This is a genomic window from Streptomyces sp. NPDC028635, from assembly GCF_040637635.1.
Taxonomy (GTDB): Bacteria; Actinomycetota; Actinomycetes; order Streptomycetales; family Streptomycetaceae; genus Streptomyces.
Genome location: NZ_JBEZWX010000009.1, coordinates 1 through 113246, shown reverse-complemented (window position 1 = coordinate 113246; position 113246 = coordinate 1). Strand labels below are relative to the sequence as shown.

General features: G+C 71.8%; 101 protein-coding genes and 2 tRNA genes (1 of these 103 running past the window's edge). 50 read left to right on the top strand and 53 right to left on the bottom strand.

Translation table 11 applies throughout. The annotated features are described in order from the left end of the window. From rsmA to rsmI, 5 genes are all read right to left on the bottom strand, one after another. A protein-coding gene (gene rsmA / locus AB0E88_RS12660; protein ID WP_361628326.1) for a 16S rRNA (adenine(1518)-N(6)/adenine(1519)-N(6))-dimethyltransferase RsmA crosses the window boundary here: on the bottom strand, positions 1-685 show its 5' portion. The gene continues 182 nt to the left of window position 1, outside the view; 685 of the gene's 867 nt are visible here — the first part of the coding sequence; the start codon lies at positions 683-685; the stop codon falls past the left edge of the window. Positions 686-730: 45 nt separating this feature from the next. Next, positions 731-2110, bottom strand: a complete 1380-nt coding sequence (locus AB0E88_RS12655; protein WP_361628323.1) for a ubiquitin-like domain-containing protein — start codon at positions 2108-2110, stop codon at positions 731-733. Between the two features lie 104 nt (positions 2111-2214). Next, positions 2215-3114, bottom strand: coding sequence for a TatD family hydrolase (locus AB0E88_RS12650; protein ID WP_361628320.1), 900 nt, complete (start codon positions 3112-3114; stop codon positions 2215-2217). Between the two features lie 583 nt (positions 3115-3697). Then, a complete protein-coding gene (locus tag AB0E88_RS12645) occupies positions 3698-4123 on the bottom strand; it encodes a hypothetical protein (RefSeq protein ID WP_361628317.1) in 426 nt (141 codons plus the stop codon). A 243-nt stretch (positions 4124-4366) separates the two neighbouring features. After that, complete coding sequence (gene rsmI / locus AB0E88_RS12640) at positions 4367-5230, bottom strand: 16S rRNA (cytidine(1402)-2'-O)-methyltransferase (protein ID WP_361628314.1); 864 nt, start codon at positions 5228-5230, stop codon at positions 4367-4369. Between the two features lie 86 nt (positions 5231-5316). On the opposite strand from rsmI, the gene AB0E88_RS12635 reads away from it, so the two are divergent. The 3 genes from AB0E88_RS12635 (at position 5317) to AB0E88_RS12625 (ending at position 10645) form a co-directional block, all read left to right on the top strand. Next, positions 5317-7059 (top strand): phospholipid carrier-dependent glycosyltransferase, encoded by a 1743-nt coding sequence (locus AB0E88_RS12635; RefSeq protein WP_361628311.1) that lies wholly within the window; start codon positions 5317-5319, stop codon positions 7057-7059. 161 nt (positions 7060-7220) lie between these two features. Continuing rightward, positions 7221-8852 (top strand): penicillin-binding transpeptidase domain-containing protein, encoded by a 1632-nt coding sequence (locus AB0E88_RS12630; RefSeq protein ID WP_361628308.1) that lies wholly within the window; start codon positions 7221-7223, stop codon positions 8850-8852. A 122-nt stretch (positions 8853-8974) separates the two neighbouring features. Next, positions 8975-10645 (top strand): penicillin-binding transpeptidase domain-containing protein, encoded by a 1671-nt coding sequence (locus AB0E88_RS12625; RefSeq protein ID WP_361628305.1) that lies wholly within the window; start codon positions 8975-8977, stop codon positions 10643-10645. Between the two features lie 17 nt (positions 10646-10662). Here the strand turns inward: AB0E88_RS12625 and AB0E88_RS12620 are convergent, their stop codons facing one another. Then, on the bottom strand, positions 10663-11001 hold the full coding sequence (locus AB0E88_RS12620; protein WP_361628302.1) for an SsgA family sporulation/cell division regulator: 339 nt from the start codon (positions 10999-11001) through the stop codon (positions 10663-10665). A gap of 179 nt (positions 11002-11180) precedes the next feature. Here AB0E88_RS12620 and AB0E88_RS12615 point away from each other — a divergent pair, with 179 nt between their 5' ends. From AB0E88_RS12615 to AB0E88_RS12595, 5 genes are all read left to right on the top strand, one after another. Continuing rightward, positions 11181-12236 (top strand): energy-coupling factor ABC transporter permease, encoded by a 1056-nt coding sequence (locus tag AB0E88_RS12615; RefSeq protein WP_361628299.1) that lies wholly within the window; start codon positions 11181-11183, stop codon positions 12234-12236. A 1-nt stretch (position 12237) separates the two neighbouring features. Beyond that, positions 12238-12999: a cobalt ECF transporter T component CbiQ gene (cbiQ, locus tag AB0E88_RS12610; protein ID WP_361628296.1), complete on the top strand. Its 762-nt coding sequence runs from the start codon at positions 12238-12240 to the stop codon at positions 12997-12999. Then, positions 12987-13745 (top strand): ABC transporter ATP-binding protein, encoded by a 759-nt coding sequence (locus AB0E88_RS12605; protein ID WP_361628293.1) that lies wholly within the window; start codon positions 12987-12989, stop codon positions 13743-13745. The genes cbiQ and AB0E88_RS12605 overlap by 13 nt, the downstream gene beginning before the upstream one ends. Positions 13746-13817: 72 nt before the next feature. Further along, the gene (locus tag AB0E88_RS12600) at positions 13818-13985 is read left to right on the top strand and encodes a hypothetical protein (protein ID WP_361628290.1); all 168 of its coding nucleotides are present in this window, start codon (positions 13818-13820) and stop codon (positions 13983-13985) included. 213 nt (positions 13986-14198) lie between these two features. Beyond that, on the top strand, positions 14199-15356 hold the full coding sequence (locus AB0E88_RS12595) for a serine hydrolase domain-containing protein (protein WP_361628287.1): 1158 nt from the start codon (positions 14199-14201) through the stop codon (positions 15354-15356). Between the two features lie 24 nt (positions 15357-15380). On the opposite strand, the gene AB0E88_RS12590 is transcribed toward AB0E88_RS12595, so the two are convergent. The 5 genes from AB0E88_RS12590 to AB0E88_RS12570 form a co-directional block, all read right to left on the bottom strand. Continuing rightward, the gene (locus tag AB0E88_RS12590) at positions 15381-15659 is read right to left on the bottom strand and encodes a DUF1876 domain-containing protein (protein WP_361628284.1); all 279 of its coding nucleotides are present in this window, start codon (positions 15657-15659) and stop codon (positions 15381-15383) included. Between the two features lie 73 nt (positions 15660-15732). Continuing rightward, positions 15733-16578 carry an EamA family transporter gene (locus AB0E88_RS12585; RefSeq protein ID WP_361628281.1) on the bottom strand — a complete coding sequence of 282 codons (846 nt, stop codon included), beginning with the start codon at positions 16576-16578 and terminating at the stop codon, positions 15733-15735. Continuing rightward, positions 16575-17099 (bottom strand): YbaK/EbsC family protein, encoded by a 525-nt coding sequence (locus AB0E88_RS12580; protein ID WP_361628278.1) that lies wholly within the window; start codon positions 17097-17099, stop codon positions 16575-16577. Before AB0E88_RS12580 ends, AB0E88_RS12585 begins: the two co-directional genes overlap by 4 nt. A gap of 183 nt (positions 17100-17282) precedes the next feature. Further along, positions 17283-19502 (bottom strand): MMPL family transporter, encoded by a 2220-nt coding sequence (locus AB0E88_RS12575; protein ID WP_361628275.1) that lies wholly within the window; start codon positions 19500-19502, stop codon positions 17283-17285. Positions 19503-19601: 99 nt separating this feature from the next. After that, positions 19602-20201 carry a TetR/AcrR family transcriptional regulator gene (locus tag AB0E88_RS12570; RefSeq protein WP_361628664.1) on the bottom strand — a complete coding sequence of 200 codons (600 nt, stop codon included), beginning with the start codon at positions 20199-20201 and terminating at the stop codon, positions 19602-19604. A gap of 194 nt (positions 20202-20395) precedes the next feature. Here AB0E88_RS12570 and AB0E88_RS12565 point away from each other — a divergent pair, with 194 nt between their 5' ends. After that, positions 20396-23644: a S41 family peptidase gene (locus tag AB0E88_RS12565; protein WP_361628272.1), complete on the top strand. Its 3249-nt coding sequence runs from the start codon at positions 20396-20398 to the stop codon at positions 23642-23644. Between the two features lie 65 nt (positions 23645-23709). Here AB0E88_RS12565 and AB0E88_RS12560 read toward each other — a convergent pair whose 3' ends face one another. From AB0E88_RS12560 to AB0E88_RS12545, 4 genes are all read right to left on the bottom strand, one after another. Beyond that, positions 23710-23916: a hypothetical protein gene (locus AB0E88_RS12560; RefSeq protein WP_361628269.1), complete on the bottom strand. Its 207-nt coding sequence runs from the start codon at positions 23914-23916 to the stop codon at positions 23710-23712. Positions 23917-24003: 87 nt separating this feature from the next. Next, entirely contained in the window at positions 24004-24888 is an 885-nt protein-coding gene (locus AB0E88_RS12555; protein ID WP_361628266.1) for an SDR family oxidoreductase, read from the bottom strand. After that, on the bottom strand, positions 24885-25814 hold the full coding sequence (locus AB0E88_RS12550) for an alpha/beta hydrolase (protein WP_361628263.1): 930 nt from the start codon (positions 25812-25814) through the stop codon (positions 24885-24887). The genes AB0E88_RS12555 and AB0E88_RS12550 overlap by 4 nt, the downstream gene beginning before the upstream one ends. Next, positions 25811-27364 (bottom strand): NAD(P)/FAD-dependent oxidoreductase, encoded by a 1554-nt coding sequence (locus AB0E88_RS12545; RefSeq protein ID WP_361628260.1) that lies wholly within the window; start codon positions 27362-27364, stop codon positions 25811-25813. The genes AB0E88_RS12550 and AB0E88_RS12545 overlap by 4 nt, the downstream gene beginning before the upstream one ends. A gap of 152 nt (positions 27365-27516) precedes the next feature. On the opposite strand from AB0E88_RS12545, the gene AB0E88_RS12540 reads away from it, so the two are divergent. Next, positions 27517-28170: a MerR family transcriptional regulator gene (locus tag AB0E88_RS12540; protein ID WP_361628257.1), complete on the top strand. Its 654-nt coding sequence runs from the start codon at positions 27517-27519 to the stop codon at positions 28168-28170. 104 nt (positions 28171-28274) lie between these two features. Here AB0E88_RS12540 and AB0E88_RS12535 read toward each other — a convergent pair whose 3' ends face one another. Next, positions 28275-29078 (bottom strand): exodeoxyribonuclease III, encoded by an 804-nt coding sequence (locus AB0E88_RS12535; RefSeq protein WP_361628254.1) that lies wholly within the window; start codon positions 29076-29078, stop codon positions 28275-28277. A 79-nt stretch (positions 29079-29157) separates the two neighbouring features. On the opposite strand from AB0E88_RS12535, the gene AB0E88_RS12530 reads away from it, so the two are divergent. Then, positions 29158-29634, top strand: a complete 477-nt coding sequence (locus AB0E88_RS12530; RefSeq protein ID WP_361628251.1) for a GNAT family N-acetyltransferase — start codon at positions 29158-29160, stop codon at positions 29632-29634. 315 nt (positions 29635-29949) lie between these two features. Here AB0E88_RS12530 and AB0E88_RS12525 read toward each other — a convergent pair. From AB0E88_RS12525 to galU, 7 genes are all read right to left on the bottom strand, one after another. After that, a tRNA-Ala gene (locus AB0E88_RS12525) sits at positions 29950-30023 on the bottom strand. Between the two features lie 72 nt (positions 30024-30095). Then, complete coding sequence (glpR, locus tag AB0E88_RS12520) at positions 30096-31280, bottom strand: gephyrin-like molybdotransferase receptor GlpR (RefSeq protein ID WP_361628248.1); 1185 nt, start codon at positions 31278-31280, stop codon at positions 30096-30098. Between the two features lie 215 nt (positions 31281-31495). After that, entirely contained in the window at positions 31496-32131 is a 636-nt protein-coding gene (locus AB0E88_RS12515; RefSeq protein WP_361628245.1) for a GNAT family protein, read from the bottom strand. 20 nt (positions 32132-32151) lie between these two features. Next, complete coding sequence (locus tag AB0E88_RS12510; protein ID WP_361628242.1) at positions 32152-32658, bottom strand: MogA/MoaB family molybdenum cofactor biosynthesis protein; 507 nt, start codon at positions 32656-32658, stop codon at positions 32152-32154. Continuing rightward, positions 32655-33167 carry a cyclic pyranopterin monophosphate synthase MoaC gene (gene moaC, locus AB0E88_RS12505; protein WP_361628239.1) on the bottom strand — a complete coding sequence of 171 codons (513 nt, stop codon included), beginning with the start codon at positions 33165-33167 and terminating at the stop codon, positions 32655-32657. Before moaC ends, AB0E88_RS12510 begins: the two co-directional genes overlap by 4 nt. Positions 33168-33253: 86 nt before the next feature. Further along, on the bottom strand, positions 33254-34576 hold the full coding sequence (glp, locus tag AB0E88_RS12500) for a gephyrin-like molybdotransferase Glp (RefSeq protein ID WP_361628236.1): 1323 nt from the start codon (positions 34574-34576) through the stop codon (positions 33254-33256). 5 nt (positions 34577-34581) lie between these two features. After that, positions 34582-35484, bottom strand: a complete 903-nt coding sequence (gene galU, locus AB0E88_RS12495; protein WP_361628233.1) for a UTP--glucose-1-phosphate uridylyltransferase GalU — start codon at positions 35482-35484, stop codon at positions 34582-34584. 113 nt (positions 35485-35597) lie between these two features. Between galU and AB0E88_RS12490 the strand changes: the two genes are divergently transcribed. Next, a complete protein-coding gene (locus AB0E88_RS12490; protein WP_361628661.1) occupies positions 35598-36197 on the top strand; it encodes a 5-formyltetrahydrofolate cyclo-ligase in 600 nt (199 codons plus the stop codon). Positions 36198-36310: 113 nt separating this feature from the next. On the opposite strand, the gene AB0E88_RS12485 is transcribed toward AB0E88_RS12490, so the two are convergent. Next, on the bottom strand, positions 36311-39127 hold the full coding sequence (locus AB0E88_RS12485) for a penicillin acylase family protein (RefSeq protein WP_361628230.1): 2817 nt from the start codon (positions 39125-39127) through the stop codon (positions 36311-36313). Positions 39128-39340: 213 nt separating this feature from the next. Between AB0E88_RS12485 and AB0E88_RS12480 the strand changes: the two genes are divergently transcribed. From AB0E88_RS12480 to mscL, 6 genes are all read left to right on the top strand, one after another. Continuing rightward, the gene (locus AB0E88_RS12480; RefSeq protein ID WP_361628658.1) at positions 39341-40840 is read left to right on the top strand and encodes a potassium/proton antiporter; all 1500 of its coding nucleotides are present in this window, start codon (positions 39341-39343) and stop codon (positions 40838-40840) included. A 279-nt stretch (positions 40841-41119) separates the two neighbouring features. Beyond that, positions 41120-42412, top strand: coding sequence for an MFS transporter (locus tag AB0E88_RS12475; RefSeq protein WP_361628227.1), 1293 nt, complete (start codon positions 41120-41122; stop codon positions 42410-42412). Positions 42413-42479: 67 nt separating this feature from the next. Further along, a complete protein-coding gene (locus AB0E88_RS12470; RefSeq protein ID WP_361628224.1) occupies positions 42480-42797 on the top strand; it encodes an FmdB family zinc ribbon protein in 318 nt (105 codons plus the stop codon). A gap of 90 nt (positions 42798-42887) precedes the next feature. Then, on the top strand, positions 42888-43730 hold the full coding sequence (locus AB0E88_RS12465; RefSeq protein WP_361628221.1) for an S-methyl-5'-thioadenosine phosphorylase: 843 nt from the start codon (positions 42888-42890) through the stop codon (positions 43728-43730). 263 nt (positions 43731-43993) lie between these two features. Then, positions 43994-44536 carry a hypothetical protein gene (locus tag AB0E88_RS12460; RefSeq protein WP_361628655.1) on the top strand — a complete coding sequence of 181 codons (543 nt, stop codon included), beginning with the start codon at positions 43994-43996 and terminating at the stop codon, positions 44534-44536. Positions 44537-44674: 138 nt separating this feature from the next. Further along, entirely contained in the window at positions 44675-45130 is a 456-nt protein-coding gene (gene mscL, locus AB0E88_RS12455; protein ID WP_361628218.1) for a large conductance mechanosensitive channel protein MscL, read from the top strand. 20 nt (positions 45131-45150) lie between these two features. On the opposite strand, the gene AB0E88_RS12450 is transcribed toward mscL, so the two are convergent. After that, positions 45151-45333 carry a hypothetical protein gene (locus tag AB0E88_RS12450; protein ID WP_361628215.1) on the bottom strand — a complete coding sequence of 61 codons (183 nt, stop codon included), beginning with the start codon at positions 45331-45333 and terminating at the stop codon, positions 45151-45153. A gap of 66 nt (positions 45334-45399) precedes the next feature. On the opposite strand from AB0E88_RS12450, the gene AB0E88_RS12445 reads away from it, so the two are divergent. From AB0E88_RS12445 to AB0E88_RS12430, 4 genes are all read left to right on the top strand, one after another. Beyond that, positions 45400-46629, top strand: coding sequence for a low temperature requirement protein A (locus AB0E88_RS12445; protein ID WP_361628212.1), 1230 nt, complete (start codon positions 45400-45402; stop codon positions 46627-46629). Between the two features lie 51 nt (positions 46630-46680). Continuing rightward, positions 46681-47712, top strand: coding sequence for a P1 family peptidase (locus AB0E88_RS12440; RefSeq protein ID WP_361628209.1), 1032 nt, complete (start codon positions 46681-46683; stop codon positions 47710-47712). A gap of 483 nt (positions 47713-48195) precedes the next feature. Next, positions 48196-49419: an Ig-like domain-containing protein gene (locus AB0E88_RS12435; protein ID WP_361628206.1), complete on the top strand. Its 1224-nt coding sequence runs from the start codon at positions 48196-48198 to the stop codon at positions 49417-49419. Between the two features lie 176 nt (positions 49420-49595). Next, positions 49596-50336, top strand: a complete 741-nt coding sequence (locus AB0E88_RS12430) for a DUF6227 family protein (protein ID WP_361628203.1) — start codon at positions 49596-49598, stop codon at positions 50334-50336. An 11-nt stretch (positions 50337-50347) separates the two neighbouring features. On the opposite strand, the gene AB0E88_RS12425 is transcribed toward AB0E88_RS12430, so the two are convergent. The 5 genes from AB0E88_RS12425 to AB0E88_RS12405 all read right to left on the bottom strand — a co-directional run bounded on the left by AB0E88_RS12425 (position 50348) and on the right by AB0E88_RS12405 (position 56419). After that, a complete protein-coding gene (locus AB0E88_RS12425) occupies positions 50348-50608 on the bottom strand; it encodes a hypothetical protein (protein ID WP_361628200.1) in 261 nt (86 codons plus the stop codon). A 129-nt stretch (positions 50609-50737) separates the two neighbouring features. Continuing rightward, on the bottom strand, positions 50738-52789 hold the full coding sequence (locus AB0E88_RS12420) for a fructose-specific PTS transporter subunit EIIC (RefSeq protein ID WP_361628197.1): 2052 nt from the start codon (positions 52787-52789) through the stop codon (positions 50738-50740). Between the two features lie 170 nt (positions 52790-52959). Further along, positions 52960-53907: a 1-phosphofructokinase gene (gene pfkB, locus AB0E88_RS12415; protein WP_361628194.1), complete on the bottom strand. Its 948-nt coding sequence runs from the start codon at positions 53905-53907 to the stop codon at positions 52960-52962. Beyond that, entirely contained in the window at positions 53904-54665 is a 762-nt protein-coding gene (locus AB0E88_RS12410; RefSeq protein ID WP_361628191.1) for a DeoR/GlpR family DNA-binding transcription regulator, read from the bottom strand. Before AB0E88_RS12410 ends, pfkB begins: the two co-directional genes overlap by 4 nt. Before the next feature lie 230 nt (positions 54666-54895). After that, positions 54896-56419, bottom strand: a complete 1524-nt coding sequence (locus AB0E88_RS12405; RefSeq protein WP_361628188.1) for an MFS transporter — start codon at positions 56417-56419, stop codon at positions 54896-54898. Positions 56420-56481: 62 nt separating this feature from the next. Between AB0E88_RS12405 and AB0E88_RS12400 the strand changes: the two genes are divergently transcribed. Continuing rightward, positions 56482-57450 carry a YafY family protein gene (locus tag AB0E88_RS12400; RefSeq protein WP_361628185.1) on the top strand — a complete coding sequence of 323 codons (969 nt, stop codon included), beginning with the start codon at positions 56482-56484 and terminating at the stop codon, positions 57448-57450. Between the two features lie 431 nt (positions 57451-57881). On the opposite strand, the gene AB0E88_RS12395 is transcribed toward AB0E88_RS12400, so the two are convergent. Together AB0E88_RS12395 and AB0E88_RS12390 are read right to left on the bottom strand one after the other, a co-directional pair. Then, on the bottom strand, positions 57882-58877 hold the full coding sequence (locus AB0E88_RS12395) for a sigma-70 family RNA polymerase sigma factor (protein ID WP_361628182.1): 996 nt from the start codon (positions 58875-58877) through the stop codon (positions 57882-57884). A gap of 898 nt (positions 58878-59775) precedes the next feature. After that, positions 59776-60564: a class III extradiol ring-cleavage dioxygenase gene (locus tag AB0E88_RS12390; protein ID WP_361628179.1), complete on the bottom strand. Its 789-nt coding sequence runs from the start codon at positions 60562-60564 to the stop codon at positions 59776-59778. 103 nt (positions 60565-60667) lie between these two features. Here AB0E88_RS12390 and AB0E88_RS12385 point away from each other — a divergent pair, with 103 nt between their 5' ends. Then, positions 60668-61195 carry a MarR family transcriptional regulator gene (locus tag AB0E88_RS12385; protein WP_361628176.1) on the top strand — a complete coding sequence of 176 codons (528 nt, stop codon included), beginning with the start codon at positions 60668-60670 and terminating at the stop codon, positions 61193-61195. Between the two features lie 13 nt (positions 61196-61208). Here the strand turns inward: AB0E88_RS12385 and AB0E88_RS12380 are convergent, their stop codons facing one another. Beyond that, entirely contained in the window at positions 61209-62753 is a 1545-nt protein-coding gene (locus AB0E88_RS12380; protein ID WP_361628173.1) for an MFS transporter, read from the bottom strand. A 219-nt stretch (positions 62754-62972) separates the two neighbouring features. Beyond that, entirely contained in the window at positions 62973-63638 is a 666-nt protein-coding gene (locus AB0E88_RS12375; RefSeq protein WP_361628170.1) for a helix-turn-helix domain-containing protein, read from the bottom strand. A gap of 428 nt (positions 63639-64066) precedes the next feature. Between AB0E88_RS12375 and AB0E88_RS12370 the strand changes: the two genes are divergently transcribed. From AB0E88_RS12370 to AB0E88_RS12345, 6 genes are all read left to right on the top strand, one after another. After that, positions 64067-65380, top strand: a complete 1314-nt coding sequence (locus AB0E88_RS12370) for a M6 family metalloprotease domain-containing protein (protein ID WP_361628167.1) — start codon at positions 64067-64069, stop codon at positions 65378-65380. Positions 65381-65591: 211 nt separating this feature from the next. Further along, a complete protein-coding gene (locus tag AB0E88_RS12365; protein WP_361628164.1) occupies positions 65592-65729 on the top strand; it encodes a hypothetical protein in 138 nt (45 codons plus the stop codon). A 122-nt stretch (positions 65730-65851) separates the two neighbouring features. Then, positions 65852-66100 (top strand): winged helix-turn-helix domain-containing protein, encoded by a 249-nt coding sequence (locus tag AB0E88_RS12360; RefSeq protein WP_361628161.1) that lies wholly within the window; start codon positions 65852-65854, stop codon positions 66098-66100. Beyond that, entirely contained in the window at positions 66097-66354 is a 258-nt protein-coding gene (locus AB0E88_RS12355; protein WP_361628158.1) for a GntR family transcriptional regulator, read from the top strand. Before AB0E88_RS12360 ends, AB0E88_RS12355 begins: the two co-directional genes overlap by 4 nt. A 72-nt stretch (positions 66355-66426) precedes the next feature. Further along, a tRNA-Arg gene (locus AB0E88_RS12350) sits at positions 66427-66502 on the top strand. Positions 66503-66638: 136 nt separating this feature from the next. Beyond that, the gene (locus AB0E88_RS12345) at positions 66639-67619 is read left to right on the top strand and encodes a hypothetical protein (protein WP_361628155.1); all 981 of its coding nucleotides are present in this window, start codon (positions 66639-66641) and stop codon (positions 67617-67619) included. 54 nt (positions 67620-67673) lie between these two features. On the opposite strand, the gene AB0E88_RS12340 is transcribed toward AB0E88_RS12345, so the two are convergent. Then, entirely contained in the window at positions 67674-68798 is a 1125-nt protein-coding gene (locus tag AB0E88_RS12340) for a site-specific integrase (protein WP_361628152.1), read from the bottom strand. Between AB0E88_RS12340 and AB0E88_RS12335 the strand changes: the two genes are divergently transcribed. Then, on the top strand, positions 68782-69378 hold the full coding sequence (locus AB0E88_RS12335) for a UTRA domain-containing protein (RefSeq protein ID WP_361628149.1): 597 nt from the start codon (positions 68782-68784) through the stop codon (positions 69376-69378). The two genes, AB0E88_RS12340 and AB0E88_RS12335, sit on opposite strands and share 17 nt — an antisense overlap. Further along, positions 69347-70120, top strand: coding sequence for a histone deacetylase (locus AB0E88_RS12330; protein ID WP_361628146.1), 774 nt, complete (start codon positions 69347-69349; stop codon positions 70118-70120). Before AB0E88_RS12335 ends, AB0E88_RS12330 begins: the two co-directional genes overlap by 32 nt. A 1342-nt stretch (positions 70121-71462) precedes the next feature. Here AB0E88_RS12330 and AB0E88_RS12325 read toward each other — a convergent pair. The 4 genes from AB0E88_RS12325 to AB0E88_RS12310 all read right to left on the bottom strand — a co-directional run bounded on the left by AB0E88_RS12325 (position 71463) and on the right by AB0E88_RS12310 (position 75539). Further along, positions 71463-72857, bottom strand: coding sequence for a hypothetical protein (locus AB0E88_RS12325; RefSeq protein WP_361628143.1), 1395 nt, complete (start codon positions 72855-72857; stop codon positions 71463-71465). A gap of 421 nt (positions 72858-73278) precedes the next feature. Continuing rightward, positions 73279-73509: a hypothetical protein gene (locus AB0E88_RS12320; RefSeq protein WP_361628140.1), complete on the bottom strand. Its 231-nt coding sequence runs from the start codon at positions 73507-73509 to the stop codon at positions 73279-73281. Positions 73510-73700: 191 nt separating this feature from the next. Then, positions 73701-74456, bottom strand: coding sequence for a hypothetical protein (locus AB0E88_RS12315; RefSeq protein ID WP_361628138.1), 756 nt, complete (start codon positions 74454-74456; stop codon positions 73701-73703). 156 nt (positions 74457-74612) lie between these two features. After that, positions 74613-75539 (bottom strand): hypothetical protein, encoded by a 927-nt coding sequence (locus AB0E88_RS12310; RefSeq protein ID WP_361628135.1) that lies wholly within the window; start codon positions 75537-75539, stop codon positions 74613-74615. 90 nt (positions 75540-75629) lie between these two features. Here AB0E88_RS12310 and AB0E88_RS12305 point away from each other — a divergent pair, with 90 nt between their 5' ends. The 3 genes from AB0E88_RS12305 (at position 75630) to AB0E88_RS12295 (ending at position 78278) form a co-directional block, all read left to right on the top strand. Continuing rightward, positions 75630-76466: an ASCH domain-containing protein gene (locus AB0E88_RS12305; RefSeq protein ID WP_361628132.1), complete on the top strand. Its 837-nt coding sequence runs from the start codon at positions 75630-75632 to the stop codon at positions 76464-76466. A gap of 241 nt (positions 76467-76707) precedes the next feature. Further along, positions 76708-77595: a prohibitin family protein gene (locus AB0E88_RS12300; protein WP_361628129.1), complete on the top strand. Its 888-nt coding sequence runs from the start codon at positions 76708-76710 to the stop codon at positions 77593-77595. 458 nt (positions 77596-78053) lie between these two features. Further along, positions 78054-78278, top strand: coding sequence for a hypothetical protein (locus AB0E88_RS12295; RefSeq protein WP_361628126.1), 225 nt, complete (start codon positions 78054-78056; stop codon positions 78276-78278). On the opposite strand, the gene AB0E88_RS12290 is transcribed toward AB0E88_RS12295, so the two are convergent. Then, positions 78235-79464 (bottom strand): MFS transporter, encoded by a 1230-nt coding sequence (locus AB0E88_RS12290; protein ID WP_361628123.1) that lies wholly within the window; start codon positions 79462-79464, stop codon positions 78235-78237. The genes AB0E88_RS12295 and AB0E88_RS12290 overlap by 44 nt on opposite strands. Before the next feature lie 70 nt (positions 79465-79534). Here AB0E88_RS12290 and AB0E88_RS12285 point away from each other — a divergent pair, with 70 nt between their 5' ends. From AB0E88_RS12285 to AB0E88_RS12275, 3 genes are all read left to right on the top strand, one after another. Continuing rightward, positions 79535-80572 (top strand): helix-turn-helix domain-containing protein, encoded by a 1038-nt coding sequence (locus AB0E88_RS12285; protein WP_361628120.1) that lies wholly within the window; start codon positions 79535-79537, stop codon positions 80570-80572. Beyond that, the gene (locus tag AB0E88_RS12280) at positions 80569-81072 is read left to right on the top strand and encodes a glutathione peroxidase (RefSeq protein WP_361628117.1); all 504 of its coding nucleotides are present in this window, start codon (positions 80569-80571) and stop codon (positions 81070-81072) included. Before AB0E88_RS12285 ends, AB0E88_RS12280 begins: the two co-directional genes overlap by 4 nt. Positions 81073-81139: 67 nt before the next feature. Further along, positions 81140-82015, top strand: coding sequence for a MerR family transcriptional regulator (locus AB0E88_RS12275; protein ID WP_361628114.1), 876 nt, complete (start codon positions 81140-81142; stop codon positions 82013-82015). Between the two features lie 111 nt (positions 82016-82126). Here the strand turns inward: AB0E88_RS12275 and AB0E88_RS12270 are convergent, their stop codons facing one another. From AB0E88_RS12270 to AB0E88_RS12260, 3 genes are all read right to left on the bottom strand, one after another. Further along, the gene (locus tag AB0E88_RS12270) at positions 82127-82318 is read right to left on the bottom strand and encodes a DUF397 domain-containing protein (protein ID WP_361628111.1); all 192 of its coding nucleotides are present in this window, start codon (positions 82316-82318) and stop codon (positions 82127-82129) included. 205 nt (positions 82319-82523) lie between these two features. Beyond that, positions 82524-83381 (bottom strand): helix-turn-helix transcriptional regulator, encoded by an 858-nt coding sequence (locus tag AB0E88_RS12265; RefSeq protein WP_361628108.1) that lies wholly within the window; start codon positions 83379-83381, stop codon positions 82524-82526. A gap of 414 nt (positions 83382-83795) precedes the next feature. Next, positions 83796-84545 (bottom strand): GPP34 family phosphoprotein, encoded by a 750-nt coding sequence (locus AB0E88_RS12260; RefSeq protein WP_361628105.1) that lies wholly within the window; start codon positions 84543-84545, stop codon positions 83796-83798. A gap of 240 nt (positions 84546-84785) precedes the next feature. Between AB0E88_RS12260 and AB0E88_RS12255 the strand changes: the two genes are divergently transcribed. The 3 genes from AB0E88_RS12255 to AB0E88_RS12245 all read left to right on the top strand — a co-directional run bounded on the left by AB0E88_RS12255 (position 84786) and on the right by AB0E88_RS12245 (position 91297). Continuing rightward, a complete protein-coding gene (locus tag AB0E88_RS12255; RefSeq protein WP_361628102.1) occupies positions 84786-87503 on the top strand; it encodes a D-alanyl-D-alanine carboxypeptidase in 2718 nt (905 codons plus the stop codon). 191 nt (positions 87504-87694) lie between these two features. After that, positions 87695-89557, top strand: coding sequence for an MFS transporter (locus tag AB0E88_RS12250; RefSeq protein ID WP_361628099.1), 1863 nt, complete (start codon positions 87695-87697; stop codon positions 89555-89557). 171 nt (positions 89558-89728) lie between these two features. Then, positions 89729-91297: a sodium:solute symporter family protein gene (locus AB0E88_RS12245; protein ID WP_361628096.1), complete on the top strand. Its 1569-nt coding sequence runs from the start codon at positions 89729-89731 to the stop codon at positions 91295-91297. On the opposite strand, the gene AB0E88_RS12240 is transcribed toward AB0E88_RS12245, so the two are convergent. Further along, positions 91282-92397, bottom strand: coding sequence for an ADP-ribosylglycohydrolase family protein (locus AB0E88_RS12240; RefSeq protein ID WP_361628093.1), 1116 nt, complete (start codon positions 92395-92397; stop codon positions 91282-91284). The genes AB0E88_RS12245 and AB0E88_RS12240 overlap by 16 nt on opposite strands. 183 nt (positions 92398-92580) lie before the next feature. Between AB0E88_RS12240 and AB0E88_RS12235 the strand changes: the two genes are divergently transcribed. After that, on the top strand, positions 92581-93117 hold the full coding sequence (locus AB0E88_RS12235; protein WP_361628090.1) for a DUF2165 domain-containing protein: 537 nt from the start codon (positions 92581-92583) through the stop codon (positions 93115-93117). Here the strand turns inward: AB0E88_RS12235 and AB0E88_RS12230 are convergent. The 3 genes from AB0E88_RS12230 to AB0E88_RS12220 form a co-directional block, all read right to left on the bottom strand. After that, the gene (locus AB0E88_RS12230) at positions 93110-93667 is read right to left on the bottom strand and encodes a hypothetical protein (RefSeq protein ID WP_361628087.1); all 558 of its coding nucleotides are present in this window, start codon (positions 93665-93667) and stop codon (positions 93110-93112) included. The genes AB0E88_RS12235 and AB0E88_RS12230 overlap by 8 nt on opposite strands. Positions 93668-93747: 80 nt before the next feature. After that, a complete protein-coding gene (locus AB0E88_RS12225) occupies positions 93748-96333 on the bottom strand; it encodes a bifunctional FO biosynthesis protein CofGH (RefSeq protein WP_361628084.1) in 2586 nt (861 codons plus the stop codon). 21 nt (positions 96334-96354) lie between these two features. Next, positions 96355-97203, bottom strand: coding sequence for a TIGR03619 family F420-dependent LLM class oxidoreductase (locus tag AB0E88_RS12220; RefSeq protein WP_361628081.1), 849 nt, complete (start codon positions 97201-97203; stop codon positions 96355-96357). A 144-nt stretch (positions 97204-97347) separates the two neighbouring features. Between AB0E88_RS12220 and AB0E88_RS12215 the strand changes: the two genes are divergently transcribed. The 4 genes from AB0E88_RS12215 (at position 97348) to AB0E88_RS12200 (ending at position 102763) form a co-directional block, all read left to right on the top strand. Beyond that, the gene (locus AB0E88_RS12215; protein WP_361628078.1) at positions 97348-98871 is read left to right on the top strand and encodes a CehA/McbA family metallohydrolase; all 1524 of its coding nucleotides are present in this window, start codon (positions 97348-97350) and stop codon (positions 98869-98871) included. An 18-nt stretch (positions 98872-98889) separates the two neighbouring features. Further along, positions 98890-99279, top strand: a complete 390-nt coding sequence (locus tag AB0E88_RS12210; protein WP_361628075.1) for a nitroreductase/quinone reductase family protein — start codon at positions 98890-98892, stop codon at positions 99277-99279. Between the two features lie 161 nt (positions 99280-99440). Next, complete coding sequence (locus AB0E88_RS12205) at positions 99441-102386, top strand: BTAD domain-containing putative transcriptional regulator (protein ID WP_361628072.1); 2946 nt, start codon at positions 99441-99443, stop codon at positions 102384-102386. A gap of 206 nt (positions 102387-102592) precedes the next feature. Then, positions 102593-102763 (top strand): hypothetical protein, encoded by a 171-nt coding sequence (locus tag AB0E88_RS12200; RefSeq protein ID WP_361628069.1) that lies wholly within the window; start codon positions 102593-102595, stop codon positions 102761-102763. Between the two features lie 90 nt (positions 102764-102853). On the opposite strand, the gene AB0E88_RS12195 is transcribed toward AB0E88_RS12200, so the two are convergent. The 3 genes from AB0E88_RS12195 to AB0E88_RS12185 all read right to left on the bottom strand — a co-directional run bounded on the left by AB0E88_RS12195 (position 102854) and on the right by AB0E88_RS12185 (position 106899). Next, positions 102854-103432: a hypothetical protein gene (locus AB0E88_RS12195; RefSeq protein WP_361628066.1), complete on the bottom strand. Its 579-nt coding sequence runs from the start codon at positions 103430-103432 to the stop codon at positions 102854-102856. Between the two features lie 175 nt (positions 103433-103607). Beyond that, positions 103608-105977, bottom strand: coding sequence for a serine/threonine-protein kinase (locus AB0E88_RS12190; RefSeq protein ID WP_361628063.1), 2370 nt, complete (start codon positions 105975-105977; stop codon positions 103608-103610). A 190-nt stretch (positions 105978-106167) separates the two neighbouring features. Next, entirely contained in the window at positions 106168-106899 is a 732-nt protein-coding gene (locus AB0E88_RS12185; protein WP_361628060.1) for a VOC family protein, read from the bottom strand. Between the two features lie 134 nt (positions 106900-107033). Here AB0E88_RS12185 and AB0E88_RS12180 point away from each other — a divergent pair, with 134 nt between their 5' ends. Then, on the top strand, positions 107034-107669 hold the full coding sequence (locus AB0E88_RS12180) for a TetR family transcriptional regulator (RefSeq protein ID WP_361628652.1): 636 nt from the start codon (positions 107034-107036) through the stop codon (positions 107667-107669). 298 nt (positions 107670-107967) lie between these two features. On the opposite strand, the gene AB0E88_RS12175 is transcribed toward AB0E88_RS12180, so the two are convergent. Then, entirely contained in the window at positions 107968-108417 is a 450-nt protein-coding gene (locus AB0E88_RS12175; RefSeq protein WP_361628057.1) for an Lrp/AsnC family transcriptional regulator, read from the bottom strand. An 82-nt stretch (positions 108418-108499) separates the two neighbouring features. On the opposite strand from AB0E88_RS12175, the gene AB0E88_RS12170 reads away from it, so the two are divergent. Further along, entirely contained in the window at positions 108500-109123 is a 624-nt protein-coding gene (locus tag AB0E88_RS12170) for a LysE family translocator (protein WP_361628054.1), read from the top strand. Between the two features lie 118 nt (positions 109124-109241). Then, positions 109242-109910 carry a pyridoxal 5'-phosphate synthase gene (locus tag AB0E88_RS12165; protein WP_361628051.1) on the top strand — a complete coding sequence of 223 codons (669 nt, stop codon included), beginning with the start codon at positions 109242-109244 and terminating at the stop codon, positions 109908-109910. Here AB0E88_RS12165 and AB0E88_RS12160 read toward each other — a convergent pair. Both AB0E88_RS12160 and AB0E88_RS12155 read right to left on the bottom strand, forming a co-directional pair. Beyond that, entirely contained in the window at positions 109888-110793 is a 906-nt protein-coding gene (locus AB0E88_RS12160; RefSeq protein ID WP_361628048.1) for a GNAT family N-acetyltransferase, read from the bottom strand. The two genes, AB0E88_RS12165 and AB0E88_RS12160, sit on opposite strands and share 23 nt — an antisense overlap. Further along, entirely contained in the window at positions 110790-111389 is a 600-nt protein-coding gene (locus tag AB0E88_RS12155; RefSeq protein ID WP_361628045.1) for a GNAT family N-acetyltransferase, read from the bottom strand. Before AB0E88_RS12155 ends, AB0E88_RS12160 begins: the two co-directional genes overlap by 4 nt. 522 nt (positions 111390-111911) lie before the next feature. Between AB0E88_RS12155 and AB0E88_RS12150 the strand changes: the two genes are divergently transcribed. After that, complete coding sequence (locus tag AB0E88_RS12150; RefSeq protein WP_361628042.1) at positions 111912-113120, top strand: NAD(P)/FAD-dependent oxidoreductase; 1209 nt, start codon at positions 111912-111914, stop codon at positions 113118-113120. The last annotated feature ends 126 nt before the right edge of the window (positions 113121-113246 follow it).

Genomic DNA, 113246 nt, shown 5'->3' with positions numbered 1-113246 from the left:
CCGCGAAGACCTCCTTCTTGGAGGCCGACGTCTTGACCGGCTCGGTGCGCCGCACCAGGGAGACCAGCCCGCTGTCGACGTTCGGCGCGGGCCAGAAGACATTGCGGCCGATGGCACCGGCCCGCTTGACCTCGGCGTACCAGTTGGCCTTCACGGACGGCACGCCGTACACCTTCGAGCCGGGGCCCGCGGCGAGCCGGTCGGCGACCTCCGCCTGCACCATCACGAGGGTGCGCTCGATGCTCGGGAAGGTGTCGAGCATGTGCAGCAGGACCGGCACGGCCACGTTGTACGGCAGGTTCGCGACCAGCGCGGTGGGCGGCGGGCCGGGCAGCTCGGTGACGTGCATGGCGTCGGAGTGCACCAGCGCGAACCGCTCCGCGCGCTCCGGCATCCGCGCGGCGATCGTCGCGGGCAGCGCGGACGCCAGCACGTCGTCGATCTCGACGGCCGTCACCCGGTCCGCGGCCTCCAGCAGCGCCAGGGTCAGGGAGCCCAGCCCCGGGCCGACCTCGACGACCACGTCGTCAGGCCGGACGTCGGCGGTGCGGACGATCCGGCGGACCGTGTTGGCGTCGATGACGAAGTTCTGTCCCCGCTGCTTGGTGGGACGGACGCCGAGGGCGCCCGCGAGTTCACGGATGTCGGCGGGGCCCAGCAGGGCGTCCGGGGTGGGGCTGCTCACGGAACAAGGGTACGGGGGCGCGCGGGGCGCGACGGCCGGGGCCGCTCAGCCGTGCAGCCGCGCCCCGCAGTGCGGCCAGGGACTCGCGCCGCTGCGGGTGTACAGCTTCTTCGCCCGGTACGTCTGTTCCGCCGCGGGCGCGTCCTGCGGCCGGCCGGTGCCGCCGAGGGCGTGCCAGGTGTGGGTGTCGAACTGGTACAGCCCGCCGTACGTCCCCGACGGGTCGACGGCGTCGGGCCGGCCGCCGGACTCGCACACCGCGAGGGACTGCCAGTTCAGGTGGTCGGCGCCGTGGACGGAGGCCGGCAGGGCTCTGGTGCCCACCCGCACGATCTGGGTGCGCGGCCGGCGCACCACCTCGGTCTGCTCGCGCCGCGGCTTGAGGCGTACGCCGTTGACGGTCCGCAGGGTGTACGTCACCCGGCGCAGGCCCGGGCGGCCCTGCTGCTCGACGACCTCCGTCCCCCGGAAGAGGGACGGGTCCTCGGTGCGCTGCTCGGGGAACGGGATCGGTTCCTCCCGCACCTCCTTGGTGCCCCTGATCCGCAGCACGGTGACGGTCTGCCCGTCGCGCGGGAAGCTGCCCGGCGCGACGGAGGTGGTGTCCTGGCCGCGCAAGGTGAAACCGGCCTGCTCGACGGCCTCACGGACGGTCGCCGCGTTGGTGCGGACGGTGCGGGCCTGCCCGTCCGCCATCACGGTCACGGCGCGTTCGGTGCGCACGTCGACGGCGAGCCCGGCGCGTCCGATGGGCTGGGAGCGCGCGATGGACAGGTAGGCTCCCTCCGCGCGCACGCCCAGCTGTTCCAGCGCCTCCTGGACGGTGTGCGCGGTCGTCCACACCTCGCGCGGCTGTCCGTCGATCGTGAGCCGTACGGGGCGCGCGTAGCGGACGGCGACCTCGTCCCCGTTCTCCAGGCGGGCGCCGCGGCCGGGTGCGACCACGTCGTGCGCCCCGACCTCGATGCCCTCCTGGGCGAGCAGGTCGCTCACGTCGTCGGCGAAGGTGTGCAGGGTGCGCGGCCGTCCTCCGTCGACGCTCAGCTCGACGGCCTTGTCCTCGGCGACGAAGGCGGTGGTCCCGCCGGCCAGGAAGGCGACGACGAGGGCCTGCGGCAGGAGGCGGCGCACGGAGCCGTCCGCGCGCTCGGCGTAACGCGCTCTGCGCCGGCGCGCGGCCCGGCGGTGCGCCACCGTTCGCGGGGCGGGGGCGGGCGTGGCGGTGACCGGGGGCTGCGGGGACTCCGGCGGTCGCGGGGGCTCCGGGGGCTCGTACACCTCGCCGTATCCGAGGGTCTCGGCCGTGTAGGGGTCGAAGGCGGGGTCCTGCGCGGGGTACGGCGGCTGCGGCTCCTCGGCATACGGCCACTGCGGCTGCGGATGGTACGGCGAGTACTGCGGGTACGCGTACGGGGAGTTGTTCACGCCGCCACTCCAGGGTCCGAAGGGGTCCGGATCGGGCCCAGAACCTAGCGGAGCCGCGCTCACTCTCCAAAGCGGCGCGGCTACCGAGGGTGGCGAACAGATGGTCAGTAGCCGAAGGCCCGGGCGGTGTTCGCGCCGAGGGCGGCCGCCAGCGTGTCCTCGTCGGTGCCGCGCACGGCGGCCATCGCGCGCACGGTGACCGGCACGAGGTAGGGCGCGTTGGGCCGGCCGCGGTAGGGCACCGGCGTCAGGAAGGGCGCGTCGGTCTCGACGAGGATCAGCTCCGCCGGGGCCACGGCGAGGGCGTCGCGCAGGTTCTGGGCGTTCTTGAAGGTGACGTTGCCGGCGAACGACATGTAGTAGCCGGCGTTGGCGCAGATCCGCGCCATCTCGGCGTCGCCGGAGTAGCAGTGGAAGACGGTCCGCTCGGGGGCGCCCTCCTCCTTGAGCACCCGCAGCACGTCCGCGTGGGCGTCGCGGTCGTGGATGACCAGGGTCTTGCCGTGCCGCTTGGCGATCTCGATGTGGGCGCGGAAGGACCGCTCCTGCGCCGCCTTGCCCTCCGGGCCGGTGCGGAAGTAGTCGAGGCCGGTCTCGCCCACGCCCTTGACCTGCGGCAGCGCGGCGAGCCGGTCGATCTCGGCGAGCGCCTCGTCCAGGGCCGCGTCGCCGCCGGGGGTGCGCGCGCCCTGCCGGGACCAGCCGTCGGGGTCGCCGTGGACGATGCGCGGGGCCTCGTTGGGGTGCAGGGCGACGGTCGCGTGCACGGCGTCGTACGCCGCCGCCGTCTCGGCCGCCCAGCGGGAGCCGGCCAGGTCGCAGCCGACCTGGACGACGTGCGTCACGCCCACGGAGGCCGCCTTCGCGAGCGCCTCGGCCACGGTGCCGGACTGCATGTCGAGGTGGGTGTGGGAGTCGGCGACGGGGACCCGGAGGGGTTCCGGGAGGGGCGGCGCGGCGTTCTTGTCGCGCGGGTCGGCCGGGTCGGGGGCGTTCGCAGGCATACCCCGATCCTACGAAAGGGCCAACCGCCCCCTCCGGCCGACGGCGCCAGTGCACCGGGCACGCCGACGGCACCGGTGCACCCGGGCACACAACCCACAGGGCGCCGCAAGCGCGCGGCCCGCTACGGGAGGGTCCCCGGGCCCTCGACTCCCTGCGGGGCCCTCAGGCGGCGCCCCGCCCACGTCGCCCCTGCGGGGAGCAACCGGGTGGCGGGAGCGCCGAGCCGGAGGGTGGTGAGGGCCGAGGCCGGCTCGCGCCGTTTCCCGCGCCCCCGGGGAGTGCAGTCCGGGCGCCCGGTTCACCTGGCCCCAGGAGAGCCTGGGCCCTCGGCCCCTAGCCGGGACAGCGTCCCGGGCCCTCGACCCCCCGCGGGTAGGGCACCCGAGGCCCCCGGCTCACGTCGCCTGGAGAAGCCGCCCGCGGTTCAGCCTCCGCGGGGGGGGCGGCGGGGTCCCGGGCGCTCGGCCGCCTGCGAGGACCTGATCCCTCAGCTCTCCGCCGGGAGGGCATCCCCGGACCTCACCCCCCTGCCGGGCGCGCGTCCCGGGCGGTCAGGTCCGCGGGGAACGGCGTCCGTGGTCTTCAGCTCGCCTTGCGGTGGAGGTGGAGGGCGTGCAGCAGGTCGGACAGGTGCCAGTGCCGCCGCTCGGCGGTGAGGTCCGCGCCCGTTCCGGGCGCCGAGGGCACCTGCGGTACCTCGAGGGGTCCGGCCGGCGGCACCCGGTGCATGTCGTGCGCGCCGCGCACCGAGGCCACGCGCCCGGGCCGCATGATGCGGATCACATGGCTGTCGCAGCTCTGGCAGCGGGGCCGCTGCAGCGGTGAGGGCACGACGCGCCCGTCGGCGACGTACAGCACGAACGCGTTGCCGTCGGCGTCCGTGTGGTGCTCTATCTCGTACGACTGCTCCCAGCCGCTGCCGCAGCGCATGCAGGCGAAGGAGTACGACTCGTGGACGACGGCCGTCGCGCCGCTGCGCAGCCCGGGCTGTCCGGTGATCTCACTCATGCCAGCTCCTGTAGTCCGCTGGACAGGGACGAGTGCGTCCCTTCACCCAGTGGACGCTTCCGCGACCGCGAACGCACGGGTCCTGTCGAGTGTTGGACCCGATTTGGAGCTTCCTTGCCGAAAGTGACCCGTTCGGTCCGTTTCGGCTTTGCCATCGGTGACGGTCGTTTACCCGGCCATGGGGCGCATGCTCAGCCGAGATGCGCCCTGCTCAGAGGGGGTGTACGCCCCCGCGACCCGGGTTCACGCCCCGCCGCCGGCGGCCCCCGCATTCTTCGCCGCCACCACCGCGTCGAACACCTGCCGCTTGGGCAGCCCGGCCTCGGCCGCGACCGCCGCGATCGCCTCTTTACGGCGCTCCCCGGCCTCCTCGCGCACGCGCACCCGGCGCACCAGCTCCTCCGGGCCCACCTCCTGCGCGCCCCGCTCGGGCGCCCCCTCCACGACGACGGTGATCTCCCCGCGCACGCCCTCGGCCGCCCACGCCGCCAGTTCGCCGAGCGGACCGCGCTTGACCTCCTCGTACGTCTTGGTCAGCTCCCGGCACACGGCCGCGCGCCGCTCGGCGCCGAACACCTCGGCCATCGCGGCGAGGGTGTCGTCGAGCCGGTGCGGGGCCTCGAAGTAGACCAGCGTGCGCCGCTCCTCGGCGACCTCCCGCAGCCGGGACAGCCGCTCGCCCGCCTTGCGCGGCAGGAACCCCTCGAAGCAGAACCGGTCCACCGGCAGCCCCGAGAGCGCGAGCGCGGTCAGCACGGCGGACGGTCCCGGAACGGCCGTGACCTTGATGTCCTTCTCGACGGCGGCGGCGACCAGCCGGTAGCCCGGGTCGGACACGGACGGCATGCCCGCGTCGGTGACCAGCAGCACCCGCGCGCCGCCCACCAGTTCCTCGACCAGCTCCGGGGTACGGGCGGACTCGTTGCCCTCGAAGTACGACACCACGCGCCCCTTGGGGGTCACGCCGAGCGCCTGGGTCAGGCGCCGCAGCCGCCGGGTGTCCTCGGCGGCGACGACGTCCGCGCCCGCCAGTTCCTCCGCGAGCCGGCCAGAGGCGTCCGCGATGTCGCCGATGGGGGTGCCCGCCAAAACAAGGGTTCCAGTCACGCCCCCATCCTCCCAGGACGCGCCGCGAGGGGAGGCATCCCGGCCATGCACGGGACTCACACAGCGCCGTTCCCTACGATGGCGCGGTGACCAGTACCGCGTCCTCCACGGACACCCGGCAGGACCGGGCACCGCACGACCAGCGGCCGTCGTGGCAGCAGCGGCTGCGCCGTTTCGGCCACGTGGAACGGCCCGCCGCCGACGTACACGACCGGCTGGTGCCGCCGTACGCCGCGCCGAGCCCGCGGCTGTGGCAGGTGCTGGGCGTGCCGCCGGTGCTCGCCGACCGGATCCGGCGCTGGTCCGGCTGGGGCGGTCCGCTGCTCGTGACGCTGATGGCGGGCGTGATCCGGTTCTGGAACCTGGGCAGCCCGAAGGCGGTGATATTCGACGAGACGTACTACGCCAAGGACGCCTGGGCGCTCGTCCACCGCGGTTTCGAGGTCAACTGGGACAAGAACGCCAACGACCTGATCCTCTCGGCCAACGGCCACGTCCCGATCCCGACGGACCCCGCCTACGTCGTCCATCCGCCGGTCGGCAAGTACGTCATCGGCCTCGGCGAGGTGATCTTCGGTTTCGACCCGTTCGGCTGGCGGTTCATGACGGCGCTGCTCGGCACGCTGAGCGTGCTGATGCTGTGCCGGATCGGCCGCCGGCTGTTCCGCTCCACCTTCCTCGGCTGCCTGGCGGGCGCGCTGATGGCGGTGGACGGCCTGCACTTCGTGATGAGCCGCACCTCGCTGCTGGACGGGGTGCTGATGTTCTTCGTGCTGGCCGCGTTCGGCTGCCTGGTGGTCGACCGGGACAAGGCACGCGAGCGGCTGGCGGCGGCGCTGCCCGTGGACTCCGACGGCCGGGTGCGCCCGCACGCGCACACCGCGGACACCACGGGCCTGGGATGGCGCCCCTGGCGCTGGCTGGCCGGCCTGATGCTGGGCCTGGCGATCGGCACCAAGTGGAACGGCCTGTACGTGCTGGCGGCGTTCTGTGTGATGGCGGTGCTGTGGGACGTCGGCTCCCGCAAGGTGGCCGGCGCGCGCCACCCGTACGCGGCCGTGTTCAAGCACGACCTGGGGCTGGCGTTCGTGGCGACGGTGCCGGTGGCGGTCGTCACCTACCTCGCGTCCTGGACCGGCTGGATCCTCTCCCCCACCGACGGCACGGGCGGCTACTACCGCAACTGGGCGGCCACCGACGGCAAGCACAGCAGCTGGTCGTGGCTGTTCCCGGACTGGTGGCGCAGCCTGTGGCACTACGAGCACGAGGTGTACGAGTTCCACCTCAACCTGCACTCGCCGCACACCTACCAGTCCAACCCCTGGAGCTGGATCGTCCTCGGCCGCCCGGTGTCGTACTTCTACGAGTCCCCGGCGCCCGGCAAGGACGGCTGCCCGGCGGACGCGGGCGAGAAGTGCGCGCGGGAGGTGCTGGCGATCGGCACGCCGCTGCTGTGGTGGGTGGCCTGCTTCGCGCTCCTGTACGTGCTGTGGCGCTGGTTCTTCCGCCGCGACTGGCGGGCCGGCGCGATCGCCTGCGGCGTCGCGGCCGGCTACCTCCCGTGGTTCCTGTACCAGGAGCGCACGATCTTCCTCTTCTACGCCGTGGTCTTCGTCCCGTTCCTGTGCCTGGCGGTGGCGATGCTGCTCGGCGCGATCGTCGGATCCCCGGGCGCGAGCGACACCCGCCGCGTGGCGGGCGCCACGAGCGCGGGCGTCCTGGTCCTGCTGATCGCGTGGAACTTCATCTATTTCTGGCCCCTGTTCACGGGCACGGCGATCCCCATCGACCAGTGGCGCTCCCGGATGTGGCTGGATACGTGGGTATGACACGGATTGACTGAGCGCTTGGTGTCTCTCTTCGGACAACTTCCGGGAACTGGGGCCCCGGCGGGCCCGTGATCCGCATACAGTGCGGACGACACGGTCTTTGAACACGTTCAATTCGCGTGGTCGAGGGCTCCGAGGGGAGACACGGGGAGGGGCGCGTCATGCGTTCGGGGGTGAAGGCCGGCATCGTGACCGCGGTGCTGGTCACCATGGTCGGCGGAGCGGGGTACGGGGCCTACAACTTCGTCTCGGCGCTCAACGACACCGGCGGGAGCGGGGCGGGCGGTCCCGCGCCGGTGCGGAGCGGGCCGCCGAGCGGCGACGAGGTCCAGGAGACCGCGCGGAACTTCTTCGCGGCCTGGACCAAGGGACAGGCGGCCGAGGCGGCGTCGTACACGAACAACGCGGCGAAGGCCGAGCCGCTGCTGACCTCCTACGGCGAGGCGGCCCACATCACGGGAGTGCGGATCACCCCGGGCGCGGCGAGCGGTGCGACCGTGCCGTTCACCGTGAAGGCGACGGTGTCGTTCGGCGGCAGGAGCAAGCCGCTGGAGTACAGCAGCCGGCTCACCGTCGTGCGCGGGCTGACCAGCGGACGGGCGCTGGTGGACTGGCAGCCGTCCGTGGTGCACCCGAAGCTCACCGGCATGGACGACCTCCTGGTCACGGGTGAGGCGGCCGCGCCGCCCGTGGAGGCGGTGGACCGCCACGGCGTGGTCCTGACCGCGCAGAAGTACCCCTCGCTCGGCCCGATCCTGGACGAACTGCGCGCCAAGTACGGCGAGCGGGCGGGCGGCACCCCGGGCGTCGAGCTGAGCGTCCACCACGCCGACGCCGGCAGCGCCGACACCACCCTGCTCACCCTCGCCGAGGGCAAGGCGGGCAAGCTGACGACCACGCTGAGCGCGAGCGTGCAGGCCGCCGCCGAGAAGGCGGTGCGCGACTACGCCGAGTCCTCGGTGGTCGCCGTCAAGGCGAGCACCGGCGAGGTGCTGGCCGTCGCCAATCACCGGGGCGACGGCTTCAACGCCGCCTTCCTCGGCAAGCTGGCCCCCGGCTCCACGATGAAGATCGTCACCGCGGCCACGCTCATCGACAACGGCCTGACCACGGCGAACGGGCCGGCGCCCTGCCCGGACCAAGTCATGTGGGAGGGGCAGACCTTCCACAACCTCAAGGACATGAAGGCACAGCCCGGCGCCACCCTCGCCGACAGCTTCGCCCGCTCCTGCAACACCGCCTTCATCAAGTACGTCAAGCAGCTGAAGAACGAGTCGCTGAACCAGGAGGCCACCGAGCGGTTCGGGCTCGGGCAGGACAACTGGCAGACCGGCATCCCGTCCTTCGACGGCTCGGTGCCGGCCGTCGAGGGGCCCGACAAGGCGGCCGCCCTCATCGGCCAGGGCCAGGTGCAGATGAGCCCGCTGGACATGGCCTCGGTCACGGCGACCGCGATGACCGGCTCCTTCCGTCAGCCGGTGATCGTGCCGCAGAGCCTGGACGACCGTGAACTGGCCCGGGCGCGCGGGCTGTCGCCGGACACCGTCAGCCAGCTGCGCGCCATGATGAACCGCACCGCGACCAGCGGCACCGCCGCGCAGGCGATGTCCGGACTGCACGGCGGGATCGGCGCCAAGACCGGCTCGGCGGAGGTCGACGGGCAGGCGAAGTCCAACAGCTGGTTCACCGGCTACCGGGGCGATGTCGCGGCCGCGGCGATGACCCAGGAGGGCGGACATGGCGGCGACGCGGCCGGGCCGATTGTCGCAAGCGTGCTACGGGTGGGCGGCTGACGTCACCCCCGCCGGACGGGACTCTAGGCTGGTCGCCGTCGTTGGGGTGTGTGAGGGCGACGAGGGCAGTGGGGCCAGGGGCCTGGAGGCGTCCTGGGGAACGCGCGGAGGAACAGGGAGCAGTGGGCAAGAGACGACGCGTCGCCGAGCGACGGAGGACCGGGCCCGCCGTGGTCGGCGGGATGATCGCGGTGGTCGTCGGCGGCGCCGGGATCGGCGCGTACGCGCTGTACGGGGGCGGCGCGGCGGCCGAGGACAACACGGCGGCGCAGGCGGCGGCCCACAAGAAGGCCGTGCGGACCGGCCCGCTCTCCGCGGCCGAGGTCACCACCACCGCCCGGACCTTCCTGACGTCCTGGCAGCAGGGCCGGCTGCCCCAGGCCGCGGCCGCCACCTCCGACGCCCCGGCCGCGACCGCCCTGCTGACCGGCTACGCCAAGGACGCCCACATCCAGGGCGTCACCATCACCCCGGGCGTACCGCAGGGCACCAAGGTGCCGTTCACCGTCAAGGGCACCCTGGCCTACCACGGCGTCAGCCGGCCGCTCACCTACAGCAGCGCGCTGACCGTGGTGCGCCGCGCCGAGGACGGCAAGCCGTACGTCGACTGGCACGCCTCCGTGGTCCACCCGGACCTGGCGGACGGCGACACCCTGGTCACCGGCGAGTCGGGCACGCCGCCGGTGAAGGCGCTGGACCGCGCGGGCGGCGAGATCACCACGGCGAAGTACCCGTCACTGGGCTCGGTCCTGGACGGGCTGCGCGAGAAGTACGGCAAGAAGGCCGGCGGCAAGGCGGGCATCGAACTGCGGGTCGTACGCGGCAAGGCGTCGAAGGCGAAGAAGCTCTCCGACAAGACGCTGGCGGAGCTGAGCAAGGGCACGCCGGGCACGGTGAAGACGACGCTCAGCCCGCGGCTCCAGGCGGCGGCCGAGCAGCAGGTGGCGAAGCGGGCGCGGGCCTCGGTGGTCGTGCTGCGCCCCTCGACCGGTGAGATCCTCGCCGTCGCCAACAACGGCCACGGCTTCGACACCGCGCTCCAGGGCTCGCTCGCGCCCGGCTCCACCATGAAGATCATCACGTCGTCGCTGCTGATCGACAAGGGCCTGGCCTCCGTCGACAAGCAGCACCCGTGCCCGAAGTACTTCTCCTACGGCGGCTGGAAGTTCCAGAACGACGACGAGTTCGAGATCAAGAACGGCACGTTCAAGGCGAGCTTCGCCCGCTCCTGCAACACGGCCTTCATCAGCCAGGCCGGCAAGCTGGGCAACGACGATCTGACCCGGCAGGCGCAGCAGGTGTTCGGGCTGTCGATGAACAACTGGTCGCTCGGTGTGCCCTCCTTCGACGGCGCGGTGCCGGTGCAGTCGGCGGCGCAGAAGGCGGCCTCGCTGATCGGGCAGGGCGGGGTGCGGATGAACCCGCTGAACATGGCGTCGGTCGCGGCGACCGTGCAGTCCGGCTCCTTCCACCAGCCCTACCTGGTCTCACCCGAGGTGGACGGGCGCAGCCTCGCCCACGCCTCGCGCACGCTGTCGCCGTCGACGCTGGCGCAGCTGCGGGAACTGATGCGGTACACGGCGGCGGCCGGTACGGCGGCCGAGGCGATGTCCGGGCTCGGCCCGGACTACGGCGCGAAGACGGGTTCGGCGGAGGTCGACGGCCAGGACAAGCCGAACGGCTGGTTCACGGCGTACAAGGGCGATCTGGCGGCGGCCGGTGTGGTGCAGGCGGGCGGGCACGGCGGTGACACGGCCGGGCCGATCGTGGCGGCGCTGCTGAGGATGGGCTGAGCGGCCGACCCGCAGGATCAGACGGCGGCCAGATAGGTGCGCCGCAGGAAGCGGAGCAGCGTCTTCGTCTCGAACTGGACGACGGAGACGCCCCGCGCGGAGTGGAACTCCACGACGGCGCCGACGCGCCCGCACGGCCACACCCGGACCTCGCCGGTGCCGGTCGGGGCACGCAGTCCCTGTTCGAGCAGGGTGCGGGAGAAGGTCCATTCGGCGGTGCCGGGCAGGCCGACGCACACCGAGCGCGGGTCGGCCTCGGGGTCGTAGCGCAGGACGACGGGTATCGACGTGTCCTCGTCCTCGGCGTCCGCGTCCGTGACGATGTGGGCTCGCGCGTACTGCTCGACTACAGACATCGGACGGCCCCTTACGCTCAGTGACCTATATGAAAGCCGTACATCCGCTTCCTTTACCAATGTCCCACATGAGGCGGCTCACGCCCTGTTGAGCGCCATCTCACAGCTGACGTGACCGCCGGAGGCGGCCAGCGACTCGCTCTTGCAAGTCGTTCGCATCAAGCCACTATCATCGAACGGTGCACGTACCTGACGGATTCATCAACGCCCCGGTCTCCGCCGCGACCGGCGTCGTCGCCGCCGGCGCGATAGCCGTGAGCCTGCGCGGCGCCCGCCGCGAGCTGGACGAACGCACCGCGCCGCTGGCCGGCCTGGTCGCCGCGTTCATCTTCGCGGTGCAGATGCTGAACTTCCCCGTGGCGGCCGGCACCAGCGGCCACCTGCTGGGCGGAGGGCTCGCCGCCATCCTCGTCGGCCCCTACACCGGCGTGCTGTGCGTCTCGGTCGTCCTGCTGATGCAGGGCATCCTCTTCGCCGACGGCGGCCTGACCGCGCTCGGCGTGAACATCACCGACATGGCGATCGTCACGACCGTCGTCGCCTACGCCGTCTTCCGCGGCCTGGTGAAGGTACTGCCCCGCAGGCGCCGCTCGGTCACCGTCGCCTCCTTCGTCGCCGCGCTGCTGTCGGTGCCGGCCGCCGCCGTCGCCTTCACGGCCATCTACGCCCTCGGCGGCACCACCGACGTGTCCCTGGCCAAGGTCGCCACCGCGATGATCGGCGTGCACGTCCTCATCGGCATCGGCGAGGCCGTGATCACCGCGCTGACCGTCGGCGCCGTCGTCGCCGTGCGCCCGGACCTGGTGTACGGGGCGCGCGGGCTCCAGCAGCGGCTGAAGCTCAAGGTGAACGGGGATCTGGTGGACGCCCCCGCACCGGTGACCGTGCCCGCCGCGGCGCGCACCTCGCGCCGCAAGATGTGGATCACCGGACTGGTCACCTCCCTCGTCCTCGCCGGCTTCGTGAGCTTCTACGCCTCGGCCAGCCCCGACGGCCTGGAGAAGGTCGCCCACGACCACGGCATCGACAAGAAGGCCAGGCAGCACGCCGCCTCCGACTCGCCGCTCGCCGACTACGGCGTGAAGGACGTCAGCGACGCCCGGCTGTCCGGCGGTCTCGCCGGTGTGATCGGCGTCGGTGTCACCGTCGTCGCGGGCAGCGCGGTGTTCTGGGCCGTGCGCCGGCGCCGCAGCGACGACGTGTCGCCGGCCTCCACCGCCGTGGAGAACATCTGACATGGGTGCCGGGCACGCGCACCGGCTCTACCGGCACGGGCACTCACCGGTGCACGCGCTGCCGCCGCACACCAAGCTCGCCGCCGCGTTCGCCTTCGTGGTCGTCGTCGTCTCGACGCCGCGCGAGGCGATGTGGGCGTTCGCCCTGTACGCCGCCCTGCTCGCCGTGGTCGCGTACCACGCGCGCGTGGGCGCCGGGTTCCTGCTGAAACGGCTGCTGATCGAGGTGCCGTTCGTCGCGTTCGCGGTGCTCATGCCGTTCGTGGCTGAGGGCGAGCGGGTCGACGTCCTCGGGCTGTCGCTGAGCGTCAACGGTCTGTGGGGCGCGTGGAACGTGCTCGCCAAGGGCACCCTCGGCGTCGCCGCGTCCGTCCTGCTGGCCGCCACCACCGAGCTGCGCGAGCTGCTGCTCGGCCTGCAGCGCCTGAAGCTGCCGCCGCTGCTGGTGCAGATCGCCTCCTTCATGATCCGTTACGGCGACGTCATCACCGACGAGATGCGCCGCATGCGCATCGCCCGCGAGTCGCGCGGCTTCGAGGCCAAGGGGGTACGGCACTGGGGGGTGCTCGCGAAGTCGGCGGGCGCGCTGTTCATCCGCTCCTACGAGCGCGGGGAGCGGGTGCACCTGGCGATGGTCAGCCGCGGCTACGCCGGTTCCATGCCGGTGATCGACGAGGTGACCGCCTCGCGGGCGCAGTGGCGTCACGCCCTCGCCCTCCCCTGTTCGGCTCTGGTCGTCTGTCTGCTGGGATGGTTCCTGTGACACCTTCACTGGACGTGGCCGGACTGGCCTTCGCGTACCCCGACGGGCACCAGGCCCTGTTCGGCGTGGACTTCACCCTCGCGCGCGGCGAGCGGGTCGCGCTGCTCGGGCCGAACGGCGCCGGCAAGACGACCCTCGTGCTGCACCTCAACGGCATCCTGTCCGGCGGCACGGGCACCGTGAAGGTCGCCGGGCTGAGCGTGGACAAGCGGAACATGGCCGAGATCCGGCGCAAGGTCGGCATCGTCTTCCAGGACCCCGACGACCAGCTGTTCATGCCGACGGTCCGCGAGGACGTCGCGTTCGGGCCGGCCGCCGCCGGGCTGAAGGGTGCCGCGCTGGAGGAGCGGGTCGACCGGGCGCTGGAGCGGGTCGGCATGCTCGCCTTCAAGGACCGCCCGCCGCATCACCTGTCCTTCGGTCAGCGCCGCCGGGTCGCGGTGGCGACCGTGCTCGCCATGGAGCCGGAGATCCTGGTCCTGGACGAGCCGTCCTCCAACCTCGACCCCGCCTCACGCCGTGAACTGGCCGACATCCTGCGCTCCCTGGACGTGACGGTGCTCATGGTCACCCACGACCTTCCCTACGCCCTGGAGCTGTGCCCGCGCTCGCTGATCCTCAGCGACGGCGTGATCGCGGCGGACGGCCCGACGGCCGAACTGCTCGCCGACGAGGACCTGATGCGCGCCCACCGCCTGGAGCTGCCCTTCGGCTTCGACCCCCGCTCGGTGACAACGGGCGCGTGACGCCCCCGGAGGCGGGCCGAGCAGGGCGGCAATGATCACGTCTACGTCTGCCTCTGGTCGCACGCCGGTGGTGTGCCCGGGCATCTGCACTTCGTCGTGCAGCCCGTCCGCGCGGAGGACGTGAGCCGGTTCGACGCCTTCGGGCCGGCGCTTCAGGTGGCCATGGGGCGAGCCGGGTGCGTGCCCGGGGCGGCCGAGGTGGAGCGGGTCTGCGACCGGCTGCGGGCAGCTCTCGGCTGAGGTCCGGTGCTCTCGGCTGAGGTCCGGTGCTCTCGGCTGAGATCCGGTGCTCTCGGCTGAGGTCCGGCGCTCTCGGCTGAGGTCCGGTGCGACCGCCTCGTCCCCGGCAACATCGATGTAACGATCCTTGCCGGGGAGCGCGGCAAAGGAATCGCAGGCCGTCCCCGGGTGTTACCCGCTGCGTCGCAGGCGAGTCGAAAGGGAAGTGCGGACGTGGACGTGCACGGAGCGGTGGCCGAGGGCTTCGAGCCGGTCAGGGAGGCGTTCGCCCGTAACTTCGCGGCGCTCGGGGAGCAGGGCGCCGCGGTGACCGTCTACCGGGACGGGCACAAGGTCGTCGACCTGTGGGGCGGCACCCGGGACGTCGACGGCGGCGCCCCCTGGGAGCAGGGCACCGCGCAGATCGTGCGCTCGGCCACCAAGGGCGTCGCCGCGGCCGCCCTGCTGCTGCTGCACCAGCGCGGCGAACTGGACCTGGACGCGCCGGTCGGCGCCCACTGGCCCGAGTACAAGACGGCCGGCAAGGAACGCACCCTGGTGCGGCACCTGCTCGCGCACCGGGCCGGAGTCCCCGTCCTGGACCGCCCGCTGACCCTGGCCGAGGCCGCCGACCCGGACCGGGCCGCGGCGGCGGTCGCCGCGCAGGCACCCGTGTGGGAGCCGGGCACCGACCACGGCTATCACGCGCACACCTACAGCTGGCTCACGGGCGAGCTGGTGCGGCGCGTCACCGGACGGACGATCGGCGAGTGGATCGCCGACGAGATCGCGGGCCCGGTGGGCGCGGACTTCTGGCTCGGGCTGCCGGAGGACGCGCACGCGCGCGTGGGCCGCGTCGGGCCCGTCACGGCACCCGAGGCGGGCGGGCTGAAGACCCGGCCCAAGCGCGCGGTCGCCGACGCGTACGCGGACCCCGCGTCGTTGACCTTGCGGGCCTTCGGGGCGATCGCCCCCGCCCCCGACGAGAACGACCCGGCCTACCACGCGGCCGCTCTGCCGGGCTCCACCGGCATCGCCACCGCCGACGGCCTGGCCCGCGTCTACGCCGCGCTGATCGGCGACGTGGACGGCGGCCGGCGCCTGTTCACACCGGGGACCATGGAACTGGCGCGCGGCGAGCAGTCGGCCGGCCCGGACCGGGTGCTGGTCGTGAACACCCGCTTCGGGCTCGGTTACATGCTGCACGGCAGCGCCTCCCCGCTGCTCGCCGACGGCTCCTTCGGCCACCCCGGCCGCGGGGGCGCCCTCGGTTTCGCCGACCCCGCCTCGGGCATCGCCTTCGGCTATGTCACCAACGGATTCCGCAAGACGGTGACGGCGGACCCGAGGGCACAGGCCCTGGTGCGGGCGGTGCGCGGCGCGCTCGCCTGACCGGCCGTGTCCCGGCGCCGGCGCTCACACGTGGATCGGGTGCGACGTCCGGCCCGAGGCGTCGTCGATCTCGTCGTGCGCCTTCGTCAGCAGCCGCATGGCCAGTTCGTTCAGTGCCCGCGCACCGGCGATCTCCTCGCCGACGCGCGGCTGATGGGAGTCCGTGCGGTGGCGGGTGGCGCTGCCGTGGGCCCGTACCTCCGAACCGTCGGGCAGCCGCACCATCGCCGCCGCGCGCGTGTGCTGGTCGTCCTCGCTGAACTCCAGTTCCACGTGCCATCCCACAGCGGTGTGCACGGTCATGACGATCACCTCCGGAGCATCTGCTTCCAGGGTGCTCCTCACGACGCCGGGACGCATCCAGCCGGACGCGGCCCTACCCGGCGTGCAGCATCAGCCCGATCCCGACCACCAGCAGACCCGCCGCGGCGATCCGGGGCGCGCCGAAACGCTCCTTGAAGAACAGCGCGCCGATCGCCGCGCCCACGATGATGGACGACTCGCGCAGCGCCGCGATCGGCGCGAGGGCCGCCTTGGTCTGCGCCCACAGGACCAGGCCGTAGGCGAAGACGGACAGCACGGCGCCGAGCAGGCCGAGCGCGGCGTACGGCCGCAGCAGCGCCGCCGTCCGCCCGCGCCAGCGCAGCACCGCGTATGCCGGGATGGCCACGCCCTCCAGGACCATCAGCCAGGCGATGTACCCGAGGGAGGATCCGGAGGCCCGCACCCCGAGCCCGTCGACGACGGTGTACCCGGCGATGGTCAGGCCGGTGGCGAGGGCCGCGCCGATCGCCGCCCAGTCCGGCCGGCGGCCGCGCAGCCCCCACAGGGCGACCCCGCACAGGCCCGCGCTGGACACCGCGACCCCGGCGGCGGCCCAGCCGTCCGGCACCTCGTGCGCGAAAACGGCGGCGAGCACGGTCACCACCAGGGGCGCGGAGCCGCGGGCGATCGGATAGGCCTGCCCGAAGTCCCCCAGCCGGAACGACCGCATCAGCAGGACGTAGTAGGCGACGTGGACGACCGCGGACAGCACCAGGTACGGCCGGGCCGCGGCCGCCGGCGCAGGCGTGAACGGCGTCAGGGCGAGCCCGATGAGCATCCCGCCGCCGGCGATGAGCGTGAACCCGACCAGCTTGTCGGTGATCTTGTGCGCGATGGCGTTCCAGCCGGCGTGCGTGACGGCGGCGAGCAGGACGGCCGCGGTGACGGCCGGGGTCACGAGGTCCGCTCGCGCACGTCCACGAGGGTGGCGCCGGCGTGCGCGACGAGGTCGCCCGGCGCCATCGGGAACACCGTGTGCGGGGTCCCGGCGGCGGCCCACACCACGTCGTGGGCGAGCAGCGAGCGGTCGGCGAGGACCCGGGTGCGGGTGCGGTGGCCGAAGGGCGGCACCCCGCCGATGGCGTACCCGGTGGTCTCCCGGACGACGTCGGGCCGGGCCCGGGTGACCCGCTCGGCGCCGAGTTCGGCGCGGACGCGGTCCACGTCGACGCGGGACGCGCCGTCCATCAGGACGAGGACCGGCTCCTGGTCGGCGGCGAAGACCAGGGACTTGCAGATCTGGCTCAGTTCGCAGCCGATCGCCGCGGCGGCCTCGGCGGCGGTACGGGTGGCGTCCGGGAAGCGGCGGATGCGGGGGTGCAGTTCGGTGAGGCCCATCGCGAGCAGGGCCCGGGCGAACAAGGGGTGGGCGCCGGAGTCTTCGGCATCGTCGGCGTCAGTGGCGGCTGTCGTCGTCATGCCCCGCACGCTAGTAGTCCGCGGAGCGGGCACGCGACCGGTTATGGCCCAGGTCACGGGGGTGGTGGCCCGGGTCACGGGGTGGTGCCGCGGGCTCCGGGCAGGACGGCGGTACAAGGAAGCCGGTGAGGGCGCCCCGTCCCCACGGAACCCTCACCGGCGGCTTGTGTCAGGCGCGGCGCGTCAGGCGCGCACCAGTTCCTTGTCCCCGTGCCCGGCCTCGTCCGCGGCGCGCAGGCCCTCGCCCTCGACGTCCACGTTGGGCAGCGCGCGGTCCAGCCACTTCGGCAGCCACCAGGCTCGCTTGCCCAGCAGTGCCAGCACGGCCGGGACGAGCGCCATCCGGACGACGAAGGCGTCGAAGAAGACCGCGACGGCCAGGCCGAAACCGATCATCTTCACCATCGACTCGCTGGAGCCGATGAACCCGGAGAACACGGCGATCATGATGACGGCGGCCGCGGTGACGACCCGCGCGCCGTACCTGAAGCCGGTCACGACGGCCTGACTCGGCTTCTCCCCGTGGACGTACGCCTCCCGCATCCGGGTCACGAGGAACACCTCGTAGTCCATGGCGAGGCCGAAGACCACGCCGACCATGAAGATCGGCATCATCGACATGACCGGGCCGGTCTGCTCGACGCCCATGAGGCCGGACAGCCAGCCCCACTGGAAGACCGCGACGACGGCGCCGAGGGCCGCGAGCACGCTCAGCAGGAAGCCGAGGGCCGCCTTCAGCGGGACCAGGATCGAGCGGAACACCACGATCAGCAGGAGGAACGCGAGGCCCACGACCAGCACCAGATACGGCACGAGGGCGTCGTTCAGCTTCTGCGAGACGTCGATGTTCATCGCCGTGGAGCCGGTGACGAGCACCTCGGCGCCGGTGTCGGCCGTGATGTCCGCGCCCTTGTCGCGGATGGCGTGGACCAGGTCCTCGGTCTGCGTGGACGAGGGCTTGGACGCCGGGACCACCGTGATCGTGGCCGTGTCGCCGGCGTCGTTCGGCTTGCTCCGGACGACCGCCGCGACGTCCTTCATGCCCTTGATCTCGGCGGCGACCTTGTCGAACGCCTTGCCCGGCGCGCCCGCGCCCTTGCCGTCGACGACCACCATCAGCGGCCCGTTGAACCCGGGTCCGAAGCCTTCGGAGAGCAGGTCGTACGCCCGCCGCTGGGTCGTCGACACCGGCTGGGAGCCGTCGTCGGGCAGGCCCAGTTCCAGGGAGGCCGCGGGGACGGCCGCCGCGCCGAGGCCGACGACGCCGAGCAGCAGGACGGCGACCGGACGGCGTACGACGAAGCTGGCCCAGCGGGTGCCCATGTTCGGCTTGCCGGAGGCGGCCGGGTTCTTGTCCTTGGCACGGCCGCCGCCGAGCAGCTTCGACTTCTCACCGGCCGGCTTGATCCGGCGGCCGGCGTAACCGAGCAGCGCCGGGATCATGGTGAGGGCGATGAGGACGGCGATGGCCACCGTGCCCGCGGCGGCGATGCCCATCTTCGTCAGCATCGGGATGTTGACAACCGACAGGCCGACCAGGGCGATGAGGACGGTCAGGCCGGCGAAGACCACCGCGGAGCCCGCGGTGCCGACCGCCCGGCCCGCGGCCTCCTCACGGGTGCGGCCCTCGGCGAGTTCCGCGCGGTAGCGGGAGACGATGAACAGGGCGTAGTCGATGCCGACCGCGAGACCGATCATCGACGCCAGCGTGGAGGTGGTGGAGCCGAGGTCGAGGGTGCTGGCCAGCGCGGTGATCGAGGAGACGCCGATGCCGACGCCGATGATCGCGGTGAGCAGCGGCAGCCCCGCCGCGAGCAGCGAGCCGAAGGTGATGACGAGGACGACGGCGGCGATGCCGATGCCGATGACCTCGGTGGCCCCGGTCTCGGGCGCCGCGGTCAGCGCGTCGCCGCCGACCTCCACGGTCAGCCCGGTGTCCCGCGCGTGCTGCGCGGCACTCTTCAGGGCGTCCCGCGAGGTGTCCTTCAGCTCCATCCCGGAGACCTTGTACTTCACCGAGGCGTAGGCGATCGTGCCGTCCTTGCTGACGGCGTGTCCCTTGTACGGGTCGGCGACGGAGCCGACCTCCGAGCCGGTGGCCAGCTCGTTCACGGTCTTCTCGACGGTGGCCTTGGTGGCGGCGTCGGTCACCTTGTGACCGGCGGGCGCCTTGAAGACGACCCGGGCGGTGGCGCCGTCGGCGCTCATCCCGGGGAAGCGCTGTTCCAGCAGGTCGAAGGCCTTCTGTGCCTCCGTGCCGGGTATCGAGAAGGAGGTGGAGCCCGCGGTGGGCGCGGACGCGGCGCCGACGCCGGCGAGGGTCAGCAGCGCCACCCAGATCAGGGCGACGAAGTGCCGTCGCCTGAAGGCGAGACGGCCCAGTTTGTAGAGGAACGTGGCCACGAGGGCGTACTCCCGGTCAAGTCGTGGTTTCAGGGCAGGGATGATCAGCCCGACGACGTGAGCGGAGACGTCAGGAATGGGCTTGCTGGGAGGGGACTGTCAGGGGATGGAGACGCCGAGGGCGGGGAGGACCACGGCGTCGATGTACGAGGTGAGGAAGGCCTGCGTGGGTGGCTGGTCGTCGAGGAGCGCCCGGGTGGCGAAGCCGCCGACCATCATGTGCAGCAGGAAATCGAGGGCGGGACAGTCCGCACGGACCTCGCCGCGGTCGATCGCCCGCTGGATCACCTGGTGGAAGCCGGACATCTCGGGTTCGACGAGCTGGGACCGGAACGCCTCCCGCAGGTCCGCGTTGTGGTGCATCGCCATGGCGACGCCCCGCATGAGCGCGGAGTTCTGCTGGATGGTGCAGTCGTCCTCCAGCCGCACCAGGGCGTGCAGGTCGCCCCGGAGGGAGCCGGTGTCGATCTCGTCGAGCCGGCCGTGCTTGGTGTGGCGGATGGCCTTCACGACCAGTTCGGCCTTGCCGCCCCACTGGCGGTAGAGCGTGGCCTTGCTGGAGCGGGTGCGGGCGGCGACGGCGTCCATGGTGAGGGCGTCGTAGCCGACTTCGCGCAGCAGGTCGAGCACGGCCTCGTACAACTCGGCCTCGCGTTCGGGGGTGATACGGCTGCGGCGTGCCGCCGCCACCTCGGTCATCCCGGTCACCACCCCTCCTGCTCCCGCACTCCGAACGACACGGTTTCGTACACGTCCGACGGTACCGCACCGCACAAGCGAAACGAAACGGTTTCGTTCGTGTTGTGGGTCACGGTCGTGAGGACCGTATAAAGGTCCCGTGCCGGGCCGCCGCACGAGTTGCCCGGGCCTGGCGAGCGGAAAAGCATGGGGAGGTGAGCTATCTGCGCATGCCCCACCTCCACGGCGATCTGCTGTGCTTCGTGGCCGAGGACGACCTGTGGCTGGCCCCGCTCGACGGACGCGAGCGGGCCTGGCGGCTGACCGCCGACCGCACCAAGGCCGGCCACCCCCGCTTCTCCCCCGACGGCAGCGTCGTCGCCTACACCAGCTGGCGCACCCTCGACCCGGAGATCCACCTGGAACCGGTGGACGGCGGCACCAGCCGCCAGCTCACCTACTGGGGCAGCTCCGACACCCGGGTGACCGGCTGGACCCCGGACGGCGACATCCTCGCGGTCGCCTCGCACGGCGAGCCCTTCTCCTACTTCACCTGGGCCTACAAGGTGACGACCGAGGGCGACCCCGGCCGCAAACTCCCCTGGGGCCCGGTCACCGACGTCCAGGTCGCCGACCTGGCCGGGGAGCGCAAGTCGCTCCTGCTCACCGGCACCCCGCCGCACGAACCGGCGTCCTGGAAGCGGTACCGGGGCGGCGCCATGGGCCGGCTGTGGCTGCACGGGCGCCGGCTTCTCGCCGACATCGGCGGCCACCTGGCCTCCCCGATGTTCGTCGGCGACCGCATCGCCTTCCTCTCCGACCACGAAGGCGTCGGCAACCTCTACTCCTGCGCCCACGACGGCTCCGGCCTGCGCCGCCACACCGACCACGACGCCTTCTACGCCCGCAACGCCGCGAGCGACGGCACCCGCGTCGTCTACCAGTGCGCGGGCGAGCTGTGGATCGTCGACGACCTCTCCGCCGACTCCGAGCCGCGCCGCCTCGACGTCCGCCTCAGCGGTCCGCGCACCGGCCGGCGGCCCTACCAGGTGCCGGCCGCCCAGCACGTGGACGGGCTCAGCGTGGACGAGACCGGCCGCGCGAGCGCCGTCGTCGTACGCGGCAGCCTGTACTGGCTCACCCACCGCGACGGACCGGCCCGCACCATCGCCGACACCCCCGGCGAGCGCGTCCGGCTGCCGGAGATGCTCGGCTCCGGCGGGCAGGTCGCCTACGTCACCGACGCCGAGGGCGAGGACGCGGTCGAGATCGCCTACCTGCCGCGCACGACCGGCGAGCGCGCCCCGCGCCGGCTCGCCTCGGGCGCGCTGGGCCGGGTGCTGGAGATGGTCGCCGACCCCGAGGGCGAACGGCTCGCGATCGCCTCGCACGACGGACGGCTGCTGCTCCTGGACACGGGCGACGACGCCGACGGCGAGGTCACCGAGCTGATCCGGTCCGTCAACGGCCCCGTGCGGGACCTGTCCTTCTCCCCCGACGGGACGTGGCTGACCTGGTCCCACCCCGGGATCGGCCGCTCCCTGCGGCAGATCAAGATGGCCCGCATCTCCCGCATGGGACAGGGTGACCCGCTGATCGTCGACGTCACCAACGGCCGCTTCGAGGACGAGAACCCGGTCTTCACCCGCGACGGCCGCTACCTCGCCTTCCTGTCCTGGCGCGGCTTCGATCCGGTCTACGACGTGCACACCGGCGATCTGTCCTTCCCGCTCGGCTGCCGCCCCTACCTCGTGCCGCTGTCGTCGGCCACCCCCTCCCCCTTCGCGCTGAGCCCCGAGGGGCGGCCGGCCGCCGGAGGCCTGGACCCGGTGGAGGACGAGGGCGACGGGCAGGTGACCGTCGAGGTGGAGGGGCTGGCGAACCGGGTCGTGCCCTTCCCGGTGATCGCCTCGAAGTACTCCGCCCTGTACCCGGTCGCCGGTGGCGGTCTGGTGTGGCTGCGCTGGCCGATCTCCGGCGCGCTCGGCGAGACCTTCGTCAACCCCGACGACACCACCGGCCGCCCCACCCTGGAGTACTTCAACCTCGCCAAGGCGAAGAAGACCGAACTCGTCGGCCACCTGGACCACTTCGCGGTCAGCGGCGACGGCACCCGGCTCGTCGTCGTCGACGAGGGCGAACTGCGCGCGGTGCCCTCCACCGAGCCCGGCGACAGCGATTCGACCGTGTGGATCGACCTGCGCCGCATCCTGCACGAGGTCGACCCGCCCGCCGAGTGGCGCCAGTCCTTCGAGGAGGCCGGCCGGCTCATCCGCGCCTACTTCTGGGACCCCGGCATGAGCGGCATCGACTGGGACGGGGTGCTCGCGCAGTACCGCCCGCTGGTCGAACGGGTCGCCTCCCCCGACGAGTTCGCCGACCTGCTGCGCGAGGTGCTCGGCGAACTCGGCACCTCGCACGCCTACGTCACCGCCGCCCGCCGCAACGAGGGCCCGCCGCACTACCAGCGCTGGCAGGGCCTGCTGGGCGCCAACCTCGTGTGCCGCGACGGAACCTGGCGGATCAAGCGCATCCTGCCCGGCGACTCCTCCGACTCCAAGGCCCGCTCCCCGCTCGCCGGCACCGGCATCCGCGAGGGCGCCGCCTTCACCCATGTCGACGGCCGCCCGGTGGACCCGGTGGCGGGACCGTTCCCGCTGCTCGCGGGGGCGGGCGGGACGACCGTGGAGCTGACGTTCAGCGTCGCCGAGGGCGAGGAGGGCGAGGAGGCGCACTCCCGGCGCGTGGCCGTCGTCCCCCTGATCGACGAACGGCCCCTGCGCTACCAGGACTGGGTGGCCAAGCGCCGCGAGGTGGTGCGCGAGCTGAGCGGCGGCAAGTGCGGCTATCTGCACATCCCCGACATGGGCGGCTCCGGGTGGGCCCAGTTCAACCGCGACCTGCGCATGGAGATGTCCCGGCCCGCGCTCATCGTGGACGTGCGCGGCAACGCCGGCGGCCACATCAGCGAACTGGTCGTGGAGAAGCTGACCCGCACGATCCTCGGCTGGGACCTCACCCGCAACGCCCAGCCCGTCTCGTACGCCTCCAACGCCCCGCGCGGACCGCTCGTGGCCCTGTGCGACGAGGCGACCTCCTCGGACGGCGACATGATCACGGCCGCGTTCAAGCTGCTGAAGCTGGGGCCGGTGGTCGGCCAGCGCACCTGGGGCGGCGTGGTCGGCATGACCGGCCGGCACCGTCTGGGAGACGGCTCGGTGATCACCGTACCGATGAACGCGGCCTGGTTCGACGCCTACGGCTGGTCCATCGAGAACCACGGGGTCATCCCCGACGTCGAGGCCCTGCGCACGCCGCTGGACTGGGCGGAGGGCCGCTACGCCCAGCTCGACGACGCCGTCCGGCTGGCGCTGGACCTGCTGCGGACCCACCCGCCGGCGTCCCCGCCGGACTACCGCAACGTCCCCGACCGGTCCCGTCCGAAGCTGCCGCCACGGCAGTGAGCACACGCGCACGTGGGGTGCCCGAGGAAGCTCGGGCACCCCACGCCGTACCGGTCAGGCCGAGGTCAGATCATGTCCTCGTCGCGGTCGAAGCGCTCGTCCAGCTCCTGCTCCGCGTCCGGCATGCCCTGGCGGCCGCGCTCACGCTGCGGGCGCTCCTGCGGCTGCTGCGCACCGCGGTTGCCCATCTTCTCGCGGGCCTGCTCGCCCTTGTCGCGAGCCTGGTTCTGCCACTGCTCGGCCTTGTCCTGGAACTTGTCCTTCATGCCCATGTGGGTTCACTCCTGTGGTGGGTGATTCAGTCGCCCCCGAGGGGGCCTCGACCAGATTCACACGGGCTGTGACGCTGCGCATGTCGATCAGTTACGCAGCGTGGTTCGCTCCTGCTCATCGGCCGCCCCACCTGCGCCGACGAGGCCCGAGCGCATGCCCTGGAGCCGGTCCCCGAAGCGCCGCATCTCCCGCTGCCCCACCGTGCCGATGAGGCCCGGCAGATACCCGCGCACGCCCTGCATGCCGCGCAGCCACCACTGCCCGTACACATGGCTGGAGCGCCGCTCGATGCCGTCGACGATCCGGTCCACGGCCGGGCCCAGCGGATAGGTCTTGTTGGACGGCCACGGCAGCCGCTGCCGCAACTCCCGCATGACCTCGTCCTGGTCGGCGCCGCGCACCATGTCGGTGTCGGTCCACGACAGGTAGGCGACCCCCACCCGCACACCCCGGTGGCCGACTTCGGCGCGCAGGCTGTGCGCGTACGCCTCCACACCCGACTTGGACGCGCAGTACGCCGTCATCATCGGCGCCGGCGTGATCGCGGCCAGCGAGGCGACCTGGAGCAGATAGCCCCGGCCGGCCATCAGCGCCGGCAGGAAGGCACGGGCGGTGACCGCCGAGCCGATCAGGTTGACCTCGATCACCCGGCGCCAGGCGTCCGGGTCGGAGTCGACGAACGGACCGCCCGTCGCCACACCGGCGTTGGCGACCACGATGTCGACCTTGCCGAACCGCTCCTTGACCTCCTGCGCGACCCGCGCCATCGCCTCGTGGTCGGTGACGTCGGCGTGCCAGTAGGCGCTCTCGCTGTGCAGCCGCTCGGAGACCTCCTTCAGGGCCTCGGGCTCCAGCCCGACCAGGGCCACCTTCGCGCCGCGCACGGACAGCTTGCGGGCGAGGAGTTCGCCGACCCCGCGCGCGGCACCGGTGACGACCGCGACCTGCCCCTCCAGGCTCACCTTGCTCATGCGCTCTCCTCCAGTGTCGCGGGTGTGGTGACGTGTGCGGCGGCCAGTGCCCGGATCCTGGTGGTGACCAGGTCGGGCGCCTCGACGGGAGTCATGTGGCCGATGCCGGGCAGCTCGGTGAGCCCGGCGCAGTCGGGCAGCGCGGCGGCCAGGGACCGGGCGTGCACCGGCGGGGTGAGCCGGTCGGCGGTGCCGGTGACGATCTCGGTGGGGACCCTCAACTCCCGTACGCCGTGGTCGAGGTCGAGCAGGTGCAGCACCTGCGACCAGACGTACCGGGCCCGGCGCGGGCAGCCGTGCACGATCCGCGCGCACGCCTCGACCATGTGTGGGGCCGAACCGGGGCCCATCGTCCCGTACTTGAGGATCCGCAGCGCGAGCGGCGTGACCGGGCCGAGCGGGGCCCGCGAGCCGAGGACGCGCCCGGTCAGCCAGGTCCGCAGCCGCCCGGCCCGGATCGGCACGACGGTGGACTCGGCGACCAGCCGGGAGCTGCCGGTGCTGCACAGCAGGACGGCCGCCGCGTGCTCCCGGAACTTCTTCCGGCCGGCCGCCGCCATCACCGTCATGCCGCCCATCGAGTGCCCGGCGATCACCGCGCGCTCGCCGGGCGCGAGGGTCGCCTCGAGGACCGCTTCGAGGTCGTCGGCGAGGGCGTCGGTGCCGCACGCCTCGCTCACCGGGCTGCGGCCGTGACCGCGCTGGTCGTAGGCGATGACGCGGTGAGTGCCGGACAGCGCCCGGATCTGCGCCGCCCAGAAGGCGGTCGAGCAGGTCCAGCCGTGGGCGAGGACCACGGCGGGGGCGCCGTCCGGTCCGTGCACCTCGACATGGAGGCGGGCGCCGTCGGCCGAGGTGACCGTGAGCGTGCGGGCGGGGGCGGGCGGGGCGTACGGGCCGGAGGTGACGTGCGCGGGGCGGCTCACGCGGTCACCTCCGCGGTGCCGGTCGCCGCGGCGGACCCGGCGGCCTCGGTCTCCGCGGACGCCCGAGCGGACTTCGCGGGTGGCCGCAGGACGACGTACTCGGCGAGGTCGACCCGTCGGGTGGCCCGGCGGAACTCGCCGGTGGTGCCCGGCCAGATGGTCGTGTTGCGGCCGCTCGCGTCCAGGTACCAGCTGGTGCAGCCGCCCGTGTTCCACACGGTGCGCTTCATCCGCTCCTGCACCCGCCGGTTCCAGGCGTGCACGGCACTCGGGCGGGCGTCGAGGGCGGCGCGCCCGCCGAGGACGTTCAACTGGCGCAGATAGTCGGCCAGGTAGTTCAGCTGGGACTCGATCATGAGGATCATCGAGGAGTTCCCGAGGCCGGTGTTGGGCCCGATGATCGTCATCCAGTTCGGGAAGCCGGCCGCGGAGGCGCCGCGCAGCGCCTGCATGCCGCCCTTCCAGTGCTCGGCGAGGGTGCGCCCGTCGGCGCCCACGACCCGCTCGGCGATCGGCATGTCCGTGACGTGGAACCCGGTGCCGAAGATGATCGCGTCGACCTCGGTCTCGGTGCCGTCGGCGGCGACGACGGTGGACCCGCGGACCTCGCTGAGCCCGCTGGCCACGACATCGACGTTGGGCTGCGCGAGCGCCGGATAGTAGGTGCTGGAGAGCAGGATGCGCTTGCAGCCGATGCGGTAGTCGGGGGTGAGCTTGGCGCGCAGCGCCGGGTCCTTGATGGCGCGGGCCATGTTGCGCTTGGCGAGCTGCTCGACGAAGCCGAGTTCGTCCGGGTGCTTGGTGAACGCCTGCACCTGCAGCTCGCGGATGCCCCACAGCAGACCGCGGCGGGCCCTGGTGGTGAACGGCAGCTGCTGGTGCAGCCACCGCTCGGCGCCGCTGATGGCCCGGTCGACACGGGGCATCACCCAGGCCGGGGTGCGCTGGAAGAGCGTGAGCCGGCCCACTTCGGGCTGGATGGACGGCACGATCTGGATGGCGGAGGCGCCGGTGCCGATCATCGCGACGCGCTTGCCGGCGAGGTCGTAGTCGTGGTCCCAGCGGGCGGAGTGGAAGACCTTGCCCGGGAAGGTGTCGAGGCCCGGGATGTCCGGGATCTTCGGGTCGGACAGCGGCCCGGTGGCGGAGACGACGACGTCGGCGGTGAGATCCCCGGAAGCGGTCTCGATACGCCACCGCAGCTGCTCGCCGTCCCAGGTCATCCGCTTCACCTCGGAGTCGAAGCGGATGTGCGGGCGCAGCCGGAAGGTGTCCGTCACGTGCTCCAGATAGGCGCGGATGTGCTCCTGCCCGGAGAAGGTGCGCGGCCAGTCGGGGTTGGGCGCGAAGGAGAAGGAGTACAGGTGGGAGGGCACGTCGCAGGCGCACCCGGGGTAGCTGTTGTCGCGCCAGGTGCCGCCGACGCCGCTCGCCCGCTCCAGGACGACGAAGTCCGTGATCCCCTCGCGGCGCAGCCGCACGGCGGCGCCGAGCCCGCCGAATCCGGAGCCGATCACCGCCACCCGTACATGCTCGTGTTCGTGGGCCATCCGAAGCCTCCGCGCATCGCTGTTGGACTCTGCCGGTCCCGGTCAGACTCTGCCAGTGAACACTGGCGCAATGGGGAGAGTAGAGGAGCGGCCTACTGATGGGTAGGGGGTGGGCGAGGAAAGTTACCGGCGGTAGACCATAGGCTCCTCCCGTGGCCGAGAAGCGTGAATACCGCATGGAGGAGCTGGCAGAGCTGGCCGGCATCACGGTGCGCACCCTGCGCTTCTACCGCGAGCGCAAGCTGCTGCCGCCGCCCCGCCGCGAGGGCCGTATCGCCTGGTACGACGAGCACCACCTGGCCCGGCTGCGCACCATCGCCGCCCTGCTGGAGCGCGGCCACACCCTGAACGGCATCGCGGAGCTCGCCGAGGCCCTCGACCAGGGCCGCAACGTCGCCGACCTGATCGGCGTCGGCGGCACCCCCACCGAGGAGGAGCCGGTCCGGCTCACCCCGGAGGAGCTGGCCGCCCGCTTCGAGGGCGAGGTCACCCCCGAGAACCTCGCCGCCGCCATGGACCTCGGCTACCTGGGCACCGACGGCGACGAGATCGTCCACATCAGCCGGCGCCTGCTGGACGTCTCCTCCGCCCTGGTGCGCGAGGGCATCCCGCTCGCCGAGGTCCTGGCAGCCGGTGCCCGGGTCCGCGAACACGCCGACGCCCTCGCCGAACTCTTCACCACGCTGATCCAGCGCCACGCCGGCGAGGAGGGCCTGCACCGCCTGCGCCCCCTGGCCCGCAGCGTGGTGGAGGCGGAACTGTCCCTCGCGCTGGACCGACGGCTCAGCAAGCGGGACACCCTCTAGGGAGTGGTCCCCTCAGCGGCCCCTCCAGGGGGTGTCCCCTCGGCGGCCCCTTTTGGGGATGTCCCCGCGGCGGCCGCTCTTGTGGGTGCCCCCGCAGCGGCCCCTCAGCGGTCGTACACCACCGTCACCGGCGCATGGTCCGACCAGCGCTCGGCGTGCGTGGCGGCCCGCTCGACGAACCCCTTGACCGCCCGGTCGGCGAGGCCCGGCGTCGAGACGTGGTAGTCGATCCGCCACCCCGAATCGTTGTCGAAGGCCCGCCCGCGGTACGACCACCAGCTGTACGGCCCCTCGGCGTCCGGGTGCAGGGCGCGGACCACGTCCACGTAGCCGCCGTCGGCCGGGGTCAGGACGCGGCTCAGCCACGCGCGCTCCTCCGGCAGGAAGCCGGAGTTCTTCTGGTTGGCGCGCCAGTTCTTCAGGTCGGCCTGCTGGTGGGCGATGTTCCAGTCACCGCAGACCACCACCTCACGGCCGTCGGCGGCGGCCCGCTCGCGCAGCTCCTTCAGGTACGCGAGGAACTCGCCCATGAAGCGGATCTTCTCGTCCTGCCGCTCGGTGCCGACCTCACCGGAGGGCAGGTAGAGGGAGGCGACCGTGACGCCGGGCAGGTCGGCCTCGACGTAGCGGCCGCTGCCGTCGAACTCCGCCGAGCCGAAGCCGACACGGACCCGGTCGGGCTCCCGGCGGGTGTACAGGGAGACGCCGGCCCGGCCCTTGGCGGCGGCCGGCGCGTGGACGACGTGCCAGCCCTCGGGCCGGCGGACCTCCTCCGGCAGCTGCTGCGGCTCGGCGCGCACCTCCTGGAGGCACACGACGTCCGCCTCCGTCCGGGCGAGCCACTCCACGAAGCCCTTCTTGGCGGCGGCTCGCAGCCCGTTCACGTTCACTGTGGTCACAGTCAGCACCCCGGCACGATACCGGCACACTGGTCACAGTCTTCAAAACCGGAGACCCCACCTCCTGCATAGAAGTACGATACTCAGCATGTTTATACGTCGCGTCCCCTTCGACCACCCCGACGCCGTCAAGCTCAACGACGAGGTCCAGGCCGAGTACCACGAGCGCTACGGCGACGGCGGCGACGCCACACTCCTCGACCCGGCCGACTTCGAGCCGCCGAACGGCGTGTACTTCATCGTGTACGACGCCGACGAGCGGCCCGTCGCCACCGGCGGCTGGCGACGGCAGGACGACAACCACGAGGGCAACCGGGACGGCGACGCCGAGCTGAAGCGGATGTACGTGGTGGCCGACATGCGCGGCCGGGGGCTGGCTCGGCGGATGCTGGCCGCCCTGGAGGACGACGCCCGCGCGGCGGGCCGGGTCCGCATGGTCCTGGAGACGGGCACCAAGCAGCCCGAGGCCATCGCCCTGTACACCTCCTGCGGCTACGAACCCTGCGAGAAGTTCGGCTACTACCGCTTCCACGAGGAGAGCCGCTGCTTCGCGAAGACGCTGTAGCCGCGCCGCGCCGCGCCGCGCCGCTTCGCATCGGCACTGGCGCCGCCTCCGCTGCGCGGGAGCTCCGCAGCCGTGCGGGGCGGCCCACGAGGATCCGCCGGGGCGGCCCCCGCTATCCGGCGGGGCGGCCGTCGCCGGTCGCCCGGTTCGCCCGGCCGCGTCAACTGGGCCCGCCCGGCCTGCTGGTGAGCTCTGTCACGTCGGCCGGCACGACGGTGGCGGCGGTGCGCCGCTGAGAACAAGGGCAGGATCACACGGTCTGCGGGAATGAGTGAGGGCCCCGGCGATCCGAAGATCGCCGGGGCCCTCATTGCGTGGACCTGAGGGGATTTGAACCCCTGGCCCCCTCGATGCGAACGAGGTGCGCTACCGGACTGCGCCACAGGCCCTTGCAACGAGTGAAACTTTAGCATCCCCCACGCCGTGCTCGGAAATCCGCTCCGTGCGGGCGGGCGCCGGGGTCACTCGTTGGCCGCGCGGGGCCGCTCGCCGTCCTCGTACTGGTCGAAGAGGGGCGTGCGTCCGCGCTCACGGGCCCGGCGCGCGGAGGCCGCGCGGCGCGCGTCACTGCGGCCGTCGTCCGCCGACCGGTCCTCCGCACCGGCGGGCGCGTCCTGCGCGGCGGAGTGTTCGTCCCGCAGTTCCGGAGCGACCGCGCTGGAGCGGGCCGAGCTCCACGCGTCCGGGGCGCCGAGGTCGACGTCCGCCGTGGCGCGCGGGGCGACCGGCGCGGTGACGTACGTCGGCAGGGGCACCGGCACCGGGTCCCAGCTGTCGCCGTGGCCGGGGCGCCGCTGCCGCTCACGCTGCTGGTCGACCCACTCGGCGTGGTCCGTCTGCTCCACCAGGGCGCGCCGGTCCGCGGCGAGCGCCGACAGCCCGGGGTCGGTGGCGGTGTCGTGCCCCGCGTCCGGCTCCTCGGCGTCGGCGGGCGCGCCGGTGCCGACGGGCGGGCGCCGGCGCGGCTGGCGTTCGCGCAGTCGCTGGGCGGCGACCTCGGCGCGGCGGCGGTCCATCTGGTAGGCGAAGCGGCGGCGCTCCTGCCGGCGCAGGTAGACGATGTACGCGCTGAGCATGACGGCGGGCACGCCGGGCGCCCACAGGAACGCGAGCCCGCCGACCGCGGCGACGATCGCGCCGAGGGTGAAGGCGAGGAAGAGCATCACCGTGGTGCGCCGGCGGCGGGCGAGGACCTTGGTGCGCTGGGCGCGCGCGGCGGCCGCCTCGGCGGAGGGCGCGCGCCGGGCTTGCGGCACCCGGCCGCGTACCGGTGCGGGCTCGGGCTCGTGCACCGGCTCGCTCTCCGGTTCGTGCTCCGGTTCGTCGTACTCGTACGCCTGTGCCTGGGCCGCCGCCCGGGTGTGACGGCGGGTCGGAGGCACGGCGAAGGCCCGGACGTCCACCGTGTCGGTGACGGCGTCCGGGTCGGCGAGGTCGGGCTCCTCCTCGTCGGCGGAGCGCGCCCGCAGGTCCTTGGCGTATCGGCGCTCCATGCCCGCCCGTCCGGACAGCAACCGGATGGCGGTGCTGAAGCGTTCCGTCGGACGGGCCTCGTTCAGCTCGTCCTGCCTACGGAGCCACATCGGCACCAAGTAGGCGGCCCAGGCCCCGACAATGACTGCGTAGATGAGGCCGCTGCTGCTCACGTCTCACACGGTAGAGGGGTTTGCGTGAGGCCATCCGCCAATTGGGCCGGTGTGTCGCACGATCTGGCTGATATTTCGAACTTTTTTTGTGATCGATGCGATCAGCGGGCCACTCCGAGGCGGAATTCACCGTCCCGAGACGGTCATGGGCCGATCAATTTCGAACATATATTCAATTTCCCCGGGGAGGGAGATCGGGCCGCGTTTCCACCGGCCTAACCGTGGTCGCCCGGGGTGTTCTGCGGGCGCTGCGACGAGCCGTTCCGGGTCCGGGCGCGCCGCCAGCGGGCGAGCAGCCCCTCCGGGACTTCCTCGGCCGTGAGCGCGAAGACGAGATGGTCGCGCCAGGCGCCGTCGATGTGCAGATAGCGGGGCCGCAGCCCCTCCTCGCGGAATCCGAGTTTCTCCACCACCCGGCGGCTGGGCACGTTCTCGGGGCGAATGCACACCTCGATGCGGTGCAGGCCGACGTTGCGGAAACAGTGGTCGACCGCGAGCGCCACGGCCGTCGGCATCACACCGCGGCCGGCCACCGCCTCGTCCACCCAGTAGCCGACATGCGCCGAGCACATCGATCCCCAGGTGATCCCGGCGACCGTCAACTGCCCGACCAGCCGGCCCTGGTACTCGAGCACGAACGGCAGCATCCGGCCCGCGCGCGCTTCCCTGCGCAGGTGCCGCACCATCTGCCGGTAGGTCGGCCGGTGCGCGATCGGGCCGGTCGGCGTGGGCGGCGGGATGGTCGCCTCCCACGGCCGCAGCCAGTCCCGGTTGCGCCGGTTGACCTCGCGCCAGGCGCTCTGGTCGCGCATCCTTATGGGCCGCAGGACGACATCGCCCTCGGCCAGCACCACGGGCCAGGATGAGCCGTTCAGCTCGCACCCCCGCTTCCGGTGTCGGGTCTGGGGTGGTCGCCGCCGCGGATCTGGTCGACGGCGTGCACCAGCAGCGGCTGCAGGACCGCCAGGCCGTCCTTCACTCCGCCCGTCGACCCCGGCAGGTTGACGATCAGGGTCCGTCCGGCGACACCGGCCAGTCCGCGCGACAGCGCCGCGGTCGGCACCTTGCCCCGGCCGAACGCGCGGATCGCCTCCGCGATGCCCGGCACCTCGTAGTCGATCACCGCGCGCGTGGCCTCCGGCGTGCGGTCGGTGGGCGAGAGCCCGGTGCCTCCGGTGGTCACGACCACGTCGTAGCCGTCCTCGGCCGCCGCCCGCAGCTGATCGCGCACCGGGTCGCCGTCGGGCACCACGCGCGGGCCGTCGACGTCGAAGCCGAAGCGCTTCAGGCCGTCGGCGACCAAGGGCCCGCCCCGGTCCTCGTAGACACCCGCGGCGGCCCGGTTGGAGGCCGTGACGACCAGGGCCCGGTAGCTCATGCCCGGCTCCAGTCGCCCGACTTGCCGCCCGTCTTGTGCTCCACCCGCACGTCCGTGATGACCGCTCCCTTGTCGACCGCCTTGACCATGTCGATCACGGTGAGCGCGGCGACGGAGACCGCGGTGAGGGCCTCCATCTCGACGCCCGTACGATCCGTCGTCTTCACCGTGGCCGAGATCTCCACGGCGTCGTCCGCGACCGACAGGTCCAGTTTCACACCGGACACGGCGAGCGGGTGGCACAGCGGGATGAGATCGGGGGTGCGCTTGGCCCCCATGATCCCGGCGATCCGCGCGGTGGCCAGGGCGTCGCCCTTGGGGACGCCCTCACCGCGCAGCAGCTCGACCACACGGGGCGAGACGAGGACGCGGCCGCTGGCGCGTGCGGTCCGCGCGGTCACGTCCTTGCCGGACACGTCGACCATACGGGCGGCACCCGCGTCGTCGATGTGCGTCAGGCGGTCCTGCACGGGCTGTCCGGGGGTCTCCCCCCGGTTGGGCACAGTCATGGTGGTGGCGCTCCCGGTCCGGGCCCGGCGCGGTGCGGCGCGCGGGCCTGTGTTGTGCGCGACACGGTACCTCGGGCCGGGAGGGCTCAGCCGAGCAGGACGACCTCGATCTCGCTGCCGGGCGCGACCGACTCCACGTCCTCGGGCACCACGATCAGGGCGTTGGCGTGCGCGAGGGCCGCGATCAGATGCGAGCCGGTGCCGCCCACCGGGGTGACCGTGCCGTCGGCGTAGGCACCGCGCAAAAACTGCCTGCGGCCCTTCGGGGAGGTGAGCGGCTTCTGCGCGGACAGCGTCGCGGTGGCCTTCGGCCGGTGCACGTCCTGAAGTCCCATCAGGGCGCGGATGGCGGGCCGGACGAACAGCTCGAAGGAGACGTACGACGACACCGGGTTGCCCGGCAGGGCGAGCAGCGGGGTGTGGTCGGGGCCGATGGAGCCGAAGCCCTGGGGCTTGCCGGGCTGCATGGCGAGCTTGCGGAACTCCACACCGCCGCCCGCCTCGTCCTCGTCGGCGACGTGCGCCAGCGCCTCCTTGACGACGTCGTACGCCCCGACGCTCACCCCGCCGGTGGTCACCATCAGGTCGGCGCGCACCAGCTGGTCCTCGATGGTGGAGCGCAGCGTCTCGGCGTCGTCGGCGACGGCGCCCACCCGGTAGGCGATGGCACCGGCGTCACGGGCTGCGGCGGTGAGGGCGAAGCTGTTGGAGTCGTAGATCTGGCCCGGCGCCAACTGCTCACCGGGCTGGATCAGTTCACTGCCGGTGGACAGCACGACCACACGCGGGCGCGGGCGCACCCGGACCGTGCCGCGGCCGATCGCGGCGAGCAGGGCGATCTGCGGCGGGCCGAGCACGGTGCCCGCCGCGAGGGCGCGGTCGCCGGCCCGGACGTCGCTGCCGGCCGCGCGCACGTGCGCGCGTGCCTCGGCGGGCCGGTACACGCGTACGTGCCCCTCGGCGCCCTCCGGGGCGAGCGCGCGGGCGCGCATGCCGGTCACCGGGCCCTCGCCGAGCCCGCCGTCGGTCCACTCCACGGGCACCACGGCCTCGGCGCCGGGCGGCAGCGGGGCGCCGGTCATGATGCGGGCGGCCTGGCCGGGGCCGACATGGAGCAGGTCGGCCTGGCCCGCCGCGACGTCCCCGACGACCTCCAGGACCGCCGGGAACTCCTCGTTCGCGCCGGCCACGTCCGCGACCCGCACCGCGTAGCCGTCCATCGAGCTGTTGTCGAACGGCGGCAGGGACACGGGCACCGGGACGTCCTCGACCAGGACGCATCCCTGGGCGTCGAGCAGCTGCAGCTCGATCGGCTCCAGGGGGCGCACGGTGGTGAGGACGTCCTCCAGGTGCTCGTCCACCGACCACAGGTGGTCGGGGCCCGGGGTGCGGGACGCGGCGCTGCTCAAGGTGGCTACATCTCCTCGGTGACGTAACTGCGGAGCCAGGTCCGGAAGTCCGGGCCCAGGTCCTCACGTTCGCACGCCAGTCTGACAATGGCCCGCAGGAAGTCGCCGCGGTCGCCGGTGTCGTAGCGACGGCCCTTGAAGACGACGCCGTGCACGGGGCCGGCGACCTTCTCGTCCTCGGCGAGCTGCTGGAGGGCGTCGGTGAGCTGGATCTCGCCGCCGCGGCCCGGCTCGGTCTTGCGCAGTACGTCGAAGATGCCCGGGTCGAGGACGTAGCGGCCGATGATCGCGTAGTTCGACGGGGCGTCGGCCGGGTCGGGCTTCTCGACGAGGCCGGTCACCTTGACGACGTCGCCGTCCTCGGTGGCCTCGACGGCGGCGCAGCCGTAGAGGTGGACCTGCTCGGGCGCGACCTCCATGAGGGCGATCACACTGCCGCCGCACTGCTCCTGGACCTCGATCATCCGCTGCAGCAGCGGATCGCGCGGGTCGATCAGGTCGTCGCCGAGGAGCACGGCGAACGGCTCGTCGCCGACGTGCGGGGCCGCGCACAGCACGGCGTGACCGAGGCCCTTGGGGTCGCCCTGACGCACGTAGTGCATCGTCGCGAGATCCTGGGACTCCTGCACCCTGGCGAGCCGGTCCGTGTCGCCCTTCGCGGCGAGCGCGGACTCGAGCTCGTAGTTGCGGTCGAAGTGGTCCTCGAGCGGGCGCTTGTTGCGGCCCGTGATCATCAGGACGTCGTCGAGGCCCGCGGTGACGGCCTCCTCGACCACATACTGGATCGCCGGCTTGTCGACCACCGGCAGCATCTCCTTGGGCGTGGCCTTGGTGGCCGGCAGGAACCGGGTGCCGAGGCCTGCCGCCGGGATGACAGCCTTGTTGATCCTGGGGTGCGACTGGGTCATGACCGCCACCTTAACCGGTGTGCGGAGGGCGGCCCGCGACTCCCGGACATCAGCGCTCATATGAGCACAAGAGAACGGTACGGGAGCGACAAGTGGGTGAAATCGGACCGGTCATGGAGCCGGACAAGCGGGCCGTTCGGCGGCGTTTCCTGGCGGCGCGGAACGCACTGACCCCGGCCGATGTGACGAATGCCGCGGCCGCCCTCGCCGAACGCGCCCTGTCGCTGCCGGAGCTGGCGCACGCGCGCACGGTGGCGGCGTACGTCTCCGTGGGCAGCGAACCCGGCACCCTCACGCTGCTCGACGCGCTGCGCGCGCGGGGCGTGCGCGTGCTGCTCCCCGCCCTGCTCGAGGACAACGACCTGGACTGGGGCGAGTACACGGGCGAGGACTCCCTGGCGCGCGTGCAACATGGCGGAAAGATGGCCCTGTTGGAACCCGCCGGTGAGCGACTCGGTCCGCAGGCCGTGACCGGCGCCGACGTCGTCCTGCTGCCGGGACTGGCGGTCGACACGCGCGGGATGCGCCTGGGGCGCGGCGGCGGCTCCTACGACCGGGTGCTCGCCCGCCTGGAGCGCGCGGGCGCGCGGCCCGCGCTGGTGGTGCTGCTGTACGACACGGAGGTCGTCACGCGCGTGCCCGAGGAGCCGCACGACCACCCGGTGCACGCGGTGGTGACCCCGTCCGGGGTGCGCCGCTTCTCCGCGCCCTGAGCCACGGACGGCGCGGGGCCGGCCCGAGGACGCCGAAGGGCCCTCCACGCGCGTGGAGGGCCCTTCGCCTGCGGTCAGCCGGTCACGGCTTCGGGACGCTTGCGGTCAGCCGGTCACGGCTTCAGGACGAGCGTGTCGCTGGTGCTCTGGTCGACCGCGTTCGGCGAGAACGACCACGGCAGCAGTTCGCCCTTGGCCCACTTGTCCGTCTGATCGGTGTAGTGGGCACTGTAGGCGTGACCGGAGGCGCCGGAGAGGTTGATCCACTTCGACTTGTCGAGGTTGTCGAGGTTGACGACCATGCGCATCGAGGGCACCCAGACGACGCCGTAGCCGCCGGCGGCGTTCCAGCCGGTGGCGTTGACCGCCGCCTCGCCGCCGCTGAGCTTCCACGGGCCGCGGTTGAGGACGTACTTCAGGACGCCCGGGCCCTCGGTGCCGAGGGTCTGGTTCTTCAGGAACAGGCGGTGCAGCCGGCCCCAGCTCCAGGTGTCGATGTCCTTGCCGAGCTTGGCGGTCAGCTCCCAGCGGGCGTCGATCATGGCCCGCTTGAACAGCTCGTCGCGGTTGTGCGCCGCGGGGCGCGTGCCCGACCTCGGCGCCTTCCACCAGTCGCTGTCCGGCTTGTCCATCAGGGTGCGCACGACCTCGAACCAGCGGTCGCCGCCGTCGGGCTGCGCCTGGTCGGCGTCGCGCTGACCGCACTCGCGCACCTTGTCGGTGTCGTCCACCGGGCCGGTGGTGCTGACCGGGTCGACCCACAGGCACTGGCCCTCGACACGCAGCTCCTTGGGCAGCTTGTTGCCGAAGGCGAGCTTCAGGACGTTGCGCCACACGGCGTTGAAGTACGCGGCGGCCGCCGAGTCGGCGTCCTGGGTGTAGTCCCAGCCTTCGAGCAGTTCCTGCGCCTGGCGGACGTCCTTGTCGCCGACGTCGATCTTCAGCAGCGTCGGCACGAGCAGCTTGGCGATCTCGCTGCTGTTGTCCAGCTGCATCTGGCGCATGTCGTCGGTGGAGACCTTGCCGCCGCCCTTGATCTTGGACTCGATCAGGTCGGCGATGCGCTGGCTGCGGGTGCCGTAGCCCCAGTCGGTGGTCAGCGTGTAGGGGTACTTGTCCGCGTCGACCACGGCCTGGTTGGCGGTGACGACGTAGCCGCGCTCGGGGTTGTACTCGTAGGGCAGCTTGTCGAAGTCGAGGTACCCGGTCCAGCGGTACTTCGGGTCCCAGCCCGGCGCGGGGAGCGAGCCGTCGCCCTTGCCGCGCGTGGGGATCTTGCCGGGGAGCTGGTAGCCGATGTTGCCCTTGGCGCCCTTGCTGTCGGCGTAGACCAGGTTCTGCGACGGCACGTCGAACAGCTTCGCCGCGTCGCGGAAGTCCTTCCAGCCCTCCGCCCTGTCCATCGCGAACACGGCGTCCATGGAGGTGCCGGGCTGCAGGGCGGTCCACTTCAGGGCGATGGCGTAACCGTCGCCGCGGTCGGGCGCCGCGGTGTCGACGGTGGCCTTCTTGCCGACCTTGACCAGTTCGTCGTCGCGGTCGGACAGCAGCGGCATGCCGTCCTGGGTCTGGCGGACGACGATCTTCTTGGTCTCGCCGCCGGCGACCTTGATGGTCTCCTCGCGCGTGACGAACGGCTTGACCTTGCCGCCGTACAGATAGCCGTCGCCGGTGACCTTCTCCAGGTACAGGTCGCTGACGTCGACGCCGGAGTTGGTCATGCCCCAGGCGATGTCCTTGTTGTGGCCGATGACCACGCCGGGCATGCCCGCGAAGGTGTAGCCGGTGACGTCGTACGGGCAGGCGCTGGAGACGCTGCGGCAGTGCAGGCCCATCTGGTACCAGACGGACGGCAGCGAGGCCGACAGATGCGGGTCGTTGGCGAGCAGCGGCTTGCCGGTGATGGTGTGGTCGCCGCCGACGACCCAGGAGTTGGAGCCGATGCCGTTGCCGTTGACGCCGACGGCCGTGGGGACGTGGTCCAGGACCTTGTACAGGCCCGCGAGCTGGCTCTGCAGGCCGGCGCCGGAGGAGGTGGAGCCACCGGTGCCGGTGCCCGTGCCCGCACCGGTCCCGGTGCCGCTGCCGGTGCCGGTGCCGTTGAGCGAGGCGCCGGAGCCGCTGCCCGAGCCGCTGCCGCTGCCCGGCCCGAAGGAGTGGGTCGCCTCGTCGTATCCGCTCTCCTGCACGATCGGCTTGTTGCGGTCGTAGGGGTACTGCGGGTAGAGGTCGGCGATCTGCTGGGGGCCGAGGCGGCTGGTCATCAGGGCGCGGTCGATCTCGTCCTGCATGTTGCCGCGCAGGTCCCAGGCCATCGCCTTCAGCCAGGCGACGGAGTCGACCGGCGTCCACTGCGCGGGCTTGTAGTCGTTGCTGAAGCCCAGCGCCGCGTACTCCAGGGAGATGTCCTTGCCGTCCTTGCCCGCCAGGTAGGCGTTGACGCCCTTGGCGTACGCCTGGAGGTACTTCTTGGTCGAGGCGGACAGCTTGGTGTCGTACTCCTGCTTGGCGACGCGGTCCCAGCCCAGGGTGCGCAGGAAGGCGTCGTTGTCGACCTGGCTCTTGCCGAACATCTCCGACAGGCGCCCGGAGGTCATGTGCCGGCGCACGTCCATCTCGTAGAACCGGTCCTGCGCCTGGACGAAGCCCTGCGCCATGAACAGGTCCGCGTCGGAGGAGGCGTAGATCTGCGGGATGCCGTAGCCGTCGCGCTTGACGTCGACGGGGCCGGACAGGCCCTGCAGCGTGATCGACCCCTTGGTCTGCGGGAACGACGCACGGACGGTGCTGACCGACCAGTACCCGCCGAAGCCGACGCCGCCGATGACCGCCAGCACCAGGACGAGCACGATAAGACGGGCTTTGTGCCCCTTCTTCCTGCCGGACTTGCCGGGCTTGTCACCCGTTGTGGCGGTGGTGTTGGGGGGCATCGCTGTCCTTGCTGTCCTAACGCGAGCGGCAGGTTCGGCTGTGCTTTTAACTGAGCGCTGGAGCAACCATAGGCGCAGGGCCCCGTGGCACTTGACGCGGAGTCTGCAACCAGCCCGGGCAGGCGATCGATCTTGCCTCGTCCAGCGTCAAGAAATCGTCAAGAGTTAGGTAAGGTAACGAAGTAATCGGAAGATCGCAGGAAGGAACGGCCGCTGACTGTTCACCACCTCAACCAGCTCCTGCTCGTCTGCTCGCTCGTCCTGCTCGTCGCCGTGGCAGCAGTCCGGATCTCCTCGCGCAGCGGACTGCCCAGCCTGCTCGTCTACCTGGGCATCGGCATCCTCATGGGCCAGGACGGCGTCGGGCACATCCACTTCAACAGCGCCGCGCTGACCCAGGTCATCGGATACGCCGCCCTGGTCGTGATCCTGGCCGAGGGCGGACTCGGCACGAAGTGGAAGGAGATCAAACCCGTCCTTCCGGCCGCCTCCGCGCTGGCGCTGGGCGGGGTCGCGGTGAGCGTGGGGGTGACGGCAGCGGGCGCGCACTACCTCGTCGGCCTGGAGTGGCGCCAGGCACTGATCATCGGTGCGGTGGTGTCCTCGACGGACGCGGCGGCGGTGTTCTCGGTGCTGCGCAGGATCCCGCTGCCCACGCGCGTGACGGGCATGCTGGAGGCGGAGTCCGGGTTCAACGACGCACCCGTCGTCATCCTGGTCGTCGCCTTCTCCACGGCCGGCCCGGTCGAGCACTGGTACGTCCTGCTGGGCGAGATAGCCCTCGAGCTGGCCATCGGCGCGGCCGTCGGGCTGGCGGTGGGCTGGGTCGGCTCCTGGGGCCTGCGCCACGTCGCCCTGCCCGCCTCCGGCCTGTACCCGATCGCCGTGATGGCCATCGCCGTCTCCGCCTACGCGGCGGGCGCCCTCGCCCACGGCAGCGGCTTCCTCGCCGTCTACCTCGCCTCGATGCTGCTGGGCAACGCCAAGCTGCCGCACTGGCCCGCCACCCGGGGCTTCGCCGAAGGGCTCGGCTGGATCGCGCAGATCGGCATGTTCGTCCTGCTCGGCCTGCTGGTCACCCCGCACGAGCTGGGCGACGACGTGTGGCCCGCGCTCGTCATCGGGCTGGTGCTGACCATGCTGGCGCGACCGCTGAGCGTGGTGCTGTGCCTCACACCGTTCCGGGTGCCCTGGCGGGAGCAGACGCTGATGTCCTGGGCCGGACTGCGCGGCGCCGTCCCCATCATCCTGGCGACCATCCCCATGGTGAACGGCGTCACGGGCAGCCGCCGCGTCTTCAACATCGTCTTCGTCCTGGTCGTCGTCTACACCCTGCTCCAGGGCCCGACCCTGCCCTGGCTCGCCCGTCTGCTGCGCCTGGGCGACGACACGGAGACCGCCGACCTCGGCATCGAGTCCGCGCCCCTGGAGCGGCTGCGCGGCCACCTGCTGTCCGTGAACATCCCCGAGGGCTCCCGGATGCACGGCGTCGAGGTCAACGAGCTGCGCCTGCCACCGGGCGCGGCGGTCACCCTCGTGGTGCGCGAGGGCACCTCCTTCGTGCCGCTGCCCACGACCGTTCTGCGACGCGGCGACGAACTGCTCGTCGTCACCACCGACCCGGTGCGCGACGCGGCCGAGCGCCGGCTGCGCGCGGTGGCCCAGGGCGGCAAGCTGGCCGACTGGCTGGGCCCGGGCGGCGAGGAGCGGTGACGGCGACACGACCGCCTTCCGCCGCCCCGGCCAATCACAGGTGAACAAGCTGACGGTGCTCGTTTTCACAGGGCCGCCCCACGGAAACCCTGTACGATAAAGGCGCACCCCTGATCGAACCAACTCTGCCTGACGCAGAGCTGGCGCGACCGTATGGCGGCCGTGCAGCCCCTCACCGTGGGCCCCGGCATCTACCGCAGTCCGCGCAAGAGGACAGCTCTCGGCGCACGGTGCCCTTACAAGGGCGCCGCGCTACCAGGCGGCAGAAAGGCACGGGCCGTGGCGTCCACGGTCACCTCGGAGAAGAAGAAGGCGGCCACTGCCGCCCGCCCGGGCTACGGGCAGCTGCTGCGCACCCGCGGCGCCTGGACCTTCCTGCTCCCGGGCTTCGCGGCACGACAGCCGTTCGCGATGCTCACCCTCTCCATCGTGCTGCTCGTGCAGCACACCACCGGCTCCTACGGCGCGGCCGGCGCCGCGGCGGCCGTCACCGGCGTGTCGATGGCCCTGTTCGCCCCCTACAGCGGCCGCCTCGCCGACCGCTACGGCCAGCGCGCCGTTCTGCTGCCCGGCGTGATCGTGCACTCCGTTTCCGGCCTCACCCTCACCGCGCTCGCCCTCGCGCACGCCCCCCTGTGGGCGCTGTTCGTGGCGGCCGTGCCGACGGGCGCCTCGGTGCCGCAGGTCGGGCCGATGGTGCGGGCCCGCTGGGGCGTGAAGCTCAAGGGCTCCCCGCTGATGAGCACCGCCGCCGCCTTCGAGTCCGTCACCGACGAGCTGACCTTCGTGGTCGGCCCGCTGCTGGCGACCGCCCTGTGCACCACGGTGGCGCCCGCCGCCGGTCTGGTGACCGAGGCCGCGCTGACCCTGGTCGGCGGTCTGCTGTTCGCCGCGCAGAAGAGCACCCAGCCCCAGGTCCACACCGGGGGCGAGCACACGCGCGTGCAGCACGCCTCCGCACTGCGCGTCCCCGGCGTGCGGGTGCTGATCGTGACGTTCCTCGGCATCGGTTCCGTCTTCGGCGGCATGCAGGTCTCGCTGGCCGCGTTCACCGAGTCGATCGGCGAGCCCGGCCTGAACGGCGTGCTCTACGGCGTCTTCGCCGCGGGCAACATGATCTCCGGCGTCGTCTGCGGCGCCATCGCCTGGAAGGTCGCCCCGCAGCGCCGCCTGGTCGTCGGCTACACCGCCCTCGCGCTGGCCGCGTCCGCGCTGTGGACCGCCCACTCGGTGCTGCTGCTCGCCGCGCTCGGCCTGCTGGTCGGCATGTGCATCGCGCCCGCCCTGATCACCGGCTACACCCTGGTCGAGGGCCTGGTCCCGGCCGGCGCCCGCACCGAGGCGTTCACCTGGCTGACCGGTGCGGTCGCCCTCGGCCAGGCCGCGGCGGTCACCGTCGCCGGCCAGCTCGAGGACCGCTTCTGGGGCGGCGCCGGGTTCCTGGTGCCGATGGGCGGCACGGTGCTCGCCCTCGCGACCCTGCTGGCGCTGCGCTCGCGGCTGGTGGCGCCCGCCCGGGGCCGTACCGTCGCGCGTGGCGTGGGTCACCGCGTGCCGGTGACAGTGGACTGACGCCCGGGAATACGTCACTATGGTTCGTCGTTAGCACTCATCGAGTGAGAGTGCCAGGAGGAAGACAGTGCCCACCTACCAGTACCAGTGCACCGAGTGCGGCGAGGGCCTCGAGGCGGTGCAGAAGTTCACCGACGACGCCCTGACCGAGTGCCCCAACTGCCAGGGCCGCCTCAAGAAGGTGTTCTCCGCGGTCGGCATCGTCTTCAAGGGCTCCGGCTTCTACCGCAACGACAGCCGCGGCTCCTCGTCGAGCAGCTCGCCGGCGTCGTCGAAGTCGTCGTCCTCGTCCTCCACGACGACCTCGTCCTCCTCGTCCTCCTCGGACGCGGGCTCCTCGTCGAGCTCCAGCGGCTCCTCGAGCAGCAGCACCACCGCCGCCTGAGGCGCGCCTCTCCGCTTCGCTCCCCGCGGGACCCCGTCGTCGCCCGACGCCGGGGTCCTCGGCATGTGCACCGCCGGTTAGGGTGCGGACATGGCGAACAAGGCGCACGCGGAGATCGGCGTGATCGGCGGCTCCGGTTTCTACTCGTTCCTGGACGACGTGACCGAGGTCCAGGTCGACACCCCCTACGGTCCGCCCAGCGACTCCCTCTTCCTCGGTGAGATCGCCGGCCGCCGGGTCGCGTTCCTGCCCCGGCACGGGCGCGGCCACCACCTCCCGCCGCACCGCATCAACTACCGCGCAAACCTGTGGGCGCTGCGCTCGGCCGGCGTGCGCCAGGTCCTCGGGCCGTGCGCGGTCGGCGGCCTGCGCCCCGAGTACGGTCCGGGCACGCTGCTGGTGCCGGACCAGCTCGTGGACCGTACGAAGTCCCGGGTGAACTCCTACTTCGACGGGCTGCCGCTGCCCGACGGCGTCGTCCCGAACGTCGTGCACGTGTCGCTGGCCGACCCGTACTGCCCCGTCGGGCGCGCGGTGGCGCTGAAGGCGGCGCGGGGGCGCGACTGGGAGGCGGTGGACGGCGGAACGCTCGTCGTGGTCGAGGGGCCGCGCTTCTCGACGCGTGCCGAATCGTTGTGGCACCAGGCGCAGGGCTGGTCGGTGGTCGGCATGACCGGTCATCCGGAGGCTGCGCTCGCCCGTGAGCTGGAGCTCTGCTACACCTCCCTCACCCTGGTCACCGACCTGGACGCCGGCGCCGAGACCGGCGAGGGCGTCTCCCACGACGAGGTGCTGCGGGTGTTCGCGGCCAACGTGGACCGGATGCGGGGGGTGCTCTTCGACGCGGTGGCGGCACTGCCGGCGACCGAGGAGCGGGACTGCCTGTGCGCGTCGGCGCTCGGGGGGATGGATCCGGGGTTCACGCTGCCGTGACGGGGTCGGCGCCGGCGTGACGGTGGGCCGTCGGCGCCGGTGTGAGGGGCGGCCCTCTGCCGTCGGTGTGACGGGCGGCCGTCAGCCGTCTGCCGTCGGTGTGACGGTGGGCCATCTCGCCGTCGGGGCCGGAACGTCCCGTACGGGTGACGGGGTTTTCCACAATCCGTGGGTGGTCCACGGGCGTCCGCGGGATGCGGCGCGAGGGCTCATCGTGGTGTGCGCAAGCCGAAGCCCTCGCCACAGGTGGTGATCCCGTGTCCGTGTCCCTCTCCCTCCCCCATGCCCCCTCTTCCTCGTCGTCCTGTCCGCGTCCGCCCGGGGCCGATGTGCCGCCCACGCGCGAGGTTCCGCACTTCGCGCCGGTGCGGGTGGGCGGCGTGCGTCACCTGGCGCACCGGCTCGCCCGGCACCGCAGGCGGGCCGTCGCCGTCGGGCTGGCCGTCACCGCGGCCGCGCTGGTGGCGGCCGGGCCGCGGGGGACCACCGGGCCCGACCGGGTCCGCGGGCATCCGCCGGGCCGCCCGGCCGGCGGGACGGTCGCGGCGCCGGTCCGGATCGCCGACGCCGGCACGGTGCGCCTGCTGCGGCCGGGCGACCGGGTGGACGTCATCGCCGCCGAGGACGGCACGGGTGGCGGGGATGCGCGGGTCGTGGCGCGCGGTGCCCGCGTGGCCCGGCTGCCCGAGGTCACGGACGACGTCACGGGCGGCGGCACCCTCGTCGTGCTGTCGGTGCCGCGGGCCACGGCGGCGCGGCTCGTCGGGGCGAGCGCGACCGCACGGCTCGCGGTGACGGTGGGGTGAGGAGGGTGACTCGGCGCCTGTGCGAAAGTTTGTCAAGTGGCACGATCGAGTTACCGGATTGGACATGCCTCCCTTGGCCTGTCGTAGGTTGCGGAGCGATTTACTCCACATGCCGTACGGACGAGGAAAGGCCTCGAGGTGAGCGAGAAGAAGGCGCCGAGTGTCTGGGAGGGCTTCAAGGCCTTCCTGATGCGCGGGAATGTCGTCGATCTGGCAGTAGCGGTGGTCATCGGCGCCGCCTTCACCAACATCGTGAACTCGGTGGTGAAGGGCGTGATCAACCCCGTGGTCGGGGCGATCGGCACCCAGAGCCTGGACAACTACAGCTCCTGCCTGACGGCGAGCTGCACGAAGGACGAGGGCATCCGCATCATGTGGGGCTCCGTCCTCGGTGCGACCCTCAACTTCCTGATCACCGCCGCGGTGGTCTACTTCCTGATGGTCCTGCCGATGGCGAAGTACCTGGCCCGCCAGGCGGACCGCAAGGCGGCCCGGGAGGGCACGAAGGAGATCGTCGAGGTCAGCGAGCTGGAGGTGCTCAAGGAGATCCGCGACACGCTGGTCGCCCAGCGGACCGCCGGGCGCGGCGAGTAGCGGGAGACGCTCCCGGAACCTCAGATGTGGTGGGGCGGCTTCTCGTCGAGGAAGCGCTTCAGGTCGGCGGCGCTGTCGCCGGTCGTCGCGGGACGCTCGCCCCACCCGCCGTCGGTGTCGTCCGAGGACTGGAGCGCGAGCGGGTCGTCGAAGACCAGCGCGGCCTTCGGGTCGCGCGGCTCGGGGGCGGAAGCGGTGCTCATGCCTCCAGGTTACGCCGCGGCCTCGGCCCGAAGATTTTCGTCCGGTTATCTGGTGTGCTGGGACACATGACGCCGAGTTCCAGCCAGTCCCCCGCGCCCTCCGACGCGCGCTCCGACGTGCCTGCCCGGCACCGGCCCCTGCGCAGGCTCACCGCCCGCGGCCGCGACGAGGCCCATCGCGTCGCCTCACCGCTGGAACTCCTCTTCGACCTGTGCTTCGTCGTCGCGATCGCCCAGGCCGGCGTCCAGCTGGTGCACTTCCTGGCCGACGGGCATGCCGGCCAGGGCATCCTCAACTACGCGATGGTCTTCTTCGCCATCTGGTGGGCCTGGATGAACTTCTCCTGGTTCGCCTCCGCGTACGACAACGACGACGTGCTGTACCGGGTCGTCACCCTCCTGCAGATCGCCGGTGTCCTGGTGCTCGCGGCGGGGGTGTCACGGGCCTTCGACGAACACGACTTCTTCGTCGTCTGGCTCGGCTACGTGATCATGCGGCTGGCCATGGTCGCGCAGTGGCTGCGCGCCGCGAGATCGGCCGAGGGCGCGGAGCGGACCGCGGCGGTGCGGTACGCCTGCGGGGTGCTGCTCTGCCAGGTCGGCTGGGTCGGGCTGATCGTGCTGCCGGAGCCCGCGCGGCCCTGGCTGTTCCTGGTGATGGTGCTCGCCGAGCTGTCGGTGCCGTTGATCGCGGAGAGGTCCTTCACCACGGCCTGGCATCCGCACCACATCTCCGAGCGCTACGGACTGTTCACGATCATCGTGCTCGGCGAGACGATCGCCGCGGCCACGGTCGCGGTCAAGTCGGCCGTGGACGAGCACGACGCGCTCGGTGAGCTGCTGCCGATCGCGGCGGGCGGGCTGCTGATCGTGTTCGCCGCCTGGTGGATCTACTTCGTGGTGCCGATCCACGGGCACCTGCGCTCCAGCCGGCAGGCGTTCGTGTGGGGCTACGGCCACTACCTGATCTTCGCCTCCGCGGCGGCGATCGGCGCGGGGCTGGAGGTGGCCGTGGAGCAGGCGGTCGGTTCGGCGCACATCTCCACCACGGCCGCGTCGGCGGCGGTGACGCTTCCGACGGCGCTGTACCTGCTGACCGTGTGGGCGCTGCACGCCCGTCACTTCAAGGTCGGCATCGCACAGCAGATGGTCCTGCCGGTCACGGCACTGCTCGTGATTCTCTGCACGTTCCTGGGCGAATGGGCGGTGCTCGCGGCGGGAATCGTGTCGGGGCTCGCGGTGGCGGTCGGGGTGGCGCTGACAGCGCGGACGCGCTCCGCGCACGGGGTGGGGTGACATCGGTCGTGGAACCGGGTCGGATGACACGGGTCGTTCACACTGGGGCGCATGACAGTTGACGCGCTGACGGATGTCATCGGGGTGCGGGTCGGGCACGCCACGTGCCGTGGTGACGGGTGGCTGACCGGGACCACCGTCGTCCTCGCCCCCGAGGGGGGTGCTGTGGCCGCCGTGGACGTGCGCGGCGGCGGGCCGGGCACGAAGGAGACCGACGCCCTCGATCCGCGCAACCTCGTACAGAAGGTCGAGGCCGTGGTGCTCACCGGGGGCAGCGCGTACGGGCTCGACGCGGCGTCCGGGGTGATGGCGTGGCTGGAGGAGCGGGGGCGGGGGGTGCGGGTGGGGCCGGATCCCACGCACGTCGTGCCCGTGGTGCCGGCGGCGTGCGTGTTCGACCTCGGGCGCGGTGGTGACTTCCGGGCGCGGCCGGACGCGTCGACGGGGCGTGCCGCGGTCGAGGCCGCGGCGGACAGCGCGGTCGGGGCGGCTGTCACGGAAGGGTGCGTGGGGGCCGGGACGGGGGCGGCCGTGGGGGTGCTGAAGGGCGGGGTCGGGACGGCGAGCGTGGTGCTCGACTCCGGTGTCACGGTGGGGGCGCTGGTCGTGGCGAACGCGGCGGGATCGGTGGTGGATCCGGGGACGGGGGTGCTGTACGGGGAGATGTACGCGGAGTTGTTCGGGGGGCGGCGGGTGGCGTACCCGCCGACGGAGGTGGTCGAGGCGGCGCGGGCGCGGTTGCAGGAGCTGGCGGCCGCGCGGGTGGCTCCGCCGATGAACACGACGCTGGCCGTGGTCGCCACGGACGCGGTGCTGTCGAAGGCGCAGGCGCAGAAGATGGCGGGTACGGCGCATGACGGGATCGCGCGGGCGGTGCGGCCGGTGCATCTTCTGAACGACGGGGACAGCGTGTTCGCGCTGGCGACGGGGGTGCGTGCGTTGCCGGCGGAGGATCCACTGGCGTTGAACGCGTTGCTCGCGGCGGGGGCGGATGTGGTGACGCGGGCGATCGTGCGGGCGGTGCGGGCGGCGGAGTCGGTGGAGGGGTGGCCGTCGTACGGGGAGTTGTTCGGGCGGGCGTGAGTGGTGGCCGCGGGGCGGTGGTTGGCCGGTCGCGTTTGCCTGCGGCGCCTGTGCGGGTTTCGAGTGGCTGGTCGCGCAGTTCCCCGCGCCCCTTTTTGTGCCTGCGGCGGCCCGTGCCGGTGCGTGGTCGGTTGCGGTCTCGCCTGCGGTGCGTGGTGGGTCGGGGCCGGGGTGGGGGGTGCCCGTCCTCGGTCCGGCCGCCCGTCCCCGACGAGGGCACCCTCCGCCGGTGCCGGCCGCTGCGGGCGGACACCCCCCACCCCGGCCCCTTCCCGCCGCGCGCGGGTGCACCGACGTCGTGGTGACGCGCACCCCACCTTCGGTTCGCTGCCGCCTCGTTCGGTGCGAACCGTCGGGTGCGGCACCCGGCCTGGCAGCTCCCGGCAGGGAATTGTCGCAGTTCTGTCACGTGGGAACCGGAGCAGTCGTTTGATCGCTCTTTCTTCACGCCTTGGAGTGATCGACGAAAATTGGGAGCAGCCCGTGACAACGCCGGACACAGCAGCGCGGCGCGTACTGGGGGCCTGTGCCGCCCTGATGGTCGGCGCCCTGACCCTCACCGCGTGCGGCGGGAACGCCAACGCCAGCAACGACGACAAGGGCGGCGGCGGTGGCGGCGACACCAAGACCTCCGTCGCGAAGATAGCCATCTCGGCCAAGGACGGCTCGACCGGCGCCTCGATCAACAGCACCGGAGTGAAGGTCAGCGACGGCAAGCTGACGGATGTGAAGATGACGGTGGCCGGCACCGGGCAGTCCGTGGCCGGTGAGATATCCGCCGACGGCAGCACCTGGAAGCCCAAGGAGCAGCTGGAACGCGGCACGAAGTACCAGATCTCCGCGACGGCGAAGGACTCCGGCGGCCGTACGGCGGCCGCGAACTCCATCTTCACCACCGTCTCGTCGTCGAACAGCTTCATCGGGACGTACTCGCCGGACAACGGCACGACCGTCGGCGTCGGGATGCCCGTGTCGTTCACCTTCGACAAGGCGATCAGCGACAAGAAGGCCGTGCAGTCGCACATCACGGTCACCTCCAGCAGCGGCCAGCAGGTGGTCGGGCACTGGTTCGGGGAGCAGCGCCTGGACTTCCGGCCCCAGGACTACTGGAAGGCCGGCTCCAAGGTCACCATGAAGATCGACCTCGACGGGGTCCAGGGGGCCAACGGGGTCTTCGGGGTGCAGAAGAAGGTCGTCACCTTCACCGTCGGCCGGTCCCAGGTCTCCACCGTGGACGTCAACACGCAGACGATGACGGTCGTGCGGGACGGGCAGACCGTGAAGACGATTCCGATCTCGTCCGGCAGCCCGGAGCACACCACCTACAACGGCGCGATGGTGATCTCCGAGAAGTTCACGCAGACCCGGATGAACAGCCAGACGGTCGGGCTGGGCGGCGAGTACGACATCGCGGACGTGCCGCACGCGATGCGGCTGACGCAGTCGGGCACCTTCATCCACGGCAACTACTGGTACAACAAGGGCAATCCGCCCTTCGGCCGGGCGGGGACCAGCCACGGCTGTGTCGGCCTGGCGGATGTGCGGGGCGCGCAGGGGGACACCCAGGCGAAGTGGTTCTACGACCACTCGCTGATCGGTGACGTGGTGGTCGTCAAGAACTCGCCGGACAAGACCGTCTCCCCCGACAACGGGCTCAACGGCTGGAACATGGGCTGGAGCGAGTGGGTCGCCGGGAGTGCCGCGTGAGGCGGTGATCGCCGGGCGTGCAGGGGGCGTTGACGCTCCTCGGGCCGTGTGGGAACTTCCCGCACGGCCCGCGCGTTTTCCGGGCACACGTTTTCTCGGTTCCCGGACACGATGTCCGACCGAGGGGCTACGGTATGCACCCACTGGGTGACATGCAGCAAGCGCCGGGAGACACCTTGAGCGTTCCGTACGAGACCGCGGTGTACGAACCACCTGCGTCGCCGGAAGATCATCTGGCGCGGATTCTCGGCCGCGCCCTGAACTCCTTCGAGCTGCCCGACGACGTGATAGGGCGGCTGGACTGCGCGCTGGCGTACGACGGCTCGCTGCACTCCGCGCACCACAGCGCGGGGCTGCACCGGGAGACGTACCGGCACACCTGGCTCCTGGCCGACGGCCAGGCGCTGACCCTGTGGGAGCTGGTCCACAACACGGCCCCGGGCAGCGACCCGCAGCACGAGGTGTACGTCGACGAGGAGGAGCTGCGCGCGGCCACGGCCCGGCTGCCGCTGCCGCCGGACGGGACGGAGTTCGAGCTGCCGGTGCCGGCGCACCCCGCGCCCGTTCCCCGGCCGCGGCAGGTGTACCTCACCGACGGCTCGGCCGACCACGCGCGGCGGCTGCTGCGGCGCGCGGAGAACGCCGACCGTCCCGACGGGGAGACCGCGGCCGTGCTGGCCACGGCGCGGGGGCACCGGATCACGCAGGCGTTCGGCCGTCCGTGCCGGGCGGGCCGTATCGGACTGTGCTTCTCGCTCTACGAGCACGCGTTCCTGCTGCGTGACGGCCGCGAGATGGCCCTGTGGGAGGTGGAGCACACGGCGACCCCGGACGGGCGGCACATGTGCGAGGTGTACCCGAGCGAGGAGGCGGCCCGGGCCGCGATGGAGCGGCGCGCCGAGCGGGTCTCCTCGTAGCGCGGAGCCCTTCAGCCGCCGTCGCTGAGGCGGCGTACCAGGCTGGCGAAGGCGTCCCGTTCCGCCGGGGTGAGTTCCACGGCTTCCAGGTGGGGGCCGGTCTCGCGCGGGCCCGGGAGGGCGGACAGGGCGGCGTCCGGGGTGAAGCTCCGGATGATCGCCTCCTGGCGGAAGCGGCGCAGCATGCGGGTGATGCCGATCAGCCAGGCGATGCCGGCCAGAGCGAGGACGGCCATCCCTGCCGACTGGAGGATCGAGGAAGGCTCGGGCATGCGTTCCAGTGAACACCACGGTCCGGGACTTTGACCCCGGACCGTGACGCATCTCGCATTGCGTTCTCTAACCTGACAGGCGCCGTGAACAACTCACAGCGCCTGAAAGGGATATATGGGCTCTCCTTGTTACGCCGCCACCGGCTGCTTGGCGCCCGTGGCCGCCGCGCTCTCACCCGTCCCCGCCTCGGGGGCGCCGGGGGCCGGCTTGCGCAGCCCCTTGAGGACGACGACCAGGGCGGTGCTGACGCAGACGCCCGCCGCGATGGCGACCAGGTAGAGCAGCGGGTTGCCGATCAGCGGGACGACGAAGATGCCGCCGTGCGGGGCGCGCAGGGTCGCGTCGAACGCCATCGACAGGGAGCCGGTGATGGCGCCGCCGACCATGGCGGAGGGGATGACCCGCAGCGGGTCGGCCGCCGCGAACGGGATGGCGCCCTCGGAGATGAAGGAGATACCGAGGACCCAGGCGGCCTTGCCGTTCTCCCGCTCGGTCTCGGTGAAGAGCTTGCCGCGCACGGTCGTGGCCAGGGCCATCGCCAGCGGCGGGACCATGCCGGCGGCCATCACCGCTGCCATGATCTTCATCGCGGAGTCGCTGGGGCTCGCGACGGCGATTCCGGCGGTGGCGAAGGTGTAGGCGACCTTGTTGACCGGCCCGCCGAGGTCGAAGCACATCATCAGGCCGAGCAGCGCGCCGAGCAGGACGGCGTTGGTGCCGGTGAGGCCGTTCAGCCAGTCCGTCAGGCCCTTCTGGGCCGAGGCGATGGGTTTGCCGATCACCACGAACATCAGGAACCCGACGATCGCCGCGGAGATCAGCGGGATCACCACCACGGGCATGATGCCGCGCAGGGCCGCCGGGATCCGCACCTTCTGGATGGCCATCACCACCCCGCCGGCGATCAGACCCGCGGCCAGGCCGCCGAGGAAGCCGGCGTTGATGGTGAGGGAGATCGCGCCGCCGACGAAGCCGGGCACCAGGCCGGGCCGGTCCGCCATGCCGTAGGCGATGTACCCGGCGAGGACCGGGACGAGGAAGCCGAAGGCCACGCCGCCTATCTGGAACAGCAGCGCGCCCCAGCTGTCGGCCTGGGTCCAGATGAAGTGGTCCATGACCGACGGCGCCTTGTTGATCTTGTAGCCGCCGATCGCGAAGCCGAGCGCGATGAGCAGACCGCCCGCGGCGACGAACGGCACCATGTAACTGACGCCGGACATCAGCCACTTGCGGAGCTTGGTGCCGTAGCCTTCGCCCGCTTCGCCGGTGCGCTCGATTGGGGTGGAGCCCGAGGCGGGGGCCGCGGCGCTCACCTCGCCGCGCGCCGCCTTCGCCCGTACCTCGCCGATCAGTTCGGCCGGGCGGTTGATGCCCGCCTTCACACCGACGTCGACGGTGGGCTTGCCCGCGAAGCGGTCCTTGTCGCGCACCGGCACGTCGTGGGCGAAGATCACGCCGTCCGCGTCCGCGATCACCGCCGGGTCGAGCCGGGTGAAGCCGGCCGAGCCCTGGGTCTCGACGGTGAGTTCGACGCCCGCCTCACGGCCCGCGTTCTCCAGCGACTCGGCGGCCATGTAGGTGTGGGCGATGCCGGTCGGGCAGGAGGTCACGGCGACGATCCGGAACGGGCGCTCGCCGGCGTCCGGGGTGCTGGTGTCCGTGGCGGCACCGGCGGAGGCCGCCACCGGCACCGCCACGGAGTTCTGGGAGGCCTGCGCGGCCTCGGCGTCCGCGGGGCTGAGGTCCCCGCGGATCAGCGCCGCCGCCGTGTCCGCCCCGCCCACCGACCGCAGCGCGCCCGTGAACTCGGCGTTCATCAGCTGGCGGGCCAGCGACGACAGGATCGTCAGATGGGCGTCGTCGGCACCGGCCGGTGCGGCGATCAGGAAGATCAGGTCGGCCGGACCGTCCGCGGCGCCGAAGTCGATCCCGTCGGCGCTGCGCCCGAAGGCCAGCGTCGGCTCGGTGACATGGGCGCTGCGGCAGTGCGGGATGCCGATGCCGCCGTCGAGGCCGGTCGGCATCTGCGCCTCACGTGCGGCCACGTCGGCGAGGAAGCCGTCCAGGTCGGTCACCCGGCCCAGCGCCACCATGCGCTCGGCGAGGGCACGGGCCGCCGCTTCCTTGGTCGTGGCGGACAGGTCGAGATCGACCAGTTCCGCGGTGATCATGTCGCTCATCGCGGGCTCCTTAGCTCGCGTATCGCCCGGTCGGTGGGAGGGGCGGGAAGGGGGACGGGGGTGGGGAGGGAGTGGGGGCGGGGAGGGGGAAGGGGATGACGGGGGCGGGGGCGGCCGGTGTCACGGGAGTAAGGAGAAGCCGCGCCGCACGGCGGCGGTGACGCGGGCCGTCATGGCACCGGCTCCTGAAGCGGGCGGTCCACCGGCACCCGGTCCGTGACCGTCACGGCCGCCGGGTCCAGGTCGTCCGGGGCCGGCATCACACTGCCGGGCAGCGTCACGGCGGCGGCGCCGTGGGCGACGGCGGAGGCGAGGGCGTCGGGGCCGTTGCCGCCGGCGATGAGGAAGCCGGCCAGGGAGGAGTCACCGGCGCCCACATTGCTGCGTACGGCGTCCACGCGGGCGCTGCCGAACCAGGCACCCGAGCCGTCGACCAGCAGCTGTCCGTCGGCACCCAGGCTCGCGAGCACCGCGCCCGCGCCCATCTCGCGCAGTTCCTCCGCCGCCTTGAGCGCGTCGCCCACCGTGGCGAGCGGGCGCCCGACCGCTTCCGCGAGCTCCTCGGCGTTGGGCTTCACCACGTCGGGCCGGGCGCGCAGCGCCTCCAGCAGGGCGCGCCCGGAGGTGTCCAGGGCGATCCGCGCGCCCCCGGCGTGCGCCCGGCTGACGACATCGGCGTACCAGGAGGGGGCGAGTCCCCGCGGCAGGCTGCCGCAGCAGGCGATCCAGTCGGCGCCGCGCGAGGCCTCCCGCACGGTCTCCAGCAGCAGTTCCTGTTCGGCGGCGGTCAGGTGCGGGCCCGGCGCATTGATCTTCGTCAAGACGCCGTCCGCCTCGGCCAGCGCGATGTTGGAGCGGGTGGCCCCGGCGACCGGGACCGGCGCGACCTCGATGCCCTGCGCGTGGAGCAGCTCGGCGACGAGCGCGCCCGGCGCGCCCCCCAGGGGCAGTACGGCGACCGTGCGCCGCCCGGCGGCCGCGACCGCGCGGGAGACGTTCACGCCCTTGCCGCCGGGGTCCGTGCGCTCGGTCTCGGCGCGGATGACATCGCCGCGCTTGAGCGCCTGGACCTCGTAGGTGCGGTCGAGGGACGGGTTGGGGGTGACGGTGAGGATCATGCGCGTACTACTTCCGTGCCGCCGCGCTCGATGACGGCGGTGTCTTCGGGGCTCAGCCCGCTGTCGGTGATCAGCAGGTCCACGTCGCTCAGGTCGCCGAAGCGGGCGAAGTGCTCCTGGCCGTGCTTGGAGGAGTCGGCGAGCAGGACGACCCGGCGGGCGGCGGCGACGGCCGCGCGCTTGACCGCCGCCTCGGCGAGGTCGGGGGTGGTCAGACCGTGCTCGGCGGAGAAGCCGTTGGCGGCCACGAACAGCACGTCCGCGCGGATCTCGCCGTACGCCCGCAGCGCCCAGGCGTCCACGGCGGCACGCGTACGGTGCCTGACCCGCCCTCCGACGAGGTGGAGCTGGATGCCCGGGTGGTCGGCGAGGCGGGCCGCGATGGGCAGCGAGTGCGTGACGACGGTGAGCGAGGACTCCAGCGGCAGCGCGGCGGCCAGGCGGGCGACCGTCGTGCCGGCGTCGAGGATCACCGTGCCCTCGGTGGGCAGCTCGGCGAGGGCGGCCTTGGCGACGCGGTCCTTCTCGTCGGCGGCGGTGGACTCGCGCTCGGTGAGGTCCGGCTCGAAGTCCAGGCGGCCCACGGGGATGGCACCGCCGTGCACGCGCCGCACCAGGCCGGCCCGGTCCAGGGCTTTCAGGTCACGTCGGATGGTCTCCGCCGTCACCTGGAACTCCTCGGCGAGCGACACGACGTCCACCCGGCCGCCGTCCCGGGCGAGCCGGAGGATCTCCTGCTGCCGCTCCGGTGCGTACATGTCCGTTCGCCTCCGACTCGTACCCGTACGTGTGGCTTCACTCGGAGGCTACGCCCGGATTTCCGGAAAGTAAACAGCTTCGGGCGCAATCAGAAGTGAAACGGGCATGATCGGAAATCAACCCGGACATGGTTCCGGACATGGGGCGGGCCATGAGCAGGCACGACAAGGGTCCGGCACGGCAGAGGCCCGGCACCTCAGGTGCCGGGCCCTTCCTTGGACGGTGGTGCTCAGTGCACCAGTTCGCGCTCCTGCTCCGCCGCCGCGGGCTCGTCCGTCTCCGCTCCCTCCACGTGCTGCGCCGGACGCTTCGGCAGCGCGGACATCAGCAGGAAGATCACGGCCATCACCGCCGCCACCCAGCCCAGCGCGTGCTGGAAGGCGTGCACGAAGGCCGGGCCCACCTCGGCCCGGGTGAGCCGGTCGCCGATCTCACCGAAGAAGACCACCGAGACCAGGCCGAGGCCCAGCGCGTTGCCCATCTGCTGCACGGTGTTGATCAGGCCGGACGCCGAACCGGCGTGCTCGCGCGGCACCTGGGACAGCACCGCGTCGGTCAGCGGCGCGACGATCAGGCCCATGCCGAGGCCCATCACCACCAGCGGCAGCGCCATCTGCCAGGGGGCGATGGCCAGGCCGTAGTGCCCGGCCTCCGCGAGATACAGCAGCACACCCAGCGCCATGATCAGCGCGCCCGCCCGCAGCACCCCGCGCCCGAACCGCGGGACCAGCTTCTGCACGCTCAGCCCCGCCGCCAGCGACACGGCGATCGAGAACGGCACACCCGTCAGACCGGCCTTCAGCGGGCTCCAGCCCAGCCCCATCTGCATGTACAGCGTCCACACCAGGAAGAACACACCGAGCGCGATCCCGAACACCGTCTGCACGGCGATACCGGCCGCGAAGCTCTTGATCCGGAACAGCGACAGCTCCACCAGCGGGGAGCCGTCCCGCGCCGCCTTGCGCCGCTCGTAGCCGACCAGCACACCGAAGACGACGAGCGCGCCGGCCATCGAGCCGTATCCCCACAGCGGCCAGCCCAGCTCACGGCCGCGGGTGAGCGGGTAGAGCAGCATCAGCAGACCGAGCGTCACCAGGGCCACGCCCACCAGGTCGAGCTTGAGGGCGCGCGGGGCGCGCGACTCGGTGATGAAACGGCGGCCGAGGAACCAGGCGGCCAGTCCGACCGGCAGGTTGATCAGGAAGATGGGCCGCCATTCGAGACCGAAGAGGTTCCACTCCGTCAGCAGGGCACCCAGCAGCGGTCCCGACACCGCGCCCAGACCGATGATCGCGCCGAACAGGCCGAAGACCTTGCCGCGTTCGTGCGCCGGGAACGTGGCGTGCACGATCGACAGCACCTGGGGCACCATCAGCGCCGCCATGCCGCCCTGCAGTACGCGGGAGGCGACGAGCATCTCCGGGTTCACGGCGAAACCGCACAGGGCGGAGGCCAGCGTGAAGCCGCCGATGCCGATCAGGAAGACCCGCTTGCGGCCGTGGATGTCACCGAGCCGGCCGCCGGTGATGAGACCGGCCGCGAAGGCGAGCGCGTAGCCGGCGGTGATCCACTGGATCTGGCTGAACGAGGCGCCCGCGTCCCGCTGGATGGACGGGATCGCGATGTTGACGATCGTCACGTCGACGAGGTCCATGAAGGCCGCCGTCATCACGATCGCCAGGGCGAACCAGCGGCGGCGGTCACCGGCGGCGGGTGGTGCGGTGAGGTGCGTTTCGGTCTCGGTGGAGGTCATGCACCGAAGGTAGGACGCCAGTAGGTCAGATCGTGTCCTAGTTCTGCGGCATTCTCGACTGTATGACGACCGATACTCCGGCCCGGCTCCTGCAGCTCCTCTCCCTTCTCCAGACGCCGCGCGAATGGCCCGGTGGCGAGCTCGCCGAGCGGCTCGGCGTCTCACGCCGCACGATCCGCCGGGACGTCGACCGACTGCGGGAACTCGGCTATCCCGTGCAGGCCAGCATGGGCGCGGACGGCGGCTACCGGCTCGTCGCGGGCAAGGCCCTGCCGCCGCTCGTGCTCGACGACGAGGAGGCGGTGGCCATCGCGGTGGGGCTGCGGGCCGGCGCCGGGCACGCGGTCGAGGGCCTGGAGGAGGCGTCGGTGCGCGCGCTGGCCAAGCTGGAACAGGTGCTGCCGTCGCGGCTGCGTCACCGGGTGACCACGCTGCAGGCCGCGACCACGCCGCTGACCAGCGGGGACGGGCCGAACATCGCGCCCGAGACGCTCACCGTGATGGCGTCCACGGTGGCCGGGAGGGAGCGGCTGCGGTTCGCCTACCGGGCCGCCGACGGCACCCCGTCACGGCGGCTGACCGAGCCGTACCGGCTGGTGTCGACGGGACGCCGCTGGTATCTCGTCGCCTACGACCTCGAGCGCGAGGACTGGCGGACCTTCCGCGTGGACCGGGTGAGCGAGCCGTTCGCGACGGGCGCGCGGTTCGTGGAGCGGGAGCTGCCGGAGGGCAGCGCGGCGGAGTACCTGCGGCGCTCGATGCAGCGCGGACAGGAGTCCTACGACTATGTCGTCGCGTTCGCCGAGCCGGTGGACGCGGTCGCGGCGCGGCTGCCGGGGTGGCTCGGGGCGCCGGAGCCAGACGAGCGCGGCGGGTGCGTGCTGCGCGGGCGGGGCAGCGGACCGGTGGAGTGGCTGGCGGCGCGCCTGGCGATGCTGGGCTTCGACTTCACGGTACGGGAGCCGGCGGAACTGGTGGACGGCGTACGGGAGATGGGCGAGCGGCTGAGCCGTGCGGCACGGCCGCGGTGACGGCCGGAGGGCGTGACGGCCTGTGGCCGGACGGTGATCGGCCGTATGACAGAATCTGCCGTCCGGGCGGGTCACCCCGTGGTTCAGGTACGGGGTGGCCCGTCCTTTCAGGCTTCTGGCGCAGCAAGAGAGCCGGACTCCGGCACCCGGGGGGGGGGAGGGTGCCGAAGCCCGGCTCGTGGGAAGTCCCGGCGCCGGGGGGGGATTGCGTCGGGACCTGGTTCGGTTGGCGCGTGGGCCGGCTGCTGAAACGGTTTCCCAGGGTGGGAGTTCCGGTTTCTGGATCCGAACTCCCGTGCCCTGAGGTGTTGTTCCCCGTCACCCTCGGTCGAAGCGGCGGAACAGCGCCATCTTTGCGCGGTGTTCGGCCACCCGGCGTACGCGTCGGCGCACACCGGCCGGGGCTGCACACGCCCTCGCGGGCGGATGCGTCAGGCCGCCGCGTCGAAGCCCGTGTCGCGGGCCAGCTTCTTCAGCTCCAGCAGGGCGTGCTTCTCGATCTGCCGGATCCGCTCACGCGTCAGGCCGTGCTCCTTGCCGACCTCGGTCAGCGTGCGCTCGCGTCCGTCCTCGATGCCGTACCGCATCTTGATGATGGACGCGGTGCGCTGGTCGAGGCGGCCGATGAGGTCGTCCAGCTCCTCGCTGCGCAGCAGCGTCAGCACCGACTGCTCGGGGCTCACCGCGGAGGTGTCCTCCAGCAGGTCGCCGAACTGGGTCTCGCCCTCGTCGTCCACCGCCATGTTCAGCGAGACGGGGTCGCGGGCCCAGTCCAGTACGTCGATGACGCGCTCCGGCGTGGAGGCGAGCTCGGCGGCGATCTCCGTGGGCTCCGGGTCGCGCCCGTGCTCACGGTTGAACTCGCGCTGCACACGGCGGATGCGGCCCAGCTCCTCGACCAGGTGGACGGGCAGCCGGATCGTGCGCGACTGGTCCGCTATCGAGCGGGTGATCGCCTGGCGGATCCACCACGTGGCATACGTGGAGAACTTGAAGCCCTTGCGGTAGTCGAACTTCTCGACCGCGCGGACCAGGCCGGCGTTGCCCTCTTGGATCAGGTCCAGCAGGGGCAGGCCACTGCGGGGGTAGCGACGGGCCACGGCGACGACCAGCCGGAGGTTGGAGCGGATGAAGACGTCCTTGGCCCGCTCTCCCTGGTCGACCAGGGCCTCCAGCTCCTCACGGCTCGCGTCCAGCGCGGACTCCTCGTACCCGTCGAGGATCTGCCGCGCGAAGACACCCGCCTCGATCTGCTGGGACAGCTCGACCTCCTTGGCGGCGTCGAGCAGCGGTGTCCGCGCGATCTCGTCGAGGTACATGCCGACCAGATCGCGGTCGGCGATGTCGCCGGTGGCGCGAACACTGCTTGCCGCGTCGGCCGTCTCGCCATTGGCGGACTTACGACGGGCGACGGCACGGGTTGCCATGCGTGCTCCCTTGCGATGGTGGGTCAGCGGGTGGTCCGTCGGACGCTCGGCACGGCGGGAGGCGCCGCCGAGGTCTTCCGGACCCTCCTCCGGACTCCTCGGACTCTCCTCGGGTGCCCTGCATCCGATGGAAACAACGACTGGAATCCGGACAGAATTCCCAACCCGACCCCCGATTTTTCTGATCATGCAGTACCCTGTCGCGCCGCACGCCGCTGTGCGGTGCCGACGAGCACCGAGAGGTGCAGGTCAGGACGGGGATGGAGACCGCCCTCGCGCCCCTCGCGGACCACTCCGCTCCCTGCGCGGGTGAGACGCCCGTCACACGCGGCGCGACCGCCCTCACCTACCCCGGGAGAGCGCCTTGCTCACCCGCTCTCCCACCCCGGAAGACGACCGGCACCCGCGGAAGGTTGCCGACGAATCGGACTCACAGGATTTTCAGGGGCGGACCATATCCGGCCTTTATGAGGGACGGGGTGGGGCGGGCAGGGCGGGGCGGGCAGGGCAGGGCGGGGCGGGGGCAGGAGGAGGAGCGGGGGCGGGGCCGGGTCGGCGGGAGGTCGGTGGGCCCCGGCGGGCCTCCGGGGAGCCCGGGGCGGACCAGGGGCTCGGCGGGAGCCGGAAGGCGCGGGCGAGCCCGCGAGAGCCCGGATGGCTGGGAGCCGGAGGCCGGACGGTCGGCCGGGAGCCGTGCGCCGAAGGACCGGGGGCGGCCCGGACGGCCTGGGGCCGGGGGCCGAACGACCGGCGACCGGCGACCGGCGGCCGGCGGCCCGACGGCCGGGGGCCGGACGGACAGGGGCCGGACGGACAGGGACCGGGCCGGACGACCGGGGGCCGGACGGACAGGGACCGGGCAGGCAGCCGCAGCCGCTCCGGGCCGGTGGGCGCCGGTTCAGCCGAACTGGACCGAGCGCTTGGCCAGGCCCATCCAGAAGCCGTCGATCACCGACTTCTGGTCGCCGAGTTCGCCGGCGGCGTCGGCCGCGCCCATGGTCACGAACAGCGGGGCGAAGTGCTCCGTCCGGGGGTGGGCGAGCCGGCCGGCCGGGGAGCGGTGCAGGAAGTCCAGCAGGGCGTCGGTGTCGCCGCCCTCCAGCGCGCGCCGCCCCCAGTCGTCGAACTCCGCCGACCAGGCCGGAGTGCCCCCGGCGTGCCGCAGCGCGGCCAGGTTGTGGGTGAAGAAGCCGGAGCCGACGATCAGCACGCCCTCGTCACGCAGGGGCGCGAGCCTGCGGCCGAGCTCCATCAGCCGCACCGGGTCCAGTGTCGGCATGGACACCTGGAGGACGGGGATGTCGGCGCCGGGGTACATCTCGACGAGCGGCACGTACGCGCCGTGGTCCAGGCCGCGGTCGGGGATGTCCTGCACCGGCATTCCGGGGGCGCGCAGCAGCTTGCGCACGCTCTCGGCCAGCTCCGGGGCGCCCGGCGCGTCGTAGCGCACGCGGTAGTAGTACTCGGGGAAGCCCCAGAAGTCGTAGACGAGCGGCACCGTGGTGGTGGCGCCGAGGGCGAGCGGGGCCTCCTCCCAGTGCGCGGAGACCATCAGGATCGCCTTCGGCCGTGGCAGCCCGGCGGACCAGGCGGCCAGCTCGCCGGGCCAGACCGGGTCGTCCGCGAGCGGCGGGGCGCCGTGACTGAGGTACAGGGCGGGCATGCGCTCCTGGGCGGTGGCGGACATCGGCACTACTCCCAACACAGATGCTTTAAAACTAAAGCTTTGCCTTCCTCAGGGTACGCCCGACTTGTTTAAGTTTCAAGGACAGGCACCGTACAGTGGAGGCATGACCACGGCACCCGCATCCTCCGCCTCCTCCCCCGCCGCGGAACCGCCCCGCTGGCTCACCACGGAGGAACAGCGCGTCTGGCGCGCCTACCTGCACGCCACCACCCTGCTCGAGGACCACCTCGACCGGCAGCTGCAGCGCGACGCGGGCATGCCGCACATCTACTACGGCCTGCTCGTGGGCCTGGCCGAGGCCCCCCGCCGCCGGCTGCGGATGACCGAGCTGGCGATGCAGGCGAAGATCACCCGTTCCCGGCTCTCGCACGCCATCGCACGGCTGGAGAAGAACGGCTGGGTGCGCCGCGAGGAGTGCCCCTCCGACAAGCGCGGCCAGTTCGCCGTCCTCACCGACGACGGCCTGGCGGTGCTCGAGCGCACCGCGCCCGGCCATGTCGCCGCCGTACGCCAGGCACTGTTCGAGCGGTTGAGCCCGGCACAGCAGAAGGCCCTCGGCGAGATCATGGAGATCGTCGCCGAGGGCCTCCAGCCCAACGAAGCGGGTGCGGACCTGCCCTGGCTCCGCTAATTCACGCGCGCGCTCAGTGAGCCACCACCGGCACCGGCACCTCGTCCTCGACGCGCTCGCCGTCCCCGGAGGCCACCGTGGTGGAGCCCGGACGGCCGGCGTTGACGAAGGTGAAGGCGATCAGCGCGGCGACGGCGAGGATGCCGACGGCGAACCAGATCGCGGTGCTGTAGCCGTGCACCATGCCCTGCAGCGCGACCAGCTGCTGCTGCGGCTTGCCGGCGGCGGACGCGATGTGGTCCTTGACGTACGACGTGGTCGCGGACGCGGCGATGGTGTTCAGCAGGGCGGTGCCGATCGCGCCGCCCACCTGCTGCGAGGTGTTGACCATCGCGGAGGCGACACCGGCGTCCCGGGGCTGCACACCCTGGGTGGCCAGGGACATCGCCGGCATGAACGCCGTACCCATGCCGAGGCCGAGCAGCACCATCGCGGGCAGCAGCTGCGTGCCGTACGAGGAGTCGATCTTCAGCTGGGTCAGCACCAGCATGCCGAGCGCGGCGACCAGGAAGCCGGGGCCCATCAGGAAGCGCGCCGGGATCCGGGTCATCAGCCGGGTGCCGATCTGGGTGGAGCCGGTGATCATGCCGGCCACCATCGGCAGGAACGCGAAGCCGGTCTTGACCGGGGAGTAGCCCTTCACGACCTGGAGGTAGTAGGTCAGGAAGAGGAACAGGCCGAACATGCCGATGATCGCGAGGCCGAGGGAGAGGTAGATACCGCCGCGGTTGCGGTCGGTCACCACGCGCAGCGGCAGCAGCGGGGCCTTCACCCGGGACTCGACGAGCGCGAAGGCGATCAGCGAGACGGCGGAGATGACGAACATCGCCACGGTCACGGTGTCGCTCCAGCCGTCGGACTCGGCGCGGGTGAAGCCGTAGACCAGTGCGACCAGGCCGAGGGTGGACAGGACCACGCCGGGGATGTCGAGCGGGGAGCGGTTACGGCCGCCCTCCGGCTCACGGATGACGAAGTAGGCGCCGAGCGCGGCGACGATGGCGAACGGGATGTTCACGAAGAACGTCCAGCGCCAGTCCAGGTACTCGGTGAGGAAGCCTCCGAGGATCAGGCCGACCGCGCCGCCACCGCCGGCGATGGCGCCGTAGATGCCGAACGCCTTGGCGCGCTCCTTGGCGTCGGTGAACATCACCGCGAGCAGGGACAGGGCGGCGGGCGCGAGCAGCGCGCCGAAGGCACCCTGGAGCGCGCGGGCACCGAACATCATGGCGCCGGTGGTCGCGGCGCCGCCGAGCGCGGACGCGGCGGCGAAACCACCGAGGCCGAGGACGAAGGCGCGCTTGCGGCCCCACAGGTCGGCGATGCGGCCACCGAAGAGCAGCAGTCCGCCGAAGGCGAGGGCGTAGGCGGTGACGACCCACTGCCGGTTGCCGTCGGAGATGCCGAGGTCGGTCTGGGCGGAGGGAAGGGCGATGTTCACGATGGTGGCGTCGAGGACGACCATCAGCTGGGCGAGCGCGATGAAAACGAGCGCCTTCCAGCGGTTGGCGTCGCCGCCGCTGCGGACGGCACCGGGAGCCTTGAGGGCTGTTTCGGACATGGGGATACCCACTTCGGGACTTCGTGACGGAAAAAGCGTGCGGTGAACGGAAAAATCGGTAAACGGGAGAACGGCTCGCCCCGGGCGGGGCCGGTGAGGCCACCGTCCGTTGTGCGGACGGACGGCGGGCGCGAAACGCCGTTCGATAGGGAGACGGATGGCGGGTGCGGAACTAATCGCTCAGGTGTCGAACTCGGGTCTCTGGCTGAGGTCTCTGGCTCAGGCGGTGCGGAGGTCCTCCACGGTCGCCGCCGTACCGGGCAGGGTCGAGCGGGCCGGGGCCCGCAGCCCGTCCAGGAACAGCTGCAGATGGCGGTGGACGAAGCGGTCGAGGCTGCCGCAACCGGTGCCGGCCGGGGGCCGGCTGAGCTGGGCGACGGCGATCACCAGATCGCCGACCTCGACGTCGGGACGGAGCTGGCCGGCCGCCTTGGCGCGGTCCATGATCTCCGCGATGAGGTGCTCGGCCCCCTGCCGTGCCGCCTCCAGGTCGGGGTGGTTCTGGTCGAAGGTGGTGGCGACCATCGGGCACAGCGCACTGATCCGCTCGTCGGCGGCCGTGTGCGCGAAGCGCTCGAGCGCCTCGAAGGCGTCCCCGGTCTCGGCGAGCGCCTCCTCGGCCGCCCGCGCCGTCCGGTCCATCACGGAGCAGACGACCTCACGGACGAGGGCGTCACGGTCGGGGAAGTTGCGGTACACCGTGGCGTTGCCGACGCCGGCCCGGCGGGCGATCTCGTCGAGCGGCACGTCGGGGCCGTGCTCGACGAACATCTCCCGCGCGGCGGTGACGATGCGCTCGCGGTTGCGCAGGGCGTCGGCACGGGGCCGGGGCACCTTGCGCGGCGCGGTTGCGGTGATCGTCACGGTGTACTCCTCGGGCTGCATGTCTGGGTGACGGTCCTGGTGACTGTCAGGTTCGACGGTCTGGGCGACCGTCCGGGTCGCTCACGGATCCGGGGAGCTGGTCCCCGTTTCGCGCGAACACCTGACTAAACGGGGAGACGGTCCCCGGTTATTTCCCGACACCGGAGAGATTTCCCGTGACCTGGGTCACAGACCAACGACGAGCCGCCACGGGCCCGGCCGCGGGCCGAACACGCGATAGCTCCGACAGGTCACAGACCGCAGGCCGATCGGGGGGTGGGGTGGCGGGACGCCACCGACCGGACCGCAGGCCGAACGGGCGCGATCACCGCCCCGCCGCCCCACCCCCCGATCGGCCCGCTCCAGCGCGCGAGCGCACCCCGTGCGACAGAGGGTGATCGCATGGATGCAGCCGGGAGTCGGCGGCTGCCTGGAGCGAAGGGCCCTGCATGCAGCCGCAGCGACCCCGGAAGGGAACGCACCGCCGGATACGCCCGCGCCGCACGGCCGCCCTCGCCTCCGTCACGCTGCTGACCCTCGCCGTCAGCACCTCCGCCGGCAGCGGGCACCTGATCCCGGGCACCTCCCCGGCCGGTGCGGGCCCCGTCGCGGCGCTCTCCCGCTCCACCGCGCTGGGCCCCTGCATGATCAGCGGCGGTCCGTCCGTCCAGATGTCCGAGGGGGTGCCCACCGCCGGCGGCTACGCGCACTCCACGGGGACCGTGCGCGCGCTGACCCTGATGATCGACTTCCCGGACGCGCGGGGCCAGGGCAAGGCGATGGACCGCTTCCACGAGTTCTTCCCGCAGACCCAGCGATGGTTCCGCACCGGCTCCTACGGCCGCCTGGACTACCGCCCGTTCACCCCGATCACCGACTGGCTGCACATGCCCAAGCCGTTCAAGGCGTACGGCATAGAACGCGGCGCCCCCTTCGACCCGGGCTACCGCGCGCTGGTCCAGGACATCGTGGCCACCGCGGACGCCCAGGTCGACTTCAGCACCTACGACCTGCTCAACGTGCTGGTCACCCCGAACGCGGGCCCCTCCGCCCTGGACACCGTGCTGTCGGTGACGTTCGCCGGCAACGCGGAGGCCCCCGTCGCGGACGGAGTCCCGGTCGCCAACGCCTCGTTCGTCTACTCCCGTCAGGACGACGGCTCCGGCTCCTACGCCCGCACCGGCTACCGGGTCCTGCCGCACGAGAACGGCCATGTCTTCGGACTGCCCGACCTGTACACCGCGGACGGCGGCGGCGCGGTCGGGCACTGGGACATCATGAGCGAGGACTGGGGCGCCGACAACGACCTGCTCGGCTGGCACAAGTGGAAGCTGGGCTGGCTCGACGCCGCCCAGGTCCGCTGCGCCGCCTCCCCCGGCACGGCCGAGTTCCCCCTCACCCCGCTCGCCCGGCCCGGCGGCCCCAAGCTGGTCTTCGTCCCGCTCGACGCCCGCACCGGGTACGCGCTGGAGCTGCGCACCCGGGAGGGCAACGACGAGGCCGTGTGCCGGCCGGGCGTACTGATCTACCGCGTGAACGCCGGGGTCGACACGGGCATGGGCCCGGTGCAGGTGTACGACTCGCGGCGCGACAGCGGCGGCTGCACCCGCAGCCCGAACGTCCACGCCGAACTGTCCGACGCCACCTTCGTCCCGGGCCAGACCTTCGAGGACCCGCACCACGGCATCCGCATCACGGTGACGCAACCGGACAGCGAGAGCGAAGCGGAGGGCCAAGTGGTGGTCCGGGTGACGCGGAAGTAGGAGTGGCGTCGCGGCCGGCCGACGATCGGACGCCGCGTCATATCACTGCCCGCGCAAGCCCGGTCCTCCCATGACCCCGCACGGTCTGCGGACAGCCCATGACCACCACGGCCTGCGCACAGCCCATGCCCAGGGACCGATCCCGGCCCTCCGAATACGGTGTAATCGAGATCCTCCCCCCTCCCCCGCCGGCCCGGAGACCGTACGGCCCATGCACCCGCCCGACGCCGCCCACCGCTCCTCCGTGGCGCCCGCGCCGCCACCGGAGGAGGCCGTCACCCCGCTGAGCCGCGGTGTCGCCGTACTGCACCGGCTGACGGAGGCGAGGCGGGTGGCACCCTCAGCCTGAGCGCTCCCCAAGGCGCGACGGCTCCGCGATACGACGCAGGGACGAGAACTCGGACCACTCGCGAGCGTGCATGATCGTGGATCCCGAAGACACATCGCGCTCCGGTCCCCCACGCTGACGTCATGGAGCTTGATCGCACCCGCCCCCTCTGGCGCCAGATCGCGGCGGAGACCACCCGGCGCATCAAGAACGGCACGTATCCTCCGGGCAGCCGGGTGCCGTCCACCGTGGAGATCGCCGAGGAGTACGGCGTCGTGAACGCCACGGCGGCGAAGGCCATGCGGCACGTACGGGAACAGGGCTGGACACGCGGAGAGGTCGGCCTGGGCACCTTCGTCTCCGACCCGCTGCCCCAGGATCCGTCCGCATGAGCCCCGACGCCGAGATCGACCACGGCGCACCCCTCACGCCGTACCGGCAACTGGCGGAGATCCTGCGCGCGCAGATCCGACGCGGCGACTGGCAGCCGGGGCGGATGCTGCCGAGCGAGGCGCGCCTCGTGCAGCGGTACGGGATCGCCCGCACGACGGTACGCCGGGGCCTTGGCCTGCTCGCCGACGAGGGCCGGGTGTACGCGGTGCCGCAGCGGGGCTGGTTCGTCTCGGACCCCCTGCCCGCGGACTGACGACCTTGCTCCCTCCCCCGAGCAGACGCATCCGCTACCCTGTCATCAGCCGCCCGGGCATCCGGCGGCGCCGCCTTCGTAGCTCAGGGGATAGAGCACCGCTCTCCTAAAGCGGGTGTCGCAGGTTCGAATCCTGCCGGGGGCACCAGCACAAACGGCCCGGACCGATCATGGTCCGGGCCGTTTGACGGCTAAGTGTGACGGCAGCTCCGACGATCCCGTTGTTCCACTCCCCTCAGCCCCTCAGGCGCCCTAGGCTTCTTGGACCAGCCTTAGAGGGGACCATGACAACAACGGTGAGCGATCCCGGCGAGAGCGACGGCACGTATCACGTGAGGGTCAACGGCGGCGGCAGCACTTTCCAAGGTGTCGACGTCGGTCGCCTAGTCAGCGACTCGACCCTGTACATCGACCATCGCGCACCCAAGCGGCGCGGCACGCCCTTCACTACGAGGGCCGTCGCGGCAGGTGTCGCCGCTACCGTCGCCGCATCTGCCGGCACTCTTTCAGCTGGTTTTGTGGCGTTGAAGGATGAGAACAAGCCTTCCCCCCTTGGCCACTCCGATGTCGTGTTCGTCGAAGTTCTCCTCACGATCGGCGTAGTTATCGCGCTCGCCTTCGCCATCCCGTGGTTCCTCACACGCCGCAAGTACATGAAGAATCAGAACGTCGAGTTCGAGGAGAGACTACGGGCGGAAAGAGAGTATGCCCGCCAGGCGTTGGAGAAGCTGAAGCAAGCGAATGAGCTGGCCACCCTAATGCAGCTCAATCAGGGGCAGATAACCACTTACCACGACATCGTTACCGACCAAGCGGACAAGTCGTTCAAATCCTCTCGGATCGCGATGACAGTCGGCATGGCTCTCCTGGTAGCTGCCGCACTCGGAGGGGCCTGGGTGCCACTGGAGCAGATTCGCTGGTTCATCGGAGCACTCGCGGCGTTCAGCACCCTCCTTTCCGGCTACATGAGCAAGACTTACCTGACTCTGTATAAAGAGTCGATCGGCCAGCTAAATCGCTACTTCGACCAGCCAGTACTCAACAGCTACTATCTAACCGCTGAACGCCTTATTGGAGACCTCGCCCAAGAGCATCGAGACGAAGTTCGGATGCAGATCATCAACGAGGTTCTGCGTACCAGCGCTCGTCTCGGTGGCAGGCCTGATAAGCGGCTCCCGCAAGAGTCAAAGGCCGCGAAGCCTAGAAGGAAGAAACCTTCCCTGCCCGGACAAAATATGTCCACAAACCAAAGGTCGAGCGTTTAAGGTGCCGCTCGGCCAGCCGCCTCCTGAACGACTGCCCGAGCGCACGCATCGCCGCTAGGTAGTGGGTGGACGGCGCTTGAGCAGCCGATCCATGTGACTGATGGCTTCCCGCTGGGTGTCGTGTACGACGTGCGTGTACACGTCCATCGTGATGCTGATTTGGCTGTGCCCCAGGATTTCCATGATGACGCGCGGTGCGACGCCGGCCGCCGTGAGCAGCGTCGCGCAGCCGTGCCGTGCGTCGTGCAGTCGGACGACCCGCAGCCCCGCATCGGCCGCGATCCGCGTGAAGGACCGGTAGACGTTCCGCGGCTCGACCGGGCGACCGTTTCGCGTGGCGAAGAGATAGCCGGATTCCGACCAAGCGACGCCCGTGCGCGCGAATGCCTCCCGCTGCCTCAGCCGATGCCAGCGCAATGGCGCGATGCAGAGCGCCGGCATCGGGACCACACGGCTGCGGCGGCTCTTGGGGTCATCGTCGTACAGAGTGCCCCTGCGGCGCTGCGTCTGCTGGCGAATGTGCAGGACACGGTTGTCCAGATCTACATCCGACCAACGCAAGCCCACTAGCTCGCCGCGCCGCAGGCCCATAGCGATGGCCAGCACGAAAGCCGCGTACAACGGATCGCTGCGGGCCGCCTCCAGGAAGGACAGCGTCTCCTCCAGCGACCACGGGCGAATCTCCCGCTGCTTGACGCGCGGGGGCTCGACCAGCGATGCCACGTTGCGCGTGATCAGTTCCTCGCGCACCGCTGCCGTGAGCGCCGTCCGAAGCACCCGATGTGCTTCTTTCGCGGTCGCGGCCGTATGGGCGTTCTGCACGCGGGTAACGAAACGGTGCACGTCAGCGACGCTCAGCGACTCCAGCCGCTTCGTGCCCAAGAGGGGCACAAGGTAGAGCCGCACGTGCGTCTCGTACTTGTCATAGGTGCTCAGCTTGCGGCGCGGCTCGACGTACTGCTCCAGCCAGTACGGCAGCCACTCGGAGAGTTTGGCGGAACGGGTCGGCGTCGGGATGCCCTGGCGATCACGACGTACCAGTTCCTGGCGCTTGATGTCGCATTCCTCCCACGTGCTGCCGTAGACGGTCTTGCGCTTGCGCGTGCCGTCGGGCTGGGGGACGTACACCCGCGCCTCGTAACGACCGTCCTTGCGCTGCCAGATGGAAGGGCTGGTCATCGCAGGTCAGGGCCGTGGAAGCTTCGTTCGCCGCAGCCTGACACCGGCGGTCTGGGACTGGTCAGTGCTGGAGTCCCGAGCACGCCACCAGTCAGACGAACGAGGTGACCAGTGGTCCAGCATCGTGGCCGAAAGTGGTCGCCAGCCCCGTCAGGAGGTTCGTGTCTCTATCCGCCGTCCGTCGGCGGACGTGGCGGAACGGCTGGAGCTGGACCCTGAAACCGCGCTCACCGTCGTGCGGGAGCGCGTGCGGATAGTCGACCAGGACCCTTACGCGCTAGCCGACTCCTACTTCCCCGAGGAACTGGTTCGGGGTACGCCGCTCATGCTGCCGGAAGACGTGTCCGCGCCGGGTGGTGTGCTGGCCAGCGTGGGTCTGATCCAGGCGCGCTACCGGGATGAGATCACTGTTCGCATGCCAACCCGCGCGGAGATCGAGAAGCTGTCACTGCCTGCAGCCACACCGGTGGCCGTGCACATGCAGACGGGCTACGACGCAAACGACCGCCCCCTACGAGTAATGATCACGATCCTTCCGGGAGATCGGCATGTCATCAGGTACGACGTTCCAGCAGAGTGACCAAGTCTCCCGAGAGCAGGCACGCGTGAAGGCCCTACGAAGCATCGACACGACACTGCCCACCGATCGGCACCCCGAGCGAGTCTGGTACACCTCATACGGCTCGAACATGCATCTGGATCGGCTCGCCGCCTACATCCAGGGTGGGCGCCCACCCGGTGCCGCGAGGGAGTACCCGGGCTGCCGAAACCCTGCAATGCCGGCCAGTTCCATTCCGGTAGAACTCACGGGCGCGATGTACTTCGCGACCGAGTCGCCCGTCTGGGGCGGCGGTCGCGCCTTCTATGACCCGCAGGCGATTGGCCGGACGCTGGCCAGGGCGCACTTGGTGACAACCGACCAGTTCGCTGACATCGCTGCCCAGGAGATGTATCGAACACCGGACCTAGCTCTAGATCTTGAAGGGGTTCTGACGGAGGGTCGTGCCGTACTAGGCGAGGGCCGCTACGAGACGCTGGTGTGCGCCGGTCAGGTCGACGGCCTGCCCCTGCTGACCTTCACGGCGCCGTGGGGGGTGAACGACGTTCAGTGGGTCCCCCCGTCCGCTGCGTATGTGCGGTTCTTGGCAGCTGGCCTACTGTCTGCTGGCACCTGGGACCTGGAAGCGGTCGCCACCTATGTTGCTGCCTGCCCTGGAGCGCAGGGCCACTGGACGGCACAGGGCATTGTTGCGTTGTTGGGGGAAGATGTCGCCGCACCTAAAGGCCATCAGCTATTTAGTGCGGGAGGGGACGATAGTTAAGCACCGCGGATAGTGTTAAGTAGGCCCAGGAGACTATGAACGCGGCGCCCGTACAAGATGGCAAGAATGGCAACCCCGCATCCGCCGATTACGTAGGTGTCAATCCCATCGGGAAGAGAGAGAAGTCCAACACCAATCGCGCAGCCGGCGACCAATACTGCGGATATCGCCAACCTCAATGCCTCCCAGTCGCGCACCGGCATCAGCTCGGTGTCGAAGTCCTCTTCATCAAGGAGAGCGCCCAACCGTCCCTCTATCGATCGGTTGCTGATCTTCATAAGCAGACAAGCCAGGGGTGTCAGTGCAGCATCGCCTTCCCTGTCGATTCGAGATTCAGCGTTCCGTAGTTGTGAGACAACCAGTTGGGCGTGCTTCTTCAGCGTGCGCTTTCGGTGCGATCGGACGGGCAGTTGGTCACTGTAACGGTAAAGAGAGAGGATCCCGTCCTCGACTCGGCTAATTTGCTGTGAGAGTTCTCTCATGGCGTCAGGTCGACGCGCTACAGTCGCTCTTTTGACCTTGGCGCACGCTGTCACAGCATGCGCAAGTCCGTCGAGGGTGCTGTATCGGAGAAATACACGCATTTTTTTAGAGAGGGACCCTCTCTGTCCCATCAGAGTACGGTAAGCAATGACTGGCGGAACCCACTGGAAAGCAGTCCATGCCGCAGCGCCTGCTATCGCCCTGACGACTGGGGAGGTAATGGTTTCCGTGAGATTATTGAAGTGGCCGCTTCGTACCGTGTTCCATCCCTGAATGGCTGCTGGAGTGAAACGCATGTAAGTGCGTTGGGCATCGCCCTTTACGTAGTTCGTGACTATTGCGTCAACCCAGCTGATGGTGAAGAAGGTGCAAGATAGCCCGATTATCGGTACGAGCCAGCTTCGGTAAGAGCGAGCACGGAGTAGAGCTCGCATTGATCGTGGAGCCGGAGGGAGGGACAATTCCGACAGGCTATGCTGTAGACCAGCTATGAGGCTCTGGGCTGCCCTGAACTGCCTCGCTTCAATGCGTCGCTTCATCTGACCGATCACATCGACGATCATGCCATCTCATGCCCGACATGACTGTCTGATTGAAGAATCGATGCTGTGAGGGCGGTGGCGGCTAGTGGGCCCTCCGGGGGACATGGGTACTGCGGGTTCTCTAATGGACTGGCTGCGGGCTGCTCCAAGCACCGAGAATCAGACCCCGCCGGCCACCTCTCGGCCGGACAGAACCACTAAGGAAGGAACGCCGGGGGGGTACCGCAGCGTTGCTGACGGCCGCGGCTTACCCGTGCCGTCGGCAGTGATCTCGCCCAGGTCCGTGCCGTAGTCGCTTGCCAGGGTGAACACCTGAGTCAAGCCGCCCTCAGGAGTGATCCAATCCGGTCTTCAAGGGCCTTGTGAACTGCTTGATAATCGACAATCCCGTCCTCACGGCGCGCAAGCCGGTCCAAGAAATCGTGCCATACAGCATTGCGCGCCCCGCCCAGATGTACAGTTGCGAGGTAGAACCGGGCAGCATAGTCCACCATGTATCGGCCCCAGCACTGGTTGTTTGCCTCCCAGGCCGAGAGGATATCCCTCAATTGCTCCAGTGTTACGTACTGAGCGCACGGCAGCACTGCGGCGTGAGCAGCGAGGGCGCCATTATCGAAGTTTCCTACGTCTGCAAGGATGCCTGCGAGGAATCCCGCAAAATATGGACTAGGTCGGTATTCGATCACCGTGGCGCGACGATGATAGTCAATTCCAGCGAAAGCGGGTTCCAAAGAAGGCAGGGTGGCGCGGACTTCCTCAATGGATACAAATGACATGATCTGTGCGCTCGTAGGTTCGAGCTTTGGCGGTTGCCAGTATTCTAGCTGCGCGTGTTGTGCGCCGATGGTGCGCACAATTGTATCTAGTTGGCTACGCAAAGACTCATCAATCCCGCTCCAGAAAGCGTCCAAGTCGCCCAACCGTGCCAGGGCACGGCTCTGAATGGGAACAGTGGATGCCGATAGGCGGTCGGTAAACTTTCGAACCAGCTCGCTCACCAGAATCCGGTCTTCAGAGGCGAAGATCCTCAGGCGCGTAGCCATCCTGTCAGCCAGAGCTGCCGCGTCGATGTTGGCATCGTCCAGGGCCGGTTCCAGCAAGGCGTGCCGCGCAGCAAATTCCACCACTCGCCGCCGAGCAGCCGGCCGCACCCGACGGAAAAAGGCAGAAGCAATGTGGTTCGGATCCCCGACAAAGGCAGGGTCTAGGACATGTGCAGCGAAACTAGAGACGACCTTTCGTCCTTGGCTCGCTGGTTGAACCAGCACGGCCTCTAGAGCGACGACCAGATGAGTTCGCGCGTATTCAAGAGGAGGGTCAAACAGTTCGCCCATGGGCCGCAGGGAGGGGTGCGCACACAGGTTGCGGTCTTCGCGCAATCGCTCAAGTTGGATCTTCTGCGTAGCGTCGATGAGTTCCAGAGCTACGGCCTGATCGAGGAGGCTGCTCTCCACTGCTTGCATCGTGCGAATTGCTTTAGCGTCCAGGTTTCCTTGAGCTTGATCCACCTGCTCGATCAGGGGCGTGGCCTGAGGCTCGCCACCTTCATGCAGTGCCCTGACCTTGTCGATCAGGTCGGCACAGACCGCAGTCCATGTAAGGACAATCGTGGCCCGCGCGGCTCCCGCCGCGTAGGCGCGGTATGCCTCACGCACCAGCGGACGCACATCAATGCTACGAACGCGAGTGATCCACTGCTCAAGATCCTGCACAGGCCCTCTTCCTCGATTGTGTGGTACGAGCATTCTCCAGATTGGTGACCTTCACGTCACACTTTTCACGAGGAAAGCTGATCGGTGCGGGCGTGCATGGCCCGGCTCCCTGACAGGCCAAGCCGCTCGGCGTACCCGTTCCTGGCGTCTCCCCGGCTGGGACTACGTACGACGTCGGCCCGCGCTGACGGCAGTTCGTGACGGCAACAGCGGTGTAAGTCGCTGTACCGATAGGCACAGCCGCGCACCTCGCAGGCAGGGCTAGCTAGCGAGACCCCGGTCCGCGAGGCTGTGCGAAGGAACTCCTAAAGCGGGTGTCGCAGGTTCGAATCCTGCCGGGGGCACCAGCAAAAACGGCCCGGACCGATCATGGTCCGGGCCGTTTTGACTGCTGCTGTCATTCAGCACGTGGCCCAGCCGCTCAGCGCGCGGGTTTCATGACGTGCCCCAGGGCGACGAGGCCGACGCCTATGACGAGTAGTGACGGTGAGCGGACATTCCAGCTCGCCAGCATGAGCAGGGCGCCGGCGCCCCACAGTCTGGGCTGCCGCACAAGCCGAGGAAGCCGCCCGCCAGGCATCCGGCCGAGCAGCAGCGCATGCACTCCCAGCACGGCCCACACCACGGCCAGAATGACCAGCACCAGAGCCACGGCCATGAACATCGCCACCCCCAGTCGCCGACGCGCCGCTCGTACGCGTGCTGGGCATGGCCATGCTCGGCCTCGCAAACCCTCTGGGCCTGGTGCGCACCCTCGACTTCCGCCGCTTCGCGCATAGGCAAGCTGATACGGCTCCCGGAGCCGCACTGTTCCAGACCGTGCTGCTGCCTCAATCCCCACGGTCAGTAGCCGTGGCCCGGCCAGTGTGGGTCTGTCCAGCGGGCTTCGTCGGTGAGGCCCAGCAGGCGTATTCGGTGTTGCAGGGCCTTCGGTGCGCCCGATTCGCGGAGGCGTGGGGCTGCGTGGGTGAGGAGCCAGGTGACCAGTTCCGTGCGCGTCTGGTCCTCGTCGTGCTCGTACCAGTCGACGTGCCACGGCAGGCTGTCTCCCAGGAGGGCGTACTCCCATTCCGCGGCCGGCTCGGCGAGGCGTCGGTCGCTGAGGGGACCGGTGTGCTTCTCCCAGTCGGCGAGCCAGGGGCCCGGTGTTCCGGATGCCTCGGCGCACATCGCGAAGACCTGGTGCGCCGGTACGGCCGCGTCCGGATCGGTGAGGGTCTGTGCCCACCAGGCATGCAGGAACTCGCCTACCGGCTCGGCGTGTTCGTCGGGCCACTGCTGCCAGCGGCCGCGGGCGAAGGAGTATCCGGCCTCCTCGAGGCCGGACAGGGGCTCCACGCGACCCGCGGCCAGGGCCCTGGCGAACTGCGGCAGGATGCGGCGCAGTACGGCCGCGTGGTCCCTCCAGTCGACGGCCTGCCAGGTGCGGCGCAGGAGGTCCGGCTCCAGTGCCACGTCCGGTGTCTTGAGGAGGGCCAGCTCCTGCGCGCTGCCCCAGTGGCACTCGCAGTTGCGCTCGTCCGGGTGCGCGGTCATGCCGCGGAAGGTGACGGAGAGGCTGTCCAGGGCCTCGGTCAGGCGGCGGCGTGCGCGATGCATGAGGGATCCGGGCTTCGAGGACTCCGGGCGGCGTGCGCCGGCCGAAGATCGGCACCCTATACGGTCGAGATTCCGTCGAGATGCGGTCTAGATGCCGTCGAGGCGGGCCTTTGCACCGGCCGCCCCGGGTGGAGTGGGCGGGGGTGCCGTCCGGGGTCAGTTCTGGTGGTCGATTCTCTTCTCTCGCATCAGGGTCTCCAACTCCCCGTCGGAGAGCGGGTGCAGGGTGTCGAGGAGGCGCCTCAGGGCGGGCTCGGGGAGCGTCTGGCTGGTGACCTCGGCCTCCGTGCTGCCCTGGCGGCGGGTGAGCGTGACCTCGTGGGCCCCGCCGGGGAAGTCGCGGATCCGCACCATCTCGCCGTGGGCGTCCACCCTGCAGGTCACGTCCTTCTCGGCGGGCTCGGGGCAGCGGGGGGTCTCGGTGGACGGCGCGCGGACGACCAGGCCGACGTAACCCGTCTCGTAGCCCTCCCGGACGGGGCGGTAGTCGACGATGAACGCGGCGGGGTCGAGTACCGCGTGGGAGACCTGGAGGCCCGGCGGTGCGTCGCCCAGGTACAGGAGCTGCGCGTGCTCCCGGTAGCGTGCGACCTCCGCCTCCTGCCGGTCCTGTCGTGCCTGCGCCGGGCCGATGAAGCCTCCGTACGCCACCGCGCCCGCCAGCGCGGCCAGCGCCCCGAGCCGTACCCACCTGCTCGGCACGAAGAACGCCGCCGCCACGGCATAGGGCACCCCGGTCAGTGCGATCCGGGTGCCGGCGCCGCCCAGGTCGACGCCCTTGCCGTAGGCGGCCACGCCTGCCACGACGCCGAGCGTGCCGAGGGCGAAGACCAGGAGCGCCCAGCCCAGCCGCCGCGGCAAGGAGCCGTACAGCGGCCGTACGGGCCTCATCGGCAGGGCCGCCAGGGTCAGCAGGCCCAGGACCAGCGGCACACCGAGGGCGAGGAACTTCCCTGCCGCACCGAGGCCGCCGGCCCAGCCGTATGCCAGCAGTCCGACGCCGAGTGTCGGCACCGCGGCCGCCGTCATCGCCCAGACCAGGAAGAGATGCAGGGCCGTCAGCGTCCCTCTGCCGTCCTTCATACCGGCGAGCGTGTCAGGCGCCGCCGCGGCACGGCATGAGTACGGATACTCATGTGACGACCCCTCAGAGATCGTCTTACGCTGCTGTCCATGACCCATCACCTGCGACATCTCACCCAAGAGGACCTGGAGCTGGTCGAGTTCGCTCGGCGGATCGTGGAGGAGAACGGCGACGGGGAGGTGCACACCGTCGGGGCCGCCGTGCGGGACGCGCGGGGGCGGGTGTTCGGGGGGATCAACCTCTATCACTTCACCGGTGGGCCCTGCGCGGAGCTCGTGGCCCTGGGGCATGCCCGGGCCGCCGGGGCGCGGGAGCTGGCGGCCATCGTCGCCGTCGGCGACAACGGGCGCGGTGTGCTCGCCCCGTGCGGGCGCGACCGGCAAGTCCTTCTGGACCACCATCCGGGCATCCGCGTCCTCGTGCCCACGGACGACGGGGTCCGCGGTGTCGCCGTCGCGGATCTGCTGCCGCACAGCTATGTGTGGGCGGATCACCTGGCCGCCGCCTCCGACTCCGGCTCCGGCTCTCACTCCGGCTCGGAGGACGCCGGCTCGGAGGACGCCGGCTCGGAGGACGCCGGCTCGGAGGACGCCGGCCTTCCCGCCGTGGTCGCGCCGTCCCTGCCCTTCCACCGGGACTATCTCGACGCCGTCCGCGCCGGGCGCAAGACGACCACCGTGCGGCGGGGGGCTTCCGTCACCACAGGTCCGGTCGACCTCGTCTTCGAGCTGGACGAGGACGTGGTGCTCCCGGGTGTCGTGACCGCGCTCCGGCACAAGAAGGCCAGGGAGCTGACCGAGGAGGATGCCGTCGCCGACGGGTTCCGCGACCTCGCCACGCTGCACGACCGGCTGCGGTACCACTATCCCGGCATCGGTCCCGATGACGAGGTCACGGTCGTCCACTTCCGTCTGGCGGACGCCTGAACCGCACCCGGCACCCTTCCCTCCCCCGCTTGGCGACCTCCGAGTGCCGCCCGGCTCCGCCGCCGCAGGCATGGAAGCGGCGCCGGCCGTTGCCCCTGAGGGCCACTTGAGCGTGAGGAACACGGAGCAGGCCGAAGCGGGATGATCCTCGGTGGGGTACCGGAGTCGCCCTCGATCGCTACGATGCGCGCGGGGTCGCGCCCCGGGGGGGCGCGGAAACGTTTCCGGAGGGGGATCGCCTGTGTTCGTGCTGTCCATCGTGCTGCTCATAGCGGCCGTCGTACTCTTCCTCGTCGGCCGACGCCGCGAGGTGACGAGCTGGAAGCTCGGGGCGGCGCTCAGCGCCGTGGCGGGGCTGCTGGCGGCGACATTCGCCTGTGTTCATGTCGTGAGTGCCTACGAGGTCGGCGTCCCGGTGACCTTCGGGAAGATCGGTACGCCGCTGACGTCCGGCGTCCACTTCAAGTCGCCGTTCACCGACGTCACGTCCTTCTCCACCCGCCCGGTCGACCTCGACCTCAACGGCAAGGACGTCGTCGAGGTCCGCTCCTCGCAGGGCGGGGTGCTGTACGCCGACGTCACCATCAAGTGGGCCGTGGTGCCGGCGAAGGCGGTCGAGCTGTACCGGCTGGCGGGCAGCGAGGACGCCGTGGAGCAGCGGCTGGTGCTGCCCGACAGCCGCGAGATCATCCGCAACGTGTTCGCGAAGCACACCAGCGAGGAGGGGTACGCCTCGGCGCGCGAGCAGATCGGCGCCGAGATCGCCGACCGGGTCAAGGAGCGTCTTGCGCCGCGCGGGATCGACGTCACCACCGTCAATCTGCGCAATGTGCGGCCGTCGGACAAGCTGCAGGACCAGATCGACAAGAAGATCCAGCAGGAGCAGGCCACCGAGCGGGCCACGGAGGCGGCCCGCACGGCGAAGGCGGAGGCCGAGCGCAAGCGGATCGAGGCGGAGGGCATCGCCGCCGCCAACAAGATCATCGAGCGCTCGCTGAGCGACAAGGTGCTGTACAACCAGTGCCTGGAGGCCTACAAGGAGGCCGCGAAGTCCAACCCGGTGTACGCGGTCCCGTGCGGCACGGACGCGAACGGCACACCGGTGATCGTGGACGGCACCAAGAAGTAACGCAGCCACAGAACCCCACCGGACCCTGCCCGACCGCCCCCCACTCGCAACGGCGGCCGGACAGGGCCCGGGCGCACTGTCGTGCCAAGGTGACGTTCTGCTGGTCAGCAGCCTGGTTCCCTGATCACTCCGTTCAGTGATCCATGCGGCGAGCGAGCAACCCGCCGGGTCATGGCCCGGTTGTCCCAGGTGCTCATCCCGAGATCGGCAGAAGGGACCATCTCGCTCATGCGGTACCTCACGCGCCTCGCTGCAACCCTCGCCACAGCAGGGGCTCTCGTCGCCGGCATGCCCACCAACGCCCAGGCCACCGCCGTCGGCACGACACCCGCTCAGTGAGTGCGGGTTCGAGCACTCTCCTCAGACGCTCCCTCGTTATGGCAAGACATGCGCCCACCTGTATGTGAACGGGACGCGGCGTGTGAGTCAGTGCCACCACATCACGAAGTGAGCTGAGCATGATGGAGCAGCAGGACACCAGTACCGCCCGGTGTGCGCGCCAGGTGCGGGTACGGCGGGCCGGGATCGCCGCGTTCCTTGTCGGGACGTGCGGTGCGCTCGTCTTCTTCGCCTTCTTCCCGGGGCTGCCGCATGTCATCGACTGGGGGGCGATTCTTGTCTCGCTGGGGGTGGGGATCCTCAGCCGGTGGGGTGTTCAGGTCTGGGTGAAGGGGCGGGGGTGACGGGGTGGAGGGTGGCGTGGCGTGTGCTTCTGGGGGGTCTGTTCGCGTGGGCCAGTAGCAGGGTGACCGTCAGGGAGGATGCCGAGAGGGCGGTCATCGCTGTGGGCGGGGACGTGAGTTGGGCCAGGGTGCCGGCCAGGGTGGCGCTTGCTCCCTGGAGGGTGAGCATGCCTGCCGAGTGGAGGCCGAGGGCGTGGCCGCTGAGGGTTTCGGGGGTGAGCCGCATCAGGCGTTCCTGTTGCAGCAGGCTCGCGCCGAAGCCCGTCGACGCCGTCGTGACCAGTACGGCCGCGAGCCACAGCGGCGGGTGCAGGGCGAACGCGGCGTAGGGGGCCGCCAGCAGGACCAGCAGGGGTGTGATCAGGCGCGGGCGGAGCGTGGGCGGCAGGAAACGGCCCACCGCCAGGTCACCGAGCAGCATGCCCAGCGCCGCGCACGCGAACAGCGTGCCCGCGGAGGCGGGGGTGTAGGGGACGTACAGGGACTCGCAGCCGACGATCAGGCCGTTCGGGAACCACAGGCCCAGGTAGGTCAGCCGGCGGGGGCGGGACCTCCACAGTGTGGCGTTCGTCCGCCAGGTCGTACGGATCGACGGGCGGCCCTCGGCGCGGGGTGCGCGCCGGGTCAGGCCCCAGCGGGTCGCCGCCGCCGACACGAGGTACAGCGCCGCGGAGAGCAGCAGGGTGGTGTGCGGGCTCAGGCAGGCCAGGAGGGCGCCGCCGAGGCCGTACCCGGTGATCTGCATCAGACCGCTCAGCATCGTGAACACCGAGCGGCCCAGCAGATAGCCGTCCTTGGTGAGGATCTGGTTCAGCAGACCCCAGCGGACCCCGCCGCCGAGCGACGCGACGAGGCCCTGCGTGAGGATCACCAGGAACACCGACCACATCGGCAGGCCGGGGACCGCGAGCACGGCCGTGCCCGCCGCGAAGGCCAGGGAGATCGCCGTCAGGGCCCGCCTGGGCGGCAGGCGGTCCGCGCCCGACAGGAGCAGCGTCGCACCGAGGACCTGGGCGAGGGACGGGCCGAACATGCTCACCGCCGACAGCAGGGGTGAGTCCGTCGCCCGGTACACCAGGGTCGCGAGGGCCAGGCCGCCGGTCGTCTGGGCCGCCGTCAGGGCCGCCGAGGACAGGAAGAGGGGGGTGAACTCCGGGGTGCGGAACAGGTCGCCGTAGCTGCGCATGTCCCACACCGTCGGGCACGGCGCGTGGTGGCCGTACTCTTTCGCACAGGCGCGAAAGCTGGGTGGGGGCATGGGCTGGTGGCAGGTCAACGCGGACACGCTGGCCGGGAGCCGGTTCGTGATCTCGCCGCTCGCGGAGGTCTTCGCCTCCCTCAAGCTGCTGCACTCGGCGAGCGGGTCGCATCCCGGAGAGCAGGAGTGGCTGCGCAGGCACCTGCCCGCCTACCGGGCCCTGCTGGCCCGCGACCCCGTGACCGCCTCGCTGGTGCGGGCCGGCCTCGGCCGGGAGTGGATCGCCGACTTCCTCACCCCGACCCCGTACGACGGGGAGGGCTTCGCCGACGCCGTCGCCCGGGTACGGCAGGCCGGCGGCGCGCAGGCCCGCGCGCATCTGCGCCTGTCCCTCGCCGGGGAGCTGCCCGCCGAACTGCGCCGGGACGATCTGCCGGCGCGGGCCGCGGCGCTGCTGGAGTGGGTGTGGGAGGAGACCGTCCTGCCCTACTGGGAGCGGCGGCGGCGGGTGCTGGAGGCCGATGTGGTGGCGCGGACGGCGCAGGTCAGCCGGGGTGGCTGGGCGGCCGTACTGGACTCGCTCCGGCCGGGCACGCGCTGGCTGGGCGAGAGCCGGTTCCAGGTGAACCTCCAGGAGTACCCGCCGCGCGAGATCGCCGGCGCGGAGCTGGTGTTCGTGCCGGTCACCCCGCGGACCGGGTGGGTGAGCTGGGAGGACGGCCGGCGGTACGCCGTGGTGTATCCGTGTGCGGGCGCGCTGGCCGGGGACGGCGGGCCCGGGGTGCCGGCGGGTCTCGGCGCGCTGCTGGGGGCTGGGCGGGCCGCGGTGCTGGTGCTGCTGGGCTCGCCGATGAGTACGACCCAGTTGGTCGCCGTCACCGGGCAGGGGCTCGGGTCGGTGGGGCGGCATCTGCGCCTGCTGCGGGACGCCGGTCTGGTGCGGCGGCGCCGGGCGGGGCGGTCGGTGCTGTACACGCGGACGGCGGCGGGTGACGTGCTCGTCGAGGCGGCGGGCGCCGGACCCCGGGCCTCCGGCTGCGACGGCTTCGAGGCTCCCCCCGTCACGTCACCGGGCCCCGCTAGGCTCCGCTCATGACTACTGACGCCTCCTCCTCCCCCCTCGACGTCGAGATCGGCGCGCTCACCGGTGGCTCCGCCGAGCTGAAGAGCTACGCCGGCCAGGTCGTGCTGGTCGTGAACGTCGCCTCCAAGTGCGGGCTGACCCCGCAGTACACCGGTCTGGAGAAGCTGCACGAGCGGTACGCCGAGCGCGGCTTCACGGTGCTCGGTGTGCCGTGCAACCAGTTCCTCGGGCAGGAGCCGGGCAGCGCCGAGGAGATCGCCGAGTTCTGTTCGGCGACGTACGGCGTGACCTTCCCGATGACCGAGAAGGTCGACGTCAACGGGGACGGCCGGCACCCGCTGTACGAGCGCCTCGTGGGTGTCGCGGACGCCGAGGGGCACAGCGGGGACATCCGCTGGAACTTCGAGAAGTTCCTGATCGGGCGGGACGGCACGGTCGTCGCCCGCTTCTCGCCGCAGACCGAGCCGGAGGACGCGGCGCTCGTCGGGGCCGTCGAGAAGGCGCTCGGCTAGCCGGTCCGGGTTGACCTTGTCCCTGGGGCAAGGACCAGCGTTCCCGTCACCGGGCGAGAGGCGCCCGGTGACGGAGGATGGCGTCGTGGACGACGACCTGCTGACGATCGGCGCGTTCGCCGCGCGGGCCCGGCTCTCGCCGAAGGCACTGCGGCTGTACGACCGCCTCGGCCTGCTGCGTCCGGCGCACGTCGACGAGGTCAGCGGCTACCGCTACTACCGCGCCGGTCAGATCGACCGTGCCCGCACGGTCGCGCTGCTGCGGCAGCTGGACATGCCGCTCGCCGTGATCGCCGAGGTGGTCGAGGCCGCCGAGCGTGACGGCGGCGCGGCGGCCGACCGGCTCGGCGTGTACTGGGCCGGCGTCGAGGAGCGGATCGCGCGGCAGCGCACACTCGCCGGGTTCCTCCGTGGACGACTGTCCGGAAGGGGCTACGAGATGTACGGCACGTTCACAGTGGAGACGGTAGAGGTGCCCGCGCAGGTGGTGCTCACCGAGAAGCGGCACACGCTGGCGGACGAACTGCCCGCGTGGATCGGGGCGTCCATGGGACGGCTCGAGGCGGCGGCCCGGGAGTGCGGCGGGGTCGCGGGCTCGCCGTTCGTCGTCTACCACTCCGAGGTGTCCATGGAGAGCGACGGTCCCGCCGAGTCCTGCGTTCCCGTCGCCGACGAGGCTGCGGCCCGGGCGTGGGCGGCCAAACAAGGCCGGGCCCGGGAGACGGTGGTGCGGGTGGAGCCGGCACGCCGGCTGGCGTACACGCGCATCACCAAGGCGCAGGTCGCGCATCCGCAGATCCTCGCCGCCTTCGAAGCGGTGGAGGCGTGGATGAAGGAGCGGGGGCTGGAGTACGACGGTCCGTGCCGGGAGATCTACTTCGCCGACTGGGACGCCGCCGGGCCCGGGGACGCGGTGTGCGACGTGGCCTTCCCCGTCGCGTAGCGCTGGGGGAAGGCCGAGCCCTCTCGGCAAGGACGGCGAACTCGTCGAGAGGGCCCTCTTCGTGGCGCTGGTTTCGTGGGGGGTACGCCGGGTCTCAGGAAGACCCTCCCCTCAGGACTTGACCGAGGCGACGAAGGCGCTCCACGCCTCGGCCGGGAAGGACAGGATGGGCCCCTCGGGAACCTTGGAGTCCCGTACGGCCATGGCGGCCACGACCGGCGACTTGATCTCGACGCACGCGCCGTTGCCCGTGGAGTACGAGGACTTGGTCCACGAGACCGTGGCACCCTGACGAATTGCCATTTCTGCTCCGTATTGCCTGAGGAAGGTTGCTCGGTTCACGCCAACCTTGTTGCTTGCTTGGCGTGATCGACGCTACTCGCACCCCTCGGCTCGCGAAGCGACCATTCACTCGTTGGATGGCATATTCCAGAGGAGACTTCCATCCCGGCCGTTGACTGGTGTACCGTGCGGCACTTTCCGACGGCCGGGCACGCGGAAGCGTCCGTCAGCGGGCGTACTCCTTGGCGATCCGCGAGATGTACTGCAGCGACTGGTCCACGTTCAGCGCCTGCGCCCGCAAGTGCTCGTACATCATCGCGTACTTGTGGACGTCGTTCGGCTTCTCCAGGTAGAGGTCGCTGGTCACGCCCTCGATGTAGACGACGCTGGAGTCAGCGGCGTCCGGGAACTCCAGGATCGCGTACTGGCCGTTGAGGCCGGGGTGGGCGCCCATCTCGAACGGGATGACCTGCACGGTGACGTGCGGCAGCTGCGACTGCTCGACCAGGTACTCGAGTTGGTCGCGCATCACGGACTCGTTGCCGACCACTCTGCGCAGCGCCGCCTCGTCCAGCACCGCCCACAGCCGCAGCGGGTTCTCGGGCGCGGTGATGCGCTCCTGGCGGCGCATGCGCACCTGCACACGCTTCTCGATGTCGGCCTGCGCGGTCTCCGGCAGCGCGCCCGCGATCAGCGCCTCCGCGTACTGCCGGGTCTGCAGCAGACCGGGCACCACCTGCGGGTCGTACACCCTGAGGCTCGCCGCGTCCGTCTCCAGACCGATGTAGACGCTGTACGGGATGTCGCCGAAGGTGTGCCACCAGCCCTGCTGGCGGGAGTCCTTGGCCATCTGCATCAGCGAGTCGACGACCCGCTGGTCCTCGACCTCGTAGACACTGCACAGGTCGCGGACGTCGCGCTGACTGATGCTGCGGCGGCCGTTCTCCAGGCGGCTGATCTTCGACTGGGAGACGAGGAGCCGCTCGGCGACCTCCTCGGCCGTCATGCCCTTGAGCTCACGGAGCCTGCGCAGCTCCTGGCCCAGCCGGCGCCGCCTGACAGTGGGATTGACATTGGACGCCACGGGACGTGCACCTCCGGCTGCGTGCCTGTTGCTTGCGTTGCTTGCCACTTTGCGTATCTGCTGTTGAGCAGACTGCCACCAAGCGGCTTCCTGCCGCTGCCGAACGGTGGATATGCGGCGAAGACACGTGCGGCACCTCGCACACGCGTACGGCACGTCCGGCGCGCACGGCACGCACGGCGCGCACACCACGTCCGGCGCGTACGGACAGATCGCGGCGGTGCGGACGCGAGCGCCGCAGCGGCGCGGGGCGGCATGCGTGCGCGGGAGGCGGCATGCGTGCGCGCGGGGCGGCGCGGCCGGGCCCTCGAAGGGCGTACGGCCGGGCCGCCCCGCGCACACGCGCGGCTCCCGAACGGGTCCTGGGGTGGCGCCGGAGGGCGCCGGTGGTGCGGTGCGGTGCCGTGGCGCGGCTCAGTGGGCCACGACGCGCGCCATGCTGCTGCGGTGCGGCTGCACCGGAACGCCGCGAGCGGGTTCCGTCGCCGACCGGGCGCCGCCGGCCTGCCGGCCGGGGGGCGCCCCGCGGCGCGGCTGGGCGCCCACGCCGTTCTGCACGTCCATGACGGCGTGCGCGACCAGGCCGCCCATGGGGTCGTGCCGGATCAGGTCCCGCAACCGGGAACGGGACGAACGGCCCTCGTTGCCCGGGTACAGGTGCTTGCCGAGGCCGACCGCGTGGGCCAGGGCGGCGAGCGCCGCGGTCCGCGGGTCCGGCGGTACGCCGGTGCGGATCGCCGAGTCCAGCCGGGCCCTGATCTCCCGGCTGATCTCGTTGTCCGTCGCCTGATAGCGCGTCGTCGGCAGCACTCCGCACATCTGGCCCTCGACGGCATGCACCATGCCGCACCGCTCCAGATGCGAGAGGTAGGTCTGGCGGAGCCCGAGACGCGGCCCGCCGATCCAGTGGACGGCCCGTACCGGAGCGCCGCGCCTTCGCAGCAACTCCAACGCGCAGTCCAGAGTCGGATCTCCTGTCGGCCGTGGTACGACCACGGCGATACGATCCCCGTCTGGGGCTATCCGTCCGGCCAGCGCCAGCTCCACTAGCTGTGCTCCGGCCAGACCCAGGTCGAGCGACTGCGGCTGTGCAGTGGTACCCGTGGTCGGGTCCAGTGCCAGCAGCAGAAGCTCCTCCGGAAGTGTTCTGCGGCTCCTGCCCATCCATGCCTCCCCGCGTGGATGAATGACAGGGTGACCCCTCTCACATTGGTCTGTCGAGGGTGCGTGACCTGTTTGTAAGGGAACCGGCAGGTATGTCGTTCTCGTCCTACGCAGCGGTCGGGCCCACAGACAGGACACTGGTACATGGTTCGGACAGTGCCCTGAGGCGGTGTTCCGGGCGGCGGTTCACGGTTACGGCAGACGCACGGTGGGCGTGCGGCGGCGTAGGAGGAGGCATCGGTGGCGGGCGAGTCCCCCGACAAGTCGAAGCAGCGCGAGTCGTCGGCAGAACCGACGCCGGGGAGTACGGCGCCGGTTCCCGAGGCCCGGATTGAACGTTCCGGCGACTCCGCCACGGGGGCCTCCGACCCTCGGCTGGCGGTGGCGCGCGGGTCCGGCACGCCCCACGGGGGCGTGGACACGGCGACCCGGGTGCTGTCGGTGCGGGACCTGGCGGAGGACGCCGGGGAGACCGGGGCCGAGAGCGCTTCCGCGGGCGGGGCCGAGGGCGGCTCCGAGGGCGGCGCGGACGGCGAGGAGACGTCGGCAGCCGACAGCGGGGCCGAGGACGGGGCCGAGAAGGGGGCCGAGGGCAGGACCGACGGCGGTACGCCGGAGGACGACACCTCGGACGACGACACCTCGGACGACGCACCGGAAGACGCGTCCTCGGACGGCGACACCTCGGACGCGGACGGTGACGGTGACGCGCCGGGTACCGGGGGCGACGAGCGGCTGCGGGAGGCCGTGGCGGCCTGGGTGCGGTCGGCGGACTCCGACGGTGGCCCGGCGAAGACGAAGGGCTCGGACGAGCCGGAGAAGGCCCCAGAGGCCGCACAGGCCCCCGAGGAGGGCCCCTCCACGGCCGACCAGGTGCCGGAGAAGGCAGACGAGGCCCCCGAGGCGGCCGGCAAGGCCCCCGAGCCGGCCGACGCGGCTCCGGAGACGGCTGCCGCGGACGACAAGGCCGAGGCGGACGAGCAGGCCGAGGCGGGTACGGCGGACACGGCCGACGCCTCCGAGGACGCCGCGGAAGGCGCCGCCGACGCGGACGAGGCTCCTGAGGACGCCCCGGCCGGCAAGGGCGGCGATCAGCCCACCACCATGCTCAAGATCGGCGACGCTCCCAAGGCGCGCGTCGGCAAGGGCAACGTCGACCAGCCGACCACCATGCTGAAGCTCGGCGACGTCAGGCCGAAGCCCGCCGGGCAGGCCAAGGACGCCAAGGACGCCAAGGAGGGGTCCAGGGACTCCGAGGCCGGCGCATCCGCGAAGTCCGCCAAGGACGCCAAGGACAGCACCAAGGACACCAAGGGCTCCAAGGCCCCCGAGGACGCCCGGCCCGCCGAGTCCGAGGCCGAGCGGACCAGCAAGTTCGTCGCGCTCAAGCCGCTCGACGACCCCTCGACCCGTAAGCCCGCGCGCCCCGCGCAGCCGCCCGCGAACGAGGCGACGACCGCGCTCCGCCGGGTCACCCCGGGGACCAGGCCCACGGACGCCGAGCCGGCCGACGCCAAGCCCGCGGCGGCGAAGGCGGCGGACGCGAAGGCCGCTCCCGCGTCCCGGAACGCGGCGCCCAAGACGGCGGCCAAGGCAACTCCCCCGGCGCCCCCCGCCGAGGCCACCGCGGCCATTCCCCAGGTCGGCCCCGAGCGCACCACGCAGCAGCCGCTGCCGCCGAAGCCGCCGCTGGATCTGCTGGCCGAGCTGACGAACACCCCGCCGCCCCCGCAGACCCCGCTGCGGACGGCGGTGCGCCGGGTCAAGATCTGGACGCCGCTGGTCCTTCTGCTGGTGATCGTCTTTGCGGTCGTGCAGGCCGTGCGCCCGCTGCCGACGCCGACGCTCGACCTGACCGCCGAGGACAGCTACACCTTCGACGGCGGCAAGGTCGACATCCCGTGGCCGTCCTCCGGGCAGGCCGCGCTGGACGTGCAGGGCATCGGCACCTTCGGCTCGTCGGGTGACCGCAAGCCCGTGCCGATCGCCAGTGTCGCCAAGGTGATGACGGCGTACCTGATCCTGCGCGACCACCCGCTCAAGAGCGGCGAGGACGGGCCGAAGATCGGCATCGACCAGACCGCGCAGGCCCAGTCCGACGCCGGTCAGGAGTCGACCGTGCATGTGACCGCCGGTGACTCGATCACCGAGCGGGAGGCGCTGGAGAGCATCCTCATCGCGTCCGCCAACAACGTGGCGCGTCTGCTGGCCCGCTGGGACTCCGGTTCGGAGCAGGCGTTCGTGGCGAAGATGAACACCACCGCCAAGAGCCTCGGCATGACCGACACGACGTACACCGACCCGTCGGGTCTGAACAACACGACGGTCAGCACGGCCGTGGACCAGGTGAAGCTCGCCAAGCAGGCGATGGAGGAGCCCGCATTCCGCGAGGTCGCGGCGATGATGGAGTACGTCGACTACAAGGGCGTCAAGCACCCGAACTGGAACGGCCTGGTCGGCCACAACCACGTCGTCGGCATCAAGACCGGCACCACCACGTCGGCGCTCGGCAACCTGGTCTTCGCGGCCAAGAAGGACGTCGACGGCGTGACCCACCGGATCGTGGGTGCGGTGGTGCGCCAGCCCGCGGGCGGCCCGGAGAACACCATCCTCAGCGCCGCCCTCGACGGCGGTGACAAGCTGATCCGTGCCGCGCAGGCGGCGTTGCAGTCGAAGACGATCGTGAAGAAGGGCGACGTCGTCGGGTACGTGGACGACGGTGTGGGCGGCCGTACGCCGGTCGTCGTCACGCAGGACGTCACGGCGGTCGGCTGGGCCGGGCTGAAGGTGAAGCTGTCGTTCGCGGCGGACGCCCTGCCGCACACGGCGAAGGCCGGCACGAAGGTCGGCACGCTCACCGTCGGTGACGGTTCGGGCGACGCGGTGAAGGTCCCGGTCGCCCTGCAGAAGGATCTGACCGAGCCGGGCTTCGCGGACAAGCTCACCCGCCTGGGCTGACGCCCCCTCCGTGCGGGGCGGGCGCGCCCCGCCCCGCACGGCTCCGCGACCGCGCCGGCTTCGCGTCCGCGCACGCCGGGGGTGAAGGCCCACGGCAGAGCCCCCCGCCGGGGTGCGTGCTAGCGTCGCGAAACGGGACAGGTCGCCGGTCGCGGCCGAGAACAGAAGACGGGAACTGGGAGTGCCGACAGGTGGCCACAGCGGAGCCGACACGCGCCGACGAATCCGGTACGGGATCGAGTACCGGCCCTCGAATAGCGCTGCCTGAAACAGGCCCCTCCGGCGGCGGCGACGACCGCCGCGAGCGTTTCCGGTCCGCTTTCCTCGCCCTGCGGGAGCGGATGCTGCGCCACCCGGTGCTGTGGGTCACCGCCCTCGCGGGCGTCCTGCACATCGTCTGGTTCTTCACCTTCGCCAACAGCGGCGGCGATCTCGCGGCGCAGGACGCGTGGGCGGAGTTCGTCGGCCGGCACCCGGACTCGGCGTACAACCTCGCCTGGTACGGCGGTATGCACCCGGTGTCCTACAGCGTGGTGTCGCCGTATCTGATGTCGGTGCTCGGCGTCCGTACGACGATGATGATCGCCGGCACGGTCTCGGCGGGGCTGCTGACGCTGATCCTGATCCGTAGCCGAGCGGTGCGCAATCCGCTGTGGGCGACGATGGCCGGGGTGTTCGCCCTGCTCTGCAACGCCATCTCGGGGCGGGTCACCTTCGGTCTGGGCACGATGTTCGCGCTCGGCGCGGTCGCGGCGGTGTTCTGCTGGCCGTACCGCTGGCGCCACAAACGCTGGGCGAAGGCGCTGTGCGCGGCGCCGCTCGCCGCGCTCGCGACGATGGCCTCGCCGGTGGCGGGGCTGTTCGTCGGTCTGGTGGCGGTGGCGCTGTTCCTGCAGAAGCGGCGGCCGGGCGCGTGGGCGCTGGGGCTCGCCCCGTCGGCGGTCGTGGCGGTCTCGGCGTGGCTGTTCCCGTTCTCCGGTACGCAGCCGATGTCGTTCGGTTCGGCGTCCCTGCCGCTGCTGTTCTCGGGCATCGTCTACGCCGCCGTCCCGCGCAAGTGGAAGACGGTCCGGCTCACCGCGGCCGTGTACGGGCTCGCCGTGCTGCTGGTGTGGCTGATCAATTCGCAGATCGGCTCGAACATCACCCGGCTCGCGATGCTGTTCGCGGGGGTGGCGCTGGTGGCGGCGCTGCCGTTCACCGTGCCGAAGTCCCGCAAGTGGTACGCGGTGGTGGTGGCCTTCGTCGGTTTCGTCGTATGGATCGGTTACAAGACGGTCGACGACATCGTCCACACCGCTCCGGCGGCCAACTGGTCGCGTGAGCTGGCCCCGCTGGTGAACGAGTTGCAGCAGGTCGGCGCGGAGAAGGGCCGGGTGGAGGTCGTCCCGGCACGCTCGCACCGCGAGGCCTCCGCGCTCGCGCCGTACGTGAACCTGGCCCGTGGCTGGAACCGCCAGGCCGACATGGAGCGCAACCCGCTCTTCTACGACGACACCCTCAACTCGGCGAACTACCACGAGTGGCTGCAGCGCTGGGCGGTGCACTACGTGGTCGTGCCGAAGGACGAGCCGGACGGCGACGGCGGGCAGCGCGAGCGGGCCCTGGTGCAGCGCGGGCTGCCGTATCTGCAGCAGATCTGGGGCGACGACCAGTGGCAGCTGTTCCGGGTCACCGACCCGGCGCCGCTGGCCGAGCCGAACGCGGTCGTGGTGCGCGCCGAGCAGGGCGAGATGACGATCCAGGTGAGCCGGCCGGGCCGGATCCTGGTGCGGATCCCCTACTCGCCGTGGCTGAGCATCGTGGACGACAAGGGCAAGAGCCTGAAGGCCCCGCAGGAGACGGACGCCTCCAAGCACCGCGCCGAGGGCGCGCCGAAGTCGTTCGACAACGTCAACGGCTGTCTGATGCAGACGGAAGAGGACGCCGACGGCGACAAGTGGACGGTGCTGCTGGCGCCGAAGGCGGGGACGTACCGGCTGGCGGCGCCCTACCAGCTGCCGCGCGGCACGCCCTGCCCGGACGAGCTGAAGCGGTCCGTGCAGACGCCGTAGGGCAGCCACGGGCGGGACGCGGCCCCTGTCGGCGGTGATGCCGGCAGGGGCTTTTCCGCACCGCCGGATGTTCATATGAGTGAACGACAGCCATCAAGTGGAACGTTTTTACCGTGACTTGACCTTCCTCTCGCTTGTCGTGTTCATGTGGCCGACCTCACGATCGGCCGCATGAACAGTCTCGACTGGGCCGTGCTCATCGGCTACTTCGGCGTGATGGTCGCGATCGGTGTCTGGTCGCACAAGCGGGTGGACGACGTCGGCGACTTCTTCACCGCCGGCGGGAAGATGCCCTGGTGGCTGTCCGGCATCTCGCACCACATGTCGGGCTACAGCGCGGTGATGTTCACCGGGTACGCGGGCATCGCCTACACCTACGGCGTCACCTCGTTCATCACCTGGTCCCTCCCGATCGCCCTCGGCATCGCCATCGGCTCGAAGCTGTTCGCGCCCCGCATCAACCGGCTGCGCTCCCGGCTCCACGTGGCCTCCCCGCTGGAGTACCTGAAGAACCGGTACAACCTGCCCACCCAGCAGGCGCTGGCCTGGTCCGGGATGCTGCTGAAGATCGTCGACGTGGGCGCGAAGTGGGCGGCCATCGCGACCCTGCTGTCGGTGTTCACCGGGATCTCGCTCGACCAGGGCATCGTCGTCACGGGCGCGATCACGGCCGTCTACTGCACGATCGGCGGGCTGTGGGCGGACGCGCTGACCGAACTCGGGCAGTTCGTCATCCAGTTGCTGGCCGGGGTCGCCATGTTCGTGGCGGTGGTGCTGAAGCTGAACGACAAGGGCATCGGCTTCCTCGGCGCCTGGGACGAACCGGCCCTGCACGGGCACGGCAAGCCGCTCGCCGGCCCCTACGGCACGGTGTTCCTGCTCGCGTTCCTGTTCATCAAGCTGTTCGAGTACAACGGCGGCATGCTCAACCAGGCCCAGCGCTACATGGCCACGGGCAGCGCCCACGCGGCGGAGCGCTCGGCGCGGCTGTCGGCGGTGCTGTGGCTCATCTGGCCGGTGGTGCTGTTCTTCCCGATGTGGATGGCCCCGCTCCTGGTCCACGCGCAGAAGCCGGACGGCTCGGACTCCTACGCCCTGATGACCGAGCAGCTGCTGCCGCACGGTGTGCTGGGACTGGTGATCGTCGGCTTCTTCTCGCACACCATGGCCATGTGCTCCTCCGACGCGAACGCGATCGCCGCGGTGTTCACACGGGACGTGGCGCCGGTGCTGTCGCGGCGGGCGCGGGAGTGGGGGCAGCGCTCGGGCCTGGTCGCCGCACGGGTGACGACCGTGGTCTTCCTGGGCCTGTCCATGGCGGTGGCGACACAGGTCCACTCCCCGGCGTTCAAGGACATCATCACCGTCGTCATCAAGTGGGTGGCGGGCTTGATGGGCCCGATCGCCATCCCGATGATGCTGGGCCTGCTGCGCCCCTTCCGCCGCTCCGGCCCGACCGCGGCGCTGACCGCCTGGGCGCTGGGCCTGCTGGCCTTCTGGCTGGTCAACTACCCGATCAGCTGGCAGATCGAGGGCGGCGTGCCGTTGCAGTACCAGGTGTCGGTCCCCCTCGCGGTGTCCCTGGTGCTGTACATCGCCGTCGGCTGGGTGAAGCCGGAGGACACCCCGGAACGCCTGGCGGTCATCGCCCGCGTCAACGGCGACGACGACACGGTGGCGATCCCGTCCCCGGCGGACGGGGCGGACGACGCGCTGGGCGCCGGTCAGGCCCGCGGATAGCGCGCGAGCCACGCCGGGGACGCGCCCGCCGGGCCGTGCAGGGACGGGCCCTGGGTCATCTCCATCGCGAAGTCGTCGGACAGTTCCAGGAGGGTGGGGCGGCCTTCCAGTTCGGCCAGCCAGGCCGGCGGGAGGGCCGTCTCGCCGTGCAGGGCGCCGAGGAGACCGCCGGTGAGGGCGCCCGCCGGGCCGGAGGGGCCGTCGTGGTTGACGGCGAGGCGCAGACCGTGGCGGACGTCCTCGCCGACCAGGGCGCAGTAGACCGCGGCGCCGAGCACACCGGCCGCGGTGCCGTCCCCGAGCAGTTCGGTGACCCGGGCCGGGGTCGGCAGGCCCTGCCGTACCGCGCCGAGGGCGTGCTGGAGGGCGTCGGAGACCGGCTGGTGGCCGGGGCGGGCGGAGAGCAGCGCGAGCGCCTGCTGGACCGCGCCGTCCAGGCTCTGGCCGCGCGCGAGACCGTGCACGATCGCCGCGTACGCCCCCGCCGCGAGGCCGGCGACCGGGTGCGCGTGGGTCTGCGCGGCGCACTCCACGGCCAGCTGGACGACCAGTTGCGGCTCCCAGCCGACGAGCAGTCCGAAGGGCGCGGAGCGGGCGGCGGCCTCGGGGCCGTCCTCGCCGGGGTTCCGGGGCACCTCCAGGGTGCCCATCGTCTCCTCGCCGAGCCCCAGCAGCAGTGCGCGGGGCGGCTCGCGGCGGGCGTACAGCCACTCCTCGCGGGCCAGCCAGCCGTCGTCCTTGCGGCGCTCGTCGGGCCCCCAGTCCCGCTGGGTGGCCAGCCAGCGCCGGTACGCCCGGTGCAGGTCGGTCGGCGGATGCCAGGCGCCGGTGTCGCGGCGCACCTGGGCACGGATCAGCCCGTCCACGGTGAACAGGGTGAGCTGGGTGCGGTGGCTGACGGCGCCGCGCCGGCCGTGGGCGGGCGCCAGGTCTGCGATGCCCTCCGGGCCGTACGCCTCCCGGATCGCGGCCAGGTCCAGCCCGTTCACGGGCGTGCCGAGGGCGTCGCCGACGGCCGCCCCGAGGAGCGTGCCGCGCACCCGGCTGCGGAAGTCCTGCTGCTCGGCTCGTCCCCAGACGGCACCGGACGTCGCGCCCACCCAGACCTCCCCGGGACCGTCCGTACGTACGACGCGAGCACTGTAATCGAACGGGGACGGCTGGTTCAGGGGTGGAAAAGCGGGGGAAATGTGCGCGGCCGGACGGAACCGGTCAGCTTCCGCGCACGGGTGGGAAGTTGAGCACTGCACCGACGCACGGGACGGATGTGCAGAATGATCGGCATGACCACCCCCACCTCACGCGCGCTTCCGCTCGCCGCCGGGCTGCTCACCGGTGTGCTCGCGCTCTACATAGCTCTCGTCGCCTTCGGGAACATCACCGATTTCGGGACGAATCAGGCGTTCGTCCAGCACGTCCTGGCCATGGACACCACGTTCAAGGACGACGACCTGATGTGGCGGGCCATCACCGGCAAGGGCCTGCAGAACGCCGCCTACGTCGCGATCATCGTCTGGGAGACCCTCGCCGCGCTCGTGCTGACCGCCGGGACCGTCTGCTGGGCGCGCCGCGACCACGTCCTCGCCCGGCGGCTGTCCACCTACGGCCTGCTGATGCTCATGCTGCTGTTCGGCGCCGGTTTCATCGCCATCGGCGGCGAGTGGTTCGCCATGTGGCAGTCGAAGAACTGGAACGGCCTCGACGCCGCCACCCGCATCTTCCTGATCAGCGGCATCGTGCTGATCGTCAACCACCTGGCGGCCGGGGACCCGCGGCCCGCCGGGGCGCCGGCGGCACAGAGGACCGAGGCCGCTAGCTGACCACCGCGACCGTCGTCCCCGACGTCGCGAACGCCCACAGGGCCGCCCCGTCGGCCGCCCGCATCCGGATGCCGCCCGTACGGCTTCCCGCGGCGGGCAGCGGCGGGGAGGAGCCGTCGACCGCGTTGGAAAACGCGATCGACACCCCCGACTTCGCCGCGAAGTACACGATGTGCTCGATCTGCACGCCGTCGGAGCCGGTCGTCGTCTCGCGCCGCGTCGACACCTTGTACGTCCCCGGATCGGGGCCGACCGTGCCCGCCCACACCGCGAACGTGCGGCGCGGGGAGTCGCTCGCGTCCACGAGCCACAGCCGGTGCTGACCGAGCGAGTACACGATCCGGCGCCCGGTGCCCGAGCCGTCCGGCACCGCGGGCGGCACCGCCGGCGCCGGGTGCGGGTGCGCCGACGCCGACGCGCCCGGCCGGGCCGCCGACGCCGTGGGCTTCGCGCCCTGGTCGGCCTGCACCGTCAGCGCCGCGACCGCGGCGACCGCGCCCACGGTCAGCGCGGTGGTCCAGGCCCACGAGGGCAGCCGTCGGGCAGGCACCTGCGCATCTCCTCAGTCTCCGGCCCCCGGCAGCCCGGGGGCCGGATCATCGTACTGCCCTGGCGTGAACGCCCCGCCGGTCAGTCCAGCACCGGCAGCAGTTCCGGCAGGTGGCCGTCGGAGGCCTCGGCCGCCCGCTGCCGCTCCTGCGGGACCTCGCCGTAGAGCGTCGTGCGGGCCCTGGCGGGGCGGCCCGCCGCCTGCGCGACCGCGATCAGGTCCTTGACCGACTTGTAGGAGCCGTAGGAGGAACCCGCCATGCGGGAGATCGTCTCCTCCATCAGGGTGCCGCCCAGGTCGTTCGCGCCCGAGCGGAGCATCTCGGCGGCGCCCTCGGTGCCGAGCTTGACCCAGCTGGTCTGGATGTTCGGGATGTACGGGTGCAGCAGCAGCCGCGCCATCGCCGTGACCGCGCGGTTGTCGCGCATCGTCGGGCCCGGGCGGGCGATGCCCGCGAGGTAGACGGGCGCGTTGGTGTGCACGAAGGGCAGGGTCACGAACTCCGTGAAGCCGCCCGTGCGCTGCTGGATCCCGGCGAGCGTGCGCAGGTGGCCCAGCCAGTGACGGGGCTGGTCGACGTGGCCGTACATCATCGTCGACGACGAGCGGATGCCCAGCTCGTGGGCCGTCTCGATCACCTCGATCCAGGTGGCCGCGGGCAGCTTGCCCTTGGTCAGCACCCAGCGGACCTCGTCGTCCAGGATCTCCGCGGCCGTGCCCGGGATCGTGTCCAGGCCGGCCTCCTTGGCCGCCGTCAGCCACTCCCTGATGGACATGCCGGTCCGGGTCGCGCCGTTGACGACCTCCATCGGCGAGAAGGCGTGCACATGCATGCCGGGGACGCGCTCCTTCACCGCCTTGGCGATGTCGAAGTACGCCGTGCCGGGCAGGTCCGGGTGGATGCCGCCCTGCATGCACACCTCGACCGCCCCGACGTCCCATGCCTGCTGCGCCCGGTCGGCGACCTGGTCCAGGGAGAGCGTGTAGGCGTCGGCGTCGGTGCGGCGCTGGGCGAAGGCGCAGAAGCGGCAGCCGGTGTAGCAGACGTTGGTGAAGTTGATGTTCCGGGTGACGATGTACGTCACGTCGTCGCCGACCGCCGACCTGCGCACGTCGTCGGCCACCTTGCACAGGGCGTCCAGCGCCGCCCCGTCCGCGTGCAGCAGCGCCAGCGCCTCGGCGTCGGTGAGCTTCGTCGGGTCGTCGGCGGCGGTCGCCAGTGCCTGGCGGACGTCGGTGTCGATGCGCTCGGGGGCCATGCCGGGGGCGGCCGCCTCGCGCAGGGCGGCCCAGTCGCCGTACACCTCGTCGAAGTCGTCGCGGCGGTCGGACGTGCGGCCCTCGGTGTCGATGGAGGTGTGCAGGTCGGTGCGGCCGGAGGCGGTGAAGACCTCCTCCGGTTCCTGCCACGGCAGGCCCTCGGGCCGAGCGCCGGGCCGCGCGAGTCCCGTCTCGGGCTCGGCGAGCGCGCGCACGTGCGGCAGCAGCCGCGGGTCCAGCCAGGGCTCACCGCGCTGCACGAACTCCGGGTACACGCACAGCCGTTCACGCAGCTCGAAGCCGGCCGCGCGGGACTTCTCGGCCAGCTCCTCGATCTGCGGCCAGGGGCGTTCGGGGTTGACGTGGTCGATGGTCAGCGGGGACACCCCGCCCCAGTCGTCGATGCCGGCGCCGATGAGACGCTCGTACTCGGCGTCGACGAGGTTCGGCGGCGCCTGGAGGCAGGCGCTCGGGCCCATGATGAGCCGGGCCACGGCCACGGTGGCGACCAGATCGTCCAGTTCGGCGTCCGGCATGCCCCGCATCGCGGTGTCCGGCTTGGCGCGGAAGTTCTGGATGATCAGTTCCTGGATGCCGTGGTAGGCGCGGGAGACCTTGCGCAGCGCGAACAGCGACTCCGCGCGCTCCTCGTACGTCTCGCCGATGCCGATCAGCAGGCCGGAGGTGAAGGGCACGGAGGAGCGGCCCGCGTCCTCGAGCACCCGCAGCCGCACGGCCGGTTCCTTGTCCGGGGAGCCGTGGTGCGGGCCGCCCGGCTCCGACCACAGCCGGGTCGCCGTCGTCTCCAGCATCATGCCCATCGACGGGGCGACCGGCTTCAGCCGCTGGAAGTCCGTCCAGGTCAGCACGCCCGGGTTGAGGTGCGGGAGCAGGCCCGTCTCCTCCAGGACGCGGATGGAGATCGCGCGGACGTAGGCGATGGTGTCGTCGTAGCCGTGCGCGTCGAGCCATTCGCGCGCCTCGGGCCAGCGGTCCTCCGGCTTGTCGCCGAGTGTGATGAGGGCTTCCTTGCAGCCGAGGGCCGCGCCCTTGCGGGCGATGTCGAGGACCTCGTCCGGCGACATGAACATCCCGTGCCCGGCGCGCCGCAGCTTGCCGGGCACGGTGACGAAGGTGCAGTAGTGGCACTTGTCCCGGCACAGCCGGGTGAGCGGGACGAAGACGCTCTTCGAGTACGTGATGACGCCGGGGCGGCCCGCCTGTTCCAGGCCCGCGTCGCGGACCCGGGCGGCGCAGGCGGCGAGGCCGGTCAGGTCCTCGCCGCGGGCCTGGAGCAGCACCGCGGCCTCGGCGACGTCGAGGGCGACACCGTCCCGGGCGCGTTTGAGCGCGCGACGCATGGAGTTCTCGGTGGGGCCGGGTCCGGGGGTCGCGGAGGTCGTCATCCTTCGAGGATACGAGCGTGATCAGGAAAGGTAGGGGACGTACTCGTCCAGCGCCCGCAGTACCTCCCTCTCCCCGGCCGCGGGCAGTTGCAGCACCACCTCCTCGATGCCGAGGCCGGCGTAGTGGGCGAGCTTGCCCGGGCTCGGGTGCACGGCGTACGGGACGACCTGGAGTGCGGAGGGGTCCCGGCCCGCGTCCGCCCAGGCCGTGCGCAGCAGGGGCAGCGACTCCGTCAGGCCGCGGCCGCCGATCGGGAGCCAGCCGTCGGCGTACGCGCAGATGTCCGCGAACAGCTTCGGTCCGGCCGCCCCGCCGACGAGGGTGCGCGGGCCGAGGACCGGGCCGCGCGGCTTCTGCACGGGCTTGGGGTGGGCGAGGCTCGGACGCACGCTGTCGAACTCTCCGTCGTGGCCCGTCGGTTCGGGTGCCCACAGGGCCCGCATCAGCGCCATCCGGTCCCGGACGAGGGCCCGCCGGGTGCGCCAGTGCACCCCGTGGTCGGCGGCCTCCTCGACGTTCCAGCCGAAGCCGACGCCGAGCGTGACGCGGCCGTCGGAGAGGTGGTCGAGGGTCGCGATCTGCTTGGCCAGGTCGATCGGGTCGTGCTGGGCGACGAGGGTGATGCCGGTGCCCAGGCCCAGCCGAGCGGTGACGGCGGCGGCCTGGGCGAGGGCCACGAAGGGGTCGAGGGTCCGGCCGTACTCGCGCGGCAGGTCGCCGCCGGCCGGGTAGGGGGTGGTGCGTTCGACGGGGATGTGGGTGTGCTCGGGCAGGTAGAGCCCGGCGAAGCCGCGCTGCTCCAGCTCGCGGGCGAGGCGGGTGGGCGTGATGGTCTCGTCGGTGAGGAAGACCGTGACGGAGATGCGCATGACGGCATCTGTACCGTGCCGGACGACGGTAGTCCATACCGTCCGGTCGGTCACGACCCGTACGCCGATCGGGCGCCGGGTCCGCCGTTCCCCGATTCCCTTGCGGTCTACCGGAGTTCACGCCCGGGCGGCACAGTGGCGGCCATGTGTGACGACAGAGCAGACGGAAACGCCTTCGGCCGACGCGCCCTGTTCGTGACGGGAGCGGCCGCCGCGCTTACGTTGGGAAGCGTGACCTTCGCTTCAGCGGCCGACACAGGCGCGGGCGGCCAGGTGACGCGGACCGTGCGCGGCACACTGCCCCCGGGCGCCCCCGACTTCGTGTACGTCCCGGTCGAAGTGCCGCCCGGGGTACGGGAGATCAGGGTCTCCTACACCTACGACAAGCCCGCCGTACCGGCCGGCACGGCGGGCAACGCGCTCGACATCGGAGTCTTCGACGAGCGCGGCACCGACCTCGGCGGCAAGGGCTTCCGCGGCTGGTCGGGCGGCGCCCGCACGGAGTTCTTCGTACGGGCCGACGACGCCACCCCCGGCTATCTGCCGGGCCCGGTGCGCGCCGGCACCTGGCACATCGCGCTCGGCCCCTACACGGTGGCCCCGCAGGGCCTGACGTACGAGCTGACCATCACGCTCACTTATGGAGAGCCCGGCCGGACACCACGGCCCGTCCACCCGCCGGAGCGAGCCAAGGGGCGGGGCCGGGCCTGGTACCGGGGCGACTGCCACCTGCACTCCTGGCATTCCGACGGCCGCCGCACCCCCGCCGAGATCGGCGCCCTCGCCCGGGCCGCCGGCCTCGACTTCATCAACACCTCCGACCACAACACGAACTCCTCCCACCCGCACTGGGCGGACGTCGCCGGCGACGACCTGCTGGTGATGCTCGGCGAGGAGGTCACCACCCGCAACGGTCACGTCGTGGCCCTCGGCACCGACCCGGGCACCTTCGTGGACTGGCGCTACCGGGCCCGCGACAACCGGTTCGGGAAGTTCGCGCGCCGGGTCCGCGAGGCCGGCGGTCTCGTCGTCCCCGCGCATCCGCACGCCACGTGCGTCGGCTGCAACTGGAAGTTCGGCTTCGGCGACGCCGACGCGATCGAGGTGTGGAACGGGGCGTACACCCCGGACGACGAGGTGGCCCTCGCCGACTGGGACAGCATGCTCGTCGCCTCCGTGCGCGAGGGACGCGAGTGGATCCCGGCGATGGGCAACAGCGACGCCCACCGCGACCCGGACCCCGTGGGCATGCCGCAGACCGTCGTCCTCGCCGACGACCTGACCCGCGAGGCGATCCAGGCGGGCATCCGCGCCGGCCGCTCCTACGTCGCCGAGTCCGCGCGGGTCGCGCTGTCCTTCGGGGCGAGCGGCGGACGCGGGAGGCACGCCGGGATCGGGGAACGGCTCGAGGTGGACCGGGACACCCCGGTGACCGTGCGCCTGGAGGTCTCGGGCGCCCCGCGCTGCACCGTCCGGTTCGTCACCGACCAGGGCGTGCTGTTCACCGGCGCCCCGCTGCCGGAGTCGGGCGCGGGCACCGTGGAGTGGCGCACCACCCCGTCGTACGCTGCCTACGTCCGCGCCGAGGTGCGGCACGAGACGGCCGCGGGTCCGCTGCCCGGCGCGCTCGCGGCGTTCACCAACCCGGTCTTCCTCGGCCACCGCTGACCTGCGACTGGAGTGTCCGTGTCCCGCCTCGCCGATCTCCGCCACCGGTACACCACGGCGTTCCAGCGCCGCCTCAACCCGGTGCTGCGCCGGCTGCCCACGCAGACGGTGCTGGAGACGACGGGGCGGGTCTCCGGGCTGCCCCGGCAGACCCCGGTGGGCGGGCGGCGCACCGGCGACTCCTTCTGGCTGGTGTCCGAGTTCGGCACGCGCTCGCAGTACGTGCGCAACATCCAGGCCGACCCGCGGGTGCGGGTGCGTCTGCGCGGCCGCTGGTACACCGGCACCGCCCACCTCCTGCCCGACGACGACCCCCTCGCCCGGCTGCGCCGCCTGCCGCGCGTCAACAGTGCCGGGGTACGGCTCCTCGGGACCGATCTGCTCACGGTCCGCGTCGACCTGGACTGACCGCGAGGCCCGTCGGGGGCCGCCGCTCGCGCGGGCGCCGTTTGTGTGGGTCCTGTGACCGCCCGCCCGGCGCCCTGTGATCGGCGTCTCCCACGGCTGACGCATCCGCCATGAACAAGGCAAACTGACGGGGTTGCTCGGGATCTCCAGGGGGGACGGCGATGGACGGTGTTCCGCGGGTGCCGGAGCAGAGGCGCCCTGACTCCGCGGTGGAGTCGGCGGCCCTGCGCTTCGACGTGCTCGGCCCGGTGCGGGCCTGGCGCGGCGAGGACCCGCTGGCGACCGGTTCCCCCCAGCAGCGCGCCCTGCTCGCCGCGCTCCTGCTGCGCGAGGGCCGCACCGCCACGGCCGCCGAACTGATCGACGCCCTGTGGGGCGAGGAGCCGCCCTCGCAGGCGCTGGCGGCGCTGCGCACCTACGCCTCCCGGCTGCGCAAGGTCCTGGACGCGGGCGTGCTGGTCAGCGAGTCCGGCGGCTACGCCATCCGCGGCCCGCGCACGCTCGACCTCGCGGTCGCCCGGGACCTGGCGGCCGAGGCGGACAAGGCCCGGGCGGCCGGGGACCTGTGCCACGCCCGTGAGGTACTGCGCCGGGCACTCGAACTGTGGGACGGGGAGGCGCTGGCGGGCGTACCGGGCCCGTACGCGGAGGCGCAGCGGGTCCGCCTGGAGGAGTGGCGGCTGCAACTGCTGGAATCCCGCCTCGACATGGACCTGGAGCAGGGCTGCCACGCCGAGGCGGTCTCGGAGCTGACCGCTCTCACGGCCGCCCACCCCCTGCGCGAGCGGCTGCGGGAACTGCTGATGCTGGCCCTCTACCGCAGCGGCCGCCAGGCGGAGGCCCTCGCCGTGTACGCCGACACCCGCCGGCTGCTCGCCGAGGAACTCGGCGTGGACCCGCGCCCCGGCCTGCGGGAACTCCAGCAGGGGATCCTGCGCGCCGACCCGGCGCTCGCGGAGCCCGCGTCGGCCCCCACCGAGCCGGTGACACCACGGCCCAGACCGGCCCAACTGCCCGCCACGGTACCGGACTTCACGGGCCGCAGCGCCTTCGTGCGGGAACTGGGCGACATCCTCGCGTCCGCCGAGGGCCGGGTCATGGCCGTGTCGGCGCTGGCCGGCATCGGCGGCGTCGGCAAGACGACCCTGGCGGTGCACGTCGCCCACCAGGCCCGCGCGGCCTTCCCCGACGGCCAGCTCTACGTCGACCTGCAGGGCGCCGGTCCGCGCGCCGCCGAACCCGAGACGGTCCTCGGCTCCTTCCTGCGCGCCCTCGGCACCGCGGACTCCGCGATCCCGGACTCCCTGGAGGAACGGGCGGCCCTGTACCGCTCGGTGCTCGACGGCCGCCGCGTCCTGGTGCTGCTGGACAACGCCCGCGACGCGGCGCAGGTGCGTCCGCTGCTGCCCGGCACGGAAGGGTGCGCGGCACTGGTGACGTCCCGGGTGCGCATGCTGGACCTGGCCGGGGCGCACCTGGTCGACCTGGACGTGATGGCGCCGGACGAGGCGCTGGCCCTGTTCACGAGGATCGTGGGCGAGGAGCGGGTGGGGTCGGAGCGGGAGGCGGCGCTGGACGTGGTCGCGGCGTGCGGCTTCCTGCCGCTCGCGATCCGTATCGCGGCGTCCCGTCTGGCGGCCCGCCGCACCTGGACGGTGTCGGTCCTGGCGGCCAAGCTCGCCGACGAACGCCGCCGCCTTGACGAGCTCCAGGCCGGGGACCTGGCGGTGAAGGCGACGTTCGAACTGGGCTACGGGCAGCTCGAACCGGCCCAGGCCCGCGCGTTCCGCCTGCTGGGCCTCGCCGACGGCCCGGACATCTCGCTCGCGGCGGCCGCGGCGGTCCTGGACCTGCCGGCCGAGGAGACGGAAGACCTCCTGGAGTCCCTGGTCGACACCTCCCTGCTGGAATCGGCGGCGCCCGGCCGCTACCGCTTCCACGACCTGGTCCGTCTCTACGCGCGTGCCTGCGCGGAGCGCGACGAGTGGCCGCCGCGGGAACGTGAGGCGGCCGTCTCCCGCCTCCTGGACTTCTACCTGTCCACGGCGGCAGGCGTGTACGCGATCGAACGGCCCGGCGACCGGCTGGTGGACCACCTGGCGGGGACCGAGTACCGGGGCCTGACGTTCGAGGACCGGCACGCGGCCCAGGACTGGCTGTACGCGGAGGCGCACACCGTGCTGGCGCTGGTGCAGCAGTGCGCCCGGGGCCCGATGCTGCGGCGCGCGGTGGATCTGCTGTGGGCGGTGAAGGACCTGGCGGAGTCCGGGGCCAACTCCCGCGGGTACGAGGTGGTCGCCACGGCCGCGCGCGATGCCGCCCGGGCGGCGGGCGACGCCCGGGCCGAAGGGCGGGCGCGGACCACGCTGACCGAGTCCCACCTGGCGGCAGGGCGGTTCGCCCAGGCCGACGAGGAGGTGAGCCGGGCGGCGGAGCTGGCCCGCACGGTGACCGACCCGGCCCTGAAGAGCTGGGTGCCGAACCACCGCGGCGTCATCGCGGTCTACCTGGGTCAGCACGCCGAAGGGGCCGGCTATCTGCAGGAGGCCATCACCAACTTCCGGTCGGACGGCAACCTGGCCGGCCAGGCCAGCGCCCTGTGCAACCTCTCCCGTTCCCACCTCGCCATGGGGCAGACCAAGAGCGCGATCGACCTCGCACGCCAGGGCGTCGAGATCTACGACCACCTCGGGCACACCCTGCGCGGCGCCAACGGCCGCTACGCGCTGGGACTGGCACTCGCCCAGGCCGGTGAACTGGCCGACGCGGCGAAGCAGCTGGGCGAGGCCCTCGAGGTCTTCCGGGACAGCCGTCAGCGCCTCTGGGAGGGCATGAGCATCTTCCGGATCGCCGAAGTACGCCTCAGCGAACACAAGCCCGCACAAGCCGCCGCCCTCGCCGAACAGTCCCTCGCCGTGCTGCGCGGCATCGGAGGGGAATGGCGGCGCGGCAACGTCCTCACCGTCCTGGGCCGGGCCCTGCACGGGGTCGGCCAGATCGACCGCGCCCAGGCCTGCTGGCGCGAGGCGCTGGCCATCTACGAGACCCTGGACTCGCCGGAGCTCGCCGAGGTGCGACGCCTCCTCAACCCGGTGGCCGCCGCCTAGGGGGTGTCCCCCCGGGTCCGCACCCGCTCGCGTTCATCGTTCGTTTATCGCCGCCCGGCACCCTGATGGTGGTCGATGCGTCGCGTCGGGGGGCAGACGGATCGCCGCCGAGGGCCCGCCGTTAAGGTGAACGGCCCTGACCTGCCCGCCCGGCGTCCTCGGGGGAGTCGCCGGGCGGGACTCGTCCCCAGCCACAGGAGTTGAACATGGCCGCAGACAAGAAGACCGACGGCACCGTCACGCCGCTCGACACCCACATCACCGACGCCGACGCGGGCACCGTCAAGCCGCTCGACACGCACATCACGGACGCGAAGGCCGACGGCGGCACGGTCGTCAAGCCGCTGGACACGCACATCACGAGCGAAGAGGCCTGACAGACCACCACGCGCGGGGGTACGGCCGCGGCGGCACGGAGGGGGAGCCGCCGCGGCCGAGGCATGCCCGGTGACGCCGGCTCCGGAGGTTCACGGAGTCGACGTCACCGGGTCCGCCAGTTCGGAGACCTGGCAGCGGCGGACCGCCGACACGTTGCCGACGACGTACTCCTTGGTGGTGACCGTTCCGTTGCCGGGGACCTCGACATGGTCCAGCTCGAAGTCGACGAGCTTTCCCCTGGCGTCCAGGAAGCTGATCCGCAGCTCGAAGGTGCCGTCCTGGGCGTTGGGGTTGCGCAACTCCACCGTCGCGTAGGGCTGTTTCCTCGTCGCGCAGCTCAACAGCCTTACCTTCGCGCCCTGCTGGGGTATCGCGGTGACCTCGGTCGCGTCGGTGGTGTCGGCGTACGTGTCGTCGCCCGACGTGTCGTCATCGTCGTCGTAGGCGTCGTGGTCCTGGTGCGAGCTGCTGCAGCCGCCACCGCCCGAACTGTGCCTGCTGCTCCTGCTCTTGCCGCTCCTGCCGGAGCCGGACTTGGACTTGCTGACCTTGCCGCCCCCACTGCTGCCGCCACTGCTGCTGTGACTGCCCGTGGAGAAGCCGGTCAGCGACAGGACCACCAGTGCCGACACGGTCAGGAACCTGAACTCGCGACCCCATCTGCTCATGGGGACACCCTAGGGGCGGCTGGTCACGGACATGTCACCGCGAGGCGACCGTCCCGCACCCCGCCCGGTGCCGGCCGTGCGAGCGGCCGGCAGGGCCGCTCCCCGACACCACGGCCGCCGTCCGGAACCCTTCCGTGCGCCCGCACGACGGCCGTCCCCAGTCAGGGGAGCCGCCTCACGCCGTCCGCGCCGTGCCCGTCCCCTTCTCCGCGTCCAGCGCGTACACGCAGCGGTCCTTGCTGCACGCGTACACCACGCCGTCCCGCACCAGGGGCGAGCCGGTGATCTCCCCGCCCGTGGCGAGCTTCCAGCGCAGCCGGCCGTCGTCGGCCTTCAGGGTGTACAGCAAGTGGTCCGTGGAGCCGAAGTGGATACGGCCCTCGGCGACCGCGGGCGCGCCCACGATGTCGCCTCCGGCCTGGAAGCGCCACTTGGGCGTACCGGTCACCGCGTCCAGCGTGTACAGCCCCTTGCCGCTGCCGACGTGCACGTGACCGGCGACGACCAGGACCGGTTCGACGGAGGCGCGGGACTCGGTCGCGATGCGCCAGCGGTCGCGGCCGTCGGTGGCGTCGAGGGCGTACACCGTGCCGAGGTAGTCCGCCAGGTACACCCCGCCGCCGGTCACCGCCGGGCCCGGTACGAAGGCCGGCGGGGACAGGAACACCGCGGGCGCCTCGAAGTGCCAGCGCACCATGCCGCTCGACACGTCCACGGCGAGCACCCGGGTGCCGGCGCTGATGTAGACGTAACCGTCGGGGGCCTGGGTGAGGCGCAGCGGGACGCCGCCGCAGGAGGCCGCGTCACCGATGGGATACGACCAGCGCTCGTCGCCGGTGCGGGCGTCGAGGGCGCGCAGCCGGGCGTCCTGCCAGACGTAGACGGTGCCCTCGTGCAGGGCGGGCCCGGCCTCGGGCGACTCGAAGTCGGTCTGGACGCCGGTGATCTCCCACAGCTTCTGCCCGCCGGACGCCTCCCAGGCCTGGACACCGCCGCCTCGGGTGCCGGTGACGACCGTGCCGCGCTCGGCCTTGAGGGAGTACACCCACGCGTCGGTCTGCAACCGCCACAGGTCGGTGCCCGTGCGGGCGTCGAGGGCGAAGAGGGTGGGCCCGTCGGAGGCGTGGACCCGGCCGTCGGCGACCGCCATGGACCAGGCGACGTCGCGGGTCTTGAAGCGGCGCCGGCCGGTGGCCACGTCGAGGGCGTGCACCTCGAAGGAGGTCACGTAGACCAGGTCGTCGGCGACGGCCGGGGTGCCCCAGACGTCGTTCGACATGCGGAAACGCCAGGGCCGCCAGCCCGTCTGCGGCTCCGGCGGCGCCGGCGGCGGATTCGGTACGGCCGGGTCGGCGCCGCCCACGCCGGGGCGCGGCCGGGACCAGGAGGCGGCGAGCGCGGCCTCGGGCGCCGGTGCCTTGACCGCGGCGGCACGCAGGTCGGCGACGCGGGGGCCGGGGCCGATCGGCACGGCGGCGCCGGCCAGCCGGACCGGACCGGTGTCGGGGGCGCCCACGGAGACCGGCGGTGCGGGGACGGCGGGAGCGTGCGGGGGCGGCGGCGGGATCGCGGGGCCCGCGCCCTGTCCGCCGGCGGAGCCGCCGCGGCCGGCGCTGCGCGGGCCGGCCGGGGCCGGCTTGGCGGGGGGGCGGCCGCCGCGGCGGGTCTCGATCAGGGCGACGGCCTTCTCCGGCAGCCACGCCGAGGCCGTACCGCTGTCGTCGGATCCGGAGCCGAACAGGTGCGGGGCGAGCTGGGCCTGGAGGTCGGCCGGGGTGGGGCGGGCCGTGGCCTCCATCTGCATGCAGGACTCGATCAGCGGGCGCAGCTCGTCGGGCAGGCCCTCCAGGTCGGGGCCCTCGCGCAGCAGCATGAAGACGGTCTCGACCGGGTTGGCGCCGTGGAAGGGCGGGTGACCGGTGGCGGCGAAGACCAGGGTGGAGCCGAGCGAGAACACATCGCTGGCGCCGGTGACGCTGCGGGAGTCCTTGGCCTGCTCGGGTGACATGTAGGCGGGGGTGCCGACGGCGACGTTCGTCATCGTCAAACGGGTGTTCGATACACCGGAGGCGATGCCGAAGTCGATCACCCGGGGGCCGTCCTCGACGACGAGCACGTTGGAGGGCTTCAGATCGCGGTGGACCAGGCCCGCGCCGTGGATGGACTGCAGCGCCTCGGCGACACCGGCTGCCAGCCAGCGCACCGCCTGGGCCGGCAGCGGCCCGCACTCGTTCACTATCTCCTCGAGGGAGGGCGCGGGCACGTACGCGGTGGCCAGCCACGGCACCGCCGCACGCGGGTCGGCGTCGACGACGGCCGCCGTGTAGAAGCCGGAGACCGCGCGGGCCGCCTCCACCTCGCGCGTGAAGCGGACCCGGAACAGCTGGTCCTCGGCCAGTTCGGTGCGCACCGTCTTGATCGCCACGCGCCGGCCGGACGCCGAGCGTGCCAGATAGACCAGCCCCATGCCGCCGGCACCCAGCCGTCCCAGCACCTCGAACGGCCCGATCCGCCGCGGATCGTGCTGCGTCAGCTGATCCACCACTTGCCTGCCACCTCCCCGTACGAGCCGCGTACCACCTGCTTGTGGACACGGCCGAAGTGCAGCGTCTCACCACCGCACCGCCGTGGCGGCACGCACCCCGATTCTTCCTGGCCCGGGCACTCGTTGCGAACCAGGCGACAGGAGGGGTGTCTCGCACTATTTCAGGGCATACGGGGCTTCCTGGACGGGGCTACGGCCGCTCCAGCAGGGCGAAGGACGCCCCCTGGTCGTCGGTGACCACCGCCACCGTGCCGTAGGACGTCGTGAACGGGTCCGCTTGGACCCGGCCGCCGAGCCGCCGCACCCGGCCGAGGGCCTCCGCGCAGTCCCGCACCCCGAAGTGGACCAGGAAGTGCGGCGGCATCTCGGCGGGGAAGACGTCGGAGACCGGGGCACGGCCGAAGCGGGGCTCGGCACCGGGCCCGAACAGGGCGTCGTGGAAGAGGTCGCCGTAGAACGCGTTGGCGGCGGCGGTGTCCCGGGCGTACAGCTCCACCCAGGCGAAGCCGCCCTCCTCCTCCGCCCGGCCGGGGCCGAAGCCGGAGTGGCCGCCCGGCTGCCACAGGCCGAAGACGGCGCCCTCGGGGTCGGCCGCCAGGGCCGCGACGCCCAGCTCGCCGACCTCCATGGGCGCGGTGACCACCTGCCCGCCGGCCTCCCGGATACGGCGGCAGAGCGCCCCGGCGTCGGGGGTGGCGAAGTGGACGGTCCACACGGTGGGCAGCCGCCCGTCGGTCTTGCGGGCCAGCGCGGCGACCGGCTCCCCGTCCAGGCGGGCCCACACCGAGTCGCCGTGGGCGGACTCGAAGGTCCACCCGAAAAGCTCACCGTAGAACCGCTTGCCCGCCTCCACGTCCGGCAGCTGGGCGTCCACCCAGCAGGGGGCGCCCTCGGGGTACGCGGATGCGCTGTTTTCGGCCATGCCGCCAAAGTAACGGGACCGCGCGCACCGCGCAGACCAGGCACACCAGCCTCCGCACCCCCGTGCACCCCATTTGCAGTCGGCCAAATCGCGCTCCGACACCCCCTCGGTAAGCTGACGGCATGACAGGACAAGTGCGTACCGTCGACGGCCGCGTGGCCGGCCGGCGAGGGCAGGCGACCCGCCAGAAGCTGCTCGACTGCCTCAGCGAGATGCTCAGCTCCTCTCCGTACCGGGACGTCAAGGTCATCGACGTGGCCCGGAAGGCGGGCACTTCGCCCGCGACGTTCTACCAGTACTTCCCGGACGTCGAAGGCGCCGTCCTGGAGCTCGCCGACCAAATGACCGCCGAGGGCGCCGTCTTGGCCGAGCTGGTGAAGGGCCGGTCCTGGGCCGGCAAGGCCGGCTGGCAGAGCGCCCAGGAACTCGTCGACGGTTTCCTCGAGTTCTGGCGCCAGAACGACGCGATCCTGCGCGTGATCGATCTCGGTGCCGCCGAGGGCGACAAGCGGTTCAACAAGATCCGCACGAAGATCCTCACCGCGGTGAACGGCTCCCTCGCGGAGTCGATCTCCGAGCTGCAGGCCAAGGGCAGGATCGACAAGGACGTGAACCCCGCGGCGATCGCCGGCGCGCTCGTCGCGATGCTCGCGGCGGTCGCCTCCCACCAGAAGGGCTTCACGGCGTGGGGTGTGAAGCAGGCCGAACTGAAGCCGAACCTGGCGCTGTTGGTCCACCTGGGCGTCACCGGCAAGAAGCCGACCCGGTAGCCCCGCCCGGCCCGTCCCCTCACCCCGCACGTCCTGTCTGCCAGGCGGTGGTCCACCCAGCTGGACCACCGCCTGCCGCGTATCCGCCTCCGCGACGCAGGGGCAGCGCCCCGAAGGGGCGCGGGGCTCCACCGAGAAGCGGCTCCGCCGCGCGGGCGCGACCAGCAGCGCCCGAAGGGGCGCGGGGCTGCACCAACAAGCGGCTCCGCCGCGCGGGCGCGACCGGCCATGACGGCGCCGCGGACGGAAGACGGGCGCACCCCGCCACCACCGGACCCGGCACCAGCACAGCGCAGCGTCACGGCAGGGGACGGTCCTTGACCACATGCTTCATCACCAGCGTGGACGTCAGGCGCTGCACGCCCGGAAGGGTGGCCAGACGGTCGTCGTAGAGGCGCTGGTAGGCCGCGAGGTCCGCGGCGACCACGCGGAGCAGGTAGTCCGGTTCGCCGAACAGCCGCTGTGCCTCCACCACCTCCGGCACCTCCTGCAGGGCCCGCTCGAAGCCGGCGACCGTCTCCCGGTCCTCCTGCCGCATCGAGACGAAGACCAGCGCCTCGAAGGTCAGCCCCACCGCCACCGGGTCCACCACCGCCCGGTACCCGCTGATCGCCCCCGACCGCTCCAGCTCGCGCAGCCGCCGGTGGCACGGGGAGACGCTCAGCCGCACGCGCGCGGCCAGCTCGGTCACGGTCAGCCGTCCGTCTTGCTGGAGCTCCGCAAGAATTTTCCGGTCCACGTCGTCCATGAGGCAGATCTTCCCCCGACGTGCGAGAGCGCGGGCAAATTTCGGGAACACCTTCGGGCGGATCGCGCCTAATGTCCCCGGTATGGACTCCGCGACCCTCCTCTCCTTCCTCGCCCTGGACTTCCTGCTGGTCTGCGTACCGGGCGCCGACTGGGCGTACGCCATCGCCGCGGGGCTCGGGGGCCGCAGGGTGACGCTGGCCGTGGCCGGTCTGGTGGCCGGGTACGCGCTGCACACGGCACTGGCCGCGGCGGGGCTCGCGGTGCTCGTCGCGGGGTCACCGGCGCTGCTGACCGCGCTGACCGTGGTGGGCGCGGCGTACCTGGTGTGGCTGGGCTGGAACGTGCTGCGGCGGCCCGTGACACCGGACGCCGGGGAGTCCGTGGACACGCAGGGCGGCCTGCGCGTCTTCGGCCGAGGCGCCGCGATCAGCGGCCTGAACCCCAAGGGTCTGCTGCTCTACCTCTCCGTCCTGCCGCAGTTCCTCACCGTCCACGGCGCCCGCCTGCCCGTCCCGGCGCAGACCGCGGTGCTGGGCGTCCTGCACATGGCGTGCTGCGCCGCCGTCTACCTGGCGGTCGGTGTGCTGGCCCGGGCCGTGCTGGGCGCCCGGCCCGCCGCCGCCCGCGCGGTCACCCGGACGTCGGGCGCGGCGATGCTGGGCATCGGCGCGTTCCTGCTGGTGGAGCGCCTGGCCACGCTGTGAGCACGGCCGCAGGCGGTGAAGGCGTAACCGGTCTTCCGGAACGGATCCCCGGGCATCGGGGCGCACCCGGCCGAGACCACCGTCCGATGATCTCGATGTCCCGGCCATACTTCCGCTCATGGCAACCCACCTGCACGAGCTGCTGAGGTCACTTCGGGTGTGGGACCCGGAGGTGACGCGGCTGCCGCCCCTCGACCCGGACACCGCCCCCGCCGAGCCGCTCGCCCTCTTCGAGGAGTGGTTCGCGGACGCGGTGGCGGCCGGGCAGCCCGAACCGCACACCATGTCGCTGGCCACCGCGGACGCGGAGGGCCGCCCGGACGTACGGATCGTGATGCTGCACGGCGCCGACGCCGACGGCTGGGCCTTCGCCTCCCACGCCGTCAGCCGCAAGGGCCGCCAGCTCGCCGTACGGCCGTATGCCGCCCTCTGCTTCTACTGGCCGGTGCTGGGGCGGCAGGTGCGGGTGCGCGGACCGGTGACCGCGGCGCCGTCGGCGCAGGCGCAGGCGGACCTGCACGCCCGCTCCACCGGCGCGCTGGCCGCGGCGCTCACCGGGCGGCAGAGCGCGCCGCTGGAGTCCGTCGAGGAGCTGCGGCGCGTCTCGCAGGCCGCGTGGGACCGGGCCCGGCGGGAGCCGGACGCCCAGGCGCCGACGTGGACGCTGTACCGGCTGCTGCCCGAGGAAGTGGAGTTCTTCCAGGGCGACGAGGCCCGGCGGCATGTGCGCGTGGTGTACCGGCGGGAGGGCGCGGGCGAGTGGGTCAAGGGGCTGCTGTGGCCGTGACGTCCCTGGCGGCGTCTTCAGCCGCCGTATCGAACTCCCAGACCGTGAAGTCGGCCACCGGGCGGTAGCCGATCCGCTGGTAGAGGGCGTTGCTGGTGGGGTTGGCCAGGTCGGTGAAGAGGAGCACCTCGCCGGCGCCGGCGGCGAGCGCTGAACGGCTGACCTCGGCGGTGACGGCGCCCGCGTAGCCGCGGCCGCGCAGGTCCGCCGGGGTGTAGACCGGGGCCACCCGGACCTGTCCGGCGATCAGACGGGTCACGCCGGCCATGGCGACGGGGGTGCCGTCCGGGGTCTCCCAGAGGGTGACGCCGCCGTAGGCGAGGCGTGCGTCGGCCCAGGCCCCGGCGTCGGCCGGTGCGGACTCGCCGACCGCCTCCCCGAACTCGGTGAACCAGCGGGCCAGCAGGGCGCGGTCGCCGGCGGCGGCGACACGGGGGCCTCCGGCCGGTGCCGGTTCGGGCACCGCCAACTCCGCCAGGCGGTACAGCCGTTGCTGCTTGTCGACCCTGGCCGCCGCGCCGGTGCGGCGCTCCCAGGCCGCGGCGAACGCCGCCGCCGTGGCCCGGTCGGCGGTGACGCCGGACGGATCGAGGCCCTCGGCGGCCAGGTGTGCGGCGAGCGCGGCGGCGTCCGCGTCGGGCTCGGGGAGCGCGGTCACGTGCAGGGGCCACGGGGGTGTGCGGACGAAGACCGCCTCGACGGCGCCGGCGCGTTCCAGGGCGCCGAAGACGGGGTCGCCGTCACCGAACGCGTGCAGGCCGCGGTGGCGCAGCGCGTCGGTCACGGAGAGCGGAAGGGTGTGAGCGGCGGGGCGGGAATGCAGGAAGGCGCCGACGCGGGCGAGGAAGACGTCGAGGTCGGTGGTGCTCCACCAGCCGCTCATGCGGGTCCCTCCTGAGGGCCGGGGGTGGCGTGCGGCTCGGGGTCGGTGGCGAGGCGCGCGTGCAGGTGGCAGTCGCGGAAGGCGTCACGGCGGCCCGCCTCCCACATCGCGCCGCGCAGCGTTCCCTCGTAACGGAAGCCGCAGCGTTCGGCGACCTTGCACGAGACGTCGTGGCCCACGGCGTGGTCGAGTTCGAGGCGGTGCAGGGCGAGATCGGTGAACACCCAGCGGGAGGCGACGGCCAGGGCACGGGTGGCGACGCCCTGGCCGCGGGCCTCGGGGAGGACCCAGTAGCCGACGGTGGCCGAGCGCATGGCGCGGTCGATCCGGCTCACGCCGATGTGGCCGAGCGGAGTCGCGCTGTCGGCGTCCTCCACGCAGAACGCCACACCGGTACCGGCGTCGGCCGCGTCGGCCTTCGCCCGGAGGGTGGCGCGGGCGTCGGCGAGCGTGGCGATGGGGCGCAGCGGCGTGTTCCAGCGCTGGAACTCCGGGTCGGAGCAGCCACGCAGGAATGTCTCGACGTCGGCGTCCGAGGCGGGGTTCCAGCGTCGGAGGCGGAGGTCGTGCGTACGGAGTGCTGGAGCGGGGGTCATCCGGTCATTGAACAGGAGGGGGTGGGGTGGGGGGTTGGGATTTTTACCAGCGCGGTGACCTGCGGCGCGGGTGCCTGCGGCGCCTGGTCGTGTTTTGACTGCGGGTTTCGTTGTGGCTGGTCGCCTTTGCCTGCGGCGCCTGGTCGTGTTTTGACTGCGGGTTTCGTTGTGGCTGGTCGCGCCGTTCCCCGCGCCCCTTTGGTGCCTGCGGCGGCCCGTTGCTGTCCGGTGGGTGGTTGCGGTCTCGCCTGCGGTGGTCTGTGAGTCGGGGCCGGGGTGGGGGGTGTCCGTCCTCGGTCCGGCCGGCCGTTTCCGACGAGGGGCGCCGTTGCCCGGTGCCGGACGCTGCGGGCGGACACCCCCCACCCCGTCCCCTTCCCGCCGTCGGCGGCTGCGGGCCGTCACGGGTGCAGGAGTGGGCCGCCGCACCGGGGGGCGGATTTTCACAGGCGTGATCAATCCGCAACCAATTCCCCTCTTGACCGAGACCCATCAAACGCGGGCGTGATTACGCTCGCGCTCATGGCCGACTCCCCCACGTTCCCGCGCCCCACGACGGACCGCCCCGTTTACGTCGTCGGCGGCGGCCCCGGCGGTCTGTCCGTGGCGTACGCGCTGCGGGCCCGGGGTGTGCGGGCGGTCGTGCTGGAGAGGGCGGACCGGGTCGGCGCGTCCTGGCGCGGTCACTACGACCGGCTGCACCTGCACACCACCCGCCGTCTGTCCGCCCTGCCGGGACTGCCGATACCCCGCAGGTTCGGACGCTGGGTGGCCCGGGACGACGTGGTGCGGTACCTGGAGAAGTACGCCGAGCACCACGAGTTGGAGATCGTCACCGGCGTCGAGGTGTCGCGCATCGACCGCACGTCCGACGGCTGGCTGCTGCACGCCACCGGCGGCCGGGAGCTGACCGGCGCCGCCGTGGTCGTCGCCACCGGCTTCAACCACACGCCGTACGTCCCCGACTGGCCCGGACGCGACACCTACGCCGGCGCGTTCCTGCACGCCTCCGGCTACCGCAACGCCGAACCGTACGCGGGCCGCGACGTCCTGGTCGTCGGCGCCGGCAACACCGGTGCGGAGATCGCCGTCGACCTGGCGGAGGGCGGCGCCGCGCGGGTACGGCTCGCGGTGCGCACCGTCCCGCACATCGTGCGCCGTTCGACGGCCGGCTGGGCCGCCCAGTACACCGGCGTCCTGGTACGCCGCCTGCCGGTGCCGCTGGTGGACGCGCTCGCCCGCCCCCTGGCCCGGCTCAGCGTGCCCGACCTGTCCGCCCACGGCCTGCCCCGCCCCGGCACCGGCCTGTACAGCAGGGTCACCGAGGGTGCCATCCCGGTCCAGGACGTCGGCCTCATTGACGCCGTACGCAGCAAGAGGGTGGAGGTCGTCGCGGCCGTCGAGGGCTTCGAGGACCGCAAGGTCCTGCTCGCCGACGGCACCCGGATCGAACCGGACGCCGTGGTCGCCGCCACCGGTTACACCCGCGCCCTGGAAGGCCTCGTCGGCCACCTGGCCGTACTGACCGAGAACGGCCGCCCCGCCACCCACGGCGCGCGCAGCCCGCACAACGCCCCGGGCCTGTACTTCACCGGCTTCACGAACCCCATCAGCGGCATGCTCCGCGAACTGGCCCTGGACGCCGAGAAGATAGCCAAGGCCATCGTCCGGTCCCACGGCACGACCGTCTCCGGTCTCCCCTCCGACCCCGGCGCGGCGCCCCGCACCTGAGCTGATGGCGACCCGCAGCCGCCGACGGCGGGAAGGGGACGGGGTGGGGGGTGTCCGCCCGCAGCGGCCGGCACCGGCGGAGGGTGCCCTCGGCGGCGCCGGCCGGCCCGCCCCGGGACCGACCCC

Coding starts and splice junctions, on each gene's coding strand:
- AB0E88_RS12280 (WP_361628117.1), top strand. CDS start 80,569: ATGACTACTGACGCCTCCTCCTCCCCCCTCGACGTCGAGATCGGCGCG.
- AB0E88_RS12330 (WP_361628146.1), top strand. CDS start 69,347: ATGTCATCAGGTACGACGTTCCAGCAGAGTGACCAAGTCTCCCGAGAG.
- AB0E88_RS12220 (WP_361628081.1), bottom strand. CDS start 97,203: ATGCGCATCTCCGTCACGGTCTTCCTCACCGACGAGACCATCACGCCC.
- AB0E88_RS12170 (WP_361628054.1), top strand. CDS start 108,500: ATGGACTCCGCGACCCTCCTCTCCTTCCTCGCCCTGGACTTCCTGCTG.
- AB0E88_RS12345 (WP_361628155.1), top strand. CDS start 66,639: ATGACAACAACGGTGAGCGATCCCGGCGAGAGCGACGGCACGTATCAC.
- AB0E88_RS12285 (WP_361628120.1), top strand. CDS start 79,535: ATGGGCTGGTGGCAGGTCAACGCGGACACGCTGGCCGGGAGCCGGTTC.
- AB0E88_RS12270 (WP_361628111.1), bottom strand. CDS start 82,318: ATGGCAATTCGTCAGGGTGCCACGGTCTCGTGGACCAAGTCCTCGTAC.
- AB0E88_RS12315 (WP_361628138.1), bottom strand. CDS start 74,456: ATGCATCGCGCACGCCGCCGCCTGACCGAGGCCCTGGACAGCCTCTCC.
- AB0E88_RS12440 (WP_361628209.1), top strand. CDS start 46,681: ATGACAGTTGACGCGCTGACGGATGTCATCGGGGTGCGGGTCGGGCAC.
- AB0E88_RS12215 (WP_361628078.1), top strand. CDS start 97,348: ATGTGTGACGACAGAGCAGACGGAAACGCCTTCGGCCGACGCGCCCTG.
- AB0E88_RS12310 (WP_361628135.1), bottom strand. CDS start 75,539: ATGAAGGACGGCAGAGGGACGCTGACGGCCCTGCATCTCTTCCTGGTC.
- AB0E88_RS12370 (WP_361628167.1), top strand. CDS start 64,067: ATGCAGCCGCAGCGACCCCGGAAGGGAACGCACCGCCGGATACGCCCG.
- AB0E88_RS12605 (WP_361628293.1), top strand. CDS start 12,987: ATGGTTCCTGTGACACCTTCACTGGACGTGGCCGGACTGGCCTTCGCG.
- AB0E88_RS12630 (WP_361628308.1), top strand. CDS start 7,221: ATGCGTTCGGGGGTGAAGGCCGGCATCGTGACCGCGGTGCTGGTCACC.
- AB0E88_RS12355 (WP_361628158.1), top strand. CDS start 66,097: ATGAGCCCCGACGCCGAGATCGACCACGGCGCACCCCTCACGCCGTAC.
- AB0E88_RS12235 (WP_361628090.1), top strand. CDS start 92,581: ATGACCACCCCCACCTCACGCGCGCTTCCGCTCGCCGCCGGGCTGCTC.
- AB0E88_RS12395 (WP_361628182.1), bottom strand. CDS start 58,877: ATGGCAACCCGTGCCGTCGCCCGTCGTAAGTCCGCCAATGGCGAGACG.
- cbiQ (WP_361628296.1), top strand. CDS start 12,238: ATGGGTGCCGGGCACGCGCACCGGCTCTACCGGCACGGGCACTCACCG.
- AB0E88_RS12380 (WP_361628173.1), bottom strand. CDS start 62,753: ATGTCCGAAACAGCCCTCAAGGCTCCCGGTGCCGTCCGCAGCGGCGGC.
- AB0E88_RS12425 (WP_361628200.1), bottom strand. CDS start 50,608: ATGCCCGAGCCTTCCTCGATCCTCCAGTCGGCAGGGATGGCCGTCCTC.
- AB0E88_RS12340 (WP_361628152.1), bottom strand. CDS start 68,798: ATGACCAGCCCTTCCATCTGGCAGCGCAAGGACGGTCGTTACGAGGCG.
- AB0E88_RS12530 (WP_361628251.1), top strand. CDS start 29,158: ATGTTTATACGTCGCGTCCCCTTCGACCACCCCGACGCCGTCAAGCTC.
- AB0E88_RS12400 (WP_361628185.1), top strand. CDS start 56,482: ATGACGACCGATACTCCGGCCCGGCTCCTGCAGCTCCTCTCCCTTCTC.
- galU (WP_361628233.1), bottom strand. CDS start 35,484: ATGACCCAGTCGCACCCCAGGATCAACAAGGCTGTCATCCCGGCGGCA.
- AB0E88_RS12545 (WP_361628260.1), bottom strand. CDS start 27,364: ATGGCCCACGAACACGAGCATGTACGGGTGGCGGTGATCGGCTCCGGA.
- AB0E88_RS12360 (WP_361628161.1), top strand. CDS start 65,852: ATGGAGCTTGATCGCACCCGCCCCCTCTGGCGCCAGATCGCGGCGGAG.
- AB0E88_RS12155 (WP_361628045.1), bottom strand. CDS start 111,389: ATGACCCCCGCTCCAGCACTCCGTACGCACGACCTCCGCCTCCGACGC.
- AB0E88_RS12365 (WP_361628164.1), top strand. CDS start 65,592: ATGCACCCGCCCGACGCCGCCCACCGCTCCTCCGTGGCGCCCGCGCCG.
- AB0E88_RS12195 (WP_361628066.1), bottom strand. CDS start 103,432: ATGAGCAGATGGGGTCGCGAGTTCAGGTTCCTGACCGTGTCGGCACTG.
- AB0E88_RS12645 (WP_361628317.1), bottom strand. CDS start 4,123: ATGAGTGAGATCACCGGACAGCCCGGGCTGCGCAGCGGCGCGACGGCC.
- AB0E88_RS12485 (WP_361628230.1), bottom strand. CDS start 39,127: ATGCCCCCCAACACCACCGCCACAACGGGTGACAAGCCCGGCAAGTCC.
- AB0E88_RS12650 (WP_361628320.1), bottom strand. CDS start 3,114: ATGCCTGCGAACGCCCCCGACCCGGCCGACCCGCGCGACAAGAACGCC.
- AB0E88_RS12420 (WP_361628197.1), bottom strand. CDS start 52,789: ATGAGCGACATGATCACCGCGGAACTGGTCGATCTCGACCTGTCCGCC.
- AB0E88_RS12580 (WP_361628278.1), bottom strand. CDS start 17,099: ATGACGACGACAGCCGCCACTGACGCCGACGATGCCGAAGACTCCGGC.
- AB0E88_RS12205 (WP_361628072.1), top strand. CDS start 99,441: ATGGACGGTGTTCCGCGGGTGCCGGAGCAGAGGCGCCCTGACTCCGCG.
- AB0E88_RS12590 (WP_361628284.1), bottom strand. CDS start 15,659: ATGACCGTGCACACCGCTGTGGGATGGCACGTGGAACTGGAGTTCAGC.
- AB0E88_RS12390 (WP_361628179.1), bottom strand. CDS start 60,564: ATGTCCGCCACCGCCCAGGAGCGCATGCCCGCCCTGTACCTCAGTCAC.
- AB0E88_RS12510 (WP_361628242.1), bottom strand. CDS start 32,658: ATGAGCTACCGGGCCCTGGTCGTCACGGCCTCCAACCGGGCCGCCGCG.
- AB0E88_RS12225 (WP_361628084.1), bottom strand. CDS start 96,333: ATGACGACCTCCGCGACCCCCGGACCCGGCCCCACCGAGAACTCCATG.
- AB0E88_RS12165 (WP_361628051.1), top strand. CDS start 109,242: ATGGCAACCCACCTGCACGAGCTGCTGAGGTCACTTCGGGTGTGGGAC.
- AB0E88_RS12375 (WP_361628170.1), bottom strand. CDS start 63,638: ATGCAGCCCGAGGAGTACACCGTGACGATCACCGCAACCGCGCCGCGC.
- moaC (WP_361628239.1), bottom strand. CDS start 33,167: ATGACTGTGCCCAACCGGGGGGAGACCCCCGGACAGCCCGTGCAGGAC.
- AB0E88_RS12465 (WP_361628221.1), top strand. CDS start 42,888: ATGGCGAACAAGGCGCACGCGGAGATCGGCGTGATCGGCGGCTCCGGT.
- AB0E88_RS12450 (WP_361628215.1), bottom strand. CDS start 45,333: ATGAGCACCGCTTCCGCCCCCGAGCCGCGCGACCCGAAGGCCGCGCTG.
- AB0E88_RS12150 (WP_361628042.1), top strand. CDS start 111,912: ATGGCCGACTCCCCCACGTTCCCGCGCCCCACGACGGACCGCCCCGTT.
- AB0E88_RS12490 (WP_361628661.1), top strand. CDS start 35,598: ATGGAGCCGGACAAGCGGGCCGTTCGGCGGCGTTTCCTGGCGGCGCGG.
- AB0E88_RS12445 (WP_361628212.1), top strand. CDS start 45,400: ATGACGCCGAGTTCCAGCCAGTCCCCCGCGCCCTCCGACGCGCGCTCC.
- AB0E88_RS12335 (WP_361628149.1), top strand. CDS start 68,782: ATGGAAGGGCTGGTCATCGCAGGTCAGGGCCGTGGAAGCTTCGTTCGC.
- AB0E88_RS12290 (WP_361628123.1), bottom strand. CDS start 79,464: ATGCGCAGCTACGGCGACCTGTTCCGCACCCCGGAGTTCACCCCCCTC.
- AB0E88_RS12175 (WP_361628057.1), bottom strand. CDS start 108,417: ATGGACGACGTGGACCGGAAAATTCTTGCGGAGCTCCAGCAAGACGGA.
- AB0E88_RS12620 (WP_361628302.1), bottom strand. CDS start 11,001: ATGTCTGTAGTCGAGCAGTACGCGCGAGCCCACATCGTCACGGACGCG.
- AB0E88_RS12185 (WP_361628060.1), bottom strand. CDS start 106,899: ATGGCCGAAAACAGCGCATCCGCGTACCCCGAGGGCGCCCCCTGCTGG.
- AB0E88_RS12555 (WP_361628266.1), bottom strand. CDS start 24,888: ATGAGCAAGGTGAGCCTGGAGGGGCAGGTCGCGGTCGTCACCGGTGCC.
- pfkB (WP_361628194.1), bottom strand. CDS start 53,907: ATGATCCTCACCGTCACCCCCAACCCGTCCCTCGACCGCACCTACGAG.
- AB0E88_RS12405 (WP_361628188.1), bottom strand. CDS start 56,419: ATGACCTCCACCGAGACCGAAACGCACCTCACCGCACCACCCGCCGCC.
- AB0E88_RS12160 (WP_361628048.1), bottom strand. CDS start 110,793: ATGAGCGGCTGGTGGAGCACCACCGACCTCGACGTCTTCCTCGCCCGC.
- AB0E88_RS12385 (WP_361628176.1), top strand. CDS start 60,668: ATGACCACGGCACCCGCATCCTCCGCCTCCTCCCCCGCCGCGGAACCG.
- AB0E88_RS12410 (WP_361628191.1), bottom strand. CDS start 54,665: ATGTACGCACCGGAGCGGCAGCAGGAGATCCTCCGGCTCGCCCGGGAC.
- AB0E88_RS12570 (WP_361628664.1), bottom strand. CDS start 20,201: ATGACCGAGGTGGCGGCGGCACGCCGCAGCCGTATCACCCCCGAACGC.
- AB0E88_RS12260 (WP_361628105.1), bottom strand. CDS start 84,545: ATGGGCAGGAGCCGCAGAACACTTCCGGAGGAGCTTCTGCTGCTGGCA.
- AB0E88_RS12245 (WP_361628096.1), top strand. CDS start 89,729: ATGAACAGTCTCGACTGGGCCGTGCTCATCGGCTACTTCGGCGTGATG.
- AB0E88_RS12200 (WP_361628069.1), top strand. CDS start 102,593: ATGGCCGCAGACAAGAAGACCGACGGCACCGTCACGCCGCTCGACACC.
- AB0E88_RS12295 (WP_361628126.1), top strand. CDS start 78,054: ATGATGGAGCAGCAGGACACCAGTACCGCCCGGTGTGCGCGCCAGGTG.
- AB0E88_RS12560 (WP_361628269.1), bottom strand. CDS start 23,916: ATGGGCATGAAGGACAAGTTCCAGGACAAGGCCGAGCAGTGGCAGAAC.
- AB0E88_RS12305 (WP_361628132.1), top strand. CDS start 75,630: ATGACCCATCACCTGCGACATCTCACCCAAGAGGACCTGGAGCTGGTC.